Annotated in this window: 161 protein-coding genes and 1 tRNA gene (2 of these 162 only partly in view); 74 read left to right on the top strand and 88 right to left on the bottom strand. The window is 32.4% G+C overall.

The genetic code is table 11. The features are described from left to right. Window positions 1–116, bottom strand: the 5' portion of a protein-coding gene (locus tag EW15_RS05460; protein WP_038652926.1) for an SOS response-associated peptidase. Its footprint begins 523 nt before the window's first position; only the first 116 of its 639 coding nucleotides appear in the window; the start codon lies at window positions 114–116; its stop codon lies off the left edge, out of view. 56 nt (window positions 117–172) lie between these two features. Beyond that, a complete protein-coding gene (locus tag EW15_RS05455; RefSeq protein WP_038652923.1) occupies window positions 173–1,033 on the bottom strand; it encodes a PD-(D/E)XK nuclease family protein in 861 nt (286 codons plus the stop codon). Between the two features lie 746 nt (window positions 1,034–1,779). Between EW15_RS05455 and EW15_RS10495 the strand changes: the two genes are divergently transcribed. Together EW15_RS10495 and EW15_RS05445 are read left to right on the top strand one after the other, a co-directional pair. Continuing rightward, complete coding sequence (locus EW15_RS10495; protein ID WP_071841050.1) at window positions 1,780–2,100, top strand: galactose oxidase; 321 nt, start codon at window positions 1,780–1,782, stop codon at window positions 2,098–2,100. Window positions 2,101–2,387: 287 nt separating this feature from the next. Beyond that, complete coding sequence (locus EW15_RS05445) at window positions 2,388–2,906, top strand: hypothetical protein (protein WP_011294568.1); 519 nt, start codon at window positions 2,388–2,390, stop codon at window positions 2,904–2,906. A 109-nt stretch (window positions 2,907–3,015) separates the two neighbouring features. Here EW15_RS05445 and EW15_RS05440 read toward each other — a convergent pair whose 3' ends face one another. After that, window positions 3,016–3,312 (bottom strand): hypothetical protein, encoded by a 297-nt coding sequence (locus EW15_RS05440; RefSeq protein WP_038652917.1) that lies wholly within the window; start codon window positions 3,310–3,312, stop codon window positions 3,016–3,018. 72 nt (window positions 3,313–3,384) lie between these two features. Next, the gene (locus EW15_RS05435; protein WP_225866514.1) at window positions 3,385–3,552 is read right to left on the bottom strand and encodes a hypothetical protein; all 168 of its coding nucleotides are present in this window, start codon (window positions 3,550–3,552) and stop codon (window positions 3,385–3,387) included. Between the two features lie 127 nt (window positions 3,553–3,679). Between EW15_RS05435 and EW15_RS11165 the strand changes: the two genes are divergently transcribed. Continuing rightward, window positions 3,680–3,835 (top strand): hypothetical protein, encoded by a 156-nt coding sequence (locus EW15_RS11165; RefSeq protein ID WP_181414041.1) that lies wholly within the window; start codon window positions 3,680–3,682, stop codon window positions 3,833–3,835. A 20-nt stretch (window positions 3,836–3,855) separates the two neighbouring features. Here the strand turns inward: EW15_RS11165 and EW15_RS11160 are convergent, their stop codons facing one another. Continuing rightward, window positions 3,856–4,014, bottom strand: coding sequence for a hypothetical protein (locus EW15_RS11160; RefSeq protein ID WP_197049638.1), 159 nt, complete (start codon window positions 4,012–4,014; stop codon window positions 3,856–3,858). A 157-nt stretch (window positions 4,015–4,171) separates the two neighbouring features. Here EW15_RS11160 and EW15_RS05425 point away from each other — a divergent pair, with 157 nt between their 5' ends. Next, entirely contained in the window at window positions 4,172–4,459 is a 288-nt protein-coding gene (locus EW15_RS05425; RefSeq protein ID WP_081930460.1) for a hypothetical protein, read from the top strand. A 123-nt stretch (window positions 4,460–4,582) separates the two neighbouring features. Here the strand turns inward: EW15_RS05425 and EW15_RS11580 are convergent, their stop codons facing one another. Continuing rightward, a complete protein-coding gene (locus EW15_RS11580; RefSeq protein WP_255327206.1) occupies window positions 4,583–4,717 on the bottom strand; it encodes a hypothetical protein in 135 nt (44 codons plus the stop codon). A gap of 189 nt (window positions 4,718–4,906) precedes the next feature. Between EW15_RS11580 and EW15_RS11155 the strand changes: the two genes are divergently transcribed. Beyond that, entirely contained in the window at window positions 4,907–5,068 is a 162-nt protein-coding gene (locus EW15_RS11155; protein WP_011295042.1) for a hypothetical protein, read from the top strand. A gap of 63 nt (window positions 5,069–5,131) precedes the next feature. Beyond that, window positions 5,132–5,392: a hypothetical protein gene (locus EW15_RS05420; RefSeq protein WP_038652908.1), complete on the top strand. Its 261-nt coding sequence runs from the start codon at window positions 5,132–5,134 to the stop codon at window positions 5,390–5,392. Window positions 5,393–5,404: 12 nt separating this feature from the next. Here the strand turns inward: EW15_RS05420 and EW15_RS05415 are convergent, their stop codons facing one another. After that, entirely contained in the window at window positions 5,405–5,602 is a 198-nt protein-coding gene (locus EW15_RS05415; RefSeq protein ID WP_225866284.1) for a hypothetical protein, read from the bottom strand. 383 nt (window positions 5,603–5,985) lie between these two features. Between EW15_RS05415 and EW15_RS05410 the strand changes: the two genes are divergently transcribed. Continuing rightward, a complete protein-coding gene (locus EW15_RS05410) occupies window positions 5,986–6,396 on the top strand; it encodes an MAPEG family protein (protein ID WP_036904254.1) in 411 nt (136 codons plus the stop codon). On the opposite strand, the gene EW15_RS05405 is transcribed toward EW15_RS05410, so the two are convergent. From EW15_RS05405 to EW15_RS05375, 9 genes are all read right to left on the bottom strand, one after another. Continuing rightward, the gene (locus tag EW15_RS05405) at window positions 6,373–6,654 is read right to left on the bottom strand and encodes a hypothetical protein (protein WP_011294561.1); all 282 of its coding nucleotides are present in this window, start codon (window positions 6,652–6,654) and stop codon (window positions 6,373–6,375) included. The genes EW15_RS05410 and EW15_RS05405 overlap by 24 nt on opposite strands. 15 nt (window positions 6,655–6,669) lie before the next feature. Then, on the bottom strand, window positions 6,670–7,518 hold the full coding sequence (locus tag EW15_RS05400; protein ID WP_038652905.1) for an LOG family protein: 849 nt from the start codon (window positions 7,516–7,518) through the stop codon (window positions 6,670–6,672). A 93-nt stretch (window positions 7,519–7,611) separates the two neighbouring features. Continuing rightward, window positions 7,612–7,953, bottom strand: coding sequence for a DUF1330 domain-containing protein (locus tag EW15_RS05395; RefSeq protein ID WP_036904244.1), 342 nt, complete (start codon window positions 7,951–7,953; stop codon window positions 7,612–7,614). 87 nt (window positions 7,954–8,040) lie between these two features. After that, window positions 8,041–8,451, bottom strand: coding sequence for a hypothetical protein (locus tag EW15_RS05390; RefSeq protein ID WP_011823830.1), 411 nt, complete (start codon window positions 8,449–8,451; stop codon window positions 8,041–8,043). Window positions 8,452–8,521: 70 nt separating this feature from the next. Next, the gene (locus EW15_RS05385; RefSeq protein ID WP_038652902.1) at window positions 8,522–8,767 is read right to left on the bottom strand and encodes a hypothetical protein; all 246 of its coding nucleotides are present in this window, start codon (window positions 8,765–8,767) and stop codon (window positions 8,522–8,524) included. A 128-nt stretch (window positions 8,768–8,895) separates the two neighbouring features. Beyond that, window positions 8,896–9,030 (bottom strand): hypothetical protein, encoded by a 135-nt coding sequence (locus EW15_RS11575; RefSeq protein ID WP_011294994.1) that lies wholly within the window; start codon window positions 9,028–9,030, stop codon window positions 8,896–8,898. A 33-nt stretch (window positions 9,031–9,063) separates the two neighbouring features. After that, window positions 9,064–9,240, bottom strand: coding sequence for a hypothetical protein (locus EW15_RS11150; protein ID WP_011294556.1), 177 nt, complete (start codon window positions 9,238–9,240; stop codon window positions 9,064–9,066). Then, window positions 9,241–9,435: a hypothetical protein gene (locus tag EW15_RS05380; protein ID WP_036904235.1), complete on the bottom strand. Its 195-nt coding sequence runs from the start codon at window positions 9,433–9,435 to the stop codon at window positions 9,241–9,243. Window positions 9,436–10,152: 717 nt separating this feature from the next. Then, entirely contained in the window at window positions 10,153–10,383 is a 231-nt protein-coding gene (locus EW15_RS05375; protein ID WP_038652898.1) for a TIGR02450 family Trp-rich protein, read from the bottom strand. A 473-nt stretch (window positions 10,384–10,856) separates the two neighbouring features. Here EW15_RS05375 and pstS point away from each other — a divergent pair, with 473 nt between their 5' ends. After that, the gene (pstS, locus tag EW15_RS05370) at window positions 10,857–11,828 is read left to right on the top strand and encodes a phosphate ABC transporter substrate-binding protein PstS (protein ID WP_038655215.1); all 972 of its coding nucleotides are present in this window, start codon (window positions 10,857–10,859) and stop codon (window positions 11,826–11,828) included. 117 nt (window positions 11,829–11,945) lie between these two features. Further along, window positions 11,946–12,125, top strand: a complete 180-nt coding sequence (locus EW15_RS05365; protein ID WP_038652896.1) for a hypothetical protein — start codon at window positions 11,946–11,948, stop codon at window positions 12,123–12,125. Between the two features lie 41 nt (window positions 12,126–12,166). Here EW15_RS05365 and arsJ read toward each other — a convergent pair whose 3' ends face one another. After that, on the bottom strand, window positions 12,167–13,429 hold the full coding sequence (arsJ, locus tag EW15_RS05360) for an organoarsenical effux MFS transporter ArsJ (protein WP_038652894.1): 1,263 nt from the start codon (window positions 13,427–13,429) through the stop codon (window positions 12,167–12,169). 10 nt (window positions 13,430–13,439) lie between these two features. Then, the gene (locus EW15_RS05355; RefSeq protein WP_038652891.1) at window positions 13,440–14,465 is read right to left on the bottom strand and encodes an ArsJ-associated glyceraldehyde-3-phosphate dehydrogenase; all 1,026 of its coding nucleotides are present in this window, start codon (window positions 14,463–14,465) and stop codon (window positions 13,440–13,442) included. A 139-nt stretch (window positions 14,466–14,604) separates the two neighbouring features. Between EW15_RS05355 and EW15_RS05350 the strand changes: the two genes are divergently transcribed. Together EW15_RS05350 and EW15_RS11145 are read left to right on the top strand one after the other, a co-directional pair. Next, complete coding sequence (locus EW15_RS05350) at window positions 14,605–14,934, top strand: helix-turn-helix transcriptional regulator (protein ID WP_038652888.1); 330 nt, start codon at window positions 14,605–14,607, stop codon at window positions 14,932–14,934. 149 nt (window positions 14,935–15,083) lie between these two features. Beyond that, on the top strand, window positions 15,084–15,242 hold the full coding sequence (locus tag EW15_RS11145; RefSeq protein WP_197049637.1) for a hypothetical protein: 159 nt from the start codon (window positions 15,084–15,086) through the stop codon (window positions 15,240–15,242). 225 nt (window positions 15,243–15,467) lie between these two features. Here the strand turns inward: EW15_RS11145 and EW15_RS11140 are convergent, their stop codons facing one another. From EW15_RS11140 to EW15_RS11130, 3 genes are all read right to left on the bottom strand, one after another. Then, window positions 15,468–15,605: a hypothetical protein gene (locus tag EW15_RS11140; RefSeq protein WP_011294966.1), complete on the bottom strand. Its 138-nt coding sequence runs from the start codon at window positions 15,603–15,605 to the stop codon at window positions 15,468–15,470. Between the two features lie 108 nt (window positions 15,606–15,713). Continuing rightward, window positions 15,714–15,890, bottom strand: coding sequence for a hypothetical protein (locus tag EW15_RS11135; protein ID WP_011294980.1), 177 nt, complete (start codon window positions 15,888–15,890; stop codon window positions 15,714–15,716). A 2-nt stretch (window positions 15,891–15,892) separates the two neighbouring features. Then, window positions 15,893–16,069 carry a hypothetical protein gene (locus EW15_RS11130; RefSeq protein ID WP_197049636.1) on the bottom strand — a complete coding sequence of 59 codons (177 nt, stop codon included), beginning with the start codon at window positions 16,067–16,069 and terminating at the stop codon, window positions 15,893–15,895. Between the two features lie 165 nt (window positions 16,070–16,234). Here EW15_RS11130 and EW15_RS05340 point away from each other — a divergent pair, with 165 nt between their 5' ends. Together EW15_RS05340 and EW15_RS11125 are read left to right on the top strand one after the other, a co-directional pair. Then, window positions 16,235–16,342, top strand: a complete 108-nt coding sequence (locus EW15_RS05340; protein WP_011294533.1) for a high light inducible protein — start codon at window positions 16,235–16,237, stop codon at window positions 16,340–16,342. Between the two features lie 149 nt (window positions 16,343–16,491). Then, a complete protein-coding gene (locus EW15_RS11125) occupies window positions 16,492–16,647 on the top strand; it encodes a high light inducible protein (RefSeq protein WP_187152595.1) in 156 nt (51 codons plus the stop codon). Window positions 16,648–17,044: 397 nt separating this feature from the next. On the opposite strand, the gene EW15_RS05330 is transcribed toward EW15_RS11125, so the two are convergent. Together EW15_RS05330 and EW15_RS05325 are read right to left on the bottom strand one after the other, a co-directional pair. Then, entirely contained in the window at window positions 17,045–17,305 is a 261-nt protein-coding gene (locus tag EW15_RS05330; protein WP_038652882.1) for a hypothetical protein, read from the bottom strand. Window positions 17,306–17,595: 290 nt separating this feature from the next. Beyond that, complete coding sequence (locus EW15_RS05325) at window positions 17,596–17,808, bottom strand: hypothetical protein (protein ID WP_011294530.1); 213 nt, start codon at window positions 17,806–17,808, stop codon at window positions 17,596–17,598. Window positions 17,809–18,324: 516 nt separating this feature from the next. On the opposite strand from EW15_RS05325, the gene EW15_RS11120 reads away from it, so the two are divergent. Both EW15_RS11120 and EW15_RS05320 read left to right on the top strand, forming a co-directional pair. Beyond that, window positions 18,325–18,501, top strand: a complete 177-nt coding sequence (locus EW15_RS11120) for a hypothetical protein (RefSeq protein ID WP_197049635.1) — start codon at window positions 18,325–18,327, stop codon at window positions 18,499–18,501. Window positions 18,502–18,619: 118 nt separating this feature from the next. Next, entirely contained in the window at window positions 18,620–19,123 is a 504-nt protein-coding gene (locus EW15_RS05320) for an alternative oxidase (protein WP_038652879.1), read from the top strand. A gap of 54 nt (window positions 19,124–19,177) precedes the next feature. Here EW15_RS05320 and EW15_RS05315 read toward each other — a convergent pair whose 3' ends face one another. The 3 genes from EW15_RS05315 to EW15_RS05310 all read right to left on the bottom strand — a co-directional run bounded on the left by EW15_RS05315 (window position 19,178) and on the right by EW15_RS05310 (window position 20,024). After that, window positions 19,178–19,447 (bottom strand): hypothetical protein, encoded by a 270-nt coding sequence (locus EW15_RS05315; protein ID WP_011294527.1) that lies wholly within the window; start codon window positions 19,445–19,447, stop codon window positions 19,178–19,180. Window positions 19,448–19,527: 80 nt separating this feature from the next. After that, window positions 19,528–19,674: a DUF3764 family protein gene (locus tag EW15_RS10815; protein WP_197049634.1), complete on the bottom strand. Its 147-nt coding sequence runs from the start codon at window positions 19,672–19,674 to the stop codon at window positions 19,528–19,530. 5 nt (window positions 19,675–19,679) lie between these two features. Further along, complete coding sequence (locus EW15_RS05310; RefSeq protein WP_038652876.1) at window positions 19,680–20,024, bottom strand: hypothetical protein; 345 nt, start codon at window positions 20,022–20,024, stop codon at window positions 19,680–19,682. Between the two features lie 874 nt (window positions 20,025–20,898). Between EW15_RS05310 and EW15_RS11115 the strand changes: the two genes are divergently transcribed. Together EW15_RS11115 and EW15_RS05305 are read left to right on the top strand one after the other, a co-directional pair. Next, window positions 20,899–21,039, top strand: coding sequence for a hypothetical protein (locus EW15_RS11115; protein ID WP_181414027.1), 141 nt, complete (start codon window positions 20,899–20,901; stop codon window positions 21,037–21,039). Window positions 21,040–21,302: 263 nt separating this feature from the next. After that, window positions 21,303–21,473: a hypothetical protein gene (locus EW15_RS05305; RefSeq protein ID WP_011294973.1), complete on the top strand. Its 171-nt coding sequence runs from the start codon at window positions 21,303–21,305 to the stop codon at window positions 21,471–21,473. 36 nt (window positions 21,474–21,509) lie between these two features. On the opposite strand, the gene EW15_RS11110 is transcribed toward EW15_RS05305, so the two are convergent. The 3 genes from EW15_RS11110 to EW15_RS05300 all read right to left on the bottom strand — a co-directional run bounded on the left by EW15_RS11110 (window position 21,510) and on the right by EW15_RS05300 (window position 22,166). Further along, window positions 21,510–21,647, bottom strand: a complete 138-nt coding sequence (locus EW15_RS11110; RefSeq protein ID WP_197049633.1) for a hypothetical protein — start codon at window positions 21,645–21,647, stop codon at window positions 21,510–21,512. Between the two features lie 2 nt (window positions 21,648–21,649). Further along, window positions 21,650–21,751, bottom strand: coding sequence for a chlorophyll a/b-binding protein (locus EW15_RS11670; protein ID WP_110860922.1), 102 nt, complete (start codon window positions 21,749–21,751; stop codon window positions 21,650–21,652). Between the two features lie 121 nt (window positions 21,752–21,872). Then, entirely contained in the window at window positions 21,873–22,166 is a 294-nt protein-coding gene (locus EW15_RS05300; RefSeq protein WP_038652873.1) for an MTH1187 family thiamine-binding protein, read from the bottom strand. A 326-nt stretch (window positions 22,167–22,492) separates the two neighbouring features. On the opposite strand from EW15_RS05300, the gene EW15_RS11105 reads away from it, so the two are divergent. Continuing rightward, window positions 22,493–22,633 (top strand): hypothetical protein, encoded by a 141-nt coding sequence (locus tag EW15_RS11105; RefSeq protein WP_197049632.1) that lies wholly within the window; start codon window positions 22,493–22,495, stop codon window positions 22,631–22,633. Window positions 22,634–22,684: 51 nt separating this feature from the next. On the opposite strand, the gene EW15_RS05295 is transcribed toward EW15_RS11105, so the two are convergent. The 3 genes from EW15_RS05295 to EW15_RS05290 form a co-directional block, all read right to left on the bottom strand. Next, the gene (locus EW15_RS05295; protein WP_038652870.1) at window positions 22,685–23,122 is read right to left on the bottom strand and encodes a hypothetical protein; all 438 of its coding nucleotides are present in this window, start codon (window positions 23,120–23,122) and stop codon (window positions 22,685–22,687) included. A gap of 114 nt (window positions 23,123–23,236) precedes the next feature. Continuing rightward, on the bottom strand, window positions 23,237–23,383 hold the full coding sequence (locus EW15_RS11100; RefSeq protein ID WP_197049722.1) for a hypothetical protein: 147 nt from the start codon (window positions 23,381–23,383) through the stop codon (window positions 23,237–23,239). After that, window positions 23,383–24,069: a hypothetical protein gene (locus EW15_RS05290; RefSeq protein ID WP_052041172.1), complete on the bottom strand. Its 687-nt coding sequence runs from the start codon at window positions 24,067–24,069 to the stop codon at window positions 23,383–23,385. The genes EW15_RS11100 and EW15_RS05290 overlap by 1 nt, the downstream gene beginning before the upstream one ends. 89 nt (window positions 24,070–24,158) lie before the next feature. Here EW15_RS05290 and EW15_RS05285 point away from each other — a divergent pair, with 89 nt between their 5' ends. The 8 genes from EW15_RS05285 (at window position 24,159) to EW15_RS05250 (ending at window position 26,340) form a co-directional block, all read left to right on the top strand. Then, window positions 24,159–24,434: a Zn ribbon-like protein gene (locus EW15_RS05285; RefSeq protein WP_038655206.1), complete on the top strand. Its 276-nt coding sequence runs from the start codon at window positions 24,159–24,161 to the stop codon at window positions 24,432–24,434. Beyond that, window positions 24,422–25,054, top strand: a complete 633-nt coding sequence (locus tag EW15_RS05280) for a DUF938 domain-containing protein (protein WP_038652866.1) — start codon at window positions 24,422–24,424, stop codon at window positions 25,052–25,054. The genes EW15_RS05285 and EW15_RS05280 overlap by 13 nt, the downstream gene beginning before the upstream one ends. A 91-nt stretch (window positions 25,055–25,145) precedes the next feature. Then, on the top strand, window positions 25,146–25,418 hold the full coding sequence (locus tag EW15_RS05275) for a DUF4090 family protein (RefSeq protein WP_038652863.1): 273 nt from the start codon (window positions 25,146–25,148) through the stop codon (window positions 25,416–25,418). Between the two features lie 254 nt (window positions 25,419–25,672). Beyond that, a complete protein-coding gene (locus EW15_RS05270) occupies window positions 25,673–25,780 on the top strand; it encodes a high light inducible protein (RefSeq protein WP_011125327.1) in 108 nt (35 codons plus the stop codon). 20 nt (window positions 25,781–25,800) lie between these two features. Then, window positions 25,801–25,920, top strand: coding sequence for a high light inducible protein (locus EW15_RS05265; protein WP_011294968.1), 120 nt, complete (start codon window positions 25,801–25,803; stop codon window positions 25,918–25,920). Then, window positions 25,920–26,066: a high light inducible protein gene (locus EW15_RS05260; protein WP_011294648.1), complete on the top strand. Its 147-nt coding sequence runs from the start codon at window positions 25,920–25,922 to the stop codon at window positions 26,064–26,066. Before EW15_RS05265 ends, EW15_RS05260 begins: the two co-directional genes overlap by 1 nt. Further along, window positions 26,066–26,215: a high light inducible protein gene (locus EW15_RS05255; RefSeq protein WP_038651336.1), complete on the top strand. Its 150-nt coding sequence runs from the start codon at window positions 26,066–26,068 to the stop codon at window positions 26,213–26,215. The genes EW15_RS05260 and EW15_RS05255 overlap by 1 nt, the downstream gene beginning before the upstream one ends. After that, window positions 26,215–26,340 (top strand): chlorophyll a/b-binding protein, encoded by a 126-nt coding sequence (locus tag EW15_RS05250; protein WP_011823785.1) that lies wholly within the window; start codon window positions 26,215–26,217, stop codon window positions 26,338–26,340. The genes EW15_RS05255 and EW15_RS05250 overlap by 1 nt, the downstream gene beginning before the upstream one ends. A gap of 724 nt (window positions 26,341–27,064) precedes the next feature. On the opposite strand, the gene EW15_RS05245 is transcribed toward EW15_RS05250, so the two are convergent. The 3 genes from EW15_RS05245 to EW15_RS05235 all read right to left on the bottom strand — a co-directional run bounded on the left by EW15_RS05245 (window position 27,065) and on the right by EW15_RS05235 (window position 27,878). Beyond that, entirely contained in the window at window positions 27,065–27,259 is a 195-nt protein-coding gene (locus EW15_RS05245) for a hypothetical protein (RefSeq protein WP_038652855.1), read from the bottom strand. Window positions 27,260–27,304: 45 nt separating this feature from the next. Continuing rightward, window positions 27,305–27,556, bottom strand: a complete 252-nt coding sequence (locus EW15_RS05240) for a hypothetical protein (RefSeq protein WP_038652852.1) — start codon at window positions 27,554–27,556, stop codon at window positions 27,305–27,307. Window positions 27,557–27,623: 67 nt separating this feature from the next. Next, on the bottom strand, window positions 27,624–27,878 hold the full coding sequence (locus EW15_RS05235; protein ID WP_038652845.1) for a hypothetical protein: 255 nt from the start codon (window positions 27,876–27,878) through the stop codon (window positions 27,624–27,626). Window positions 27,879–28,248: 370 nt separating this feature from the next. On the opposite strand from EW15_RS05235, the gene EW15_RS05230 reads away from it, so the two are divergent. From EW15_RS05230 to EW15_RS05215, 5 genes are all read left to right on the top strand, one after another. Beyond that, window positions 28,249–28,881 carry an NAD-dependent DNA ligase gene (locus EW15_RS05230; RefSeq protein ID WP_225866513.1) on the top strand — a complete coding sequence of 211 codons (633 nt, stop codon included), beginning with the start codon at window positions 28,249–28,251 and terminating at the stop codon, window positions 28,879–28,881. Window positions 28,882–29,018: 137 nt separating this feature from the next. After that, window positions 29,019–29,195, top strand: coding sequence for a hypothetical protein (locus EW15_RS11095; RefSeq protein WP_197049631.1), 177 nt, complete (start codon window positions 29,019–29,021; stop codon window positions 29,193–29,195). A 174-nt stretch (window positions 29,196–29,369) separates the two neighbouring features. After that, complete coding sequence (locus EW15_RS05225; RefSeq protein WP_038652842.1) at window positions 29,370–29,615, top strand: hypothetical protein; 246 nt, start codon at window positions 29,370–29,372, stop codon at window positions 29,613–29,615. A gap of 641 nt (window positions 29,616–30,256) precedes the next feature. Then, window positions 30,257–30,613: an AbrB family transcriptional regulator gene (locus EW15_RS05220; RefSeq protein ID WP_011293945.1), complete on the top strand. Its 357-nt coding sequence runs from the start codon at window positions 30,257–30,259 to the stop codon at window positions 30,611–30,613. Window positions 30,614–31,152: 539 nt separating this feature from the next. Further along, entirely contained in the window at window positions 31,153–31,368 is a 216-nt protein-coding gene (locus EW15_RS05215; protein WP_038652837.1) for a hypothetical protein, read from the top strand. A gap of 526 nt (window positions 31,369–31,894) precedes the next feature. On the opposite strand, the gene EW15_RS05205 is transcribed toward EW15_RS05215, so the two are convergent. Further along, window positions 31,895–32,296 carry a DCC1-like thiol-disulfide oxidoreductase family protein gene (locus EW15_RS05205; RefSeq protein ID WP_038652831.1) on the bottom strand — a complete coding sequence of 134 codons (402 nt, stop codon included), beginning with the start codon at window positions 32,294–32,296 and terminating at the stop codon, window positions 31,895–31,897. A gap of 282 nt (window positions 32,297–32,578) precedes the next feature. Continuing rightward, a complete protein-coding gene (locus tag EW15_RS11090) occupies window positions 32,579–32,749 on the bottom strand; it encodes a hypothetical protein (protein ID WP_197049630.1) in 171 nt (56 codons plus the stop codon). A 236-nt stretch (window positions 32,750–32,985) separates the two neighbouring features. Here EW15_RS11090 and EW15_RS05200 point away from each other — a divergent pair, with 236 nt between their 5' ends. The 3 genes from EW15_RS05200 (at window position 32,986) to EW15_RS05190 (ending at window position 35,236) form a co-directional block, all read left to right on the top strand. After that, window positions 32,986–33,216 carry a hypothetical protein gene (locus tag EW15_RS05200; RefSeq protein WP_038652828.1) on the top strand — a complete coding sequence of 77 codons (231 nt, stop codon included), beginning with the start codon at window positions 32,986–32,988 and terminating at the stop codon, window positions 33,214–33,216. Between the two features lie 144 nt (window positions 33,217–33,360). Further along, complete coding sequence (locus tag EW15_RS05195; protein WP_038652825.1) at window positions 33,361–34,653, top strand: DUF2130 domain-containing protein; 1,293 nt, start codon at window positions 33,361–33,363, stop codon at window positions 34,651–34,653. A gap of 40 nt (window positions 34,654–34,693) precedes the next feature. Beyond that, complete coding sequence (locus tag EW15_RS05190; RefSeq protein ID WP_038652822.1) at window positions 34,694–35,236, top strand: GIY-YIG nuclease family protein; 543 nt, start codon at window positions 34,694–34,696, stop codon at window positions 35,234–35,236. A gap of 57 nt (window positions 35,237–35,293) precedes the next feature. Here the strand turns inward: EW15_RS05190 and EW15_RS05185 are convergent, their stop codons facing one another. The 6 genes from EW15_RS05185 to EW15_RS05170 all read right to left on the bottom strand — a co-directional run bounded on the left by EW15_RS05185 (window position 35,294) and on the right by EW15_RS05170 (window position 37,821). Further along, the gene (locus tag EW15_RS05185; protein WP_038652819.1) at window positions 35,294–35,647 is read right to left on the bottom strand and encodes a hypothetical protein; all 354 of its coding nucleotides are present in this window, start codon (window positions 35,645–35,647) and stop codon (window positions 35,294–35,296) included. A 22-nt stretch (window positions 35,648–35,669) separates the two neighbouring features. Then, window positions 35,670–35,798, bottom strand: coding sequence for a hypothetical protein (locus EW15_RS11570; protein WP_255327204.1), 129 nt, complete (start codon window positions 35,796–35,798; stop codon window positions 35,670–35,672). 106 nt (window positions 35,799–35,904) lie between these two features. Continuing rightward, complete coding sequence (locus EW15_RS05180; protein ID WP_038652816.1) at window positions 35,905–36,156, bottom strand: membrane protein; 252 nt, start codon at window positions 36,154–36,156, stop codon at window positions 35,905–35,907. Between the two features lie 59 nt (window positions 36,157–36,215). Beyond that, window positions 36,216–36,344: a hypothetical protein gene (locus EW15_RS11565; protein ID WP_255327203.1), complete on the bottom strand. Its 129-nt coding sequence runs from the start codon at window positions 36,342–36,344 to the stop codon at window positions 36,216–36,218. Between the two features lie 86 nt (window positions 36,345–36,430). Next, entirely contained in the window at window positions 36,431–36,682 is a 252-nt protein-coding gene (locus tag EW15_RS05175) for a hypothetical protein (RefSeq protein ID WP_038652813.1), read from the bottom strand. Between the two features lie 95 nt (window positions 36,683–36,777). Continuing rightward, entirely contained in the window at window positions 36,778–37,821 is a 1,044-nt protein-coding gene (locus tag EW15_RS05170) for a TrkA family potassium uptake protein (RefSeq protein ID WP_038652810.1), read from the bottom strand. A gap of 158 nt (window positions 37,822–37,979) precedes the next feature. Between EW15_RS05170 and EW15_RS05165 the strand changes: the two genes are divergently transcribed. After that, window positions 37,980–38,201 carry a hypothetical protein gene (locus tag EW15_RS05165; RefSeq protein ID WP_038652807.1) on the top strand — a complete coding sequence of 74 codons (222 nt, stop codon included), beginning with the start codon at window positions 37,980–37,982 and terminating at the stop codon, window positions 38,199–38,201. 123 nt (window positions 38,202–38,324) lie between these two features. On the opposite strand, the gene EW15_RS05160 is transcribed toward EW15_RS05165, so the two are convergent. Then, window positions 38,325–38,525, bottom strand: coding sequence for a translation initiation factor IF-2 N-terminal domain-containing protein (locus EW15_RS05160; RefSeq protein ID WP_038652804.1), 201 nt, complete (start codon window positions 38,523–38,525; stop codon window positions 38,325–38,327). Between the two features lie 84 nt (window positions 38,526–38,609). On the opposite strand from EW15_RS05160, the gene EW15_RS05155 reads away from it, so the two are divergent. Further along, window positions 38,610–38,807 (top strand): hypothetical protein, encoded by a 198-nt coding sequence (locus EW15_RS05155; protein ID WP_038652801.1) that lies wholly within the window; start codon window positions 38,610–38,612, stop codon window positions 38,805–38,807. A gap of 49 nt (window positions 38,808–38,856) precedes the next feature. Here EW15_RS05155 and EW15_RS05150 read toward each other — a convergent pair whose 3' ends face one another. After that, on the bottom strand, window positions 38,857–39,093 hold the full coding sequence (locus tag EW15_RS05150; RefSeq protein ID WP_038652798.1) for a hypothetical protein: 237 nt from the start codon (window positions 39,091–39,093) through the stop codon (window positions 38,857–38,859). A gap of 159 nt (window positions 39,094–39,252) precedes the next feature. Between EW15_RS05150 and EW15_RS05145 the strand changes: the two genes are divergently transcribed. The 3 genes from EW15_RS05145 to EW15_RS05135 all read left to right on the top strand — a co-directional run bounded on the left by EW15_RS05145 (window position 39,253) and on the right by EW15_RS05135 (window position 40,370). Beyond that, window positions 39,253–39,468 carry a Nif11-like leader peptide family natural product precursor gene (locus EW15_RS05145; protein ID WP_038652795.1) on the top strand — a complete coding sequence of 72 codons (216 nt, stop codon included), beginning with the start codon at window positions 39,253–39,255 and terminating at the stop codon, window positions 39,466–39,468. A gap of 325 nt (window positions 39,469–39,793) precedes the next feature. Next, a complete protein-coding gene (locus EW15_RS05140; RefSeq protein WP_038652792.1) occupies window positions 39,794–40,126 on the top strand; it encodes a hypothetical protein in 333 nt (110 codons plus the stop codon). Window positions 40,127–40,187: 61 nt separating this feature from the next. After that, entirely contained in the window at window positions 40,188–40,370 is a 183-nt protein-coding gene (locus tag EW15_RS05135) for a hypothetical protein (RefSeq protein ID WP_038652789.1), read from the top strand. A gap of 15 nt (window positions 40,371–40,385) precedes the next feature. Here EW15_RS05135 and EW15_RS05130 read toward each other — a convergent pair whose 3' ends face one another. Then, window positions 40,386–41,126, bottom strand: a complete 741-nt coding sequence (locus EW15_RS05130; RefSeq protein WP_038652786.1) for an MBL fold metallo-hydrolase — start codon at window positions 41,124–41,126, stop codon at window positions 40,386–40,388. Between the two features lie 311 nt (window positions 41,127–41,437). Here EW15_RS05130 and EW15_RS05125 point away from each other — a divergent pair, with 311 nt between their 5' ends. The 5 genes from EW15_RS05125 to EW15_RS05105 all read left to right on the top strand — a co-directional run bounded on the left by EW15_RS05125 (window position 41,438) and on the right by EW15_RS05105 (window position 44,940). Further along, on the top strand, window positions 41,438–42,157 hold the full coding sequence (locus EW15_RS05125) for an SDR family NAD(P)-dependent oxidoreductase (RefSeq protein ID WP_038652783.1): 720 nt from the start codon (window positions 41,438–41,440) through the stop codon (window positions 42,155–42,157). A 106-nt stretch (window positions 42,158–42,263) separates the two neighbouring features. Further along, complete coding sequence (locus EW15_RS05120) at window positions 42,264–42,956, top strand: peptidase E (RefSeq protein WP_038652780.1); 693 nt, start codon at window positions 42,264–42,266, stop codon at window positions 42,954–42,956. A gap of 115 nt (window positions 42,957–43,071) precedes the next feature. Next, window positions 43,072–43,248: a hypothetical protein gene (locus tag EW15_RS05115; protein WP_225866512.1), complete on the top strand. Its 177-nt coding sequence runs from the start codon at window positions 43,072–43,074 to the stop codon at window positions 43,246–43,248. Between the two features lie 189 nt (window positions 43,249–43,437). Further along, window positions 43,438–44,655, top strand: a complete 1,218-nt coding sequence (locus EW15_RS05110) for a fatty acid desaturase (protein ID WP_038652774.1) — start codon at window positions 43,438–43,440, stop codon at window positions 44,653–44,655. 102 nt (window positions 44,656–44,757) lie between these two features. Next, window positions 44,758–44,940 carry a Nif11 family protein gene (locus EW15_RS05105; protein ID WP_038652771.1) on the top strand — a complete coding sequence of 61 codons (183 nt, stop codon included), beginning with the start codon at window positions 44,758–44,760 and terminating at the stop codon, window positions 44,938–44,940. 23 nt (window positions 44,941–44,963) lie between these two features. Here EW15_RS05105 and EW15_RS05100 read toward each other — a convergent pair whose 3' ends face one another. The 3 genes from EW15_RS05100 to EW15_RS11560 all read right to left on the bottom strand — a co-directional run bounded on the left by EW15_RS05100 (window position 44,964) and on the right by EW15_RS11560 (window position 45,756). Beyond that, window positions 44,964–45,215 carry a hypothetical protein gene (locus EW15_RS05100; RefSeq protein WP_225866511.1) on the bottom strand — a complete coding sequence of 84 codons (252 nt, stop codon included), beginning with the start codon at window positions 45,213–45,215 and terminating at the stop codon, window positions 44,964–44,966. Window positions 45,216–45,364: 149 nt separating this feature from the next. Then, complete coding sequence (locus EW15_RS11085) at window positions 45,365–45,523, bottom strand: hypothetical protein (RefSeq protein WP_197049629.1); 159 nt, start codon at window positions 45,521–45,523, stop codon at window positions 45,365–45,367. Between the two features lie 101 nt (window positions 45,524–45,624). Next, window positions 45,625–45,756, bottom strand: coding sequence for a hypothetical protein (locus EW15_RS11560; protein ID WP_255327202.1), 132 nt, complete (start codon window positions 45,754–45,756; stop codon window positions 45,625–45,627). Window positions 45,757–46,120: 364 nt separating this feature from the next. Here EW15_RS11560 and EW15_RS05095 point away from each other — a divergent pair, with 364 nt between their 5' ends. Beyond that, the gene (locus EW15_RS05095; RefSeq protein ID WP_038652764.1) at window positions 46,121–46,327 is read left to right on the top strand and encodes a hypothetical protein; all 207 of its coding nucleotides are present in this window, start codon (window positions 46,121–46,123) and stop codon (window positions 46,325–46,327) included. 21 nt (window positions 46,328–46,348) lie between these two features. Then, window positions 46,349–46,519 carry a hypothetical protein gene (locus EW15_RS11080; protein WP_197049628.1) on the top strand — a complete coding sequence of 57 codons (171 nt, stop codon included), beginning with the start codon at window positions 46,349–46,351 and terminating at the stop codon, window positions 46,517–46,519. Between the two features lie 30 nt (window positions 46,520–46,549). Here EW15_RS11080 and EW15_RS05090 read toward each other — a convergent pair whose 3' ends face one another. Beyond that, window positions 46,550–47,587 (bottom strand): NmrA/HSCARG family protein, encoded by a 1,038-nt coding sequence (locus EW15_RS05090; protein ID WP_038652761.1) that lies wholly within the window; start codon window positions 47,585–47,587, stop codon window positions 46,550–46,552. 224 nt (window positions 47,588–47,811) lie between these two features. Between EW15_RS05090 and EW15_RS05085 the strand changes: the two genes are divergently transcribed. Continuing rightward, window positions 47,812–48,012: a hypothetical protein gene (locus tag EW15_RS05085; RefSeq protein WP_225866510.1), complete on the top strand. Its 201-nt coding sequence runs from the start codon at window positions 47,812–47,814 to the stop codon at window positions 48,010–48,012. Between the two features lie 21 nt (window positions 48,013–48,033). Here the strand turns inward: EW15_RS05085 and EW15_RS05080 are convergent, their stop codons facing one another. Continuing rightward, the gene (locus EW15_RS05080) at window positions 48,034–48,435 is read right to left on the bottom strand and encodes a hypothetical protein (protein ID WP_038652755.1); all 402 of its coding nucleotides are present in this window, start codon (window positions 48,433–48,435) and stop codon (window positions 48,034–48,036) included. A gap of 241 nt (window positions 48,436–48,676) precedes the next feature. On the opposite strand from EW15_RS05080, the gene EW15_RS05075 reads away from it, so the two are divergent. Together EW15_RS05075 and EW15_RS11075 are read left to right on the top strand one after the other, a co-directional pair. After that, the gene (locus EW15_RS05075; RefSeq protein ID WP_011823749.1) at window positions 48,677–48,901 is read left to right on the top strand and encodes a hypothetical protein; all 225 of its coding nucleotides are present in this window, start codon (window positions 48,677–48,679) and stop codon (window positions 48,899–48,901) included. 287 nt (window positions 48,902–49,188) lie between these two features. Then, window positions 49,189–49,338, top strand: coding sequence for a hypothetical protein (locus EW15_RS11075; protein WP_197049627.1), 150 nt, complete (start codon window positions 49,189–49,191; stop codon window positions 49,336–49,338). Between the two features lie 62 nt (window positions 49,339–49,400). Here the strand turns inward: EW15_RS11075 and EW15_RS05070 are convergent, their stop codons facing one another. The 6 genes from EW15_RS05070 to EW15_RS05050 all read right to left on the bottom strand — a co-directional run bounded on the left by EW15_RS05070 (window position 49,401) and on the right by EW15_RS05050 (window position 53,028). Beyond that, window positions 49,401–50,012 carry a uridine kinase gene (locus tag EW15_RS05070; protein WP_038652752.1) on the bottom strand — a complete coding sequence of 204 codons (612 nt, stop codon included), beginning with the start codon at window positions 50,010–50,012 and terminating at the stop codon, window positions 49,401–49,403. Between the two features lie 62 nt (window positions 50,013–50,074). Next, window positions 50,075–50,215, bottom strand: a complete 141-nt coding sequence (locus EW15_RS10805; RefSeq protein ID WP_156095744.1) for a hypothetical protein — start codon at window positions 50,213–50,215, stop codon at window positions 50,075–50,077. A 99-nt stretch (window positions 50,216–50,314) separates the two neighbouring features. Beyond that, entirely contained in the window at window positions 50,315–50,542 is a 228-nt protein-coding gene (locus tag EW15_RS05065) for a DUF2862 domain-containing protein (protein WP_038652750.1), read from the bottom strand. A gap of 41 nt (window positions 50,543–50,583) precedes the next feature. Then, entirely contained in the window at window positions 50,584–50,874 is a 291-nt protein-coding gene (locus tag EW15_RS05060; RefSeq protein WP_011823745.1) for a DUF1330 domain-containing protein, read from the bottom strand. A gap of 148 nt (window positions 50,875–51,022) precedes the next feature. Further along, window positions 51,023–51,250 (bottom strand): DUF6447 family protein, encoded by a 228-nt coding sequence (locus EW15_RS05055; protein ID WP_038652746.1) that lies wholly within the window; start codon window positions 51,248–51,250, stop codon window positions 51,023–51,025. A 41-nt stretch (window positions 51,251–51,291) separates the two neighbouring features. After that, the gene (locus tag EW15_RS05050) at window positions 51,292–53,028 is read right to left on the bottom strand and encodes an ABC transporter ATP-binding protein (protein ID WP_038652743.1); all 1,737 of its coding nucleotides are present in this window, start codon (window positions 53,026–53,028) and stop codon (window positions 51,292–51,294) included. A 38-nt stretch (window positions 53,029–53,066) separates the two neighbouring features. Here EW15_RS05050 and EW15_RS05045 point away from each other — a divergent pair, with 38 nt between their 5' ends. Genes EW15_RS05045 through folP form a run of 3 tightly spaced genes read left to right on the top strand, consistent with a single transcriptional unit; the run spans window position 53,067 to window position 54,855 of the window. Then, window positions 53,067–53,285, top strand: coding sequence for an RNA-binding S4 domain-containing protein (locus EW15_RS05045; protein ID WP_038652741.1), 219 nt, complete (start codon window positions 53,067–53,069; stop codon window positions 53,283–53,285). 9 nt (window positions 53,286–53,294) lie between these two features. Continuing rightward, window positions 53,295–54,035 carry a triose-phosphate isomerase gene (gene tpiA / locus EW15_RS05040; protein WP_038652738.1) on the top strand — a complete coding sequence of 247 codons (741 nt, stop codon included), beginning with the start codon at window positions 53,295–53,297 and terminating at the stop codon, window positions 54,033–54,035. Then, window positions 54,004–54,855 carry a dihydropteroate synthase gene (gene folP / locus EW15_RS05035; RefSeq protein WP_225866509.1) on the top strand — a complete coding sequence of 284 codons (852 nt, stop codon included), beginning with the start codon at window positions 54,004–54,006 and terminating at the stop codon, window positions 54,853–54,855. The genes tpiA and folP overlap by 32 nt, the downstream gene beginning before the upstream one ends. Window positions 54,856–54,862: 7 nt before the next feature. On the opposite strand, the gene EW15_RS05030 is transcribed toward folP, so the two are convergent. Beyond that, window positions 54,863–58,876 (bottom strand): magnesium chelatase subunit H, encoded by a 4,014-nt coding sequence (locus EW15_RS05030; protein ID WP_038652735.1) that lies wholly within the window; start codon window positions 58,874–58,876, stop codon window positions 54,863–54,865. 113 nt (window positions 58,877–58,989) lie between these two features. On the opposite strand from EW15_RS05030, the gene dapB reads away from it, so the two are divergent. The 4 genes from dapB to EW15_RS05010 are packed head-to-tail and all read left to right on the top strand — an operon-like array spanning window position 58,990 to window position 61,870. Further along, window positions 58,990–59,838, top strand: coding sequence for a 4-hydroxy-tetrahydrodipicolinate reductase (dapB, locus tag EW15_RS05025; RefSeq protein WP_038655197.1), 849 nt, complete (start codon window positions 58,990–58,992; stop codon window positions 59,836–59,838). Window positions 59,839–59,850: 12 nt separating this feature from the next. After that, window positions 59,851–60,498, top strand: coding sequence for a hypothetical protein (locus tag EW15_RS05020; RefSeq protein ID WP_038652732.1), 648 nt, complete (start codon window positions 59,851–59,853; stop codon window positions 60,496–60,498). 33 nt (window positions 60,499–60,531) lie between these two features. Further along, window positions 60,532–61,644 (top strand): FAD-dependent monooxygenase, encoded by a 1,113-nt coding sequence (locus EW15_RS05015; protein WP_038652729.1) that lies wholly within the window; start codon window positions 60,532–60,534, stop codon window positions 61,642–61,644. A gap of 16 nt (window positions 61,645–61,660) precedes the next feature. After that, window positions 61,661–61,870 carry a DUF2949 domain-containing protein gene (locus EW15_RS05010; protein WP_038652726.1) on the top strand — a complete coding sequence of 70 codons (210 nt, stop codon included), beginning with the start codon at window positions 61,661–61,663 and terminating at the stop codon, window positions 61,868–61,870. Here EW15_RS05010 and EW15_RS05005 read toward each other — a convergent pair. After that, window positions 61,867–62,385, bottom strand: coding sequence for an adenine phosphoribosyltransferase (locus tag EW15_RS05005; RefSeq protein ID WP_038652722.1), 519 nt, complete (start codon window positions 62,383–62,385; stop codon window positions 61,867–61,869). The two genes, EW15_RS05010 and EW15_RS05005, sit on opposite strands and share 4 nt — an antisense overlap. An 18-nt stretch (window positions 62,386–62,403) precedes the next feature. Between EW15_RS05005 and EW15_RS05000 the strand changes: the two genes are divergently transcribed. From EW15_RS05000 to EW15_RS04985, 4 genes are all read left to right on the top strand, one after another. Further along, window positions 62,404–63,066 carry a DUF3038 domain-containing protein gene (locus EW15_RS05000; protein ID WP_038652719.1) on the top strand — a complete coding sequence of 221 codons (663 nt, stop codon included), beginning with the start codon at window positions 62,404–62,406 and terminating at the stop codon, window positions 63,064–63,066. A gap of 10 nt (window positions 63,067–63,076) precedes the next feature. Further along, window positions 63,077–63,676 (top strand): DUF4335 domain-containing protein, encoded by a 600-nt coding sequence (locus EW15_RS04995; protein ID WP_038652716.1) that lies wholly within the window; start codon window positions 63,077–63,079, stop codon window positions 63,674–63,676. Between the two features lie 123 nt (window positions 63,677–63,799). Further along, a complete protein-coding gene (locus EW15_RS04990; RefSeq protein WP_038652712.1) occupies window positions 63,800–64,450 on the top strand; it encodes a methyltransferase type 11 in 651 nt (216 codons plus the stop codon). Window positions 64,451–64,503: 53 nt separating this feature from the next. Continuing rightward, window positions 64,504–64,812: a hypothetical protein gene (locus EW15_RS04985; protein WP_038652709.1), complete on the top strand. Its 309-nt coding sequence runs from the start codon at window positions 64,504–64,506 to the stop codon at window positions 64,810–64,812. Window positions 64,813–64,820: 8 nt separating this feature from the next. Here the strand turns inward: EW15_RS04985 and EW15_RS04980 are convergent, their stop codons facing one another. The 3 genes from EW15_RS04980 to EW15_RS04970 form a co-directional block, all read right to left on the bottom strand. Next, window positions 64,821–65,069 (bottom strand): hypothetical protein, encoded by a 249-nt coding sequence (locus tag EW15_RS04980; RefSeq protein ID WP_038652707.1) that lies wholly within the window; start codon window positions 65,067–65,069, stop codon window positions 64,821–64,823. Between the two features lie 28 nt (window positions 65,070–65,097). Then, complete coding sequence (gene mfd / locus EW15_RS04975) at window positions 65,098–68,604, bottom strand: transcription-repair coupling factor (RefSeq protein ID WP_038652704.1); 3,507 nt, start codon at window positions 68,602–68,604, stop codon at window positions 65,098–65,100. A gap of 63 nt (window positions 68,605–68,667) precedes the next feature. Then, on the bottom strand, window positions 68,668–69,360 hold the full coding sequence (locus tag EW15_RS04970) for a hypothetical protein (RefSeq protein WP_038652701.1): 693 nt from the start codon (window positions 69,358–69,360) through the stop codon (window positions 68,668–68,670). 86 nt (window positions 69,361–69,446) lie between these two features. Between EW15_RS04970 and EW15_RS04965 the strand changes: the two genes are divergently transcribed. Then, entirely contained in the window at window positions 69,447–70,169 is a 723-nt protein-coding gene (locus tag EW15_RS04965) for a DUF475 domain-containing protein (RefSeq protein ID WP_038652698.1), read from the top strand. Here the strand turns inward: EW15_RS04965 and fmt are convergent. From fmt to EW15_RS04920, 9 genes are all read right to left on the bottom strand, one after another. Continuing rightward, complete coding sequence (gene fmt / locus EW15_RS04960; RefSeq protein ID WP_038652695.1) at window positions 70,166–71,176, bottom strand: methionyl-tRNA formyltransferase; 1,011 nt, start codon at window positions 71,174–71,176, stop codon at window positions 70,166–70,168. The genes EW15_RS04965 and fmt overlap by 4 nt on opposite strands. Beyond that, the gene (locus tag EW15_RS04955; protein ID WP_038652692.1) at window positions 71,173–72,561 is read right to left on the bottom strand and encodes a TldD/PmbA family protein; all 1,389 of its coding nucleotides are present in this window, start codon (window positions 72,559–72,561) and stop codon (window positions 71,173–71,175) included. Before EW15_RS04955 ends, fmt begins: the two co-directional genes overlap by 4 nt. Window position 72,562: 1 nt before the next feature. Then, complete coding sequence (locus EW15_RS04950) at window positions 72,563–74,008, bottom strand: TldD/PmbA family protein (protein WP_052041171.1); 1,446 nt, start codon at window positions 74,006–74,008, stop codon at window positions 72,563–72,565. A gap of 134 nt (window positions 74,009–74,142) precedes the next feature. After that, window positions 74,143–74,694 carry a DUF2996 domain-containing protein gene (locus EW15_RS04945; protein WP_081930459.1) on the bottom strand — a complete coding sequence of 184 codons (552 nt, stop codon included), beginning with the start codon at window positions 74,692–74,694 and terminating at the stop codon, window positions 74,143–74,145. Between the two features lie 73 nt (window positions 74,695–74,767). Next, entirely contained in the window at window positions 74,768–75,322 is a 555-nt protein-coding gene (locus EW15_RS04940) for a hypothetical protein (protein WP_038652689.1), read from the bottom strand. Then, a complete protein-coding gene (locus tag EW15_RS04935; protein WP_038652685.1) occupies window positions 75,319–75,927 on the bottom strand; it encodes a flavin prenyltransferase UbiX in 609 nt (202 codons plus the stop codon). The genes EW15_RS04940 and EW15_RS04935 overlap by 4 nt, the downstream gene beginning before the upstream one ends. Beyond that, window positions 75,928–78,234: an RNB domain-containing ribonuclease gene (locus tag EW15_RS04930; RefSeq protein ID WP_038652682.1), complete on the bottom strand. Its 2,307-nt coding sequence runs from the start codon at window positions 78,232–78,234 to the stop codon at window positions 75,928–75,930. A gap of 78 nt (window positions 78,235–78,312) precedes the next feature. Further along, window positions 78,313–78,609, bottom strand: a complete 297-nt coding sequence (locus tag EW15_RS04925) for a TMEM165/GDT1 family protein (protein WP_038652679.1) — start codon at window positions 78,607–78,609, stop codon at window positions 78,313–78,315. A gap of 4 nt (window positions 78,610–78,613) precedes the next feature. Continuing rightward, a complete protein-coding gene (locus tag EW15_RS04920) occupies window positions 78,614–78,973 on the bottom strand; it encodes a TMEM165/GDT1 family protein (protein ID WP_038652676.1) in 360 nt (119 codons plus the stop codon). A gap of 296 nt (window positions 78,974–79,269) precedes the next feature. Between EW15_RS04920 and psb30 the strand changes: the two genes are divergently transcribed. After that, window positions 79,270–79,353, top strand: a complete 84-nt coding sequence (gene psb30 / locus EW15_RS11665; protein ID WP_071813363.1) for a photosystem II reaction center protein Ycf12/Psb30 — start codon at window positions 79,270–79,272, stop codon at window positions 79,351–79,353. A 3-nt stretch (window positions 79,354–79,356) separates the two neighbouring features. Here the strand turns inward: psb30 and recJ are convergent, their stop codons facing one another. Beyond that, the gene (gene recJ / locus EW15_RS04915; protein ID WP_052041170.1) at window positions 79,357–81,246 is read right to left on the bottom strand and encodes a single-stranded-DNA-specific exonuclease RecJ; all 1,890 of its coding nucleotides are present in this window, start codon (window positions 81,244–81,246) and stop codon (window positions 79,357–79,359) included. Between the two features lie 61 nt (window positions 81,247–81,307). On the opposite strand from recJ, the gene EW15_RS04910 reads away from it, so the two are divergent. Beyond that, window positions 81,308–82,054: an HAD-IA family hydrolase gene (locus tag EW15_RS04910; protein WP_038652673.1), complete on the top strand. Its 747-nt coding sequence runs from the start codon at window positions 81,308–81,310 to the stop codon at window positions 82,052–82,054. A gap of 2 nt (window positions 82,055–82,056) precedes the next feature. Further along, on the top strand, window positions 82,057–82,377 hold the full coding sequence (locus EW15_RS04905; RefSeq protein WP_038652670.1) for a DUF565 domain-containing protein: 321 nt from the start codon (window positions 82,057–82,059) through the stop codon (window positions 82,375–82,377). A 6-nt stretch (window positions 82,378–82,383) separates the two neighbouring features. Here EW15_RS04905 and rpmF read toward each other — a convergent pair whose 3' ends face one another. Beyond that, window positions 82,384–82,563 carry a 50S ribosomal protein L32 gene (gene rpmF / locus EW15_RS04900; protein WP_038652666.1) on the bottom strand — a complete coding sequence of 60 codons (180 nt, stop codon included), beginning with the start codon at window positions 82,561–82,563 and terminating at the stop codon, window positions 82,384–82,386. Window positions 82,564–82,736: 173 nt separating this feature from the next. On the opposite strand from rpmF, the gene ftsH reads away from it, so the two are divergent. Further along, window positions 82,737–84,464: an ATP-dependent zinc metalloprotease FtsH gene (ftsH, locus tag EW15_RS04895; RefSeq protein WP_038652663.1), complete on the top strand. Its 1,728-nt coding sequence runs from the start codon at window positions 82,737–82,739 to the stop codon at window positions 84,462–84,464. A 20-nt stretch (window positions 84,465–84,484) separates the two neighbouring features. Here the strand turns inward: ftsH and EW15_RS04890 are convergent, their stop codons facing one another. Continuing rightward, window positions 84,485–85,081 carry a peroxiredoxin gene (locus EW15_RS04890; RefSeq protein ID WP_038652660.1) on the bottom strand — a complete coding sequence of 199 codons (597 nt, stop codon included), beginning with the start codon at window positions 85,079–85,081 and terminating at the stop codon, window positions 84,485–84,487. A gap of 126 nt (window positions 85,082–85,207) precedes the next feature. On the opposite strand from EW15_RS04890, the gene EW15_RS04885 reads away from it, so the two are divergent. After that, entirely contained in the window at window positions 85,208–85,618 is a 411-nt protein-coding gene (locus EW15_RS04885; protein WP_038652657.1) for a hypothetical protein, read from the top strand. A 128-nt stretch (window positions 85,619–85,746) separates the two neighbouring features. Here EW15_RS04885 and EW15_RS04880 read toward each other — a convergent pair. The 3 genes from EW15_RS04880 to EW15_RS04870 all read right to left on the bottom strand — a co-directional run bounded on the left by EW15_RS04880 (window position 85,747) and on the right by EW15_RS04870 (window position 87,425). Then, a tRNA-Met gene (locus EW15_RS04880) sits at window positions 85,747–85,820 on the bottom strand. An 873-nt stretch (window positions 85,821–86,693) separates the two neighbouring features. Next, window positions 86,694–86,849 (bottom strand): hypothetical protein, encoded by a 156-nt coding sequence (locus tag EW15_RS10800; protein WP_156095742.1) that lies wholly within the window; start codon window positions 86,847–86,849, stop codon window positions 86,694–86,696. A 354-nt stretch (window positions 86,850–87,203) separates the two neighbouring features. After that, complete coding sequence (locus tag EW15_RS04870; RefSeq protein ID WP_038652655.1) at window positions 87,204–87,425, bottom strand: hypothetical protein; 222 nt, start codon at window positions 87,423–87,425, stop codon at window positions 87,204–87,206. Between the two features lie 774 nt (window positions 87,426–88,199). Here EW15_RS04870 and EW15_RS11070 point away from each other — a divergent pair. The 3 genes from EW15_RS11070 (at window position 88,200) to EW15_RS11555 (ending at window position 90,142) form a co-directional block, all read left to right on the top strand. Continuing rightward, window positions 88,200–88,355, top strand: a complete 156-nt coding sequence (locus tag EW15_RS11070; protein WP_011823706.1) for a hypothetical protein — start codon at window positions 88,200–88,202, stop codon at window positions 88,353–88,355. 830 nt (window positions 88,356–89,185) lie between these two features. Further along, window positions 89,186–89,392, top strand: coding sequence for a hypothetical protein (locus tag EW15_RS04865; protein WP_225866609.1), 207 nt, complete (start codon window positions 89,186–89,188; stop codon window positions 89,390–89,392). A gap of 615 nt (window positions 89,393–90,007) precedes the next feature. Continuing rightward, window positions 90,008–90,142, top strand: a complete 135-nt coding sequence (locus EW15_RS11555) for a hypothetical protein (protein ID WP_255327231.1) — start codon at window positions 90,008–90,010, stop codon at window positions 90,140–90,142. Between the two features lie 316 nt (window positions 90,143–90,458). On the opposite strand, the gene EW15_RS04855 is transcribed toward EW15_RS11555, so the two are convergent. Continuing rightward, a complete protein-coding gene (locus tag EW15_RS04855) occupies window positions 90,459–90,674 on the bottom strand; it encodes a hypothetical protein (protein ID WP_038652646.1) in 216 nt (71 codons plus the stop codon). Between the two features lie 329 nt (window positions 90,675–91,003). On the opposite strand from EW15_RS04855, the gene EW15_RS04850 reads away from it, so the two are divergent. After that, window positions 91,004–91,210, top strand: coding sequence for a hypothetical protein (locus EW15_RS04850; protein ID WP_036907630.1), 207 nt, complete (start codon window positions 91,004–91,006; stop codon window positions 91,208–91,210). A gap of 4 nt (window positions 91,211–91,214) precedes the next feature. Here the strand turns inward: EW15_RS04850 and EW15_RS04845 are convergent, their stop codons facing one another. Further along, window positions 91,215–91,394: a hypothetical protein gene (locus EW15_RS04845; protein ID WP_038652644.1), complete on the bottom strand. Its 180-nt coding sequence runs from the start codon at window positions 91,392–91,394 to the stop codon at window positions 91,215–91,217. Between the two features lie 245 nt (window positions 91,395–91,639). Between EW15_RS04845 and EW15_RS04840 the strand changes: the two genes are divergently transcribed. Beyond that, window positions 91,640–91,825, top strand: a complete 186-nt coding sequence (locus tag EW15_RS04840) for a hypothetical protein (RefSeq protein ID WP_011295182.1) — start codon at window positions 91,640–91,642, stop codon at window positions 91,823–91,825. 7 nt (window positions 91,826–91,832) lie between these two features. Here the strand turns inward: EW15_RS04840 and EW15_RS04835 are convergent, their stop codons facing one another. Continuing rightward, window positions 91,833–92,333 carry a tRNA (cytidine(34)-2'-O)-methyltransferase gene (locus tag EW15_RS04835; RefSeq protein ID WP_038652640.1) on the bottom strand — a complete coding sequence of 167 codons (501 nt, stop codon included), beginning with the start codon at window positions 92,331–92,333 and terminating at the stop codon, window positions 91,833–91,835. Then, window positions 92,330–92,887 carry a bifunctional adenosylcobinamide kinase/adenosylcobinamide-phosphate guanylyltransferase gene (locus EW15_RS04830; protein ID WP_038652638.1) on the bottom strand — a complete coding sequence of 186 codons (558 nt, stop codon included), beginning with the start codon at window positions 92,885–92,887 and terminating at the stop codon, window positions 92,330–92,332. Before EW15_RS04830 ends, EW15_RS04835 begins: the two co-directional genes overlap by 4 nt. Window positions 92,888–93,019: 132 nt before the next feature. On the opposite strand from EW15_RS04830, the gene EW15_RS04825 reads away from it, so the two are divergent. Next, window positions 93,020–93,637, top strand: coding sequence for a cofactor assembly of complex C subunit B (locus tag EW15_RS04825; protein WP_038652635.1), 618 nt, complete (start codon window positions 93,020–93,022; stop codon window positions 93,635–93,637). Here EW15_RS04825 and lptC read toward each other — a convergent pair. The 5 genes from lptC to rpmG form a co-directional block, all read right to left on the bottom strand. Next, window positions 93,623–94,282, bottom strand: a complete 660-nt coding sequence (gene lptC, locus EW15_RS04820) for an LPS export ABC transporter periplasmic protein LptC (RefSeq protein WP_038652632.1) — start codon at window positions 94,280–94,282, stop codon at window positions 93,623–93,625. The two genes, EW15_RS04825 and lptC, sit on opposite strands and share 15 nt — an antisense overlap. Then, a complete protein-coding gene (metG, locus tag EW15_RS04815; protein ID WP_038652629.1) occupies window positions 94,282–95,826 on the bottom strand; it encodes a methionine--tRNA ligase in 1,545 nt (514 codons plus the stop codon). The genes lptC and metG overlap by 1 nt, the downstream gene beginning before the upstream one ends. Window positions 95,827–95,899: 73 nt before the next feature. After that, the gene (locus tag EW15_RS04810; protein WP_038652625.1) at window positions 95,900–97,174 is read right to left on the bottom strand and encodes a ribonuclease catalytic domain-containing protein; all 1,275 of its coding nucleotides are present in this window, start codon (window positions 97,172–97,174) and stop codon (window positions 95,900–95,902) included. 32 nt (window positions 97,175–97,206) lie between these two features. Further along, entirely contained in the window at window positions 97,207–97,428 is a 222-nt protein-coding gene (rpsR, locus tag EW15_RS04805) for a 30S ribosomal protein S18 (RefSeq protein ID WP_038652622.1), read from the bottom strand. 25 nt (window positions 97,429–97,453) lie between these two features. Continuing rightward, on the bottom strand, window positions 97,454–97,651 hold the full coding sequence (rpmG, locus tag EW15_RS04800; protein ID WP_038652619.1) for a 50S ribosomal protein L33: 198 nt from the start codon (window positions 97,649–97,651) through the stop codon (window positions 97,454–97,456). Between the two features lie 116 nt (window positions 97,652–97,767). Here rpmG and pheT point away from each other — a divergent pair, with 116 nt between their 5' ends. Further along, window positions 97,768–100,242: a phenylalanine--tRNA ligase subunit beta gene (gene pheT / locus EW15_RS04795; RefSeq protein WP_038652616.1), complete on the top strand. Its 2,475-nt coding sequence runs from the start codon at window positions 97,768–97,770 to the stop codon at window positions 100,240–100,242. Window positions 100,243–100,956: 714 nt separating this feature from the next. On the opposite strand, the gene EW15_RS04790 is transcribed toward pheT, so the two are convergent. Then, window positions 100,957–102,000 carry a molecular chaperone DnaJ gene (locus EW15_RS04790; RefSeq protein ID WP_038652613.1) on the bottom strand — a complete coding sequence of 348 codons (1,044 nt, stop codon included), beginning with the start codon at window positions 101,998–102,000 and terminating at the stop codon, window positions 100,957–100,959. 382 nt (window positions 102,001–102,382) lie between these two features. Next, complete coding sequence (locus EW15_RS04780; RefSeq protein ID WP_038652607.1) at window positions 102,383–103,219, bottom strand: DUF4922 domain-containing protein; 837 nt, start codon at window positions 103,217–103,219, stop codon at window positions 102,383–102,385. Between the two features lie 506 nt (window positions 103,220–103,725). Between EW15_RS04780 and EW15_RS04775 the strand changes: the two genes are divergently transcribed. Further along, window positions 103,726–103,883: the 5' portion of a hypothetical protein gene (locus EW15_RS04775; RefSeq protein WP_038652603.1), read on the top strand. Its footprint extends 70 nt past the window's final position; only the first 158 of its 228 coding nucleotides appear in the window; its start codon is at window positions 103,726–103,728; its stop codon lies off the right edge, out of view.

Raw genomic sequence — 103,883 nt, 5'->3', positions numbered from 1 at the left:
CCTGGCTTGATTAATACTTGTGGTTCATATTTTTGGCTCAACCCTCTTGGCATATCTTTTTTTAAAAGATCAGGAAGATTTATAAAATCGTTTATTAGTTGGTATCTTCCGCACATACCATTAATTCTTTAGAGGCTTTATGGTCAGAATCATTTTTAAATTATTAGCGTTCTTAGAATAATGGCAAGGTTCCTTGAGTAATTTCTTTTTGACTTGTATTTCCTGAAAATATTATTTTCGAATATTGATCTGCGTAGGCGCAGTTCTTGCAGGAATGATTTGATTCTGGAACCTCTAGCTGATTCATTAGTGCCACCATTTCATCTAGTCGACTCTCTATCCAATCATTGCTCCATTTGTAGGGAACAAGATATTCATCAAAACGCATGGTCTTATTAAATTCATCTTCATCCCTTTTTGCATTGCAAACAAGAAAATAGGACGTTGGATGAACACTAAAACCCATTCCCGAGAGCAAGTAAGCATAAAAATCCATTTGAATTTTATAGGCCTCGTGAAATGGATCATCTAAATAATCTTTCTTGTCAACTCGTCCGTTTTTAGCTTGAGATTTGTAATCCACAATTATTAGTTGCTCTGTAATAGTGTCTTGCCAAATATCGTCTACACCACCAGTTAAAATTATTCCTGTATCCTTGTAACGATACATTAATCCTCGATTAAGAGAGTTTCTCCAGTTATCTATTTCAGGATGATCAAATGGAACAACATGAGATAGTCCATTAGATTCAAATATTCTGTGTGGAATCTGTTTCTGTCTGCAATAGTCAAATTCTTTTTTGAGTAATAGGTCAGTGGTTTCATTGAGAGTCCAACCTGGTGTCCCTGGAGGATCGAGACCTCTTACCCGATCGAGATAAAAACACCTTTGACAAGTGAGGAAATTAGAGAACCGACCTCTGCTGATTTTGAAATCTTCTTTTTGATTTGGCTCATAGAGAGAAGACTTACGGCTTCGAAGGCCTGTTGCTTCAATTGGTACTTTTTTGCTATTCCTTTTGAGATCAATCATGTGGTGTGGATTTCAACTGTATTTATTTGATAGATTCCATTTTTATGAGTGCAATTGTCTTTCTCCTTTCCGTTCGGAGATTTAGAACCTTTTTACTCAATTGAGAGGGGGTTTTCAATTAATCGTTTTTAAACCTTTATAAGCTACTTTTTCTTAATATCTTGGTATGGACTGCTTTTCTTGAAGACAAATTCAGTCAAACAATAAAAGTTTTCCACAGCTCCTATGACCTTAATAATAATCAAATCGGTCTAGATAAGCTTTTCCAATAAAAAAGACCCTAGGTATGGTGTCCTTCGGGCCTGGGTGATGGGGATACTATTTCTAACCCTATTTCTTTGATAAATCAACCCCCCCCTACTGATGGTGTTCATTTAAGTCTGAGGTGAAAGATATGGTGCTTTAATGTTGCCTAATCTGATTGATTTGATTATTATTTTTGGGAGCTGGGTGATGGGGATCTTTCAGCCGATAATAAAAAAGCCCTCATAAGATGAGGGCTTTTTTATTGGTTTTTTCTTGACCGGACTTATCCGTTTATATTTTTTAATTACCCTTTATCTCTTTGTAATAAGTGTCGAGTTCTAACCTTTGATCTGCTTAATTCCTGTTATTGGAGAATACATTTTCTAGATGTTTTGAAATAGTTGACTTGACAATACCTATTTTTCTTTGCTAGTACATGTGTACTGCTAAAGGTAAATGACTCCATCTGCTTCCCCATATGCTGTTTTTAAGGCTGAGGAATGGGTATCTGCCGTAGCGCAACCTATTGGTATTGGACAATGTCTACGACTCACTCCGAAGAAGCTCACACCGATCAAATCTTCGATCAAGAAGAAGAGTGGCAATTCCTTGAGAAAGGGATTCTCGAAAAAACATGTTCAGCTCGCGTTTGCATGACATGTCAACATTTCAATTATTCCAGCGACAAACATTGCAGAACAATTCTTTCCTGTCATGTTCATCGTCGTTTAATTCCACATGGAGATCATTTGATCTCACGTTGTCATCTCTGGATTCGGCAACGAGAGAGAGAGATTGGTTGGTGTCCAGAGGTGGCCTAAGCCTCTGACTTGATTAATTTGCTTGTATGAGTTTCATACGATTTTTCATCAGGTTATGACCCTTATTGGCTGACAGTTTCTTGTATTTGTTTAGGGCTTCCTCTCACCCACTGGATATGATTTTCTTCTCAATGTCGAGAAATTTTCGAGTAATTATAATTGGTATAAACGTGTCACTTTAAGTTGATTTTGTTAGATATATGAAACATTAGTAGTCGATTAACCATTGACTATTGAATTTAATACCCTATATGTGATAGATGTATTAAGAAAGTAATTATTGAGTTATATCTCAGTTATCCATCAAAGTTAGTGCTAAAGGTGATGCCTTGATCGCTACCTTGCAAAAGGAGATCTTTAACAGACGTCGTAAAAAGGTCACTGCTTCTCAAGTCGTTGAAACCCTTGTTGAAAGCGGAGCAAAATCTCAGTCTGATAAACGATACGCGGCTTCTTGGAAAAACCTAATTAAAGATATCGAAAAAGCAGCAAAAGTTTCTGAGGTTCATGGAAATAAGCCAGCAAATATTAGTGCTGATGAATGGGCTTTAATTCTTTCTCATCGAACACGTAAAGGAGCTGCTCCAAAAGCTACTGCAGCAAAAAAATCAGTTGCTAAAAAGGCAACAGCAAAGAAGGCAGTAGCTAAAAAGGCCACAGCAAAGAAGGCAGTAGCTAAAAAGCCTGTAGCTAAAAAGGCTGCAGCCAAAGCTAAAGTCGAGGTTTCTGCGGTCGTCAAGCCAAGTGCTGGTAGGCCTGCTAGGCGTGCACGCAAAGCCAGAAAAGCACCTGAAGCTGCTAAATAAAACTTCACCAGACCGTCTAGGCGGCATGAGAGGTTCAATGCCTCTCACTGGCTTTTCATAGTTATTTAAAATATTTGTCCTAATTTGTCTTTTAAGGTACGCCTTTTATTTAATCAGTAACTATTAACCCTGCATTGCATAAAGCGTTGAATACTTTTGTTTTACGCTCCATGCGTTTTTTTGTTGGCTGAAGCATATCGAGTATGGATGCAATACAACTTATTTCATATGAACCCTGGGAAAGGAGAGCTGCATCACATATTTCATTATTGGCAATAGCAGGTTTGATTCCTGTGAATTTCAATTTCTGAATTGAGGCTTTTAAAACTTGTTCGAGATATGATAGTTGTTCATTATTCAATGTCTTTCTGTCTACATAATCCATTAAAACCAAAGAGGGTGTCACTAAGAAATTAATAAATTTATATTTTAGCTTTTATGTACTACTAATTATCGTTTCTTTGGATTTTTCTATCTTTTAGGTGTCTTCCTTTTTCATATCAGCTTTATATGCATTGAGAGCCTCTTTAATCCTTCCTGGAGCAAAAGGATTTTTACCTTTTGCTTCCTTCTTAGCTTCTTGCCATGCGTTATCGATTTCTTTCTTTGCTATTGGATCATTGTTGAAATTTGTGTATAGCTTCATCAGATACCAAGTGCTTAAAACTAATAGTCCTAGACCTAATAAATACATGAGACTGTCTCGATAATTACGACAATCTAACCAATTGAATGGAATTTGCGTCTATAAATAAAAAAAATACGTACTCGCCATGCCACTTATCGTAGATCCCTCTAAAGATACGAGTAATGGAGTTGGTAAGACTTTTAGGACAATCAATATCACACTTGCCATTGCTCTTCCTTTGTCAGCGATTTTGGTAACTATCTTTTGGGGGTTAAGACATGGTTTCAGTAGTTTCATTTAATTTCATTAGCGTCATTGTTTTTATCCAAATAAAGCTTTGATCAGCTGAATAAATAATTTGATACCCCAAAATAAGACGCCTCCGTAAATAAATCCTGCCAGACCAGACGCCCAGTCATTGAAGAATTTCCATGAAATGATGATCACAATGATTCCTAGTAAGAGCAAATATGTAGCCATTATTTTTGTTGTTTCTTTTGAAAGTCGTCTTTGGGGTACGTTTAGTGATCGGTATACCTAACCTTTCAGTAGTAGCAACCGATGTGAGTGATAGTTACCGAATAATTTTCTTCGGTTCACCTCATTCCAAACTAAATTAATTTAAGACAGAGTAGTTATGTACTCCGAAAGAAAAGTTATGTACACTTCACTCTTCGACACTTTTTTCTCTGATTCTTTAATAGCTCCTGCCAGAACTGTTTATGTGGTTTCTGATAGCCAGCTTGAAGAGCTAAAGCGTAATCAACGTCAAGAGGAACTCGATAACATCGAGGCCTCTAGGAAGAGATTAGAAGAGAGTTATCAAGCACGTATTAAAGTTCTTGATGAACGTCAAAACGAACTAAAAGAGGAGCTAAATGCGTTGTCTCCCACAAAGGTTAAGGCTGCTCTTAATAAGAAGTAGCTGATAGTTGGTCTGATGAATGTTTCGTTATCTCCTCCACTGAACAGTGGAGGAATTTTTTTTGGACTTAATGTTCAAATCTTTTTCTCAAAATTTTTGGCAATCTAAATTTATAAAAGATTTTTAATTGTCTTGATTTTCTTTTTGGCTTTCTTTAAGTGCATTATTACCTTCTTTAAGGGTTGTTCTGACCCACCAAACAGAAATTCCTGTTATGAGGATGCCTAATGTCATTATTGATATTATTGTCGAAGTCATTAATTTGACTCTTTAATTGATTTGGTTGTTTTTCTTTTTGCAGCAGTTCATCAGTTTTCAATAATTGAATTTTTTTCTTAACAACATAACAAATGGTGCCTTTATATAAAATTGTAAGAAAGATAAGGATAAATTCCCTTGCCATAGGCCTTCTTGATGGTTTATACCATGGTTAATTGAAGAGAAACTATGAAACTTCAAACTTCATTTAGTGTTCCTAACGATGCTATGGGTGACATCGGTATGAAACACGAGGCAGTTAAAAGAGGAATGACAGCGGTTGCTTCCTACTGGGAGAAAGAGTGTGCTTTAAATCCTTCTTCACCTGCATGCCTTATTTTTGAAGACTAGGATTTTATTAGACGTGAGGACATAAACTTTCCTTCATGAAATAGTTAATTTTTTTGCTTCTTTATGAAAAGTGTTATAAAAACTTGTGTTGGATTATTTCTGTCTCTATTTGTAGTGATGTGTGTTTGCTTCAAGTCAGTTGAAGCACAGCCGGTTTTAATGGCATTGGATGCTCATATTGAAAATGATCAAAGTTCAATGGATTCAAAAAGTATTGATGATCTTTTAGGACCAGATGCAAATTTCCCATTTGATCCAGCAAATCATAGAGATGGATCTAATCCGATTAAAAGGATTGGCAAAATAAGCGACGATAATTTGTAAATTGTTATCTTTTTATTTCTTAAGCAAAAGTTCTAAACGTTTTTTTTGTTCTTCAAGAGTCTCTGACTTTTCATTTCTTTTTGCTTCTATTCTATTTTTTATGGATGCATCAGCTTGTCTTGCGATACTAGCCTTCCTAAGGAACACAAGGACTGATATCACAGCAAATAAAAAAGCAAGTGAACCCAATGGAACTATTGTTGCGCTCATCTCTTCCATTAGTAATTACAGGCGTTATACAAACGATTAGCTTTCTGTTGATCCTCACATTTTTTTAGCTTCGTCTCTAAATCCTGCATCTCCTTTTGAGCCTGATTGATTAATTCCAATGACCATTGCCAGTTTCGCTCAGTGCAATGTTGTTTTGCAGAATCCCAGTCCATGGTTGGATTATTTTAATAATGGATGTTTTAGTCGAGCTGAAGTCTCTATAACACCTAGAGAATAACAAGTTTATGAACTAAATATTGTGTTTTTATCATCTTTTTGAAAACTTGGTTTGTACAACTTGTTCTAAAAGCAATCTTCAACACACCTTTTAAACCGCAATTTGAATCTGCCTCACTTAGGCTCAAAATATATTTGTGAATTCCATGGAAACAGCTTTTGCTTGGAGCCTATGCCTGTCTGCCGTTGTTGTCTTGATTTCAATTGGACCACTAACGTATGGCCGAGTCAAGGCTGGTTATTCAGCTGAGAATATGAGTGCGCCAAGAGCTTTGTTTGATGAACTTCCTGATTTTGGTAAAAGAGCTGTCTGGTGTCATCAAAATTGCTGGGAGAGTATCACTCTTCACGCTCCTGCATGTTTGCTATGTCTGATTGCCGGTGTTGTGTCTCCTGTGGCCGTAATAGCTGCGTGGGTTCACCCAATTGTGAGGTTTATCTATATAGGTGCATATGTTGGCGATATTCCTCCTGCTAGAGGACTTTGTTGGGCTTCGGGTCTTTTATGTTCAACTCTTTTGTATAAAGAGGGTTTAACTGCTTTGCTTTCTTCTTAATTGATCTACTAATAAACTTCTTGGTTTACCTGTTTTTACTGGATTTAATCGATCAAGTATTACTGCAACTGCTGTAATCCAAGAACTTCCCTCTGGAATATTTGTTTGGTTACAAATATGTTTTGGAGCTATTTCTGGGGAGAAATTCGAATCGCTTTCATTGATTATCTCTTGATAGTGTTCCTCTAAAAGGTCGACATCTTCTTTTTCAAGAATGTTACCTGAGCAATACCAATCTAGTGATGTCTTCCAATCCATTTCTTGATGATAGGACTATTGTTTGATTATGTCCCATGCTTCTGAAGCACTATCGGCGTATTGAAAGAGTTTCATGTGTTCATCTGAGATAAGTCCGTGATCTGAAAGGAATTGAAAGTTGATCACTTTCGACCAATAATCTCGACCAAAAAGAATAATTGGAATTTCTGTTTTCATTCCTGTTTGACGAAGAGTGAGTAATTCGAAGAGTTCATCAAATGTTCCAAATCCCCCAGGGAAAAAGACAGCTGCAACTGATCGCATCACAAAATGAAATTTTCGTAAGGCGAAATAATTAAATTTAAAGCAAAGCCCAGGGGTGATATATGCATTGGGATGTTGCTCGTTTGGGAGACTTATGTTTAATCCTATTGATTTACAGTCCGCATCAAAAGCACCTCGATTGGCAGCCTCCATAATCCCCGGACCACCACCAGTGACAATTACATGTGAATTGCAATGCTCTTTTTGGTTTTGTCTGGAGACAATCTTCGCGAATTCTCTAGCAGAGTCGTAGTAATGAGAGATTGATTGTAGATTCTTTAGTCGTGTTAATTCTCTCTCTAAATTCGATGAGCTTGGATCTTTCGTGAGAGAGTTCTTTGCTAGTTCAATTCTGTGATCTATAGAGCTTTTATCAGATAAACTTGCACCTCCAAAGACGATAATTGTTGATAAGATCTTTTGCTCATCCAAGATTTTTTCTGGTTTATTAATTTCTAGTAGCATTCGCACTCCTCTCATTTCATCACTATTGAGCAACTCTCTATCTTCATGGGCTAATTGGTAGTTACTCGAACTAATAATTAATTCAAGGTTTTTGCTGACCAGCTCTTGATCGTCACTTCTATTTTGTGAACTCATCAGAATATGCCTCCTAATGTTTTAATGCTATTAATTATTTGATCAATTCATTTATTTATATGAAATGAATAGTGAGGTGTTTGATGCCATTATCTACATTCCCATTGCTCTTCTAAGTTTTGTTGCCTCGTCCATTCCTTCCATAATTGTGAACGTTGCATTCACGGTGGCTGCTTTACGTAGCTTAGAAAGTTCTTGATATTCACTGGACTCATAAGCATCTACAGCTATTCGCATAGATGGAAATTCACAAATGACTGCAAGGTTTGAATCTTCAGTTTTTTCTTTTCCTCTTGGGTCTGTATCTTTCGCAAATACCTCCCCACCATTCTCTTTGAGCCATGGCCCAACTTTTTCGACATATTCATCAAATAATTCTTGATTAATAATTTTTGCCGTTGAGATCCAGTACCCTTTGGCTCCTTTTTTATCCATTACCTTTTAATCAATTTTGAATTTAGAATAGTTGAGACTTACCTCAGTAAATAATTTTCACATCAATGGTCTATAAGTCTAAATAATTTATTTCCATAAACTTCTTTTTTTTAAAAGATCTTCGATATTTGGCCATGCTGCAATTAGTTCCTTTAGGGCTTGTCTATTTGGAGTGTATAAAACACATGAGAAGGCACTGATGACATAAAAAACAAACCACAACTTGTTGATTGAGTACACAGAGACAAAGGAGAAGATAAAACTACCAATGAATACAAAAAAGAGTGATCGATTTATCACTTCAAGTGGAGATCTTCTTAATCGTCTAAGCAATCTTTTTGTAGATTTTGTCTTTGAGAATCTTTGTGCCTCTATTTCTTCTTCTTTGATTAGTCTTTCATTTTCTTGATCCAATATTTCGTTTGATCTGACAATATCCTCTATCTCTTGACTGGATAAGTTATCTAGAGGCTCTGAGTCTTTTTTTATTGCTGCCATTAGTTCAACAAACTTAAAAGTTAGATAGTTATCTGTATCTACCTTACTAAAGCGAATGTTTGCGTTTTGATTAATTGCCTAGGCCAGGTGGAAAAGGAAAAACTTGTTCATCCCCAAAAATATCCTCCATACTCAACTCTTTACTTTGTGACTCCATTTCTACAGCTTCTTCTTCGGTTTCCATTCCCATTTCATATGAGTCTCCTTCTCCATAATCCTCTGGTGGAACCCAGCCTTGTATTACTGCCTCAGCACTATTCAATCCAGAGAAAACAATGAATACGAATAAAACTAATTTGATTAGAAAATTTTTCATATACACATGCTCTCATTACTTAGGCTAATGCTTGATCAGAAGGTTGATTAGCTTTAGGACTTGTAAAAATACCTTTACGATTGTCTTCTTTAGGTTGAGGCTTTTTTCTTTACTATTCGCAACTGATTTTAATCTGCATTTTGTCTGACAGGTCTCATCATCCCGCCTCCATCATCATCATCATCTCCAAAACCAAAAAATAGCCAGGTAATAGCAAATACAGCTAATGCCCCTGATAGCGTCAATGCTTGTAACTCGTTCAAAGCTTTTCGGCTAATTTTTCACGACCTTAGCCCTTATTTCGTTTTTTTGTTGATGAGGAGAGCTTTCTTTCTGGTTATATTGTCGAAACTTAATTTGATTACTAATGGAAGAATTAGCCAAAAGAGTGGAAGAACTTGAGCGTCGAGTCCAGCATTTAGAAGCAGTGCTGCAATACCAAGCAAGAAAAAACAAATAATTTCTGTTGCCATCTAACCAATACCTGGAATATCAAATGGGAGCTTGTCTTCAAGTACTACTAAGTATTTTTGGACTGCAGGAATACGAAGTAGAGCTAATGGAACAACAATATTCAGAACAATCCATGCTCCTCCAACTAATGGAGCCCATTTACCAGCTTTTTTAATAAAGCTCATTCCCTTCTCTTTCTCTGGAGACTGATTCATGTTTTTGATTTATTGATTAGATCTTAGCTAGACCCCAAACTTACTATTTTTGATCAGGTGTAGTGGAAATGCAATGGGCATTAAGGCTGATTGCGTTGAGGTGCGAATAGAGCAAAGATACGTTTGTTGAGCTCAGAGGCACCATTGATGGTCGACACTCCACCTGAGTATTTAAGAGAAGCGAACTGAATTCTGGTTCCTGCTCCAACATTCTCAAAGAATAAGTGGGCTATTCGTCTGATGCGACAAGGATCAATGATTTAGGTGCGTCAATTCAGTCGAACCTCCTCTGCATCGTTTAGGTGCCCTAACGGAGTAAAAAAGCCTTTCTACTAGACACTTGGCCCCAGGCCACCAATATCCAGAAGCTTCCAAAGAATCGGTAAAGGAAAAGGGCCCCCTCGGGCCCTTTTTAAATGTCTAATTAAAAGAGGTTTATTCTTTCTACGGTTTCCCTGCCTAAGACGTACGGTCCTACAGAACTATTGATGAAAAGGAAAATCTAGGATATGTGTACGTCAGGCAATCAATTGCACTGGTCATCGGTTGATTGGCTTCTGGGGAGGAGCACTGACGTTTTTTATTCAAAGAAACAACCTTCTAAAGCTCAGTATAAAAAGAAGGTTGTCCTGAGAAGTTCAAAAAATATAAGAACAAACCACTATCAGCCGTGTAGGAATAATTACTTAAATATCTGTTTTTTATTTTCTCTAAAGATTAGTTGCCATCGCAATCGTCATCTTTTGGCAACTGAAGCCATCCACTCGTCCACTTTGAATATGTTTTTAATTCCGACCATGGAACTCTTATAAGAATTTCGTTGTTGTTAACTGGAAATAGTTCTACCCACCGTTCATCTTTTTTGCCTCCATAGCTTTTAACTTCAAAATGTCGATAACCTTCTCTTTTTACGGCTGAGGTCCAAGCTGCATTCGGTGGCCATCTCATTTAGTTTCCTCTTTTCTTCAAGCCTTCACTCTTTATTTATTTTAGTCTAAATTTATACACTTAAAGCTTATTTATGTTTTATATTTTTGTAAACATAACATTTTTAATCTAGAAAGATTCCTTTAACAGATAAATCTTTTCTCTCACTAGGATCTGGATATGTGTTTTTGTATTGGCTAATAGATATAGATGTGCCGATCATTAAGACTAGAATTATTAGAAGATATTTTACTTTGTTTTTCAACTTCTTATTAAATGCTTGATTGATCTAATGATTGGTTTTCATCCAAGCATCAGCCTTAATATTGCTCATAAATATACCGCTTCGCTCCATCAAACAGATATGTTTATTTTGAATTAGTTTTTTTGCCGTAAGCCCTGTATCAAGCTATATTGATTATATCAATAAATATTGATCAATGTCAGAGCCTTCACGTCCTATGCTTTCATTGCTTTTACGTCGCAGACCTTTGATGAGCTTTGCTAAGAAGAGTCTTGTCCTCTCCTCTTTAATTATTCTTGGCTCAGGTGGAAGTGCCTTTGCGGGTGCTCGACTCAGCGGAGCTGGAGCCTCTTTTCCCGCTAAAATCTACACTCGATGGTTCTCTGACTTAGCTAAAGAGCGTGGACCTCGTGTTAACTATCAAGCTGTTGGTTCAGGTTCTGGCCGTAAAGCTTTCATTGATGAAACCGTTAATTTCGGTGCGTCTGATGATCCGATGAAAGCAACAGATATTGCAAAAGTTACGCGGGGATTAGTTCAAATCCCAATGGTTGGTGGCACTATTGCTTTTGGTTATAACTACGATTGCGATCTTAAACTTACTCAAGAGCAAGCTGTTCGTGTTGCTATGGGTAAAATTTCAAACTGGAAAGAGGTTGGTTGCCCTGAAGGAAAACTAACTTGGGCTCATCGTTCTGATGGTTCAGGCACTACGAAGGCTTTTACAAATTCCATGCAGGCTTTCTCTAAGACATGGACTCTAGGAACAGGTAAATCTGTCGCCTGGCCTGCTGGTGTTGGTGGTAAAGGTAATGCTGGTGTTGCTGGCGTTATTCGTAACACTCCTGGTGCAATTGGTTATGTAAACCAGTCATATATTAGAGGTGAAATCAAAGCAGCCGCTCTCCAAAATTTATCAGGAGAGTTTTTACAGCCAACTACTGAGGCTGGTGCTATTGCTCTTAATGGAATACAACTAGATAAAAATCTAGCCGGTAATAACCCTAACCCTAAGGCCAAGGGTGCATACCCAATCGCAACCCTTACATGGATTCTTGCTTACGAAACTGGTAATGGTAGAAACACTGATGCCATTAGAGATTCACTTAACTACCTACTTAGTGATAAAGCCCAGGCTAAGGCTCCTTCTCTTGGCTTTGTTCCTCTAAAAGGTGATATTCTTTCCAAGTCTCGCGCTGCTGTAAAGCGTATTGGTAAGTGAATTTATTCCTTATAAATTAAAAAGGAGGCAATAGCCTCCTTTTTAATTTCTTTTTTGCTAGCCAGTCACTTCCTAACTTAAGCTGAAAAAAATCTTTAATATGAAAAAAAAGATTCAATGAATAATTGGAAGGAAATAGTTGGATCACCCATTTGGTGGGTTCCAGTTTCACTACTAGTTTTATTTATTTCGATTGAGGGATTACATCTAGCCGAGCATGGTAAAAACTGTAAAACGAAAGCAGCATGGATGAATGAAGTTGGACTTGAATATGACAGAGAATCAGAGGTTCAGTAGTCCTTCTTTCCCTTGATATTTAATTTTTTTTATTGACGCTCTTAGGAATTTTTTATAGCTTTTGTATTTGATACTGGAGGTAGTCGTAAACTAGTCAACAATGAGATAAATACAAATAGGCTTGAGCACCATAAACATAGTTGCATTCCTATAGAGGCATTAGCTCCAATCATGAATAAAACTCCTGATAGGAGAGTACCAATCAGTCTCCCTGCCGCATTTGCCATGTAATAGAAGCCGACGTTTAGACTCACGTTTTCCTTGTCCGTATAAGCAAGAACCATATATGAATGTATTGATGAGTTCATTGCAAATATGAACCCAAATAATATCAATCCAGCTGTAATTGCTGTTTCTGGATTGCTTTGTCGCCATAGTGCTATTGCTATTAGCGCTGGAATTGCAGTTAACGCAGCGCTCCAGAATTGAACAGAAGAAACTCCTGGGCTTGTTTTATTTCCCCATAAATTTCTTAAAGACGGCGCAAACGCTTGAATAAAACCATAACCAATAACCCACAATCCTAGAAAAGCTCCAATCTCAGAAAAATTCCAATTTAGATACGTTTCAAGAAAAACAGGTAGTGCAACGACGAACCATACGTCTCTTGCCCCAAAGAGAAAAAAGCGTGCAAAAGAGAGGACATTGATCCCTTGAGATTTAGAAAATAAGTCTTTAAAGATTGGTTTGTTTTTCATCTTTCCAATATCTCCAGGCAAAATTAATGTCATTAGAAATGACAGACCTAAACCGATAGCCATTAATTCAACTGCTTTATTAAATCCAAAACTTGTAAGCAAAAGTCCACCAAGAAAGAAGCCAACTCCTTTGAGTGCATTTTTTGAACCAGTTAAGATGGCTACCCATTTAAATAATTGATTATTTCCACCATCTTCTTCTGATGAGCCTGGAACGACAGTTTTGATGGCACTTTTAGCACTCATCTTATTGAGATCTTTTGCTATGCCACTAATCGCTTGAGCAACCATGACATAAATGACACTCAAAAGTTTCGACCAACCACTTGAAACGGGTATCAACATCAATAGGGCGCCGATTTGTAAAAGAGTTCCTACCCACAGTGTTAGACGTAATCCATATCTTGCTCCTATCCAACCTCCATAGAGATTAGTGATGACGCCAAAGAACTCATAAAAAAGGAATAAGAATGCAATTTCTAATGTTGTATATCCAAGGCTATGAAAGTGAAAAATCACTAGCATTCTTAGAGCACCATCTGTCAGTGTGAATGCCCAATAGTTGGTCGTTACGATTCCATATTGTTGCAATGCCGTTAATCGCATGTTTTTATTTTTATTCTTTTTCTAGCTTTATTACATGTGATACGAGATCAGCCATTCGACAGCTATACCCCCATTCATTGTCATACCAAATATAGACTTTCAGTTGAGTTTTGTTGATCACCATGGTTGAGGGCGCATCAATAATTGAACTTCTCGAGTCATTGACATAATCGATTGATACAAGTGGTTTTTCTTCGTAACCAAGTATTCCTTTTAGTTCTCCTTCTGAAGCTTCTTTGAACACATGATTGACTTCTTCTTGCGTGACCTCTTTTTCTAATTCAAATACAGCATCAGTTAAAGATCCATTGAGGAGAGGAACTCGAACTGCATGACCATTTAATTTACCTTGTAATTCAGGGAATATCATCCCTATCGCTTTTGCTGATCCTGTTGTTGTTGGAATTAAGCTTTGTGATCCGCTCCTTGCTCTTCTTAAATCTGATTTAAATGAATCAACGATTACCTGTGTATTTGTTAGGTCATGGTGTGTTGTGATGCTTCCATGCTTGATACCAAAAGCTTGATTAACAACTTTCACAACGGGAGCCAAGCAATTAGTCGTGCAGGATGCAGCTGTTACTAAGCGATGTTTATTGGGCTCATATAAATCATGATTAATACCGTAGACGATATTTAGAGCATCCTCTCCCTGGATTTCTCCTTTTACTGGACATGCAACGACAACTCTTTTCATCCCAAGAGTATCGAAGTAAGGATTTAATGTTTGAGGGGTTTTGAATTTTCCTGAACATTCGAGAATTAGCTCTATACCTGTCTTATCCCATGGAACTTTTGTGAAATCACTTTCCTTTGCAAAAGATATCGGGTGACCTTCAATACTCAGGTTGTTTTGGTCGTTGCTTATTGCTTTGTTCCAACGACCATGTACTGAATCAAATTCAAGTAAATGCGCAGCTCCCTTTGCATCACCCAATGGATCGTTGATATGTGTAATCTCGATATTTTCTCTACCCCAGAGCGCTCTTAGAACAAGTCGTCCTATTCGACCGAAACCATTAATACCGATTCGCATAACCTGTAATTGAGTTAGAGGAGTGAATCAATATAAGGATAAGATTCCTCATATCAATTTATATTGATGTATAGAGGTTTATCGATGCAAGCCTTTTCTGCGGTTTGTTTTATCATGTGATTATATTTTTTCTTCTGTGATGGCCACAGCGACAAAGAGCGAAGTAGTTCTTGAAAATGCAGTGGCCAGGAAATTGCTAAAAGCTTTATCTGATCCATTGCGATTGCAAATCATTGAGTCTCTTTCAGGAGGAGAACGATGTGTTTGTGATTTGATTAATGAAATTGGATTGGCGCAATCGAAAATATCTTTTCATTTAAAAGTTTTAAAAGATGCAGGTTTGATTACCGATAGGCAAACTGGTAGATGGGTTTATTACCAATTGAATATTGACTCATTAAATTCTTTGCAAGATTGGATTGAACTGTTAAAAGAAAGTTCGCAACAACCATCGCAAGCTTGTAAATAAAGCAATCAATTTAAATCTGGTTTTCAATTGATTTAGCTCTATTCAGAATTGTTCTAATAATTTTTAGGTAATTATTTCTAGCAGGTATCAATGGATACTCTTTATGCTTGGATAGTAATCATATTCTTATTACATCAATTTTTTTTGATATGAGCAAGAAAATCTCTAAGAAAGCAAGTGCTATTAGAACAATTTCTCTAGCGGTTGGTTCTCTAAGTCTTCTGGTTATTGCTGTTTCTCAAGTTACAGGTGATGAGGCCTGCACAAGCAATGCTTATTCGATTGAAAATCAAATAAGACTTTCATGATTTCATTTTCAATCTGAATATTTATAGTGCTTGATATTTTTAGGTGAATTTTTCAAGAGATATTTTTATTACTAGTTTGATCATTTTGGGATCCTCTTCGATTGTTGGTTATTTTTACCAACTTCAAATTGCTGTTGGATATGCATTGCTTAACGTGTTGGTACTCCTTATTTGGTCAAAACTCGCATCTCGCTAAACCTTCATTCATCCCGACTTATACCTAAATTATTCTTGGTCTTGTGAAAAATCTGCTAGTTCCATAATTTTTTTAAATTCGTCCATCTCCTCATCCGAAACTCCTGTTTTCTCCTGAAGTTCTTTTAATAAAGCATCTATTTTTCTTTTGATATTTTCTTCGCTCAAAATTTTTAATTAAATAGATGACTAATTATATATTCAATTCACCCTTAAACCTTTTTAGAGACGACATGTTTATGTAGTCATTAAGTACATATTATTTTGGTAGTCAATTCAGGCCTGTGCTCCATCTGCTACACGCATCGTCATTCCTCCATCCATGTCATCATCATCGTTGTTGTCCATTATTGCCTTTCCAACCTCATAAAGAAGATAAGTCCCAACAATGATTAGAACGAAAAGGAAATTAAAATCTCCTGAGTTTGAAGCGTATGTTTGAATTTCACCCATAATTATTCTCTGTTAAATAACCATCTTCTCTTTTGTTGTGGCTTAGCAGCTCTAGTTCCACGAGACTGCTGCATTTCAGCTTTAGTTATTGGCTTACGATTTTGGAAAGTATCCCAACCAAGTAAAGCCACAGTTCCAATGGCTCCAAAGAAAAGAACTACACCTGGTATTAAATCCATCTATTTGAATTAAGTTCAACAAAGTTAGTGGAATTGTTATTTAGAACGTGGATAAAAAATATTGCTTCACCTAATACCCCTGATAACTTTTGCTGTGTACGGGTGACCCCTTTACATTCCTTTACTTTTCCTTTACATTCATGCGCATTATTTGAGTTTAATCTCGTGACTCCAGAAGCAGAAAAGTTTAATGGTTGGATGGCAATGATCGGCTTTATTGCTGCTTTCGGTGCTTATGCAACTACTGGTCAAATTATTCCAGGCATTTTTTAGGTTCTTATATGACTTCTAGTAACCCAGTTTCTGATCAATCAATAGATCCAACTGATAATCAATCAGAAGGACAATCTGTTGATCCAACAGGAATCCCTGCTTACAGTTCTGCTTCTAACCAGATCATTACTGAATATGGCAAGCAAAACATGTTTGCTACCCAAGTACAAACTCAATTAGTTGAAAACTATTCCAGCTATCCTGAAGAAGCGGAAAAGACCAATGGCCGTTGGGCAATGATCGGAATGATTGCTTTACTAGGCGCTTATATCACTACTGGACAAATTATTCCTGGCATATTTTAAATAGCTTTAACAAATCAATCTTCATATAAATCTAGAGATCTTTCTCTAGATTTTTTTTTGTTCCATTTGAGCATTTAATCCATTTTTTTCATTTTTTGCAAAATAAAAATTAATCAGCTAAAAATGCCAAAAGTAATCATGTTAGAAATAATTACTCCAATGATCTCAGCCTGTCCAATCAAATTCAATCTTAAGAAATACGATCACTGATCATCCTGATCAATGGCGCGATTGACCCAATTGCAAGGACTGCAAACATAACAAATATGATTATTTTTGATTCCCATTTTTCCATGAAAATGGTTTAGCTAATTAGCTCTTATAACTGTGGATTTTTTCTAGCTTTTGAAAAAATTAGTAATTTATTATCAATCAATACTTTTCAACAAAAAGATAATCAGTCTTTACCGGAATTTTTACCAAAACCTGGAATAAAAGGAAATGCTTGATCATCTCCAAGATCTGGGGCAGCACTAGTTTTCGAACCATCCAAGGCATCACTAGACTCTTCGATCACAATACCCATAGAGTTATCTTCGTTCATATCAGAACCCATTTGAGCGGCTGCTGCAGGATTAATTCCTGAAAAAATAGTTGTCGAAGTTAAAAAAACAGACAAAGCTAAAAAACTAGCAGCCCTAAATATCTTTTTGAGCATGAATACAAATCAGTTATATACAATCTAACGTCGGTATTCACCCGAACGCGTTAGGTCTGAATACTCAATTAATGAGATTCAATTAGATAATAGGAGTCGTAGCAATTGTTGAAACTTCTGAGAAGATAGCAACAGCCATGAATATGTAAGGAACTAATTTCATTGTTTTTGTGAATATGTATTAAGCATATATGCTCATCATCTAATCAGTGGTAGCTGATTGTACGGTTCTCGCCCCAACGACCATAAGTAAATTTGTTTGTGGCTATAAAAATATCTGATAACCAATATCAATTGCTATCACTGTTTTGTTGGATCGCTTTTTTTGCAAGATTTTCTAATTGATCAGGTGAAATTGGTGTCGTTTTGTTTTTACTTTCTTTTAATCCTCTTAGTAAAGAAGTAATTATTGCCAGTCCTAAAAATGCACCTAACCCTAACCAAAAAATTCTCTCTACTAAGAGTGCTGTGGGATTACCAATTGCATCAGTTACTTGTTCCATCTTCTCGATTTTGGAAAAAAATAAGGATCAGAGCAGTTTTTCACTAATTTTGCCTTAATCCATCTTAGAAATTATCTGCAGAAATTCATGGCATAAAAAAACCCTCAAATTTGAGGGAGTAGATACTGAGAGATCCCCATCACCCAGTAATTCGAAAATACTACTCGCTGTGTACATATTACGCAAGCTAATAATTCCAGATATGGGTCTTTTTTTCTGTTTTTTTAATCTTTCTAACACCAGATATGGTAGGGGTTGCAATTTGCTTGAAAAACAGTTAAAAATAAGATCCCCATCACCCAGGCCCGTAGGACACCATACCTAGGGTCTTTTTTATTGGAATTGCTTTTTATTTAGATCTTGGAGTTATTTAGTGACTCTGAAGCTGTGGAAAACTTAGACGGATTGAAGTAATTTTTTTACAGAAGGATCGATTAGATAAACATTCACTTCGTGCTAACCGTAACACTAAATATTTTTAGATCAGTTAGGTTTGTTCAAACAATTTTCTGATACATGTCTGAGCTTCAGCTAGTTGACTCATTTCCCATCTGGAAAGCTGTTTTATGGTGTTTCTATCCTATGGCTGCTCTAGTCCTCGTAGAACTAATCTCAAGAGCGCTTCCAGACGATGATGACGATTTCGGTGGAGGAAAGATGATTCCTGCTTACAAACCTGTCCGAGCAAGATAGATTTAATCTTCGGCCTACTTCCACATTCTGCTCCAGTTGCTATCGATAGTTAAATAAATAAGTTACAACTCAAATCGTTGCGTTAAGTATTTATACTTAAATAGTGGGCTAAGGAATTATGAAAGGTATTAATTCATTTGTTTTAAATTTCAGTGTAAACATTCTTGATCGGATCTACGAAGGTAGACCGATTCAACGTTTTTGGGTTCTTGAGGTAATTGCTAGAGCACCTTATTTTGCATTCTTATCAGTTTTGCATTTACAAGAGTCGCTTGGCCTAAAGACTCCTTTAAGCAACAAGCTCATGAAGGCTCATTTTTACCAAGCAATCAATGAGACGGAGCATTTAGAAGAGATGGAATCACGAAGCGGCAATAGATATTGGGTTGATCGATTTCTTGCAAGGCATTTAGTGCTCTTCTATTACTGGGTAATGGTTTTTTATTACTTACTCTCTCCATCAAATGCATACGATATCAATATAAAAATTGAAGAGCATGCGTATGAAACTTATGCAAAGTATCTAACAGTTAATCCAAACGATCAGAGGATACGTGAAATTGCTCAAGATGAGATCAATCATGCGAACGAATTAAAAGAAGCAATTGCTTTGATAAGTTAAGACGCCAACTTTTTGTTGATATTTATAATGATAATTTTCGTTTGTGGTTTTAAATTATCTAAAGCAAGCATCTCCAACAATTCTGAGCTTCTCGATACGAGTAAGGTTCTCTCTCTTTAGCAATGTTTTTGGGGAAACAGCCAAGCCTAATTTGATTCTGTTTGGCAAGGATTCAACTAATGATTCAATATCTGTTAAATCTTCATTAGAAGATGCAATCACATCTTTTGTGCATTCCCAACCTTTGGTCGTAATGATTTGAGGCCATATAAACCAAAGACCGCTAAATGCTCCGAGAATTAAGAAAAACAGATTTCTAATCATTGTTCAGATTTAATTGAGACTAATCTTTTGAGTTGATTCTTTATTTATACCTAAGCAATTTGGATCCTCAAGACCAGAGACTAGGTTCTGCCGTACTCATGGACTGCACCATTTTTTTCAAATATTTCAATGTTCTCTTGTATATGTTTTTCTAAGACACCCTCATAAGCTTGAACTACAACGATCGCTTTTTCAGGATTGTCTTTGCTGACACCTCTGAAAATCACTAAAACTACTTTGAATTGGGGAAGTATTTTGAATATGCATCACCATTTAAGATGCAAAAATCGAATAAAAATATCTTAAAGTTTTCTGGGTATTCTTGCCATGGCAGACTTTTCAACTCTTCAAGCTCCGTTTCGCTAAGTTTTTTCATATTTGCGTATACGTAAAACCCGTCGTCTAAGTCTTTAGGGATATCTTCATTAACCGAGCTTGTAGATTCAATTGAATCTGTGAAAAATGCTTCCTTAGCTGAATCGAAAAATTCAATCTTTTGATGATCAGTTCTACATCCTTTAGCTATTTCACCGAAATTGCTTATTTGATCTTGTTTGCTTGTTTGTTCTCTCGACATATTGATTTATTAATTAGATCTTAGCTAGACCCCAAACTTACTATTTTTGATCAGGTGTAGTGGAAATGCAATGGGCATTAAGGCTGATTGCGTTGAGGTGCGAATAGAGCAAAGATACGTTTGTTGAGCTCAGAGGCACCATTGATGGTCGACACTCCACCTGAGTATTTAAGAGAAGCGAACTGAATTCTGGTTCCTGCTCCAACATTCTCAAAGAATAAGTGGGCTATTCGTCTGATGCGACAAGGATCAATGATTTAGGTGCGTCAATTCAGTCGAACCTCCTCTGCATCGTTTAGGTGCCCTAACGGAGTAAAAAAGCCTTTCTACTAGACACTTGGCCCCAGGCCACCAATATCCAGAAGCTTCCAAAGAATCGGTAAAGGAAAAGGGCCCCCTCGGGCCCTTTTTAAATGTCTAATTAAAAGAGGTTTATTCTTTCTACGGTTTCCCTGCCTAAGACGTACGGTCCTACAGAACTATTGATGAAAAGGAAAATCTAGGATATGTGTACGTCAGGCAATCAATTGCACTGGTCATCGGTTGATTGGCTTCTGGGGAGGAGCACTGACGTTTTTTATTCAAAGAAACAACCTTCTAAAGCTCAGTATAAAAAGAAGGTTGTCCTGAGAAGTTCAAAAAATATAAGAACAAACCACTATCAGCCGTGTAGGAATAATTACTTAACATCAATTACTCATAGGTATCGTTATTTTCTTTGTGGTATTGATTAGAATTCTTAATGTAAGCAAACTAATTATTGTCATAATTTCTTTTTATTGAAGTATTCCAAAAGGCAATTACCCCTATCGGTCTTTACGGTCTCTGAAGCTGATTAGGAGTGGTTAAATTTGCATCTGATTTTATTATTTCTATGTCAAAAGAAACTTACCAAGAAATTAAAAGAATCAGCGGAGAAGAATTAAAAGAGTTGCTATCTAACCTTGATAATGTTTTTGATCTTGGTACTGGTACCTTATTGGGTGATAGTTATTTGGCTTCAACAGATCATTAAGTTACTCTTTATTGCTTTTGTGTTGTTGAATTTGTCATTTGATTTTTTTGCTCTACATTTGAAAAAATCAAGTTCCCAATGACTCATTTTTTGGCAACCTATATAGATTTTATTCAAAGTGTTGGCTTTATATTTTTAACGACCATGGCAGTCTTAATCACAAGGAAACTATTTTTAGATAATAAAAAAGATAATTACATTGAAGCAGTGAAGATTAAGGTTGATGAATGAATTTTTTGCTAGAACTTAAAAAAAATAGGAAAATGCCAAAAGCTTTTGAGGACTTTAAATTCTCTGATGATCAAAAAACTGGAGCAGTGTCAGTATTTTGGGAGAACGTTCATCTTGCAGCTAAGGCCTTAAAGGAAGATACTAATTGCCCCAACGAAATCATTGCTAGTGGTTTAAGAGCCGTTGCGGCTGAATGGGATTGATTCTTGGTTAGCTATATAACGAGGAGTCTTTAACACCTAATTTTGTTTGGGCTCATCAGTTGATTCGGAATTCTTTTTTTTTCCTTCTTCTTCTTCCTTAAATTGCTTCATGGCTTTACTGCCTATCGCATCTTCGATTAATTCAAAAAACCAAGTTTTAATAGGGTTAGCCATTCTTAACGAATTAGATAGTTTGTGAATAACCATATAGCAACGATAAACATAGCGACTCTTCCGTGAATAACTTCTGATCTGCTTAGACGAGCAAAGATAGTCATTAATTACCGTGCTGGTATCTCTTTTATATCAGTACTTCTATGAGTATGCATGGGTAAATGTTGGGATCTTTCTTTTGTTTTAGGGTTTTAAACTTTTTCTTAATGCTTTTAAATTCTTTTGCTATGAGCCTCTTACACTTTCCACTTTTTCTTTAAATAATTGCTTCTTATCTGTACGTGTATTTACTTTTAATGTTGTATAAACACGTGGAGCACCTTTGCTATGAACTGTCTCATGGCATTTCTTTACGCATTCAAAAACTTGATCCCACTCCCCTTCAATTGCAGTTCCATTTGGACCCAGTTCATACTTAAGCTTATGTTCCTCAATAATTGATAAGCACGCCTTTATATATGGAGATAATGAGACACCTACCCCTATTGGTACTAAGCAAAGGTCTATGCTTACCCACATATAAACTTAAGATTGAAAGTATTATTAAATCCTAGCTAATAATTTTTATACTTAAAGTCTTCTTAAATAATCGCTTTATACAAAAAAATTTATTATAGGCCGGTTATTACTAATTTTTTTGCTTATTTATTCGTCTCGTCTCTTTTGTGATTTTATTAATGTATGAGAAAATTGAGTTCTATGGATAACAATAAAATTCAGGTTCTGCCTTTTTTCATTATTACCTTTGCGATACTTATCAGTGGCGTTACTGTTGTGTTTACTTAAGTGGCTGTATTGATACTTCCTGTTAGATTTAGAGTACAAATTAAATCAATATTTTTTTAATGAATTTTGCCACGATTGTAATCATTACGATTATTTCTACCTTATTTTTCTACATGATTTTCTTGGTGCTTGGCGTTGGAGGTATTGCCAAAAACCGCAGAGCTCAAGGTCTTGATCAAAGTAAAGGAAGTGACAATTAATTGATTTAGAAAATAATTGAAGTAGTATTTTATATTTTTAAATCAATCTTTTTAACCTCTTCCTTTTTGACAAGTACCTATCAAAGTTCTATACCTCTGTGGGGATTCAACTGAGTAGGTACCATACTTTCCATTGATTTTGTAGATATTCCTGACCCTGTTTCTATTATCTCTTTGCGTTATCGTGTATGAATTACGTCTAATCAAAGTCCTTCCTTCTTTTTTTATTCCTTTATCGACAATTGTAGATATTAATCCATCTAGATTAATTGTGAGATAGCTTGTTTCCCAATCTGGTTTGATTAGAGCACCTCTATTTATTTCATATTTACCTACACATTTTAGAAAAAGTTCTTCAGATCTAGTTTGTTGCAATGTTACCAAGAGTAATCCTGATAGCAATACCAAATTGAAATGAAATTTCTTAGGATGTAGATACTTAAATAAGTAGTTGATATTATGAATTAGAATTTTAATCTCTTTATTCATATTTTTCTTTTATTGAATTTTGATCTTTACGAGTTTAATCTAAATCCTTTTTTTGTAGTTGTTTGTTTAGTTACTCACAATTTTATTTTCGATAAAATCGTCTGTGAAAATAAATTAATCTTTTTTCCCTCTTAAAATCATTGTTAATGGTACACCTACTGTAAATAGTATTCCTATGGTTAGGATGAATAATCCCATTGGGGAAAGGATCTCGACTCCTCCCATTACTTGTGATGCATTTTCCGTTGTAGCAATAATCATTAATTTATGGCGTATGCGCAAGGTATTGATAGGTTATTTTCTCCAAGATACTTCTGCAATTTTCTTGAATTGATTTTTAATACTAGTCCATTTGTTGGATAGCTTGTAAATAACTTACCCTCTCTCCAACATTGAAGATAGATTTCGATATCTGAAATGAAGTTTGTAAAATGAGTTTGAGGAATTTCAAAATTTAGATGCTTTAACTCTTGAAGTGTTTGAAAATGATTAATATTGCATTGATATATTTGAAAAGCGCAGAATTTAAGTCTATTAGACTGTGATTGCCAATTTTGTATTTCTATAAATTCAGGTTCATTTTTTCTTCTTGATAAATTTTTATCGTTGTAAAGAATACCTTGTATTTCTAGTCTGTTTTTAATCGGTAGGCTTTTAGGAATAATTTTTAGAGAACTTACGCTTTCTGTAATGTCTTGAACATTTTTATTTATGACCTTGTTTAATTCTCCATTTATATATTGAATGCCAATGATTGATCCAATGATTTTTGGTTCTACAATTATTCTTGTATTTGGAAGAAATGTCTCCAGCCATTCACTAATATTTCCTTGTCCTAATGATACGAAGGCTTTGCTTCCAGATTTGTAATTAAAGATAGAATCTTCTGGAGATATTCTCTCAAGATTCCTTATAAGATGATTTAATACATCATTCTCTTCTCTCATCTTTCAGTCCTACATTTAATCAAATTAATTTGCTTTTTATAATGGTAGGCATATTTAATATAGTTAAATTTTGTTTTTTAAGATCAGAAATGAGCCGATATTATTGCCCTTTCTGCTCTTCTCGTTATCAGTTTCACAAAACTAGCAATGAGGGTGTTTTGATTTGTGGTCTCTGCGGTGACCCATTAGTTAAAAAGCCCTTAATAAATTCAAGACGAATTATAGGAGCAGTTGCTGCATCCGCTTTTCTAACTCCTTTAATAATAATGATTATTTTTGTTATTAAAGATTTTTCTAAGGAAAAACCTCCAAATAATTCTGATTCATTAGTCCAATTAACTATTGAAAAATTATGGACAATATAAATCCCGACTATCGCCTAATTTTCCCGGCCACCTCAAGGAACCGAGATTCTATCGCCGAAGTTTTGAGCAATTATATTTCTCGTAATAGCTTGATTTTAGAAATAGCTAGTGGTAGTGGTGAACACGGAGTATTTTTCCAAAAAAAATTTCCATCGATTACCTGGCAAACTAGTGACCCCGAATTAGTACATAGAAAAAGTATTAATTCTTGGATTATGCATGAGGGTCTTTATTCAAAAATGCCTGATCCTCTTAATCTTGATGTAGACATGCGTCCTTGGCCAATTACCAATCGACTTGGGGCTTTAATTAAAGGAATTGTTTGCATAAATATGATTCATATCTCACCATGGAGTTGTACAAGATCTTTGTTTGAAGAATCAAAGAAATATCTAGATCAAAGCAATTTTTTGATGCTCTATGGGCCTTTCTTCAGAAATGCGAAACAAACTTCAGAAAGTAATTTAAATTTTGATCAATCCTTAAAAAAACAAAACCCGCTCTGGGGGCTTCGCAACTTAGAAAACGTTAACAATCTTGCATTTGAAAATGGATTCATACTTGATAACGTCATCGATATGCCAGCCAATAACCTTTCAGTTTTTTATCGCTTAAAGTAAAAAAATTACTCACAATTTTTATTATTTCTGCTAAGAATTTCAGGAATTCGGTAGATGCGAGAGGAGAATAAGTCCATTACGCTTTTTTCTTGTGGAGTTTTTTGGCCCAGATGCAATTGATAACGCTATCCAAGCTGGATTAGATCTAGATGGAAGTCCTATTCCATCAGAAATGTTAACCCTTTACAGGGAAGTCATGGATAAAGAAAATGCCCGAAAAAGAAGTGGAGTTAAGAAATCAATGCGAAATCGTATTGTTAAAACTGGATCCAAACATTTTGACCAACACACTCTAAATACACGATTAATCAAGGCTGGTTGGGATGGGCTAAAAACTAAGGAAATCGACTTTTTTTATAATTGAGATCTGATAAAGAAAACAAAACAATAATGTGAATTGACACTAGTGTCACACTTTTTTATTAGTCATTTCCTCTCACAAGAGAATATTGTTCTAGTTTGATTTCCCACTTATGTAATCAAAGTGACTGTTTAAACAATGTTTTTGGTATCCGATGCTTCTGAAATTCACATTCATGAGGCAAGCCGTACTTTTGGGGCTTTACGTAGTTTAACAATTGATTTACATTTATTCACATACACAACTCGGATTTCATCATGACTCCAGAAGCAGAAAAGTTTAATGGTTGGGCAGCAATGCTTGGCTTCGTTGCTGCCTTCGGTGCATACGCAACAACAGGTCAAATCATTCCTGGAATTTTCTAAACCAATAACTACTAATAACAATGCAACCATCTAACAAAACAATCCTAGAAAGAAGCATCGGCAGACCAGCCATGATGGCATTCGTTCTTCTAACAGGTATCTACCTAACAACCGGTCAACTTATCCCAGGTGTTGTTTAATGAAAAACCAAACTACTGAAACTCCAAGAGTAGAAGAAGGCAAAGTAATTGCTGAAAGACTCAATGGCTACGCAGCATTTGTTGGATGCTGGGCACTCATCGGTGCATATCTAACAACAGGTCAAATCATTCCAGGTGTTGTCTAATGACTACTCAAAACAACAGCAGCGGTAGAAACATTGATCCTGAAAAGGTAACTGCAGAAAGACTTAATGGCTATGCAGCATTGTTTGGATGCATTGCTTTAGTTGGTGCTTACGCAACAACAGGACAAATCATTCCAGGTTTCGTGTAATGAACAAAGAAACTAACTACTGGAAAACAGCTGAAATAATGAATGGTCGTCTTGCGATGATGGGCCTTCTTGCAGCTGTAGTTAATTACGGATTCACAGGCTGGATTATTCCAGGTTTCGTTTAAACTTACTTTATTATTAACATGTCTTTAAGTTATTGGGTCCGTGCAGAAGTAGACGATCTACTTAATGAGGACACTTTCTTCGATTGCTCAGATTATTCATGTCTCTTAGAAGATACTGATTGGGCATAAGTTTTGATAACATCTGACAATGGAGAGACAATTGGTTCATTGTCAATTATGCAAAAAAATATCAGCTGAAACATTGTGGCGAAGAAAAGGCTTGATTATGTGCAAGCAATGTTTTGATAAACTCCAGCCAAAGAAGTTCTGAACTGTCCCATATTTTTTGTTATTCATATAACCCTGGCGATAACCCTTTCATCTCTAAAAGATTTTTAATCTCTTTGATAATTTATTGTTTATTCCGTATGATTAAAAAATCTATTATGGTTGTTTTATTTAATTAATAATTTACTTTTATTTTTTTAACTATTTCATCTACCTATCCTTTGTAGCTTTTTGTTTTGAATCTATCTCTTTTAAAGTCTATTATCTTTTCGGATCTTTTTATATGTTGAATAAGACAGTTTACTTAAAATGTCTTTCCCCTTTTTTAGGTCAATTATTGTGCCCTATAACGATTGTTCTCTTATTGTCTATTTGGCCTGACATAATAGTTGAACCTTAGTCTGAGCTTATTGACGTATCATAGCCTTAATATTTGTCAATTTAAGCTATCGAGATGAGCATATTCGATTTATCAATGTTTAAATATCTATTAAATTTAAATCATTAAAGGGCTATAAAGTTTAACTTCCATTGTTAGTAATTTAATTGCATTTTCCAATTCTTCTTCTGTTTGAAAACCTAATACATCTGCTGGCTCTAGACCTAGAGAACTGAAATCTGGCTCTATACCGAATGGCTCAATGCTGTCTAAATTTCCCACAATGTCTTCTAGTTCTTCTAATTCAGTCATGATATTTAAAAAATTTTTTTTAATATTTTTCTAACGATAAACTTATCAAACTTCAAGTTTGAAACCTTTATCTAAAAGTTGTTGATATGTGAGTCTTGCTTGAAATGCGAGAATCTCTATAGGCTCTTTATCGTCTCTTTGCATGATGAAAAAGTGGTTGTCTTCACCTTTTCTAGCAAAAATGACAATTTCAGATCCTCTTACTAGTCTCCAGTTTTCTTGATTTTTATGCTCAGATAATGGTCCTAAATCCCATGGGGCCTTTTCTGGATACTTTTCTCTTTTTACCCTTGGCATGTATTAAAAGTGTCTATATCTTTTAGCCTACACTTATGCTCTTCAACGTCAAGAATTAATTTTTTAATCAGGAAAAGGCAGCCAGCGAATATCCCTCATCAAACAATCTTTGGTAAGTAAATCTAGCTTCATATTCTTTATATGCCTTTCTTTTACCATCATTTTTTTGTATGTATACATAATTATTGTCTATACGACTTCTTGTGAATGTATAAACGATGTCTGCCTTGGATAGCATCCAATGAATAGATTTGTATTTACTTTGATCGATAGTTTTTAAATCCCATGGAATATTTTCCGGATATTTCTCTTGTATTGTCATTTATAAAGATATGTTTTTTTAATTTATGGTAAAAAAAACTTGTAGACATGAGAATAAATACTGTTTTTGCTTAAATAATATCTATTTGAGGATGATTTATTAAAGTTCTAAAATCATTGTAAAATCTGCAAAATTTGAAAAAAAATCTACCCATACAAATTTATTCTCTTGTTCAACTCAAAGGAATCATTTTAATTCGTCTATTTAATTTATTGAGACGTCAGTTTTAAATCTTCTTAGGAAATTCTTCACATCATTGAAAATTTAAATTGATTATCTTTTCATTTTCCTTATTGCATTTTTCATATTTATATGTGATCACATCTTTTTGTTTCATTGATTTCTTAAGAAAAAAAGTTAATGAAGCGACTTGGCTCTACATCTTCCTATTGATATATATATGAGATTACTTGGACTTGATAAGGATTGTTTCTCTAGCTGGTGGGCAAAGTTACCAGAGGGATCAACCATGGTTGTGCAGCCCAAAATCGTAGGCTTCGCAGTAGGCCTTCGATATAAATATGGCCAATTAGTAGATGCCTATTCCCGTGTTGATCGTGTGATGATTGAAAACATTAGGAATGTCAATGCTATCCCTTTGAGTATTGATGACTCTCTAAAAGTTGAAGTTGAGCTGGAGGGCGTTTTATACTCACCTTCGGCTAATTCCAAGATTTCATTAGAGAAATTACTTTCGAACTCATTCTCGCAAATTGATAAGAATACCTCTCTTTTATTTAAAGCATTCCATATCTTTTGCTCAAATAGTGATGAATTGTCAGATTTGACCCAACTTCAAAAATGGGGATTCGATGTCCCTATAACTCTAAGAACTGATGATCCTATGCAGGTTAAAAGATGGCATTCTCAATGGATCAATAATGAATTGTTTTCTAATCTTCCTACCAATGGGATTGTCGCTAAATGTAATTCCTCCTTGACTAAGAATATTTTGGGTGTAAGTTCTTCCTCTCCTAATTGGGCTTTGGCTTTAACTAGATAAATGTTTGATTGCTTATTCTGAGTTTCGATCTAAACATGTACTTGTTTTTTGTTACTAGCTTGGATTCAGTTATATTTATCTAGATTGCCAAAAAAGCTCATTGAAAATATTCTTTATTAAATTGCCCCCTTCTTAATATGACCTTTACTGATAAGCAAATGTTTGAGGCAATCGAGGCAAATGTGGATGTGAAACTTTGTTTTGAAAAAATTACTGACGCATGTAAGGAATTAAAAAGTAAGACTGGCTGCCCTAATGATGATGTTGATCGATTTCTTGATTTTGCTATAGGTAAGTGGGCTGATTCATATTGAGCGCCCGTATTTATAAGTTCTTAGCAAGCTAGATTTCCTATTCTAAATAGGTAATTTTATTTTTTTCTGAGTTTTATCTCTTGGGCTGAAAAATTCTTTTTATTAGAAATAGTAAGAAGACTTATACCCTCTCTGTTTGAATAGAACTTATATATTAGTTTTTTTAGTGCAAAGATGGATAATTTTATCTCTAAAATTTATTTGCTATTTCTGGCTGTTGGTTTTACTACACTATCAATTCAATTAGTTCCTATCTCCAAGCAAGCCTCAAGGTGGAATAGATGCTTAAGCAAAACATCGGAGACATTGAGTCAAGTCAAAACTGTTGAGAAAATGAATGATGAGAGTAAGGAAGTTTTATCAGTGATGATATGTAATGGTGCTGTCTTTGAACCTAACTTTAAGTCAAATATCCAATAATGTATGTTCAATATCTCTTGAAGATTTGATTTGCCTCCTTTCCTCTGAAATTACGTTGTTAGTTCTAGTTTGATTTTTTTAACAAGAAAAATTTATCTAAAGCAAAATTTCAAAGTAATTATTACATGATGAAACTAGGAATTTTGTAGAGATCCAAATAATCCACCAAATACTAAAGGATGTATATAGAAACAATACAAATGAGATGATTTTTAGTGAGATTCATTTTTTGTTGTAATAAGTAATTTCTTTCTGATTCATTATTTTACAAATATTCAAAAGTAATGCTTTATATATGGAAGGATCTGACTTTATGAACATACCAATTTGCTCATAGCTGTCTATAAGCATGTGTAGATTTTTCTTTATTATATAAATTTATCCTGCTATTGCTGGCTATTGAGCGTTTTCTAATAGATAAATGATCAGTCGAATCATTTATTTTACTTCATGCCAAAAAGGATCTTTCCTATAAATCAATGACCTTAACCATGAATAATTTTCCATATAACCTTGATTTCCTGAGTTAAATCTAGATGCTTCTGTTCCCGTAACTTTTAGCTTTAATGTCTAAGACTAATGTAAATATTGTAAGTTTGTTAATTATAAGTTAGTATTATAAGTACAACCATTTATTTATCATGCTCACTGGTAAGGATTTATTAGCCAAGGTCAAAGACTTGGGAGATGTCTCAAAATCTGATCTTGTTAAAGCTTGTGGATATGTTTCCACAAAGAAAGGAGGCGGAGAACGTCTTAACTACACCGCTTTTTACGAAGCACTTCTAGAGGCTAAAGGTGTAAACCTAGCAGCTGAAAGTGCTGGTGGTATTGGTAAAGGTGGAAGAAAGCTAAGTTATGTGGCTACCGTTCAAGGAAATGGAAACCTATTGATAGGAAAGGCCTATACAGCTCTTTTAGATCTCAAGCCTGGTGATAATTTTGAGATTAAGATGGGACGTAAGGGATTCCGTTTAGTTCCAGAAGGAGAAGGTTAATTCCTTTAAATCTGAATCAAAAAAATTAAATATGGCCGAGAAGCATATCTGCCTCTCGGCTTTTTTATTTGAGAAATATTCCTAGTTAAAGTTGATGTATTACTCATCTATATTTTATTTACGTCGCTAGATCTTCTTTCTCTTTTTCACTGTGTTTTCCTTTTTTTTTATAGGGGATTCTTTGTTTTTACTCGCATATTTTTTTGAATTTTTATCCAATTTAATTTTTCTTACTCACAAATAATTACACACGGGTTTTGTTACTTGTCGTTTTTTCTATATTTTCATGCTTCTTACTCATTAAGTTTTTAAAAATGATTTTTACTCTTTTGACGATTTTTTCTTTATAATTTCTAAGGTAGTTAGTTCTAACGATCTTTTTCATAAAAGATAAACCCTTGTGCATTGTTCTCTTTTATGTCCTATGATCCTTTTATTTGATCAGGTATCTACGCATTTTTATCTTCTCTAATATTATTTATATTCACATTTTGATATCTAAATTCGTTATTCTTAAGACCTATTCGTATTTTTGATTCTTGTTTGATCCGCTTTATGAAGAAATTGTTACTAGTACTTCGGACTTAATGGTTTATATGGTTAGACATTTTTTTATTGAGCTTGTTTTGCCACTATCTATTTTTGTTGCCGTACTGCTTACTCTGTTTATCGATTGGAGTTGGATACCTATTTCATGTATTGAGCGTGAGAGGGGCAACAGTCTTGAGGAAGTTAAAAAGCATCTATTTGAATAAGTTAACCTTTAATTATTTTTTTTTAGATACCATACTTGTTGAGGATCTTTCTTTAAATATCCAAATAACTAGAAATTATTTTATTTTATTTGTTTTAGCTTGGATTCCGAAATATATTGATAAACAAATCAAAAGAGCAACTAGTAATGAAGTGCTATTTCCCAGGATTTCTATAAGCATATTTAGTTTAGATATCGAAAATCTTATTTTACATATTTAAACTCGTCCTAGGTATTTGATCTATTCTCTCATCAAATGATGTTACAAATAGATTAAAATTTTGAGTTTGTTTAAAAAAATCATCAAAACTTTTAAATTTGTTGTAGCAAATGCATGAATGAATTTTAGCAATCCTATAAGCAGCTGTTAGATTCCAAATAATTCAATACTATCTTTATTTCTAGAAGATCTTAGTGGTGATGGATTATAAAAATTAACCCACTTTGGACTTTGAATTAATATCAAAAAATTTATGTTTTAAAAATTATCCGAGTTTAAAACTATGAATTCTGTTTGTGAGACGAATTTAAAAAAATTGTCTATTTGAACTAACAGGTTGCCATATTTTTCCTTTTATTAGCAGTGATAATCTTCTACCCCATAAAAGTACTGGGAATAAAAAATTAGTCCTCTTTTTAGAGCTGAAAATAATCCTTAGTACTTCTAGCAGTGAGTCGCTTGGTTTCTTGATCTCAGAGCATATCCAGTTAATAGCATTTGCACCATGCATGATTTTTTCATTCCTTATGAGAATTGCACCATTATTCAAATCATAGCCTTGCTTATAAAGTTGAGATAATAGTGCAAGATCTTTTCTACCATCAATGATTTCAAAATCAGGTAGAGTGCTTTTTAATTCAAGTAATTGTGCAAAGTGATTGCAAAATGGACATTCACCATCATATATAAATAAACTTTTCTCTGACATGACTCTCTATTGGTATTTATATTGTACATATACTTTGTCTAAAAACGTGTTATTTAAGCAAAAATAGAGATCAGGTTTCAAAAATTAGAAACTAAATATATTATTTTATAGAATGTTTTGCTTTTCGTCTCCATTTCAATTTAATAATTATTGATATTAATTGATGATAGGCAAAAGAAAATGTATAACAATAAACGATTAGGTTATAAATCGATTTATTTATATTAACTTTTACTTTTTGCTGATATTAAATTCACATTTATTAACCATGTTGATTTTAGTTTAAGCTTTTGAAAAAAGTTTGCTCTTTACCTTCTCTTCTTGTATCTGAGGTCGTAATAAAGACATAGGTAGGGCTGTTACTATTGCGAATGATAGAACAAGAATTAAATCTGTTGTGAAGTGGCTTACGCCAAGTTCTGAGTGTGCAAGAGCAAAGTTGAGTAAAGACATTTTTTTATTATTCAATTAATTTTAATATTATTATATATTCTTTATTAATATTAATTGTGTAGTAAAAATTATTGCTTAAATAAAATGAGTTTTTACAAGTTTTTGAAGCCTATATAATTAGGCATTTAAATATAACATTTAATCAAATGTTGGTAAAAAACGCACTTCAACTGAAAGTTCTTTAGTATCAGACGAGTACATCTTTTGATGTGGATTAGTTCATAAGTGACTTTTTGATGAAAATCATTGCCTACGTTCGTTATTCAAATGCATCAATAATGATCGATTGGCATATCATTTTGGGTGCCCTCATCTTTTTCATACTTTGTGGGATCTTGATATTTCAAAATCAGATTTGGGAAGATGAAGACTATTCAAGAAATAAAAAATGGTATGAATGGAAATCTTCTGCCATTAAGGCAAATAAAGGTGATTTGTCTGGAATTTATCCAAGATCTAAAGAATAATAAAAGAAGATTTTGTTTTCTCTAAATTTCAAGTCCTAACCTCTTCCTTTTTATAGTTGGTTTTTGGGTTTAACATAATTCTTGCTTGTGGGTGTGAAAACAGATAAAAAGGGTAGATAGTTGGTTTGTCTCTCTAATTCAGATATGAATGAAATCAAATGTCCTGAATGTGGTAGCACTATAAATATTGATGAAGATAATTACTCAAACATTATTAAGCAGGTAAGAGATGAGGAGTTTGAGGATGAAATGAACAAAAGGCTTGAACTTCTTGAAAAGGATAAACAGAAATCCGTTGAGCTTGCTATTCAAAATATTCGATTACAAATGCAAGAGGCAGCATTAGTAAATGAAAAAAAAATGCAAGACCTTCATACTCAGTTGATGGCTGCTCAGACTGATAAGACTATGACTGTGAATAAAATCAAACATACCTTCGAAAAAGAGAGAGATTCACTTGAGTTTTTATTGGAGAAAACTAGAGAAAAGAATGAATATGAAAAAAAACTTGCAGTTTCTGAAGCAATTTCTGAATTAAGAGAAGGGTATGAAAAAATCAAAAATAATTTAGATAAAGTTGAGCTTCAAAATGAATTGTCTGAAAATTCTATAAAAATGAGATATGAGATTCAGTTAAAAGAACGAGATGATTTAATTGAGAGACTTCGTGATATGAAAATAAAATTATCTACAAAAATGGTTGGCGAGTCACTTGAGCAACATTGTGAGAATGAATTTAATCGACTACGGGCTACAGCCTTTCCTAATGCATATTTTGACAAAGATAATGATTCTAGTTTTGGTAGTAAAGGTGATTATATCTTCCGTGACTGTGATAGTGAAGGGAACGAAATCGTATCTATTATGTTTGAAATGAAAAATGAATGTGATAGCACTTCTAGTAAGAAGAAAAATGAGGACTTTCTTAAAGAGTTAAATAAAGATCGCATTGAAAAAAATTGCGAATATGCTGTTTTAGTTTCTTTATTAGAATCTGACAATGATTTGTTTAATTCTGGAATTGTTGACTTTTCATATCGTTATCCAAAAATGTATGTTGTTCGTCCCCAATGTTTTTTACCAATAATTTCTTTATTGAGGAACGCTTCACATAAGGCGCTTGCGTATAAATCAGAACTAGCTGCTATTAAGGAGCAGAATATTGATATCACAAATTTTGAAAATAGCCTTGAATTATTTAAGGATTCGTTTGGTAAAAATTATACGCTAGCGTCAAAACGCTTTGAAACAGCAATTATGGAGATTGATAAATCTATTAATCACTTGCAAAAAACCAAAGATGCTTTACTTGGTGCTGATAGAAATCTTAGGTTAGCTAATGATAAAGCTCAAGATGTTTCGGTTAAACGATTGACCAGAAATAATCCTACTATGAGAGAAAAATTTAACTCAATTAGAAAAAATGAGGCGGCATAACTTACTCATTAATCTTGAATACGAAAGAGTTTAAATTAATATGAGTGGTTGGCTTTACTTAATAAGAAATAGAGACTTATATAAGATTGGAATTACAAAAAACTTTGAGAATAGGATGAGACAACTCAAGCCAGATAATGTTGTAGCTAAATTGTATACCGTTGATTATGTTAAATTAGAAAGAGAGTTACATTATCGGTATAAAAAGTTTAGGATTCCTCAAACGGAGTATTTTCGTTTAGAAAATACTCATCTTAAAGAGATAAAACAAAGAATTTCCAAACTTAATTACCCCTTTAGTATAATATTAGAGATTTTCATCAAATCAATATTATTATTATCATTAATTTTTATTCTTATATTGGTATTTATATCCTTAAATATTAATGATTTAAATAAAGCTATATTTCGGTCACTTTTTTGGCTTGAGAGGATTTCATTTGGACTCGCATTTATTTCTTTATTCTCTCAATCCGGCAAATATTTAAGTTTTCTGAATGAATTAAAATATAGATCCACAAGATTTATTGTTTTTACTTTGTTTTCTTTCTTATTTCGGATGTATACGTATCTTTTATATTAAAGTATAATTTAATTAAGTGATTGATATCAATTTTATAATGTGTTTATGGTTTGAATCTTACCACATGTCTTTGCTTGACTCCTCTTCTTGTTGTTGTTTTAAAAGACCAAGTCTTCTCTCAAATTCAATATCTTCCTGACTTTTTTGTTCTACTTTAGGATTTTTATTGCATTTTTCTTTCACTTCAAGAATTTTTTTACTTAAGTCCTCTGAGAAATGATCTTTTATTTCTTCCCATGCTTCCTTCTCCTCAGCATTACCTACAGTGCCTTTAATCTGATCGATAATAATTTCCTTAACAAAATTCCTTAGATCATCCTCGGTCATAGAGTTAACTCGACTTGATATATACATATCTTTAAGGGTGTCTAATTCGTTGTTGCTCAGATCCTTATAAGTAAGTTCATCCATTTTTTTTTTTTTTGATTTAAGTTTACTTATAGACCCATTTTGCTTCTAATACTGTTGAATTGGGATTAAGACCCAGCACATTTCTTTTTGCATCCTCCTTATTATTCGCAATAACAGTCTCTTCATGGAGATTACCTTGTTTATTAAGCATAGAAACTTTAAATCTCATTTTGACTCGAATTTTTTTTATTTTATGCCAATTCTTTTTAAAAACAATTGATTGGTTTTAAATGTTGAAAGCTTAACCATTCATGAGTTTATTTGTTTTGACGATCAACAAGAGAATTTATTACAGATTCAACCAATATTGCTGTGAAGAATAAACTTAATGATGGTATGAATACAGGATACCAAAGCTTTTGAAATAAATTATAAAAATAAGGTTTCCCATTAACACTTAAGATAAAACTAAAAGCTAAAAATAAGGATCCTATTATTAGAATATAAAGATTATAAATTAATATATTATCTAAGGACTTCTTCCAATTGGTTTCATTTTCTTTATCCATTTTATCTAAATTCCTGTTGAATTTTAATTTTGTTTTAATAAAAAAGTTTTACCTAGCAATCAAGATGATCCCCTAAAGGCATAAAGGTCAATTCCAATTGATTTAAGGTAGAAAGCACCACCGATAGCAACTACGTTGAGGCAAAAAACAAAAAACCATACTTTCCATGATTGATTTTCAGAATTCATCTATTTTGAGGCAATTAATAAATACATCTTAATATGGGATGCATTTATTAATTTTAGCCATTATTAAATACTAAACACAAAACGAATCAGCTTATTGCATCAAGATCTCTTCTGTAATGCTTTGAGGATTTGTGATCAATATCTTTTGATTTCCAATCAGTATCTTCAAGCAAGTCTGAATATTTATCACTATTTGATGGAAGTTTTTTTTCTAATCTCCAACCAGCTTCACTCAAGAAATCTACGTAGTCTTTAGAAAATATACTTCCATTGATTATTGATGAGTCAATGTTTGTTCTTATCTCGTCTGTTAATTCGTCTTTTGTTTGTAATGTCATCTATTAGAAATCCGTTCCACTTGTTCTAATCAATTTTATTTTTAGGCGTTAAGTCTTTATTGTAGTGTTATCCCACTTTGGACTGTTTTCAAAGATTAACTAAGTGGTTTTACCAAAACTTCTCTAAGGCGAACACGAATCCTGTTTAGTTGCTCTTTACTTCCAAGGAATATCAAAATCATACCTGGAGAGATAGATACAATATTTTTAGGATTACCAAATAATTGACCCGAGACTTTAGTTGCTAATAGTAGTGCTTGATCACGTTTTGAGAAGTCAAGAGAATTTTCATGATGACTTGTAAAGATATCAATTTTATCAATATCCTCAGTAAGCTTGAATTCTTCTATTTCGCAATCGGAGCCTGCAAGTAAATCTATAAAGTCTACAGCTATAGGTCTTAATGCGGAGGCGGCCATGGTTCTCCCTGCAGCAACATATGGACTAACTACCGCATCAGCTCCAGCAAGTTTTAATTTACTAGCAGCTTCCTCGTTCGCTGCTCTAGCGATCAATCTGCAGCTTTCATTTAGTGCTTTGGCACTAAGAACAACATATAAATTTGCTGCATCATTTGGAAGAGTAACAACTAGACTCCGACAATTTTTTACTCCAGCTAGTAATAATGTTTCGTCCATTGTTGCATCGGCTAATAGGACGTTGAATCCTTTTTCCTCTGCTTCGATTTTGCTTGTTGTATCGTTTTCTATTATTAGAGTAGATATTTTTTCAGACTTTAATTGGTCAGCAATTTCTTTACCTGTACGACCATACCCACATATAATTACATGATTTTTCATTCTTCTAATTAATCTCCTTAATCGGAGCTCCTCTAATTTTATGAAATATCCTAGTTCAGACAATTGTATAAATCTTTGAAGAGTTAATTGAACTACAAATAATCCCCCACCGATGATTAAAAAAGTTATAACCCGCCCTGCTGAACTCAAAACTTCAACTTCACCAAAACCTATTGTTGTAATAGTAATCAGTACCATCCATAAACAATCTCCCCAATCCCATCCTTCTGTAAATCTATAGCCTAATGCACCGAATAAGAATAAGAATATGAGTAATGATATTGGAGCAGTCCAAACTTTTAAATATCCTCTAAATTTACTTGTTTTTATTAGATTCAATTTAAATCATTAGTCTTAACTTTTATAGTATAGTAATAATCGAATTAAATATTTGTTGTTTTTGTTTCTATAAGGTTAAACCTTGCCTATTTTATAATCATCCATTTTAATCATTACTTATAGTATGATTGAATTAAATGTGTTAGTAATCATCTGATATGCAATCTCTTACAGCTGAAGATAAGAAAGAATTATGTAAGGATGCGTTCCAAGACATATCTTCAATTCTTGCAGGTTTACGCGATCAGGGATTATCTGATATGGAAATTTTTGAGTTTGGCAAGTCATTAATAGATCATTTTGACCCAATTAAAATGGAAAATCTAAAAAAAGAATCAGATTATCAAGATGCTTTGTTCAGAGAAGCTAATGATCTTTAGATTTATTCTTATTATTTCTTTCATATAGTATTTTTACAAACTTAGTTCGATCATATCTTTGCTTATTGATTCAAGTAACTTTAATTTTAAAATTTTCGTTATGAATCATTTTGGTTATCACAATTATTCCTTATTAATATTTTGGTTGGAGTTTAGCTTTTGGATATAGTCAATTATTTCTTTGCTCTGTTCTACTGTTAATGACGATAGTGGTGATGAAGCAGGAATTTTTAAGAGCGTGCATGTTGCAATTATTTCAGAAGAATCAATGCTTAGGGCCTCTGCTAGTTCCTTTACTCTCAATCTGGCCACATTAAAAGTCATTGTTCATGATGATCTTGTAAAGATCTATGTGTTTATTTTTTTATTTTATTGCTATGTATAGAAATATTGGTTTGGATTTATAAAATGAGTGATGATGATGATTTGAAGTTGACCCTTCACAAAGTTGTCTCTTATGCGGTGCTTCGAATGGAATCTGCATCAGATGCCAATATAAGAAGATGTATTTTTCAAGAATATAAGGAATGGTTGGGAACTTCTATTGATGATTGGGTATTGGCATTGCCTAACGATTGGGGTAGGTCTGATGTGAATTTCTATTAGATTTATTTATCTTTAAGTTCATTACTTGAATTATTTATATTTAGGCTAATTAATTAAAGTTTTGTTGAGCACACTCGTAACCTGATTCTCTAATATCTTTATTATCATCAATAATTGCTTTGAGAGCACAATCGCAATAGTTTGTTATTGCATTTTCTGATATTGACTTAGTTGCAGGATTGCTTAAAGCACTTGAAACGCAGTCATCCATTTGACTTTCAGGGTATGAATAAGCTGTTCCAGTGAAAGTAAGAAGTATAATAGATACAAATAAGATTGACTTCATGTTCTGTATAGTAATCTACTGACTATACATTTTATCTTGATTATTGATTAATGTACAATTTTAATATTTATATTTTGTTGTTATTTTATTAATTTTTAATTTAATAGGTCTTTGATAATCTAATGTTATTAATCTAATAATAGTATTCACTTTTATTAAATGTCATTAGATCAATTAAGAAGATTTTTAAAGGAAATGCAGAATGATGAGAGTCTAAAAAATGAAGTTCTTTCTTCCTCAACGGCAGATGACGTTGCCCTGATTGCCTTAAGGATGGGATATGAATTCTCAGGAGATGAATTGCTTCGATTTTCAGGTAAAAAAGTTGGAAGAGTTACAGTACAAAAGAATGATGTACCAGGAGAATATAATTAAAAAGTCTACTTTCTTCCTCTTAGCTCATCAACTATTCTATCCCACTTTTTACCGGCCACAAGATAAGAATTTTTTTTTCGTCTATAGATTAAATAATTAAAAATACAGATAGTTAATATAAATAAAATAACTATAATAAAAATAAAATTCACTTTACTAAAATAGTCGTACTTTTTTATTATATAGATAACTAATTAATGTGTCAGTTCAAATTGATCACACAAAACCTAGCCAAGCCCTTGAGTGATACTACTCAATTTAATAATCATATTTTCCCATTTCTTTTCTTTATCCACTAAGATGTATTGTAATTCTTACTAAATTTATGGATATTACATTAATAGCTATAGCTATTTTTATCTTGGTTGCTGTAGTATTTCTTGGACTATATTTGTATAAAAGTATTAATAAAAAATCTTTTACAGCAGAAGATGGTTCTATTTTTGATAATGAATCTGACCTAGATGTTTACCAGAAGCTATATGAGAAGACAAAGCCCTTATTTAGCATTGATGCTGAGAAAGCTTCTGCACAGTCAATACTAGGATTTGAGAAATCATTCATAACTAAACTATCATCAGAAGGTTTTCCAGATTTAAAAACACTTGTTAAATATCGTAAGCAATTTAAGTCATTATCAGATTTAATTAATACTTAGCTTTATTTTGCTATTTTAACCTATCAGTATACTAATATTAAAATAATTGTTTAAATTCACAATGATTAAAGCAGAATATTCGGAAGAACAATTATCTGAAATGAGGGAAGATGCCTTTGTTAATATCAAAGAAGCTTGTATGAGACTTCAAGAAAGAACAAAGTGTGGTAACGAAATCGTCATTAAAATGTTAAATGAAGTATCTCAATTTTACATTACTCAAGACGAAAAAAACAATACATAGATGGCTTGTAATTGATTAGTTTTTCTCGAATTTATATTCTTTTAATGGTTCAGGATTTATTAAAATAGTACTTCTATCTTTCAACAAGCACATATCTTCAACTGAACCATCAACTTTGATTAAATTATTTATTATTCCTGTAAAAGTAATATCTCCCCCTGTTGTACTTGCTAAGACTGTTGATGGATTAAATAACTTTAGTAATTGAGGTAGTACAGTTTTACCTTTTATAAATTTACCTACAAGTGGTAATGAAAAATCTATTACTGGGGTTATTACTAAATCTATTTTTCTAGCTTTAAGTTTTTTATCAAGAAATCCATGTGGCTCGATATAAATTGAATTTATGCCTGATTCGATAATGTATCCATTTTCTATATTTGGAACTGGCGCGCCTGATGAAGCTTGAATATATATATTGTTCTCTTTAAAGCTTTCACCAGGCTTTAGTGTGTTTATTTGGGTAAAACCGATTTTACTTGCAACATTACTAGCTGCTTTTGAAGCAATTACTGGAATACTTTTATTTATTTTCTCTAGTGTTGGAGGATGGGCATGATCAGGCTGGCCTTGAGTTAGTAATAATAAATCAATGCTTATGGGAACCTCATTTTCTTTACTCAGTTTCCCCTTTATTAGCCAATCTCCTGGAGTGAATGTTAAATCGCCATTTAGCCAAGGGTCAATCAAAATTCTTGTTTTATCCAATTCAATAAGCCAACCATTCGCTCCGTAGTATGTCGCTTTTATAGTCATGTTTTTTATTTCAATATAACTGTAGATTTTTCATGTGGTGGATTATTCCAATGATTTGCTTTTCTTTATGAAATCAATATATAACTGATAATATTAATAATATAATTAATATCGAAATTATAAGAAGTGCAAATTTCTTAATATATGTTTGAAATTCATATAGCCAGTCATTTTCCATGATTTCAATATATTTTTTTTCATTATATACTTTCTATTATTATATAAGATAATTAATGTAGATAAATGTAGTTTGTTTGAAACACTCGCTTATGAGAAGATTTCTCTAGTATTGAGTTTAATCTTTTAATATCATGACAATTCGGGATTGGAAAGGAATAGCTCTAATTATTGGTGCTGGCGATATTGGTAAATGTATGTCTGATTATTTGACAACTTTATCGCCTAAATTGGATATTTTTGTCTGTGGGCGAAATCTAAAAAGTCAAAATTCGATATATTTAGACTTGGAAAAAGATGATTCATTTATATCTCTTGAAAAACAAATATCACTATTTAAGAAGCCGCTTCGTCTAGTCATAAATACCAGTGGTTTTCTTCATTCTAGAGATTTAAAACCTGAAAAGAGACTTTCACATATCAGTCGCTCTAATATTATCAAGAATTTTTCTATTAATTCTATTGCCCCCATTTTGATTGCCAAAACTATAGAAAAATTTATCGAACCAGAACTTCCATTCTCCTATGCAAGTTTAAGTGCCAGGGTTGGAAGTATTGGTGATAATAGGCTTGGTGGTTGGTATTCATATAGGGCTTCTAAAGCTGCTCAGAATCAATTTTTAAAAACTCTCAGTATTGAATGGCGTCGAAAATTCCCATTATCAATTGTATCTATATTGCATCCAGGGACTTGTGATACGAAATTGTCAAAACCTTTTCAATCAGCTGTTCCTAAAGATAAACTTTTTACTCCTGCTCAATCAACAGAATACTTAATTAATATTATTTCTTCGCAAAAAACATCAGATTCAGGTAAGTTTTTAGCTTGGGATAGCAGTATTATTCCATGGTAAGTATTTGATTTTATTTAATTAAAAATTCTTTCTTTTTAAACATCTAGATATTGTTTCTGTTATGTTTTTATTCATTGTACAATATTAAAAGTAATATATTTAACCCTTGAAAAAACATATTATTGCAATAGGTGGTGGTGGATTTGGCAGAAAGAGTTCTTCTAAGTTGATAGAAGAATATTTACTTAGTAATTCAAGTAATAATTACCCAAAAATTTGCTTCTTGCCAACAGCAACTGGTGATAATGATAGCTATATAGTACGGTTTTATTCGATTTTTACTCGCCTGAAGTGCATTCCTAGTCACATTGAATTTTTTAATAGAACTATCGATATAGAAAATCATATAATGGATCAAGATATTGTATTTGTTGGTGGTGGAAATACAAAGAGCATGCTTGCGATTTGGAATGATTGGGGGATGAGTCAAATACTTAAAGAGGCTTACAATAAAGGAGTAATCATGAGTGGGGTAAGTGCAGGAGCAATTTGCTGGTTTACTAGTGGTATTACTGACTCATGGGATAACGAATTAAGGATATTACCTTGTTTAAATTTTATTAGTGGGACTTGCTGTCCTCATTATGATGAGGAACCTGCACGTATTCCTTATGTAAAAAAAATACTACTTGAAAAAAAAGTTACCAATTGCATTTCTATTGAAGGCGGTTCCGCGATGCACTTTATTGATGGCAAACCTTTTAAAAATGTAAGTTTCAAAAACAATAAAAATACTTATAATGTATTTGTAGATAATAATGATATAGTTGAGATTCCTTACGAAAAAATTCAATTATAGATAATTATTATTCATTTACATTTGTTTATCTTTTTATTAAATCGTTTAATATTAGAATTCTTATATTTAACTATTAGTACTTAGGATGTATCTTTTTTTATTATCTTTTTCAGAGATGGGTCTTAGCTTGCCTATTTTAATTGTATTAGTTTTATTTGGTGGTTTTTTTCTTGTAAGCTTTTTTATTACTAGTCCTAATATGGATACAAAAGGTTTATTAAGAGTTCTATATTCAAAACCCGTTAGGAAGGCAGATGGATCGGTTGAATATCCAGAAAGTAGGAATAACTAAATTTTTCAAATATAAGTATTTGTGATGAATTTCTAGTTGTATTTTTTATATTAAAGGCATATAAATGGACTTTAATTAGACATTATGATAATTCTTTAAAATATTTTTTGTGAAAGTTAGAAATTACTATAGCCTCATAGCACTCTTGAAGAGTAACGTCGTATATGAACCGTAATCATGTTCTAAAAATTGAAAAAAAGTTTGTTTACTAGATTCGAGAGGGTCAATACCGAAACTAATAATAGGACTTTTCTTCCTTCTGGTCTAAACGGGAAAGCATTAGATATTTCACTGGATGATATCCCCTCTAGAAAAGAAGTTAGAGAAGCGATACCCAAGCATTGTTTTACTCGCCAAACTAATAGATCTCTTTTTTATCTCTTTAGGACAGTAGTTATCCAGTTCTTTGTTGTTTTGATAGGTCTCTCTATCCCTCTTACCAAAGGGATGGTTCCAATTTGGATTTTATATGCAATTCTCTCAGGGACAACTTCCATGGGGCTATGGGTTTTAGCTCATGAATGTGGACATGGTGCATTTTCTGATAATCGTAAACTTGAAACACTTGTCGGATATTGTCTTCATTCTTTTTTATTAGTTCCATACTTTTCATGGCAAAGATCACATGCTGTTCACCATGCTTTTACCAACCACATAACAGATGGAGAAACTCATGTTCCTGTTGTTATCTCAGGCGATGGTAAATCCGAGAAAAAAGGTGGAGAGAATGAAATGGAGTCTTCGTTGTTTTTTGGAAAATTTCTATATGGAATTAATCAACTTTTTCTTCACTTGATTCTGGGATGGCCAGCTTACTTACTACTTGGCAAAACAGGCGGACCTCGTTATGGAACCAGTAATCATTTTTGGCCAGCAGCTCCCTTCTCAAAAAAACTTTGGCCATCCATATGGGCTAAGAAAGTATGGATCTCCGACTGGGGAATTGGTTTTATGGTGCTTTTATTGATCCTTTGGTCTATAAATTTTGGAATTAATTCTATGATTAGTCTTTACTTAGGTCCTCTAATTGTTGTTAATATTTGGCTAGTTATTTATACGTGGCTCCACCATACAGATACTGATGTTCCCCATCTTGGTGCTAGTCAATTCTCTTATATGAGAGGAGCCTTCTTGTCTATAGATAGACCCTATGGAAAGATATTTGATTTTCTGCATCACTCAATAGGTTCTACTCACGCCATTCATCATATTGAACCAACTGTTCCTCACTATCATGCAAGACTTGCAACGAGAATATTGAAAAATAAATTTACTAAAGTATACCTATACAATCCCACTCCAATTCACAAGTCTCTTTGGCATATAGCTACTAATTGTGTTGCAGTAAAAAAGGATTTTGCTATCGACAGATATGTTTGGAAACAACCCGACCACACACAGTCTTAATTATCACTGTGATATCTTTAACATTATTTTCTTCAACATATATTAATTCTCTAAATTCATTAGATAAAATATTCTATAATTTATCGTTTTTGTAAAAATAAAATGTCGAAAAAAGATTATGAAAGGTTTCTATACAAAATTGATCAATTAAATCAACTAGTTAATTTAATTAATAGTTCGCCTAAAAAGTATAAATTATTTACTAGTTGTAAAACACATGAAGATGTCGTTGAACTTGCAAAGCTATGGGGATATGAAATTGGAAAGAGATGGGGAGAATCTTAGGCCTCCAATGTAAATAAGATAACCTATTGTCCTCCTCCATTACAGCTCCAAACCTTTGAGGGCATTCCTTGTGTATTTTTTCCGTCGATGCGAAATGTTTTTGTTATGCATTCATTTTGTGAGTCAGCCCATGTTGAAATCGGTTCCAAGTCAGTTGATAACTCCTTAACCGACTTTGATACGGATATGATTGAAATTGACGTAAATACAAGAGATAAAGTACTTAAGCCTGCACAAATCAAGTATTTGTTATTGTCAAAGAATTCCTTTAGCATCTTTAGCAATGATTATTTATTGCCAACATTACTTATGTTTTATAGATTGATCTGATTAAGTTATCCTTTGAGTATATTAGCTATTTTGATGAACCTTTTCTTTAAGTTATTAAAATAATTAGTAGTCACGATCTTCTGTAATTAAGAATTTAATTCTTTTTATCAAAAAAGTCCAAGATCTTTTTTAATCTATCTGTGTTTTCAAAGTTAGGACTTGCTGTAAGGAAAATAACTAAAAGTATCATTAGTACCCCAACACTAGTTACGCCTAATAGTAGTTGCTGGAATGGATCTAAGGATTCAAGCATTTCTAATTCCTTTAAACCTTATGAATTTTGTATTAATACTAATTGACCAAAAGCCTTTATTACGCAATGAAAACTTTATGTTTTAGTTCTTAGATAATTAGTTACTTCTCTTTAGTTTCTTTGGGCCATCTTGCCTTCAAATTAAGTGGGTTTTTGAGATTAATTTCTATGGGTTTCCCTTGAGCTAAAGATATCAATGCTTTAAAAGTCCACCCACCAAGAATTAAAAGCATTGAGATTAAAAATATATAACTTATGTTCGTTACCATTAATCTAAAAATTATTTAGAATTATATTAAGCTCTTATTTGAAATTTATTTCAATTGTAAATGTAAAGTATTAAATATGTTCTTATTAAATAATAAATTTTACTTACTTTTGATTTTGAGAATTTACTTGATTTTTCTATTCCCATAGCTTCTCTCGAAAATGAGATGCATGTCAAAACGACGACTCCTTTTAGTCATAAATACTTATTAAATGCTTTTTTATAAGCTCTGATTGTGTTTGTTCTAGCATTTTGATATTTTTTTTTTTTAACTTTTATTGATTTTTATTCGATTTTGTATGAATATAAAATTGTAATTATTTATCTGAATGATCAACAATACATATTTATATTCCTTTTTTCTTATATTTGGTTTTGGTTCTCTTTTTTACTTATTTCTACATTTCAGATCGGGCAAAAATGATATTAATAATAAAATCCTTTTAAAAAGTTTATTAGAAGGTTTAGATATGGAAGTGCCTGATGAATTGAAAACTTTAGATAATTCATCTACTGATCCTCAAGAATTTTCTTAGCTTGTACTTGGATATAATCTAATGTCCAAATTCAGTTTTGACGATACAGAAACATCAGGTATTTGGTGGTCTACTAATGTATCGATTAGAGATTTATGTGTAGAGCTTAAGGTTGATACAAGTTGTAGTGACAGTGAGATCGTTGAATTGCTAAGGTCAATTGCAAAATCAATTGAGGTGAATGGTTTATAAAATTACAATTTGCGAATTATATACTCTTTATTACTTATCCCATTGAAGTTTCCATTGAGACGATTTCCACTGCCTTGCCCATGAATATTGTTTATTATCTTGATTTTCAAGTTTTGCAATAAGCCAGTCTTTAAGAGATGTAGGAACAATATTTAACTCTTTCTGAAGCGTTTTAAGTTTATTCATATCAGCTCCATAACCAGATCTTTCAATCCAATCTGCCATAACGCCAATGTCATATTCTAATAACTTAATTGCTAATCTCGGGATCATCACATAATTTGTTTTTATTCCTTCTGAAGAAACTATTCTTTGAAGAGTCATCGCCATTTCAAGTCCTGTTAGCTCTTCTCCGGCAATATTGATAGATTGATTTTTATATTTCTCTGGTTTAGATAAAACACCTCTTACCCATTTACCTATATCCTGTACTGCGATTGTTTGCCACTTAAATTTCTTGCCAACTATTCCTGGGAAAATTTTCTTTGAAATTGTATAGCCAGGTAATTTGTTTTCAAAGTTTTCAAAGTAGCTTACTGGTCTTAAGACAGTAGTAATTTTTCTAAGACCTGATTTTTTTATATATTCTTCAATGTCCCATTTACTCGTAAAATGACCGGGGGCCGGATCATTTTTTAGTGGGTCTTTTGCTTTACTGATTGAGCTAAATATAAAATGATTTAGATGCCCTTTAGTGTAGGCAGTTTTGACTTGATTTATAAGGTTATAGCCTTGTTCCATTTCATAAGATCTGACAATACTTCCTCTAAATAATTTCCAACCTTTGGTAGGTGTAGTATTGCCAAAGATTACATCAACACCTTCAAAAGCTTTTTTAAGGCTCTCAGGATCCATTAAATCTCCTTCAACTAGTTCAACATTGTTTAGATTTCCTAGTTCTATAGCCTTTGTACTTTTTATATTTCTTGTGATAGCGCGTATTAGGTATTTATCTGTTTGGTTTAATTCTTTAACCACTCCCATACCTTGTCTGCCTGTAGCCATAGTTACTGCCACAACAGGCTTTTTCTCTACATCTGACTCCAAAATTTCTACTTGCTCAATCACGCTCAAATACCAGATATTCTACGAAGTTAAATCATAGGTGAATTTATGTAAAATTGTTGTGTTTTTCTCTGTAAAAATGTTAGTCAAATAAAACTTGGTCTAATTTTTAAAAATCTTTGCTGTCGTCATTTTCAGAACCTAGCATTTTCGTAAAGGTATGTTTTATTTGCTTTTACAGTTGCAAGATATTGGCTATGTATTAATTGGTACTAAATTTGATCATTATGGCAAATGAAGTTCTTCCAGAAATCGATCGACAAAACATTATCTTTGATGTTGTCGACGGCATTCCACCAACAGGAGAAGAAAGCGATGAAATTAGAAACTTCCGTTCTCAAATAGAATCTGATAATTTGATGCTTGAATATTCAGCCGAAGAGTTAGGTTTTAATAATGTCTTGTTTGAGTACCTTAGTCAGGGATAACCATTTCTATATGTAAGTAATTTAATCCAGACCTTGAAATAATTCTTTGTGTACAGCAAATGTATGGTACAAACACGTCCCATTCTCTGGTGATAATCGCTCTCCGTCTTTATTCCATGCCAGTGAACAGATTAGGTCTCCGTCCCATTTAACCTTATGCTCATTTATTTGTTTAGACCAGTCTCTAACACTACTAAAGTGTTCTGGCATATGGTTACCTATTTTTCTGCAAATTTCACATAGCACAGATAATATTGGTGGCTTCGAATCTAATTTAAGATCTTTAGTGAGTGACGGTTGAGTAAATACACCAACATATCTAATGTGGTCAATAATCATTTGTTCTTTATTATTTAAATTTGCTTGTATACAGGCTTGTTCAAATTCATCAACGGGTGTTATTGGACGTAGGTTAGAAATCACTTCGACACTTTTAATTTCTTTTATTTTTTTATATTAGCAAATTTACTTCTTTTCTTATATTTTGATTGAAGTTCATTGGATATTAAATTATATTTTTCATCTTTTATATTTTTTATTTTTGAATCAATCAATATGTTCTATAAACAGCAGCATGGCTATCTTTCATGGATTTGAGTTTCAGTGAGATTTCTTCATGATTCTCTTTATAAACCCAGTCATAGCTTACTTAAGCTAGATTTAAATGTTACAAATTAAAATATCAATGGTCATATTCCCTAATGGCTGGTATTTATATTGGGTCTTACTAAAGAACATGCTTCCTTTAACTTTCGCTGGACTACTAAGTACACCAGCTCCTACTGCTCCAATCGTAGGCATCGCTTTTATGGCTCTATTTGGAATTATGGCTGTCGTAGTTGGTCCTAATTACGATGGTTTCAATGATCCAAATACATCTAATAAATAGGCTATCTAGTTAAATTAAGTGGGTTGATATGTTTTCCATGTTTACCCATTTTTTTATGTTTTAAAATAATCCTATCTTAATCAATTGATTCCTTCCAGACATATGCTTTAAATATTACGTGTACGATTAATAGTTAAATTTGTATAGAATATTTTCAAGCATTTAAACAATTCTTTCATATATGTGTATCAAAACGTCTGTTTCTAGATTTTTAGTTCAAAACTAGTTACTTATAAATATATTGATTCCTTTTTTCTGCTATTTATAACTAGCTTTATTCCTCTTTTATGGGTAATTTATTATTTACTGGTCTTACTAGTACTCCTGCCCCAACAGCAGTTTTAGTTGGAGTTGCGTCAATTGCTTTGTTTGCAATTGTAGGACTTATGGTTGGTCCTGACTACGATGGTATGAATGCGCCAGAGGTGAAAAAGTAGGAACTATAAATTTTAAGATGCAATAAACTAACTAATCTAAATAAATTAATTATTTTTTTAAATTAGTTAGTTTTTTGTTTTTGTAAATATAAAACTAATTGATCATATGAAATCCTATCTAATGGATTTATTGACAATACCTCAAAGTTATTCAGATAGTTTTGTACATTCTCATAATATAAATACCATGACTTATTGAATTTTTTAATTACTTCTCTACTATCTCTTCCTCTTTCTAGTTGATCTCTTATTAGTCTTCTTTTAAAACAAATGGCTTTTTCCTCTTCACATACAATATTTATAGTCTCGTTATAGTTTAAATCTAACCTATGAGAAAATATCCCTTCTAATATTAGGAATTGATTTTCACCATCATAGTCAATGCTTTCTTCTGATTTTGATGAATATTTTCTTTTGAAGTCATATTTATAAAATGATATTAATCTTTTTTTATTATGTAAAGATCTAATAGTCTTCTTTATTTCATTTTTCTTGAAACTAATAGGCCTATCATATATATCATATTGTAATATTGATAATAATCTGATGAATATATTATCTTTATAATATGAATCTGTTTTTATTACTATTGAATTGCTAAATAATTTAGCAATTTTTTTACTTAAATAAGACTTGCCTGAGCCAGATGGTCCTGTAATTATAATAGTTTTCATTCCTTATAATATTACCTATGATTAATTAAGCTAATTATAAATATTTCCTTGTTAATATATTATCAGACTATTTTATTATAATTAAGTTCTTCGTCAGTCCAGTTTCTATTATTAAATCTATTCTCAATAAATCTTAGAACTAGTATAATTACAGGAATATGCATAAGTCCACCAATTACCACTGTGATTTGGTTGTAAGGCATAATCTTTTAAATTAGTTAATGTCAATATACGTTATTAATCATTTGTTATCTTAATATGTATCTTTTAGTTATATTAAATATACTCTTCCTAGGTATTAATTACATTATCTCAGACAATTCCTTTTCGAAAAACCAATTTATCGCACCATTATTTAGTTTAACCACTAGTCCAAATTCATTTCCATCTACCATTTTATAGCCAACTAATTCGACAATAGGTTCCTTTCTAATATCTTCTAGTATATTTAGAGGTAGTCGATCTTTAACTTCGTTTATTTCAACTCTTAATAGTTGACCTTTTTGAAGAGTTGATGAATCTCTTATCATAATAAATCTCTTCTAGTTATTTTTTCATATTGATAGTTAAGCTATCCGATTATTGATAGCGATAACTGATTTTCAATTCCACTATATTTTATGTATTCTTGAAATTCAGATGAATTAAAGGCTTGTTGAGCTGCGGCCTTAGATTCAAATTCAACAATTACTCCTAATTGTCCGCCATCCCATTCGTTTAAATCTGAGTTTTGGTTTACATCTTTAGCAATGATCGTTCCACCAACTGACCTAAGCCATGGAACTACGGTTTTTACGTATTCTATGAATTGAGCTGTGCTTTCTATTTTGGCCTGTTTAAGCCAATAGCCTTTGGTTCCCATCTCTTTATTTTTTCTTTAGATTCTCTCATGTCATAGCTCTAATGCGTTTAGCGCAACAAATTATTTAACGTTATAAATTTATAAGTAAATTTACTATTTATTATTTTTATAGGCCATGATAGTTTTCTTTAATTATATGTTTAATTAATTAGTTTATTGGATTTATTGTTTCCAGTTTTGATTTTAGTTGCATAATTAAATGCTGTCGCCCCACTGCTAGAACTTTTAGTGTGTCTTCGTGCATCCTTAATTGAGCGTCTGCAACTTGCATACCTTTAATAAGTTCTTGTACTTCTTTGGGTAAGCTCTTAATGTTATATTTTTTATCCTCAAATGTTAAAATAGCTTCGTTTTCGTTTGATAGAGTATTTGACATTTAATTAGGAATAATATCTTTAATATAGCATTAATTCTATTTTAATTGCTCTTGATAAATTGTTTATCGCAAAAATCCTTATATCTTCCTTGCCTATTAATCAATTCTTTATGGCTACCTACTTCAAGTACTTCGCCTTTTTCAATCACAGCTATTTTGTCTGCCTTTTGTATTGTTGATAATCTGTGAGCGATTACCAAGACAGTTCGATTGTGCATTGCTTGTTGAAGACCCTTCTGAACAGATTCTTCCGATTCAGCATCTAGGGCACTAGTTGCTTCATCTAGCAATAAAATTGTTGGATCTCCTAGTAAAGCTCTTGCTATTGATATTCTCTGTAACTGACCTCCAGAAAGATTGCTACCCCTTTCTTCTATAAACGTTTCATAGCCGTCTGGTAATTCTTCAATAAAATCATGAGCATTTGCAATTCTTGCTGCATTAACTATGTTCGCTTTAGTGGCTGGCCTTCCAAATCTTATTGCTTCTGATATGGTCCCTGAAAATATAAATGTTTTTTGTGGAACTATACCTATTAATCTTCTTAAGTGATTAGTATTTACTCTATTCAAATTATAATTATCAATAAATATTGATCCATTAGATGGCTCTATGAATTTTAAAATTAATGAAAAGATTGTACTTTTTCCAGCTCCTGAAGGTCCAACTAATGCGGTTATTTTTCCATTATCTATATCTAAATTAATTTTTTTTATAACCTCTTTATCATCATTATATGAGAAAAATACATCCTTAAATGATAACTTACCAGCTATCCTATCAGGAGTAATACTTCTATCTGAACTAGATATTTCTAATGGTTTAGTTGTTATTTCATTTAATCTTCTTAGTGAAGCTTGTCCTTGCTTTAATTCGTTATAGTTTGTAGTAATATGGCTTATTGGATCAATTAACATTATTAAGGCTGTAAAATAACTGCCAAATTCCTCGTTAGACATACCTCCTGTTTGTATTCTATAAGTTCCAATTGTGAGGATTCCTAAAATACCTATTATTTCTATTAATCCGACTATTGGATGCTGAAGGGCTACAAGCCTAAGCATCTTATATTTAGCCTCTTTGTGTAATTTAACTTGTTTTTCAAAATGATCTTGAAGCCATGCCTCTACAGCAAATGCTTTAACCATGGGTAGACCTTGAACTGCCTCTGATAGCAAACCTGCTAATGAACTGATTTTGTCTTGACTTTGTTCAGATGCTTTTAATACTCTCCCACCAAAATCACTTACTAACAAAGCAATTAATGGCGCTAATATGATCGTTGCAAGTGATAAATTCCAATCAATAAATATCATATAACCAAATACTGCTAATAATTGAAATATCGATGGTGTTGTATCTTGAATGGATTTATATATAACCTCCCCAACTCGATCAACATCCTCTGTAAGTCTGTATGCAATATCACCAGATGAAAGCTTTTCGATAAAAAGAATATTAGTTCTTTGAAGTTTTCTAAATAGTGTTGTTCGTAGGTCTTGGCTTATGGCTAATGCTGGTTTTGCTAAAAGACTATCTTGAAGATATTGTGCTGTTTTTTGAATGATAAAAATAATTAAGGCTTGTAAAATGACAATCAATACTTGTTTTGTATTGCCTTGACCAATAGCAGGTATTAACTTGCCTGATAACCATGCAAGTATTGGCCAACAAATTACGTATATAAACATGCTTATCCCACCCAAAAGCAATGTTGGCAAATGTCCCTTTAGTTTCCCTATCAGGTAAATAAAATTTATTTTGTTTTTTTGTTTCATTCCATCAAACTATCAATGTTTAATTTAAAAGCACGTAAATGAAATTAGATCAATTTTTAAAATTTATGGGTATCGTTCAGACTGGAGGTGAAGCCAAAATGATTATTAATTCAGGAAAAATATCAGTAAATGGCATGGTGGAAAAAAGAAGAGGTAGGAAATTAATTGATGGAGATCAAATTTCTTTTGCAAATGAAACATACATTGTTCCAAATTCTGATCCTCTAGGCCGTAAGTTGGCAAGAAGCGAAAAATGAGGAGCTAGCGTGCGTAAACCGGTCATTGCAGGGAATTGGAAGATGAACATGACGTGTACCGAAGCGATTGAGTACATGCGTGTATTAATTCCACTACTGAAAGATATTCCGAAAAAAGATAGGGAAGTTGTTATTGCACCACCATTTACAGCTCTATACCCTCTGTCTGAGTTTATGAGGGACACAAGTGAATATCTAACCTTATCTAGCCAAAATGTTCATTGGGAGGATAGTGGGGCCTATACGGCCGAAGTTTCTCCCATTATGCTTAATGAGCTTTCGGTTAAGTGTGCAATCGTTGGACACAGTGAACCTCGTAAATATTTCAGTGAAAGTGATGAACAAATTAATAAAAGAGCAAAATCCGCTCAGGATCATCAGTTAATTCCAATTGTTTGTGTTGGAGAAACTTTTCAACAAAGAGAAATGGGTGAAGCAGAAAGGGTTATACGAAGACAAATTGAACAAGGTCTTGAAGGAATTGAGGTAAAAAGACTAATAGTTGCTTATGAACCAATCTGGGCTATTGGAACTGGTAAAACTTGTGAAGCCAATGAGGCTAATCGAATTTGTGGACTTATTCGTAAGTGGATTGGTTACGAAGACGTGATTATTCAATATGGTGGATCAGTAAAATCAAATAATATTGATGAAATAATGTCTATGTCAGATATTGATGGAGTACTAGTAGGTGGAGCCTCTCTAGATCCTACAAATTTTGCCAGAATTGCTAACTACGAAAAAATCTAATAATTTCCCGCCTAAGCATTGGAAACAAGAAATCCAATTAATGGCAATAGTAAACATCACTGAAGATTCTTTTAGTGATGGAGGACTTTACATAGACTTACCCGCTGCAATTAATCATGCATCATTATGTATTAATCAAGGAGCACATATTCTAGATATTGGAGCACAGAGCACACGACCTGGCGCATCTGAGGTAGGTCCTGAAACTGAGATTAAAAGATTAGTTCCATTAATAAAAGAACTAAAGTTATTACATCCACAGATTCCAATTTCTGTAGACACCTTTCATCATTCTGTTGCAGAGAAAGTATTAAATATTGGTGCCGATTTGGTTAATGATGTTAGTGGTGGTCGACATGATCCTGAAATCTATAATGTTATCGCTAATAATGGTTCTCCTTATGTTTTGACTCATAGTCGTGGAAATAGTAAGACAATGGATTCTTTAGCTGTATATACAAATGTTGTAAAAGATGTAAAAAATGAATTATCCAATCAAATTGATTTAGCGCTATCCAAAGGCATTAAAGACGAGCAAATTATTATTGATCCTGGAATAGGATTTGCAAAGAATGTCGATCAAAACTTAACTTTGCTGAGAAATTTAGAAGAATTTGTTTCTATGAATTATCCAGTATTGATAGGTGCTTCAAGAAAAAGATTTATTGGTTCAGTTATTAATGAAACTGACCCAAATAAAAGAATCTTTGGGATGGCTGCCGTAGCATCTAGATGTGTGAGTTCTGGTGTTGATATTCTAAGAGTTCATGATATTAAAGAGATTTCTCAAGTTGTAATAATGACTAAGTCAATTATTTAAAATATTCTTAATCTTCTGTATTAACTCCTTCGATTCTATCTTCTACTTCTTGATAAAGTTCTTTTAATTGTTCAATATTTTCCTCAGATGTTTCCCAATATCCTCTCCCATTAACTTCTAATAATGTACCAACTATTCTTCTAAAACTATGAGGATTTAATTCCATTAATCTTTTCCTCATCTCTGGATCATTTATAAAAGTTTCATTTGACTCTTCATATACAAAATTATCAACTTGCCCACTAGTTGCACTCCATCCTAATGTGTAATTTAGTCTATTTGAGACTTCCCTTACTCCTTCATATCCTGACTTGAGCATTCCTTCATACCATTTTGGGTTAAGTAATTTTGTTCTTGAATCTAATCTAATGGTTTCACTTAATGATCTGACCTGAGCATTTGCTGTAGTTGTGTCGGCTATGTAACTACTAGGCGCTTTACCATCATCTCTCAGATTCTTAATTAAATTTGTTGGATCGGAGTCAAAGTAATGACTTACGTCTGTCAATGAAATTTCCGAAGAATCAAGATTTTGGAAGGTAACATCAGCAGTTTTCATGACTGATTCAAAAACGTCTCTGTTCTGATTCATTTCACCTGGATTATCTGCATTAAAAGCAAAAGTTTTTCTTGAAAGGTACATTTCTTGCAATTCATTTTCTTCTTCCCATGTTGAATTCTCTACAGCCAAATTGACATTTGAGCTATAACTTCCACTTGCATTTGAGAACACTCTGCTTGCGGATTCCCTAATACTTTTACCCTCTTTTTCTGCCTGCTCTAACACATGTTTTCTTACGAAATTTTGATCTAGAGGTTCATCTGCTTCTGCAGCCATTTTTACTGCTTGGTCAATTAATGCCATTTGATTAATAAACAAATCCCTAAAAACACCCGAGCAGTTAACGACTACATCAATTCTTGGTCTTCCTAGTTCCTCAAGGGAAAGGAGTTCTAATTTGTTTACTCTTCCTACAGAATCTGGTTTTGGCTTTACTCCAACAAACCAAAGGATTTGAGCTAATGATTCACCATAAGTTTTGATGTTATCAGTACCCCAAAGTACGCAAGCAATAGTCTCTGGCCATGTACCTTGCTCCTCTTTCTGCCTCTCAATAAGCTTGTCAACTACACCTTTAGCTGAAGCCACAGCAGCAACGGTTGGTATCGATTGGGGATCTAATGCATGAATATTTTTGCCACTTGGTAATACTCCTGGGTTCCTAATAGGATCTCCACCGGGACCGGGGATCACATAATCTCCATCTAGAGCTTTTAAAAGGCTCTCCATCTCTTTATCAGCACATATTTGCTCTAAGCAAAATCTCAAATAGTCAAAGACCTTATCTAGTGCAGCTGCATTTACATTTTCAAAACCTGCTTTCTTAGCCGATGCTTGCCATGGAGATGGGATTGAGAAACCAATTCCTCTTAAGAACTCAACAATTAGTGTCCAGATATTCTTCTTCATATTTACTCTCCCATCTCTTCCTGTTAGAGATCTAACCATTGAGCCAACAGCTTCTCTTGATGTTTCTGTAATTAATTTATTAAGTTCGACATCTTCTAATTTTCCCTTGTTATTACCTTCATAGACTTCCTCAATAGTTTTTCCTTTTGATTCAGCTAATAAACCAGGCAAAGATCTGATTCCATCATCTTCTCTTTCTATAGATGCGATACTAACCAAGGTTGCAATTGCTTCCTCAGCAGTAGCTGGTTTACCAATTGTGTGTAAGCCGCAAGGTAATAATCGACTTTCTATTTCCATTAATTGTTTATAAACATTTCCTACTACCAAATCTCTTTCATCTATTTCTAATTCGGAAGCATCTTTTTCAGGTAGTTTTACATCTTCATCAAGATTACATTTTTTTGCTGTTTCAACTATTGCGTTAACAATTTGAATTCCTCTTCCACTTTCTCTTAATTGTTGATAAGAACCAACTAATTCTCCAAGTTCTTTTAAACCTTTATATAGTCCAGCATTTTCAGCAGGGGGCGTTAAATAACTAATTGTTGATGCGTATCCTCTTCTTTTTGCGATAGTTGCTTCCGAGGGATTATTTGCTGCGTAGTAATAAAGATTAGGCAAACCTCCAATCAATGAATCTGGATAACATGTCTCACTCATACCCATTTGTTTCCCTGGCATGAATTCAAGCGATCCGTGGGTTCCAAAATGTAGAACTGCGTCTGCCTTCCAAACTTTTTCTAAATAAGTGTAATAAGCGGCAAAACCATGATGAGGACTGGCACTTCTAGAATAAAGCAATCTCATAGGATCACCTTCATATCCAAAAGTTGGTTGCACGCCTACAAATACATTTCCAAATTCTTTTCCATATATAAGAAGATTTTGGCCATCACTATTTAAATTTCCAGGTGGCTTTCCCCAGTTCTCTTCTAGTCTTTCAGAATAAGGAGTTAATTGCTCATATTCTTTTACACTCATTCGATGCGCTATAGATAGTTCAGGAGAACCTTGTAAAGCCTCTGGATCATTTATTAATGTCTCCATTAGTTCTTTTGGATTCTTAGGTAGATCTTTTATGTCATAACCCTTTTGCTTCATCTCTTCTAAAACTCTATAAATAGAGCCAAAGACGTCTAAGTAAGCAGCTGTTCCAACATTTCCTTTATCTGGTGGGAAACTAAATACCGTAATAGCTAATTTCTTCTGGTCACGTTTTTTAATTCTTAGTGATGACCATCTAATAGCTCTTTCAGCTATTGCATCAACTCTATCTTGAAGTGTATGAGCTTTCCCAGTTGCATCATCTCGACCAGATAAAACTATTGGCTCAATAGCACCATCTAATTCAGGAATTGCAATTTGAAGTGCAACTTGAACTGGATGAAGTCCTAGGTCACTTCCTTCCCATTCTTGAGTTGTTTGAAAAACGAGTGGAAGAGCAACCATGTAAGGTCGATTGAGCTTTTTTAAAGCCTCGACAGCTTTTGGGTGATCTTGCCTCGCAGGACCTCCAACAAGTGCAAAACCTGTAAGTGAAACAACGCCATCTACAATGGGTTTTTCAGGATTTATAGGATCGTAATAAAATTCATTTACTGGCTTGGAAAAATCTAATCCACCACAAAAAACAGGGATTACTGTTGCTCCTCTATATTCCAATTCTTGTATAACTGCGACGTAGTGTGCATCGTCTCCAGTAACAATGTGACTTCTTTGAAGTACAAGTCCGATTACAGGACCGTTTTTAGCATTAGTTGTTAGATCATCCCTGGAAGCTGTCCAATTTAAATATTCTTTTTTATCCTCAAACATATTTGGAGCTAAAGGATGCCAAATTCCTAAATCAGGGAAAACTTCTGGCTCTGCAACTTCAATTTTTTCTTCTTCTACATTTAGTTCTGGAAATACATATTTGTCTCCCAGCATTAGTAAGAAATTTCGCAGATTATCTGGAGTTCCTCCTAACCAATATTGAAAACTAAGCATAAAACTACGAGCGTCTTGTGCTTTGTCTACGGGCAGATACTTAAGAATTGAGGGTAGGGTATTTAAAAGCTTCAACATTGAATCTTGAAATCCAGCACCGCCCGCTTCTTTCCTCTTCTTCATAAAATCGCCAATGATGCTTTTACTTTGGCCTAGCTGCGCCATAGAAAAAGTTCCCAATTTATTCAATCGCATTACTTCAGGCATTGATGGAAATACCACTGCCGCTTTAAGACTGTCTTTATGAGGTTCAACTGCTTCAACAACTTTTTGCGCCAGATCTTCAATGAAAATCAATGAAGCTACGAATAAATCAGCATTTTCTATATCTTTTTTAAAGCTTTCATAATTGTTTGTATCTCTAAGTTCTTCAATTAAATATCCATTAAGTTCAATTCCAATAGGACCATTTTGCGAATTTAATGAGTTAGCAGCCTGAGTAAGAGCATTTTGATATTGAGGCTCAAGGACTACATAAACAGCCTTCATCACAGCTTTATGCTTGTGATTCTCGACAGGTGAAACTCTGCGATTTGCTGAGCGAACCTGTGTAAACATCTTTTCTTCTTAGGTAATTCGACCAAGCCTAGTGTTCAGTGGGCCTTTAGTGTGTTATTTAGTTAATGCCTGTTACAAGAAATACGGAATATAATAATGCAAAAAGAAATTTAATGAGTTCTGCTTATCAATCAATACCCGTTTTAGTAGCAGGGGCTTTGGGTCGAATGGGATCTGAAGTTATCAAGGCAATTAATTCATCAAAGGATTATCAACTTGTTGGCGCAATTGATAACCAGAAGGGTAAAGAAGGTCAAGACATAGGATCATTGCTAGGTTTAGGTGAACTAGATGTATTTCTTTCTAGTGATTTCGAAGGCTCTTTGTGTGCTGCAAGTCAGAACGTCCCTAAAGATGGTTCAAATAATGGCGCTGTTTTAGTTGATTTTACTCATCCAAAATTTGCTTATAAACACACCCGTACATCAATCGCCTATGGTGTCCATCCTGTGATTGGTACCACTGGAATAACGGCAGATCAGTTAGATGATCTTTATAAATTTGCAGACAAAGCTTCTCTTGGTACAGCTATTATTCCAAATTTCTCAGTAGGTATGGTTTTGCTACAGCAAGCAGCAGCAGCAGCAGCTCGTTTTTATGAGTTCGCAGAATTGACTGAAATGCATCACAACAAAAAGGCTGACGCCCCAAGTGGTACGTGTATCAAAACCGCCGAACTGATTGAGGAGCAACGTTCAACCTTCAATAGATCTTTTGTAGAGGAAGAAGAATCAATTAAAGGCTCTCGAGGCGGTTCTCGTTCTAGTGGTTTGAGACTCCATTCCGTAAGGTTGCCTGGAATTGTTGCTCATCAACAAGTCATGTTTGGCTCAAATGGAGAGACATATCAGTTATCTCATAACACTATTGATCGATCTGCCTACATGCCTGGCGTTCTATTAGTTGTCAAAAAAATTAGATCATTCAATAAATTGGTTTACGGACTAGAGAAAATTTTATAGTTTTTAATACAAATGTTATTTCCTATTAAGCAAAATGAGATTGATAAATTGATTCCTGCTGTTGCGACAGGGAAACAATTCAATTCTGCTTTAGGTAATCCTCAGAAGATCTTTCAGCGGATTATGATTTCTGCCATTGGAGGCGTTATTACGTTACTAATTAGTCAAAGTCAAGTAACAAGTCAGTTCTATTCTCTATGGTTGGTATTAGGTGTTATTTTTCTTTTATATATTTTGTGGGGCCCCATACTTGAAGCTAGTAGAAAGAATTCAAAGTTTAAAAGTTTTACTTTTTCAGCATTAGTTGATGGCTATATTTCTGATGTTTATGTAGAAGACAGGGTGGAAAATAAACAGGAGCAAGCTAATCAAGATGGAAGATTAGAGGTGTTAGAGAAAAAGAGAACATTCGTTATTCTGGATATAGAAGATGAAGATGGATTTATAGGTAATATAAGTTTTCCACTACAAAAAAAGTTTAATATACTTACAAAAGGCATGAGAATTAACTGTGTGGTTTTTAGCAATAGAAGAGATTTTGATACGATTCAAGCGATAAGTGATGCTTGGTGTCCAGAAATAAATTTATGGGTAGGTTCTTATCCTTTTCTTCTTCGTCCTGCATTTGAAGAATTTGTTAATATGAGAATTTCAAGCTAAATCTTTAATGTAAAAAATGATATAATAGTATTTATGAATATAGCAATTATTGGTTCTGGATTAACTGGATCATTGGCAGCAATTTCATTAGCAAAAGCCGGCTGTAGAGTTGATCTATATGAGAGACTATCAGACGAAGAACTTGTGAATAGAGATCGAACATATGCTATTACACATTCCTCTAGAAAAATATTAGAAAAACTTGGCATCTGGTCACATTTATCAAAAAATTTAGTACCATTTCAATATTTGAATGTAATCGATTATGAATTAAATAAAAAGTTTCAATTTCTCGTTAATGATTTAAGTATTTCAGACCAAAAATATTTGGCAGTAGGTTGGATTGCTGAACATGAATTTATCATGTTATCTATTTTAAATTTTATTTCTAATATAGAAAATATCAATAAGATTCCCACTTCTGTTATTCCTAATACCAATAATTATGATCTAATTGTTGCTGCTGATGGATCAAGCTCTAATACTAAAAAAAAGCTTAAAACCCCATCGTTTATTTATAAATATGATCAGATGTGTATTACTGCCAAAGTTCTTCTTAGAGGGCTTAAATCTAATGAAGCATTTGAAATATTAAATAGTGAGGGACCATTTGCTGTATTACCTTTAGGAGGAGATTTATTTCAAATAATCTGTAGTCAATCAATAGTAAAAGGTACTCATAATATGAATTTGTCTAAATCACTATTTTTAGATTATTTATCAACAATTCTTCCTTACGGTATTGAACCTGACACTATAATTGATGAACCTAAATCCTTCCCAATTAATTTTTGTCTAAATTACTCTTTCTTTTCGGGTAAATATATTTATCTGGGTGAAACAGCACACAAAATTCACCCTGTTGGTGGACAAGGTCTAAATCTATGTTGGCGAGATGTTGATAGTTTAGCAAAAATATCCTCCATCCCCTTATTAAGGAATAATCATTCCTTTATTCCATTAATATATTCTATTTCTAGATTACTTGATGTATTATCGATATCTTTTCTAACTGATAGTTTAGTAAGATATTCTCGAAGTAATATTGCTATCTTCTATTTACCTAGATTACTTGTATTCTTTATTATGAAAAATTCATCTTTATTTAGGAAATTCATTCTCAATTTAATGACTAATGGATTATAATTTGCGTTAAATATAAATGATAAATACTAGTTCTGCTATTGATCCTCCTTCTGATGAATTGTGTAATTTCATTATTGATAAATTAGGTATAAGTCAAGGTGCGCTTGAACTAGGAATAAAAAGATCCTATTTGGAAAATTCCCCACTTCCTGTAGTAATGTGGAGCTATGGTTTAATTACCTTGTCTCAATTAAAAATTATACTTTTGTGGCTAAGTAATAATTAATACTTTATTAGAGTTTCTATAAATAAATTTGAATCTAAGTTTGCTCTTCCTTTAAGTTCAGTTAACTCAACAATAAAAGCATAACCAATTAAATTACCACCTGCTTTTTTGATCAACTTACCAGCTGCTCCTGCTGTGCCCCCTGTGGCTAGTAAATCATCGAATAAAAGTATCTTACTATTTTTTTCAATTAGGTTTTGCTGGATTTCTAATCTGTCTTCTCCATACTCAAGCTTATAATTAGTACCTATTACTTCTCCAGGTAGTTTATTAGGTTTTCTTATAGTAATAAAACCTATCTCAAGCTTAAATGCTAGTGCAGATGCAGAAATAAACCCTCTTGATTCTATGCCAGCAATATAATCAGGTTTTTTAGTAGATATCAGCTTCTGAAGTGGAAGCATTAATTCATTCCATATCTTGGGCTCTTTATATATTGGGTTTAAGTCTTTGAAGACGATTCCCTTTTTCGGGAAATCATTTATTTTTGTAATGTATTTTTTTAGGTGATCCATTCAATATAATTATTGGAGGTGTGCGATTTTATAAAACCAACATTAAAGCTAGCAAATGAGCAAACTCCTGTCATTATTGAGTTTATGAAGTCATCTAATTTAGTTTGTACGAATAGTAAAGAATTGATTAATGAATCAAAAAATTTTAAAACCTGTGGTGAAAGTGATTATTCAAATTGTGTTATTGCTATGGATGCATCAAGAAAACTTGATTTTTTGATTTTAGTTATCGAAACGCTTCAAATCAATGCAACGGATTCCGTCTTTTTGGAGGCTAAAAATATTGGTTTATCAGATGATTTCACTAATAGGGTTCAATTCTGGAAAATTAGATGTTCTAACCCTTTGAGAAAAAGTTACACCTTTACATCACTCTCATCGGAGCAGATCGATTCTCTTGTTGAACTTGTTTCTTCCATGGCAAAAAACCTTTATCCTCTTATTAGGCAATTACTTTCCTCAAAAGAATCTGAGACACTTAATAAAAAGAGATGGTTTTTATTTAGTTCACGTCTTAAGTCACTTATAACTGAGAGGATGAATGTGGATCGTAGTTATATAAACTACTTATTAAATGATGATAAACATGAATTTTTTAGAGAGTTATTAGTCATTCTTTCTTTATCATGTGGAAAAGGTGGTGCTTATAGACTAAAAGCTTCTTTATATAATCAATCCTAGGTTTATATAAATGATTAATTTATCTTATAAATTTGTTCAAAACTCTTCATCTCTTGAACTTAATGGTATGCCAGATGTGTCAAATGGAGACTCAGAGAATACTATTGGTATCTTATCGTCATGGACATTGAAAATAATTGACTCTCCTACATTAGAGGGTGAAAAGGAACATCTTGAAGATTTGATGCAAGTAATTCTTCAATATTCACGATCGTATATCTCTGGTATTCGAGAAACATTTATATCTAAAAAAAGTATTGTGACCATATCTCCATTTGGCAGTAATCATAAATTACTTCTCAATAGTACAAAGAATGATGTAAAGCCTCTCGAAATTATTTTAGATGATTCTGAATTGTCAGATCTTACTCAATGTTTAGATCTCTTAAGATTTGATTCCAGATTTAACCTATGTTGGAATATCCCCTTAGACAAACCTTTTAGCAAGAAATATATTAAATCTTTTGTTTATAAATCAAACAAAAGATTTAATTTATTTTATGCATTCGTTTTATTTTTATCCACAAGTTCCCTTATGCTCTTGATCCCTACTAATAATAAATTTGATCTAAATGAACCCCCTAAGTCTTCTCAAATTATAAATGAATAACCTTAATATAAACTAAATAATATTCTTTAAATTGGCTTTATATAGATATACTATCTGTTTCCTTATTTTTTACTCACCAATACATTAAAACTCTACTATTATTAACGAAATATTTTGATCTAAATGAAACTTTCGACTGACGATAGGAGTAAAAGTGATATTTCAGATGATGAAATCTTTTATCAACAGCCAAGATTTGTTCATCACCTTAGCGACTCATTCAGAAATAGACTTACAAATTTATACTCAGAGTATCTACTCAAACATCATATAATTTTAGATTTAATGAGTAGTTGGGTATCCCATTTACCAACAAATATTAAATATAAAAAAGTTATTGGTCATGGAATGAATCAAGCCGAGTTAAGTTCTAATGAAAGACTTGATTGGTTCTTCGTCCAAAATTTAAATAAGAAGCAAAATATGCCAATTGAAGATTCTTCTATTGATGTTGGATTAATCGTTGCTGGCTGGCAATATCTTCAATATCCTGAAAAAGTTTCATTAGAACTATCAAGGGTTATAAAATCAGATTCAGTATTGATAATCTCCTTCACTAATCGAGCATTCTGGACCAAAGCTCCAAACATCTGGACATATTCGTCAGAGGAAAAAAGAATTGAATATGTAACTAGTGTCCTCACATCAAATGGGTGGAGGATTGAAAAAATATTAAATGAAAAAACTCAAGATAAAAAGCTTTTTGGCTTTTACTCATCTGAGAGTGATCCATTTTATTCAGTCATTGCAAGAAACAATAAGTCTAATTACTGAACTAGTTTTTATTAATACTTATATTTAGTATAAGTTCATAATATATTTTTTTTATGTCCTGTTCTTTAATTAAATTTAGTTCTGAGGATTGTGGAACTTGTCACAGGATGAGCTTCTTTGATTCTAAAGTTGCGACTGAATTAGGTATAGAATTTATTAGCGTTAAACTACAAGATACAGTTGTTTATAGAAAATATAGACCAATATTATTAAGGCAATATCCTACCAAAGAAGGTATGGGCTGGCCGACTTATCTATTAGTTAATGATCCGGATGGAGAATTTGAAATTATTGGTGAACTTAAAGGAGGTATTGCTAAGGGTGATTTTAGAGAGAGACTTTCAAACCTAATACCTAATTGATCTTCCAATTAATTGACTGGTTGCATCAAGCCACCACTTCCAGAGTCTGAATCATCATCGTCGTTTCCGGTGTCTACAGTCAAAAGTGTATACACCCCTAAAGCTAAAAGACTTATCATTCCGCTAAAAAGACTAAGTCCATACTGGTTTGAGCTAATTTCTATTACTTCACCCAAGGTAAAAATACTCAAATTTCGGAGACTATAGCAATTTTTTACTTTTAATGCATTTTGTTCAACCAATTGATTAATTGACATGCCTATATTTCTGAATTTAGAAATTGATTTATTGATCGTTTATTTCTGAATTCATTAGCTTTAGCCAATCTGTTAGTTGATCCAAAAGTTTATCGCTATCCAAGATTCCGAGACCTCGAATGGTCACCGTTGAATACCTATCGCCTTTCTTGTAAATAAATCTTCCATGAAGATGATTAGCCAAACCTTTTCTTAATAACCTGAAAGCTGGTTCATCCATCATTGTCTCAAGCTCAACATTTGGTTTAGATAACTTAATTCTTGAGAAGCCACATTTTTTAGCGATTATTTTTAGTTTCATTACTTCTATTAAGGATTCAACTGCTTTTGGTAATGTTCCATATCTATCAACCAAGTTGCTAGCAAATTGAACTAACGATTCATTGTTTTCGCATTGTGTGGCTAATCTATAAGCATTTATTTTTTCATCTGGATCAGTTATCCAATCTCCTGGTATAAAAGCTGTAACAGGTAGATCTATTTGAGTATCTTCAACAGCAGGAATGTCTTGCCCTTGTATTTCAGCAATTGTTTCCTGCAATAATTCCATATACAAATCAAATCCTATTGTTTCCATTTGTCCACTTTGTTCAATACCTAAGATATTTCCAACGCCTCTAATTTCCATGTCCCTCATAGCTAACTGATAACCACTGCCCAAATCACTAAATTCTTTTATAGCCTTTAAGCGTTGTCTTGAAATTTCATTTAATTTCTCATCGCTTGGATAAAATAACCAAGCATGTGCTTGAACACCACTTCGGCCTACTCTGCCTCTCAATTGGTAAAGTTGAGATAAACCGAACTTGTGAGAATCTTCAATTAAAATAGTATTTACTCTAGGAATATCTAAGCCACTTTCTACAATAGTTGTACATAGCAAAATATCTGCATCTCCTGCATTAAATGCCAACATTGCATTTTCTAATGCTCCCTCCTCCATTTGACCATGTGCAATCAATAATTTTACATTTGGGATCATTATTTTTAATTTTTCTGCTACATCCTCTATTCCTTTTATTCGAGGAACAATATAAAATATTTGGCCACCTCTATCAATCTCTTGTGAAATTGCACTTCTTATTATTTCATTATCGAGTGGTGCTAAGTGAGTTTTAATTGGTCTTCTTAGGGGAGGTGGTGTTGTTATTAAACTCATTTCACGCACCCCAGAAAGACTCATATATAGTGTTCTTGGAATTGGAGTCGCTGAAAGGGTTAATACATCTACACTTTTTTTTAACTCCTTTATTTTCTCTTTTTGATTAACTCCAAAACGTTGTTCTTCATCTATAACTAAAAGTCCCAAGTCCTTATAAACTAATTTTTTGTTTAAAAGCTGATGTGTACCAATAACAGCGTCAATATGCCCTTCTTTTAGTCCACTAACTATTTGTTTCTTTTCACTACTTGTTTTAAATCTATTGAGTAAAGAGACTTTTATAGGATATGGAGCAAATCGATCAGAAATAGTTCTCCAATGTTGTTGAGACAATACTGTCGTTGGTGCTAATAAAGCTATTTGTTTTCCTGAAGTAATAGCCTTAAATATTGCTCGTATTGCAACTTCTGTCTTCCCAAATCCAACGTCTCCGCAAACTAGTCTATCCATAGGCTTTTCACTTTCCATATCAGATTTGACTTGAGATGTAGCTTTTGCCTGATCAGGAGTAAGTGCATATGGAAATGAATCTTCTAATTCATTTTGCCATGGACCATCACTTGGATATTTGTAGCCTTTTTCTTTACTTCTTTCTGCATACAACTTAATTAAATCAATAGCAACTTTCTTAACGGACTTCTTAGCTTTTTCCTTTATTTTATTCCAAGTTGCTCCTCCTAATTTACTAATTGTGGGTGTCTTTGAATTTGAACTTCTATACCTACCTAAACTGCCAAGTTGATCGGCAGCAACACTCAGTTTTCCGTCCATGTATTTTATTACCAAGTAATCTCTAGACTCACCATTAATATTTAATTTTTCAATTTTTTGAAATAAACCAATTCCATGATTTCTATGAACAACATAATCGCCAGGTTTCATCTTATTAGGATCTATCTTTTTACTTTGAGATTGTTTTCTTCTTCTTATATAACCAGTAGTAGAAATATTGTTTTGTCCAAAAAATTCTTTATCCGTTAATAAAGCGATTTTCCAGGCAGGAAGATAAAAGCCTTCTATTTCACCCTCATTTCTATTTTTAATAGCAACTGGTATTTTGTCATCTATAATGTCTTTAATAGCATTAAGATCAGAATTATTTGGAATAAACTTTGAGATACATTCATGTTCCTCTAACAGAGAAACAGCACGACTAGGTTGTGCTGATATTATCCAAATAGAATATTTATCCTTAATGTAATCTTTTAATGATAAACTTATTTTTCCATATTGATTAGGAAGCCAATTATGAACTTTGCTTGAAATATTAAAAACATTAGTTTTCTTAGTAGTGTCTTCAAAATCTGTTATATCAATACCTTTATAATTGTTAAGAGAATCATATATATCATTAATATCATTATGAAGATTAGGTTTAAATATACTCTTAATTGATTCACTACCATTTATATTAATAATTTCATCTGTATAATTTTCTTTAACAATATTATACCAAGCTTTACCATGAGATATCCCTTGAAGCCTCTCATCAACAACAATAAATGTTTTATCATCTAAGTAATTTAATAATGATGAAGGCTTATCAAATGCAACTCCTAAATATCTCTTTGCTGATTCCAATTTATTTGAATTTACTAACTCATCGAAATCATCATTATTAAATAAACTCGATATATCCTTGTTTTTAGTTGATTTAAGCTTATTAATGATTAGTGGATCAAAACCTGTTGGTGTTATACATACATTGTTGATTTGATCTAATGATCTTTGTGAAATTGGGTCAAATTCTTTAATCTTATCTAAATGATCCCCAAACAACTCTAATCTAATTGGTAGTTCACTACTAACAGGGTAAATATCAATAATATCTCCACGTCTAGTCCATGTTCCTTCTTGATCTATATTATTAGACTTGATATATCCACATTCACTCAATTTTATAGATAATTTACTAAGGTTTATTTCATCACCTAAATTTAATTTAATACACTTTGATTTAAGATATTCGATTGGTGGCAGATGTGGTTGTAATGATCTTTCTGTCGCTATTATTGCAATGTTCTCATCATCTTTTAATTCCAATATATCGCTTAGTACTTGTAATTGCCCCCAAATGATTTCGGAGGTCACCTCTGTAGTGTCATATGGTGAGACTTCGCTTGTTGGATATAAACATGTCTTAGTCCAACCACAATCTTTTACAAGGGGGTACCATCTAGTAGCATCTTCTAATGTAGGGACAATTACTAATAATCTTTTGGACTCATTTTTAGCAAGCGAAGTAGTGATTAATGCCTTTGCTGTCCGAGAGGCACCTGTTAATATTAATCTTTCTTCTCTATTTGTTCGTTCAATCAACTCAGTTGTTAAATGATGCTTTTCTAAATAATTTGCTATTGACTCTAGAGACACTATTTTTTTTTACTTATTTTTATTGAAATAACAATAACATTTTAATAGTCTTGTTGAGAAGGCTTAATGACCTAGATATTGATTTCGAATCAATTTTAGCTTCTCAACAAATGATACTAATTGTGATTCATTAAGTTCATTCCTAGATAAAACATTAAACTCCTTTTGTAGAAATTCGCGTCCTTGTTTATGATCCCATGATAAATCCCTAAGTATAATGTCGGACTCTTCTATTAAAGTATTAAGATTCCCATTTGATACTTTGAATGGATTCTTGTTATCAGTCTTTTTTAGTAGACTTAGATACTTCACTATATCAGTATAGCTAGTTATTTTATTTCGATTATTGTAACCTAATGTTTTTTCTAGGAAATTTATTTCATCATCTCTAGACCATTTTAGACGTTCAATTTCTGCATCTATCGCTGTTAATTCGCTACTCCAATCATTTGGCTCTTGATTGATATTAATGTCCTCAGCCTTTTCTCTTTTAGGTAATTCAACTTTTTCACTATTAGGAAGTTCAATTCTTAATGGAGTATTGCTTTTATGTTCATTATTAGTATTAATACTTGGCTCATCTTTTGTGACTGCATTTATCCTTTTATTCAGTCTTGATATGGCTTTATCTTCAGCCACTTCTACTGTTGGCCCTTCGGCTAGAGCACTTCCTAAAATTCTGTCATTAATCCAACCAATTACTTGAACAACAGCTTTTTTTTCTGATATGTGGCAAAGCTTTGATTCGATTCTCATAACCCTTTTGACTTAGCACTGAATTGAATAATTAGAGTTAAAATATACCAAACAGTCAATATAAATAGCTCTTTTTCTGTAATTTAATGGATTCAGCATCTCTCAAATCCTTAACCCCCTTACTGGACGGTATTGACAGATGGGTTGAACTAGCTCCTCTTTTGCCGGTTATAGTTTCATTAGAGCTTGTATTATCAGCTGACAACGCAGTGGCTCTTGCATCAATAACTAAGAATCTAAATAATATTAATCTTCAAAAAAAAGCACTCAATATCGGTATATTTATAGCTTTATTATTAAGAATACTTGTAATTCTTACGGCGCAATTTTTCTTAAATTTTTGGCCAGTTAAGCTTATTGGTGGAATTTATTTGATTTCTCTTTCAATTTCAAAGTTTTTATCTTTAAAAAATAATGATTCTGATAAAAACATAGATGTTGACAGTAATAAATCTAATTTTTCATTATTTAAGGTTATTCTTTTATTGTCAATAACTGATTTAGCATTTTCTATAGATAGTATTACCGCAGCCGTAGCAATAAGCGATCAGTTCCTTTTGGTTATTACTGGAGCAATTATTGGAGTTATTGCATTACGTTTCACATCTGGACTATTTATTAAATGGCTGGAAATATATATTAATTTAGAAAAAGCTGGTTATATTGCAGTTGGACTTATTGGAATAAAGTTAATTATTCAATTAGTTTTATACAAATTAGTTATACCTGAATATTTATTCTTCTTGGTAATGTTATTTCTTTTCCTTTGGGGCTTTTCAAAAAAGAATTCATCTATTAATAGTATTTAGACTCCAAGTTTGTCATTAATGCTAAAATTTGTTTGGATTGATAGCGTATAACCGTCTGTTGGCTTTTTGCCTTCTAACTGTGCATATTTGATTATAATAGGATAATCTTTTGTCATGATTTTTAAACCATTTTTTTTATTTATCATTACTATTTCTCCAGGTATAATATGTTTATTTGATTGACTTTTTATATCTTGACTTTCTTTAGATTGATTTTTGTCAAAAGATATAAATACTTCTAAAATCTTTATTCTTTTAGAATTGTAATATGTATATGCATTTGGGTATAAACCCTTAATTTTTTTTATAATCTTTCTTGCTTTTTGATTCCAATCTATTAAATTGTCTTCCTTTGTTATTTGTCTTGCATAACTTGGAGTACCCTTTAATTTTGTCTGGGGAATAGCATTCAATTGATTAAGTCTTGATGATTTGTTTAATCCTTTGGTTAGCTTTATTTTTTCAAGTGATATAAGTAAAAGTTTTGATGACATTATCGATAGTCTATTAGTAAGTATCTCAAGATTATCTGTATCTTTTATAATTGTTGATTCTTGTTCAATAACTGGTCCTGTATCTAAGCCTTCTTCCATTGACATAATACAAACACCTGTCTTGGCATCATCATTAATTATGCTCCACTGAATTGGAGCTGCTCCTCTCCAAGCAGGAAGCAGAGAAGCGTGGCTATTCCAGCATCCAAGATTTGGCTGATCTAATATTTCTTTTGGAAGAATTTGACCAAAAGCTACAACTAGATAAACATCAGCTTTCAAATTTATAAGTATCTCTTTTGTTTTTTGATCTTTACTTATTGAATATGTTGAATAGACAGGAATAGATAGATCTTCAGCAGCTTCTTTCACTGGGGATGGTGACAAACTTTTTCCCCGTCCTCGCTTTTTGTCTGGTTGTGTAACTACAGCTATAACTTCGTGTCCCGCCTTAACAATGCTGTTTAAATTTTCAGCAGCATATTTAGGCGTTCCCCAGAAAACTATCTTCACGCTTCCCCAGTAATTGACATGTTTTCAACCCAAACATGGGGGCTGATACCTTGATGTGTAACTATCTGTTCATTTTCAATTTTTACAATAGTTGATAAGACTTTTAAGATATCTCCAGCAACTGTAGCGGCTTCAATTGATGTCTTTTTTCCCTCATTAACTAACCAGCCATCAAAGGGCAAGGAGAAAGAGCCTTGACTAGCTTTGACTCCAGAATGAATCGCAGATAACTCATCTATCAAAATGTATTCTTTGTTTGTATTTTTAATACTTAGGCTTTCATCTTTATCCAATTCAGATTCACTTTTGCTTACGACTAGCCAATCTGGAGAAACGGATACCTTAGCGCCTAAACCAGCATGCCCTGTAGGTCTAACACCAAATTTCCTTGCGGTTGCCTCTGAGTGAAGTAGTTGAGTCAAAATACCATTTGTGACCAATTGGATATTTTGTGTTGGAGTTCCTTCACCATCAAAACTAAAAGCTCCAACATTTTTAGGATGAAGACCTTCGTCACTTATGTTTAAATTTGCGACTGAAATTTGATTACCTAGTGAGTCTTCGTTCATTAAACTTAGACCATCAATAATAGATCGTGCATTAAACATTGAACTAAATGCACTTATTAGTTGAAGAAAAGCATCAGGAGTAAAACAAACAAGATATTTGTTGGTTTCTATTGATTTATAATCTAAATGACTAATTAACTTATCTGACGTTTCGCTTATACAAGAATCAATATCAAGTTCTTCTAAATTAGAGTTTATTCTTATCCCCCCTGCACTTCGGGGTTTTTTATTTTCTTCCTCAGCCTTGGCATACAAGTATATAGAAGATTGTGATAAATTCATATATCTATTAGCACCTTCACTATTAATATATATTCTCTCCATATAACTTTCATTTAATCCATTATAAGGCACAGAATCTATTGACTTATGAGTATTAATTAATTGTTTTTCAGCGTTTTTTAAAATACTAAGTAATTGATCAATTGTATGAGATTTAGAAATTTCAGGATTAATTTCTGCTAATTCTGATTTAGATAATGAGGAGAACTCAGGAGATTCCTTTTCATTACCAAAAAGGCTAGCTTCAATTGCTCCTTTCATTGCTTTTTTAATGCCTTTACTAGTCAGGTCGGATGTACTAGTAATTCCTACTTGATTGTTTTTATTCCATACTCTTAAGGTCATAGAATTTCTTTGGGAACCTTTTAGTTGTTTTGCATTTCCTTGCTGAACCTGAACAGATATATCTCTACTGGATGATGCACCCATATCCCATTTACTAATAGATAACTCTTCACTGTATTTTTCTAAAAGTTTCTTCAATATAATTGGATCTAACTTACTTATTTTAGGATTAGTTATTGATTCATTCATTTTATCTACCTCCTACTGTTATGGAGTCTACTTTGATATGTGGTTGGCCAACAGTAACATTTACACTTCCACTTACTGACCCACAAAAGCCTGCAGCGAGATCTAAATCATTTGCGCACATTGAAATTCTGGGAAGTATTTCTTTTGCTTCACCAATTAATGTTGCACCTTTAACTGGTTTATCAAGTTTTCCATTTTTTATTAAATAGCCTTCTTCAACAGAGAAGTTAAACTGACCAGTTGGTCCGACACTGCCTCCGCCCATTGATTTACAATAAAGACCATCATCAACACTTTTAATTAATTCTTCTGGAGAATAATTACCTTGCTTAATATATGTATTTCTCATACGACTTGCAGCAGCGAAAGAGAAATTTTGCCTCCTTCCACTTCCTGTTCTTGGATGACCAGTTCTTAGAGAGCCAGCTCTATCCGAAAGAAACTTTTTTAATATCCCATTCTCAATTAATAAAGTGTTTTGAGGTTCCATTCCTTCGTCATCCATTGAGAGTGACCCAAAAGCATGATTCGAAAGTCCTTCATCAACTGCACTTACGGCTTCGTTAGCAATTTGCTTATTTATTGAGTCATGAAATGGAGATGTTCCTCTCTCTAATTGAGTTGTTTCAAGTAGATGACCACAAGCTTCATGGAATATAACTCCACCAAATTTATTAGCGAGAACCACAGGCATTTGCCCAGCTTCAACAAATCCTGCGTAAAGCATATTTTGAGCACTTTCATTTAATTCACAAGAACTTTTTTCTATATCCCAGTTTCTTAAATCGTCAGGATTACCAGAACTTCCATATCTTCTAGCAGAGGTCGATCTGTGTTTATCTTTTTGGGCAATAACATTTATACCAACAGTTTGATGAAGACGGATATCTCTTGAAAATACACCGTCTGAAGCTGCAACAAGAACTTCTTGCCAATTCCTTGAATAACTCGCTCTTCTTACATGAAGATTTTTATTTTTATCTGCTAGTGAGTTTGTGGCTTCTAGCAGTTTAAGAGTGGATTCATTTAGATCTGGCGAGTGACCTAACCAATCATTCTTCTTTGATCCAAAATCCTTTAAATCCTTTAAGCCTTCAAACTTGTCATTATTTCTTGAACCAATTGCGAGGCCTAACATTCCAAGGGCTTGATTTAAGGCAAAGAGAAGTCCTGATTTTGTTAAATCATTTGTGCTTACAAAACCATCTTTTTTTCCAAGAAATACCCTAATACCTGCTCCTATACCAAAAGATGGACTTACATTTGAAATATCATCCTGCTCAGCCAAGAGGGAGATGTTATCCGATTTTTCCAGAAAGACTTCTACTAGGTCCGCTCCAGCGGATTTGCCCAGAGAAAGTAATTCTTCAACTTGAGGTTTTAATTGTTCGTCAAAAGTATGGAACAGTAAATTTTCACTTTCTTTAATTAGTAATGAATTAGTCAATTTTTTTTTTTTTACATTATGGCATTTGATTGGCTTAACTGCGTATTTGAATATTACTAGGACATAATTATTGTTATTAATTATTAACTAATTAATAAAGAAGGAATTTTAGTTAATTAATTAATAGCTTATATTTAATTAGCACCAATCCATTTCTGACCATTTAATCTTTGAAGAACTCGAGAAATTAGTAAAGGTAGTGTAGTCTTCTTCTCGTCAATTAAAAATGATTCAACAATACTTGGATCTGAATTTGACTCAGCTAATAATATAGTTTTATCTGAGGTTATTATGTCTTTGCTAAAACAAAGCCAGAATTTTCTTTGCTCAGACAATTCACAAAAAACCATCCAGCAATTTCCTCCTACAACTGGTCTATTGCCCTCTATTAATTTAATTTCACTTACTAATGATCCTTTATCTTCAATTGATTCCTTTAATCTAGGTATCAGGTGGTTACTTATAAAGTCTTTAAAGGGTTTATCCTCTAGCTTGGGTGGCTTTGCTGGTTTTTTAGAGATTCCAGGTGCATTTTTATTTATTGAAGAGGATATTTCTGGTTTGTCTAATGTATTTGAATCTTTTTTGTCATCAGAAACAGGTTCAATCTTATCTAAAGTATCTGATTGAGACTTAGTTACTTGTTTCCTTGAAGCTATTTCGTTGGTGGGTTCTTGATTTTCCATTTTTTTATTTTAGCAAATTAATATGGTTCGTTGTTAAGATATTATTGATTAAAAATATTGTTTAGATTATCGTTTACCATGCTGAATAATTTTCATCATCCCAGTCACCTACTATTGAGTTAGGTTGATTGATACTTTTATTTTTGACAGATTGATCATCAAAATCCTCATATTCTAAAGAGCCTTCATATTGAGAATCATCAATATTAGATTTTTCGTGATTGAAACTTCTTCTTTCTTTCCTTCCTATTACCCTAAAGCTTGCATTTATTGTTGGTGATGGATCTTTAATGTCTCGCTCTATTAGAGCATTATTATATGGTTGATCTTTATTAAATACAGTCTCCTCGTCTTCACTAACCTCTTCATACTTATCTTCTTCTTTATATCCTAGAGTTGGTTTTTGTGTTATTTGAATTGCCTTTCCAAGTCTTGTTGTTATAAAATAAGAGAGAATAAAACCAGTTCCTGTTGATATTGCAAGATAATTTCCTAAAGTTAAAGATGGTGTGTTCCAAATTAATATTCTTATTTTTGTGTATTCCTTTTGATTACTTACACAGAGAAAGATTATTAATAATAATGTAGATAAGAATGGAGTAGCTTTAATTAAATTACTAAACTTCATTTAATGGGACCACTCCATCTTTTAATATAATTTAAATCCTCCCCAAGTGAATCAAACAATCTAACTACAATAAAATCTATAATATCTTCAATAGTTTTTGGGTTGGTATACCAAGCTGGAATTGGAGGCACAATTGATGCCCCAGCAGTGGCTAGACGTTTTATGTTTTCAATATGGATTAAATTTAATGGTGTTTCCCTTGGAGATATAATTAGTCGCCTATTCTCTTTTAAGTGAACATCGGCACATCTTTCTATTAAATCTAGTGAAAATCCTGATGCTATTCTTCCCAACGTCCCCATAGAACAAGGAACAATCACCATACCCTTTGTCTTATGACTACCACTTGCAATTGATGCTGAATGATCATTCCATCTATAACAAGTTAATTTACCTGATTTAACGTCAAGTTTACTTCTCCAAAATTCTCTTTGGGCATTTGGTTCAACAGGAATATTAATACCACGTTCACTTTTGGCCACTTCATATGAACCTTTACTGAGGATTAAATCTACTGATTGATCATTTTCTAGCAATACCTGTATTGAGCGCTCTGCTATTTGCATAGCTGAGGCTCCAGTAATTGCAATCACAATACTATTCATTTATTCATAGTTATCAGATACAACTTTAGTACTATTTATAGTTTCTGTTTCTGTTTCTGTTTCTGTTTCCTTTACAAGCTCCAAGTCAATTTGATTTTTAAGAATGTCAACTTTTAAAACCCTGACATTGATTTTTTGTGCAAGTTGATAAGTTTTTTTATTCTTTCTACCTACTAAAAGGTTCTGTCTAGATCTATATTCGTACCAATCGTCACCCAAAGTACTTACATGAACTAATCCTTCAGCGGTTATATCGTCTATTTCCGCAAAAAAACCATAACTTTGAACTCCTGTAATAATAGCTGTTACCTCTTGACCTATAATTTTCTGGGCCTCCCTTCCTTGAGCAATTGAAATTATGTTGTTTCTAAATGATTTAGATTTTTTTCTAATTTCATTTAAATCTTGAACTAATCTTAAATTTGAATGCTTATCAATATTTTCCTTTAATTTTGTAGGAAATATCTCCCAGTTGACATCTCTCCAGCTGTCTTTTTTACCTAAATCAACAGTATCTTTACTTCGGCTTGTAGATTTATTTTTACCATCAGATAAAAGTGAGCTTATTATAAACTGATTAAAAATATTCCAGTAATTTAAAGTTGGACAACACCAAGGAGATTCAATATTGTTAGGGGATAATTCATAATTTAAATCCACATTCTCATTTGGAAAAATTTTATTGAGTTTTAAATGAATACCAGGAATCATATGTTTAACAAGTTTATGCAAGATTTTCTTTTCATTACTTGATTCAAATGACCTTATTAATTCAGTAGAGGTTACTGTTCCATCGGCATTAACTATTAATTTTTTGTCTAATGCTAAAGCTGATTTAGTTAATTCATTTATAGATGATTGATCAATTTCTTCGTATTGTTTATAAATAAATGGTAATTTATAACCTATTAAATGTCTAGAAAGTATATTATTTGAAAGTCTAATATAAACATCTATCAGTGATTGTGAATCACAACTATCATAGGTTTTAGACCATCCATGAAAGTCCCTTCCAGGAATAGTTTTTACTAATTCGCCTAATCTTTCCAAATTAGGAATATACTCATCTAATTTTATAGATATACAGTTGTTATTAGTGATTATTTTTGCTGAATGTAAAAGAGTATAAACGACTTCTAAATTGTCTTTAATGCCTTTGAGAGAAATTGGGATTGACTTAGATGTAGATTTTCTATTGTTTATAGCTTTCAGGTGTTTAGGTAAAATAATTTTTACAGGTTTAATAATACTGAGTGTAAATTTCCAATCATTTATATTTCCATCGGCACTTATATCTATCATTAATGAAATTGCTTCACATTTTTCATTTATTTTAAATTGAGATGCTGATCTCAGTGATTCATTAAGGAACTCTAGCCAGTTGTTTCCTAAACAAATTATTTCTCCTTTGTCTTTAAGATATTTATCTAGTTTCCCACCTAAATTTAATCTTTCTGAAATAGTAGGTACATGAATCCATATTCTATTCCCACCTTCATAGGGTTCTGCATATAATCCAGGAAGGGATGGAGAATTGCTAGATTCCCAACTTTCAAATAATAATGAGGGTTGAGCCGTTAAATCTTCTCTTCCTTTTGAAGTGATTTTCTTGGGAGCAACTTTGGGTGGTACATAACTTCTAGATATATTATTTTTGGAAAGTAGTAACTCAATATCTCCTTCAACTCCTGCACTTAGTGATAATTCTCTTACTATTGAACCTTGAGCATTAAATTGTGCAATTGGATATTTAGTAATCTTTATTTCATAAATTAAATCTTTATCTGGATATTTTTTATTACTTTTGTTTGCATTATCAAGTTCAATTGTTATTGGTATTCTGTCATCTAAAGGGAAAGCCTTTAATGCTCCAGATAATTTGTCTGGCTCTACCTTAGCCAGCAATGTTTCATTATATCTTTGAAGAACACATTGTATCTTTCCTTCAGGTGCTCTTCTTTTAACTCCTTGCTTTGTGATTAAAACAATTACAAAATCGCCATGCCAGGCATTATTCAAATTAGCTTCTCTGATATAAATATCTTCACCTTGATCTTCTCTAACAACAAAACAATAACCTTTACTACTACAACGCACCCTACCTTGCAAAAAATCAATTTCATTATTTAGCGTCAGTTTATCGTCAATAATATTTTGAACTATACCAAGTTTTGTAAGCGCTTTGATTACTATATTTAAGCTATCTTTATCAAATTTTTTAGTGATTTTTAAGGCTTTCTCAAGCTTGTCAACATCTAATCCATCCTCATGATCTAGACTTTCTAGTATTTTTAGAACTGATGTCATAATGAAGGGGCAAATTAATTTAATTTCATTGATTTGAGTCTTAAAAAAAAAGACTATAAATTTAAAAAAAATTTTAGTTTATAATCTATCATTAGCTGCATCTTTTTTGATCTCGACTAAGAGGTTAATACCTATAATTAAGAATACCAATCCTGAAAGTAGTTTAAGTAAATAGGCAGGAATGAGATTAGCAATAGACCCACCTGCCAAAGCTCCTAAAAGCGTAGCTGATATGAGAGCTAATGACGAGCCAATAAATACTGCTAATGGTTTATTAGTTGTACTACTTAGAGTTATAGTTGTTAATTGAGTTTTGTCGCCCATTTCAGCTAGAAATACCGTGACAAATGTTGTGAAAATAAGGGTAAGAATCATTAACTTAGCTCAAGTTCTTAATTTGTATAAAGTCAATAAAACCCTGTATTACTAGGTATAAGCCTAAACTTAACATAACTATTCCCGACAGTACTGTAAACCTTTGCCTTGGTAGGTTATTAGCAATCCATCTACCTATTAGAACTCCTAAAAGGCTTGTAGAAATAAGTGCTAGTGCAGCTCCAATGAAAACTATAAGTGGTCTACCAGACTGAGCAGAAAGAATTAATGTTGCAAGTTGTGTCTTGTCTCCTAACTCAGCAAGAAAAATTGTACTGAAAGATGTAATTAATATACTTAAAAAAGGATTAGAATCCTTTGGATCACTTTGTTCTATTTTAGAATTTGAATTAGATTTACCCATTATTTACTTTAAAGAGATTTTATTTTTTTTATTTGTATTCAACAAAATATTATTATGAATACACTATAGATGAACAAGTTAAAATTGAAAATACCTATTTTTCTATAGATTATATCCATATTTAAGAAGATCTATAATTAAATCATTTCATACCTATAAAGTCTTTTTTTAGCATTTTAAGAGAACCAGGATCTAGGCATTAAAAACAAGCAGGAAATTATTGAACATCAAAATTTTTTAAATAATGGCTGGGATTGCCAGTTGTTTAGTAGGATAAAAAAAATTTTTTAAACAACATGGGAAACCTATTGCCTTTAGTAGCAGTTTTTCTTGCAGGACCAGCAATCATTGCATTGATTTTCTACAGAAGAGGTGTTTAAAGGCTAAGCGGCCTTTCCGAGTGCAAGTTTTGCGAAAGTAAGAATTTTTTTTGCAAATACCTTTTGTGCTTCATTAAGATTATCTGAAGATGATGATAGGTCTGAACTAAAACACTCACCTTTTGAGTTAGTGATTAAAATATTTTTATTGTCAATTAATTGGCAATCGTAATGACGGTCGTACAATTTTAAACTGACAATTTCTTTATGATTTTTAATATCTAATATATTTAATTGCATTGAGTTTACTTTTTTCCATCTATTGATCTCAATATAAAAGGCAATATCTATTAGATCATTTTTCTTTATTTCAAGAGTTGTATTCCACTTTAATGCCTCTATTGTGGAAGTTCCATCATTAAGAGTCATTCTCAAATGTCCACCATTTAGTTTACTTATATCTAAAACCATACACTTTCTTGTCCAAAAAATTGGCTTAGGATTCATAACTCCAAAAGGACCTATCAATAGTAATTGACAGTAAAAATTATAAGTAATATCTTTAAAACTAATAGATGCATCTGGTTTAATTGACTTTTCTAGATTTATATTTTTAAATTCCCGATAAGCTATTTTATTTAGCCTATCTCTAAGATGATGTATATTTTCTTTCTTAATCGAAAAACCTGCAGCAGCCGAATGACCTCCATGTGCTATTAGAAGATCATCACATTCAGCTAACGCCTGATTTACCTTTAATTTGTTATTTGATCTAATAGATCCTCTGAAATTACCATCATTTGCTTCTGCAAGTAGAGCGGTAGGTAAATTAAATTTGTCAACCATTCTAGCGGCTACTATTCCTATTATTCCCGGGTGCCATTCACTCTTCGTTAGGACTAGAAATTTTCTATCACTTCTATATTCACTTACTGCTATTTGCAGAGCCTCTTCTTCAACTAAGGAAGTTAATCTTTTTCTTTCTTTATTCATAGCAAAACAATCTTTTGTAAGTTTAACTACAGATTCATTCGTATCATTTGTAAAGAGATCAATAATAAGTTTTGGATTACCAATTCTACCGACAGCATTTATTAATGGAGCAATCTTATAACCTATATCATCTGGTGTTATATCAGTATTTTCAATAGATAGCTTCTTTATAATAGATTTTACTCCTTTATTATTGGTTCTATTTATTTGTGGTAAACACTCTTTAAGCCATTTCCTGTTAGCTCCCTTAAGAGGAGCCATATCCGCAATTGTTCCAATACAAAAAAATACATTTGCGGAAGTATCATTAATATCATGATTTATCTTTTTACATATATTCCTTGCCAATAGATATGCAATACCAACACCTGCCAAATATTTATACGGTGAGTTAATTGGAGTTCTTTCTGGATGTATAAGAGAAAAGATATCCATTGTTTTTTCAGGTATTTTGTGATGATCTGTGATAATTAAATCAATTCCAAGTTCATTAGATTTTTTTATTGCTTCAAATGCTGATATCCCATTATCTACGGTTATAATCAGCTTTATTTGTTGATTATTTACTTGATTTATCATGTTTTTATTAAGGCCATAACCCTCATCTTGTCTTGATGGTATAAATGGCTTAACTATTGCCCCAAGTGTAGTTAATAATTCAACTAAAAGTACTGTGCTTGTAATACCATCTGCATCATAGTCACCACATATCGCAATTTTTTGTTTATTAACGCAAGCTTGAATTATTCTTTGAGTCGCTTTTCCTAAGTCATCAAAATGGAACTCGGGATTTGGAAGATCAGATGGAGTTATATATTCGTCAAATTCATTATTTAAATCGATCCCTCTTCTAATTAAGACAGCTTGTAGAATGTGATTTAAATTAATATTAGTAAACTCATTTTCATTTATTGGCTTAGGTAATATCCATCTATTGAGCATCTCATTATCTATTTCCAAAAGCTTATCCTTGATTGATTATTTACTAATCAGAATTATATTTGTTTTATACTAAAAAAACATGCATAAACTAGAAGCAGTATTTTGGGATGTGGATGGAACGATAGCCGACACAGAATTATGTGGGCATAGAGTAGCTTTTAATTTGGCCTTTAAGGATTTTGATTTGGATTGGAAGTGGAATGAATGCCAATATTTGGATTTGCTAAAAATATCAGGGGGATTTAACCGGATAATCCATTATCGAAACAAAATAGGCAGTGAGCTTAGTGAGAGCCAATGTTCCGAAATTCAATCGAGAAAGCGTTTTCATTACAAGCAATTAATTGAATCTGGGAAAATTGAAGTAAGAGAAGGTGTTCTGAGGCTTATTAATGAACTTTATAAATTTGACATAATGCAATTCATTGTTACGACCAGTGGTAGAGATTCCCTGATACCCTTTTTAAAAACTTCATTGAGTTCGCAACTAAATTATTTTTCTGGATTTATTACTTATGAAGATGTAAGTAAGCACAAGCCTTTTCCTGATGCATATGAGCGGGCACTTAAATTAAGTAAGAAATCACAATATAATTGCCTTGCTATTGAGGACTCTATGAATGGAGTTGAGGCTGCTAAGGCGGCAAATCTTAATTGCCTTTTAATTTTGCCCCCTTGGGCTGATTCTCAACAAAAGGTTACGAAAAAAGCCAATGCTTGTTTGAATAGCCTTGGTGATTTTGATAATCCATCGAAGCTAATTTATGGTAAAAAGTTGATTAGTAATAATGTTGATTTCGATTATTTGGAAAATATTATAAATTGAAAATGCAGAAAACTAAATTCAGTGAATTACTAGATTCACTTGTCATTATCTTCAATCCAATTATCTCTGACACATGGGGTAAGAGGAGTGTATTATTACTTTCGTTACTCTTAGGTTTTTATTTTACCAATAGTTTTCTTTCTTTTTTATTAGATAAATCCTTTAATACAATATTTCTAGCAATTATAATATTATTGATTATGGAGTTAGTAATTAGATCTTATCTGATATCTAAAACTTCAATACCCGTAACAATAATAAATAATATTAGAATTGGCTCTACTTATGCTCTAATTCTTGAAGCCTATAAGCTTGGTTCTTAATTATCCTCAATCAGATTCATCTTCTGAAGTCTCATTCATTGGATAAACAAATCCCTGAGCCCTTCCAGTAAGTACAGACTTTCCTATTGATAAGGCCTTTTCTGCTGAAATAGCAGCTTTACCTTTCCATGTTGCAAGTCTTTGATTTCTCTTCCCTTTAGAGGTTTTTTTCTTGGGTACCGCCATTTTTGCTGAACAGTTACAGACCTTTTATTTTATAACGTCAAGTACCAATTTAACAAAAATAATTTAAGGAAAAACTAACTTCTTGTCTCTTTTTCTATATAAACTCAAGTTCGATATCATTTTTACTATAGTTAGTATATAAATTCATCTGAATTAGTTGATTTAATTATCAAATGAGTAAAAGTTATAGTCAATTATTAAAGGATATTCAAAGTGGTGAAATTATTTCAATTATTTTAATTCCAAATAGAAGAGAAGTCATTGTTGAATTAATTAATGGGCAGAAAAAAATAATTCCAATATTTTATAATGATCAGAAAATACTTCGTGTATCAGAAGAATATAATGTTCCTCTTACTGTAAGAGATATTAGGTCAGATCAAAGATTGGCCAGCATCATCACAGGTTTTGGCCTTACATTGATATTTGTTTTTTCTCTTGCATTTGTAATTAGAAGATCATCCAAGTTATTAAACAATCTGCAGAATTTTTCAGGTCGCACATCTCAAGTAAATGAAGAGGATATTAGAAAATATACATTCGATGATGTGGCTGGATTAAACGAAGAAACGGATGAATTAAAGGAAATAGTAACTTTTTTAAAGAATCCACAGACATTGATAGATCTTGGAGCTAAAACGCCCAAGGGTGTTTTGTTAGTTGGTCCACCTGGAACCGGTAAGACTTTACTTGCTCGCTCAATTGCAGGAGAAGCTGATGTTCCTTTTTTTTCTATTTCTGCTTCAGAATTTGTTGAAATGTTCGTAGGTGTTGGAGCTGGACGTGTTCGCGACTTATTTAAAAGTGCAAAATCAAAGTCACCTTGCATTGTCTTCATAGATGAAATTGACTCTATTGGACGACAAAGGGGAGCCGGAATAGGCGGTGGCAACGATGAGAGAGAGCAAACACTAAATCAGCTCCTAACCGAGATGGATGGATTCGAAGCTAATAATGGTGTCATAGTAATTGCGGCTACTAATAGACCCGATATTCTTGATCGAGCGTTAACTAGGCCTGGTAGATTTGACCGTCGTATTGACATATCCCTACCTGATCGAAAAGCTAGACACAAAATTTTATCTGTGCATGCAAGGACAAAACCCTTATGCGATACGGTTAATCTTCAAGACTGGGCTACTAAGACGCCTGGTTTTTCTGGTGCAGATTTGCAAAACCTTTTGAATGAGGCTGCAATCTATGCTGCTAGAAATAATAAGTCAGTCATTAGCACTATTGAACTAGAAAACGCTCTTGAAAAAACACGATTTGGCATATTGTCTAAGCCGCTTTCAGATCAGACAAAAAAAAGACAAATTGCTTATCAAATTATTGGTAAAACAATTGTTGCTTTATTGATTCCGACGCAAGATAAATTAGAAAAAATCTCTTTATTTAAGTCTCTTGGAGATCTTTCTGGAATGACTTATTTCACTCCAGATGAAGAGACCATAGACAGTGGACTTTTAACCCGTAACTACATTTACAATAAAATTGTTATTTCACTTGGTTCTAGAGCTGCTGAGACTATTGTTTTTGGTACTAATGAAGTTACTCAAGGATCACAAAAGGATCTAGAAAATGTATATTTTTGGGCAAATCAAATGGTTACAAAATTTGGTTTCTCTGATCTTGGACCAATTGCATATGATTCAGAAAAAGATTCGATTTTTCTTGGAAAAGATATTATGAAAAATAGAACAGAATATTCTCAGAAGACGAGCATGGAGATTGATAAGCAAATAATTTCAATAGCAAATAAGGCTCTTAATCATGCAATATTCCTTCTTTCAGATAAAGTTTCCTTAATGGATAATCTTGTTGATGAATTAATAGTTAAGGAAACTCTTGAATCTGATTATGTTATTGATTCACTTAATTCGTTCTTATCTACCAATTAAGTAAAACTTTATTTTAACTTTTATAGTGCTGAGAAATATTCCTTACTACCTTTAGGATCTTCTTTCATGGTTTTGTCACCAGGCGTCCATCCAGCTGGACATACTTCATCAGGGTGGGATTCAACGTATTGATATGCTTGTAATACTCTTAGAGTTTCGTCTATATTACGTCCAACAGGTGCTTTATTTATCGTTGAGTGCATAATTATTCCACTTGGATTAATTATAAATAAACCTCTATCAGCTTCACCATCCTCGTTTAGAACATTATAAGCCTGGCAAATTTCACGTTTTAGGTCTGATACTAAAGGATAGTTAATATCTCCAATTCCTCCCTCATTTCTTGGTGTTTGAATCCAAGCTAGATGAGAGAATTTACTATCTACTGAAACACCTAAAACTTCTGTGTTTTTGCTACTGAAATCGGTATATCTGTCACTGAAAGCCGTGATTTCAGTGGGGCAAACAAATGTGAAGTCTAATGGATAGAAAAATAGAATCACATACTTTCCTCTGTACTGAGACAGTGTTATGTCCTTAAATTCTTGATCAACTACTGCTGTAGTAGCAAAATCGGGTGCTTGCATTCCTACCCTTAGGCACTCGTTTGTCGTCATGGAATTTGTTGCGTATTTTGAATGGTTTGGAGAGTAAAGAACTTCCCCTATTCCTCTGTATAATTTATCATGTAAAGTTCAAAGGGACTTTTACTCTTTCTATCTAAGCAAGCATAATCAATAAAAATGAATGATTCAATAAGTTGGGACCCTTCACTTGTGAAAAAATTTAGTTCTTCAAATCATTATAAGCTATTAAATCAGTTGAGAAATGAAGTTAAAAAGTATCCTCTAAATAACAAGAAAAATTCAATATCTATTCAGCCAAAGGATTTTATTGACAAAAAAAATAAATCAAATGTACCACCGATACAGAATAGTTCCTTTTCTAAAGGTTCTAATCAAAACAAACAAGTCAATAGTAATAAATCAACTGTAAGTTTTAATAATGCCAAAAATTTTTCTATATACAATCAAACAAAAAATAATAATATTGGTAGTCAAAATGATAGCTCATTCAACGATCTATTAAAATCAAACGTGGACTCATGCTTTACAACATTCAACGAACGTCTTGATAATGTAGAGATGAAATAATGTCTACCTTAAAGTATTTAAATCTTATATACGGAAGAAAAATAGTAACAGAAAAATAAAACGTAAAAAAGCTCTAATTTCATTTAATTATCAATAATATTCATCTGGGCTTTATTTTTATTAGATAATGTCAGTGGAGAGACTTGAACTCTCGACCTCAGCGTTATGAATGCTGTGCTCTAACCGGCTGAGCTACACTGACAAACAGATACCTAAAAATTAACAGAGTAACAGATAATTATTCAAGATACTATCCTTGAATAAGATCAATCATAACTGAAATGAAAAAGGTATGTATGTAAGCATGATAATTGAGGATGGTCTTCTTCGGAAGAAATCTTGAGATCTATATTTATTTGAGGTCATTGAATAAAGCTTACTAGCGACTAAACTGCTTAACTATAAAAAATGAATGCCACTCTCCTAAACTAGTAGCTAAAGAGACTTGATTCCATTGATTAAAATTTTCAAAAGTCGTAGCTAAAGCAACTTCAATTTATGAATGTAGTTTAGAGTCGGGTAGGTTTTAGAAATTAAATTAAGTAGAAAAACTTATAATGCTGCTTAACCTTGTTAAGCAAAGACAAAGAGATAATTAAAAAAAATTAATTTGATTTACTGCTGTAGTAAATATAAAAAATATAGCACTTCTGAACTTAATGAGTAGTGATTACTTAAACGCATACCAGTCTATGGTGGAAGACCCCATTAAGATTTCATATACTAAGATTTCGAAAGTTTCCTATCTTTTAAAATTAAAGGCTCAGTGTAATTCAATATCTGACCTAGATAGAAAGCACAAAGCCTGGGGAGGGGGGGAATAATCAAAAACGTGATTGCATTTATCAACCATTGAAATAACTTAATTTTAGTTTTTTCATTAATCTCCTTTTCTATTTCTCTGTTGAATTATGATTAATCAATTCACTTAGCTTTAGTTACATAAATTGCTATCAAAATCCTTAGGCTGATAGGAATATAATGAATCTTTTCCAACAGTAAGTTTTATCATCCTAAATTATTTAAGGGTTTATCCGCTCCTCTTTCCATTCTTTTGCAAGTAGCCATCTTCTACTTATATCAATAGTTTATGAAGAAATAATTGATCAACTTGAGTTATGTCAATCTTTAATACAGCAAATTTGTTTGATAACTCTTTATTTGATATGACAGAAAAATCCTTTATTTGGTTAAAAACAAAATAATCTCCTGGAACTGTCCAACTCCACATTGATCTATATTGTTCACTTAGTTTTTGCCAACATAGAAGTTCTTTTTTATCTGATGCAAATCTTTAAGTTACGCTAAACCTTAATTGACATTTACATTTTGAAAAAAGCAAATATTTTTCTACATTATTATTCAAATTTAGATTTAAGAATTAAATAAATTGCCAAGGAAAAATGATTTACTAGGAAATTAACTATTATTTTGTCTCTTCGTCTTCATTACCAATTCTAATTTCGACGCCTACAAAAGTTGCAAATAAAACTATGAACAAGCCAATTATCGTTTTCCATAGATCCATATGAGTTAGGTGTTCAGGGGATTGAAAGAAATCTGGAATCATATGTCAATAATACATCTATTTTTCTTCTTCCCAATCCTCTTCAGCCTTATCAAGAAGATCTTCGACAGTATTATCAAATGTTTCAGCGACTGACCTCAGCATTTTTGAAATAGTCTCATCTGGGCAAGCTAGATCTTTTTGTATACCTTCAGCACAATCTTTAATTTCATCCCATGCGTCTACTAGGACTTGAGAATCTACTGGCTTCCAATCTTCTGTCATAGATATTATCTCCATTAATGATCATTAATGGAATATTTACTGAACATTCAAATCCTAGCTTTTCCTTAGCGAATGACTGTCTTGATTTCTATATTTAAATCAAACATGCTGACTCAAATGCTATTTTCCATATGAAATGAACAATTCTTCAGGAGAAATTCAGCTACTTTTCGCCAAAACATAGAGATCAATGGATAAGACTCCGCAAATGCAACAAGCGTTAGCAAGACTTGAGGCAACCCTTTCAAGAAGGGAGACACAAAAGGTGACGGAGAAGTCTCTTAAAAGGCGATAGGCTTGTGTCAAGAAGTTTCAAACTTTAAATTCTTATTTACGTATCTTGAAAACCATCTATAAATATATATAGAGATTGGATTTTTATCATGCTATTGCCAAAGCCAGTTAGACCTGTTGATTCTGAAAAGAAAGGAAAAGACAGTTAGTTTTAAGGATGTCAATTTAATTAATTATTATCTTTATTAATTTCCTCTTTTTGTTATTAAAAGAACAAAGGTATTAAAATATACCTTTGTTTTTTTTTTATATCTTATAAATCAACATAAGTCTTAAGCTTTATCTTGCTTATATTTTGATAACTAGTTAATAGAAATATAAGTAATAAAAATCAACAAAAGAATTAATAAAACCATTCATTTATTTATGTATCACAATCATAACTATTGACATCATGAAAATCTAGGGCAAATTTGTTCGTGTGTTGTCACTATTAATTTTTTCGCTAATTATCTGTAATTTCTCTAGGAAAAAATCAATTTTTTCATTTTATCTATGAAAACTGCCTCTAAAGAACTTCAAAAGCTTAGATCTATGGCTGAGACGTCATTGAATAAAACTGCCGAACTACAGCAAGTTTTGGCTCAAATTGAAGCTACTCTTTCAAGAGCTGAACTCCAAAAAGTTATAGAAAAGACAAATAAAAGCTAAAAATAGAAAATCGTATCATTAAATGCAGATTCCTATATCGATCATGGTTAAAAAAGATTAGCTCTTATTCTATTATGCTTCTACCTAAGCCTGTTCGTCCAGTAAATAATAACGAAAAAAATAAAAAATAAATTATAAAGTAATTAAGAATTTGCTGGATTACGATACATTCATATCATTGCTGAGGATATAATCTAGCCACCTTTTTAATCTGCCTTTCAATTTGGCGATTTTTGTATTTGCGATTCGTTGCAAATGTGAAAAGTATACCTGGGATTATCCAAATACTTGCAATTACAAAAGTTATTAAGACCTGATTTTTAAAAACTGTCTCTATCATTTTCTTACAACTATAAGAACACATACATATAAATGCGTGTTTTCTCTGTTCGGTATTATCTACTCTCTATTATTGACTAGTAGCGTGAGTTATAAATCATTTTACTTGTTGTTTTTTAAATTGCTCATGACTCATACCACACCAATTATCAAGCGATACTTTAGGATATTAATATTTGATTAATGTCTTTACAAACCATAAGAAGTTAAAATTAATTTATTATAAAGTCATTTGTATTTTTTGCTACCTATCAAATAAAAGTAGTATGTTAATTTAAAAATGATCGGTAATATGCGTGAACATTTACCGATTTGTAGCTTATTTAATTCTATCGTAGTTTATAAATACAGTATAAAAAGACATAGAAGTTCGGAATGCACTACTAATTTCATTCAGTTTAAATAATTAGCTTAGCCATAATAAGTTCACATTAGTTTTTATTATGTTTAAGAATTTTATAAAGTTCATTAATTCAAATTTTAAATTATTTTTGATAAGATTTACCGAAAATAAAGATTATATTCAAGGTATGTTTTATACAAACAAAAGTAAAATAGGTAAAAGATATCCTACAACTTTAGAAATCCAATCAGCTGAATCAATTAAAACAATTTCAACAGATGATTTTGATATTCATGATTTAGATAATACAGACGATAATATTTTGGTAAAGGAAGTTCAGTTAACATCTGAATAATAGTTAGATTTATAAACTTCTTTTTAAAAATAGGACATCAAATTAATTCCTTTAGAAAATCCACTTCATAACCTGCCAAGATGTTGAGCTTTTTATAAGCAAATATATTAATTTTTTTAATTAAAGGGCAAGAATCCATGAGTTTAATGACTTATAAAATAATGGGCCACTAGAGAAAGCAAAATACCTGTCCAGAGACCCTTAATCCAACTTAGTACTAGCATTTGATAATTGCTCAATCGAAAATGGTTCTGAATAGCAAGTGCAGCTCTTTTTTCCAAACCTATAAGTGAATATGGAGGTTTTTTATCGATGTTAAATAATTTTCTTTTCATTGACATCTGATAGATTTTTAATTTTAGATCACTTTTAAATATTGGTAATGGAGTTTTTAAAAATATAAACATTCATTATTAAAATTTGGTAATACTGAATAATCCGAATGGTTGTAAACCGAACAAGCTTTATACACACTTCAGTTCTCAATCCCCAATAATTAACTAACTATTCGAAATCAATGGTTATTTAAAGTCAGATTATATCTGAAGCTTTATCTAAACATGTACTTCAAATTAATTCCAATCATTCCTGAGTACCTTACTTACTCATATAAATATGAACCTAATCAATCAAGAAGATTTAAATCAAAAGGATGAACGCATAACATATTTATTAGCTGAACTAGACTCAACTCTCGACCTTTATTATGAGAAGTCAATTGATGCCGAACGTGTTTCCAATGATCACTAAATCATTCTCTAAGGATTAGATTCAACTAAATCATATACAAAGCTAATATCAGAGATTACTTTTATTAAAAAAATCATCTTGAAATTTTCTGATTTGTTGTTAAATTAATCATAAAATTAGTTAGTTTTTAACTTCTAAATCATTCTCGCTCATCATTTGATTTACCCTCTCACTTAAAACCTTCTTTATTTATTTTCTAAAATGACATGCAACTGCGAGCACTGCTTAGAAATTAAAAAACAGCTTGATAGGGCTTCGCAAAGACAAGCCAATTTATTTAATGCTAGGACTTCAAAATTAAATATTAGGTATTAATTTATTGTTTGTATGGAATTACTGGGATTTTTATTCTTTGTTGTTTATTTTGTTCGGTTGATTTTTCTTCTATCAACAAAGATTCATTCTCGTTTGTTCTGTTAGTTTCTTTATCCCTCCCTGCCTCAAGATTAACAAAAAAGAAATATATAGCTATTAACAGTAAATAGGGTAAAAGATTTTTTATATTCTTTATGCTCTCTGTTATGTACTTCATCCTTTAACGAATTAAATATTTACGATGTTAATATAGTTCGTTAATTGTTTTTATGCAAAGCTTTAGTATTTTGTTTGAGCTTATTACATACAGCAAATATTTACTTTAACTATAAGGATTGAATCACTCTCTTACGGTTACTAACACCGCGAAATACTATTCATTTTGATATGATTTAACTTTCTTGAGAGTTGAAAATGAAGTCAGAAAAGATTGAAGCAGCAGAGAAGCGTATAAGAGAGTTGCAGCTTTTAATTAAATCTTGGTCTAAAAAGTAACTCACGCTTGAGAGTGGTTCTAGCTAAGTTAATATTAGTAATTGGATTAAAATGCTCCCTTTAGCTACCGCTTTGTTTTTTCCAGATTATGGAAGTTCAGGAGTTCCATGGGATTTAGTCCTCTTGCATTTTTATTTCTTCGCAATATTCATACCTTTTTTAGTTATTTTCAATGCTGCCAGAAGTTCAGACCGTGAAAATCCAAATAGAATAAAAGATGAAAGTAGTAGATATCCAGATTTACATCCTCGCGCATAAATGATCAAATGATCTTATTTATATAAAGAACATCATAGTTCTTTTCAATACTTTCAATTGCATTTATCCATTCTTTAAACTCACTTTCTAGAGCTTTTTTGTCTTTGCCTTCTAGTTTAGAAATTCTCTTAAGTGCAGAGTTAATTGTGACTTCACAACTTCCTAGAATGTTTGTGTTTGACATCTGAACTAATCAGTTATTTTTATCTTATTATCTCTACTATCATCTGTTAATTAGTAAATCCCGTATAAGTTAAAAACAACTATGAAATCAATCTCATTATATGTATACACATACATTAATCAAAATTTATTCAATTATTTTGAATTTTTTTTACGTAAACTAGTCAAATTCTGAATTCTGTAATAAATGAAACTGAAAAATAGTATTACATGATCTAAGTTTTTATATAAATCTTCATTTATTCTATGTCTGCTAGGCAATCTGGAGCTTTAAACGCAGTAGAAGTAATGCTAAACGCATCACTTAAACGACTGAATAATTTGAATGGTGAAAACAGGGAAGCTCTGTATGATGAATACAAAGAATGGTTAGAGGTTGATGATGATAATGTAATAAATGATGGCGTTTTATATTGTAATTATCTTGGATAATGACTTTCTACTTGCTTAATAAGTTTAATTGTAAACATGCAGAATAACAAACGATCCCACTGGCAACGGATAAATTCAAACTTCTAACTCCTCCTGTCTTTAATTGATTCTCACCTCCTGGCATAGGTATTCCTGCGACAATTTCACACTTATTAATTACACTTTCGGGCAAACCTGTATCCTCTCGTCCAAATAAAAGTATATCTGTATCTTTATAAATAATATTTGAAATTAAATTATTACTTTTTTTTGTAAGAGCTATAATTCTTGAGTTTTTAAATGAATTTTTATATTGTTCAAACGATTCATATAAATGTACATCAACGTGTGGCCAATAATCTAAACCTGCTCTTTTTAAATATTTATCTTCGAAGCTAAATCCAGTTGGCTTAATAATATCTAATGACATATTAAAGGCTAAACATGACCTACCAATTGTTCCAGTATTCTGTGGAATTCTTGGTTCAAATAATGCGACACGAGGTCTTGGACGATTTGATGAATTCATGGGATGAGCTCGCCAATTTGATCTAAATCAATTGCAATGCCATTGATAGCAAGCAACTTTTTTTTTGAACGACAACTAAGCAATGAGGTTAGCGTGCTATGACGTTCACGAAATAAATGTCCTATTGGTGTGGCAGGAACAATTCCCCAACCAACCTCCTCTGAAACAACAACAATTAGCAAATTATCATCTGTAAAACAATTAAGTAATTTATCTTGGAATATTTCCCATTGATCATCGTCATCTCCTAGGTGATGCTCTACTAAGCCACCTATTGAATCTATTAATATAGATTCATTTCCACTGATCGATTCAATTGCTTTGCAGATGTCCTTAGGATGCTCAATTAACTTCCATCGATCAGGTCTTCTCTTCCTGTGGAGATCAATCCTTTTTTGCCAATCTGGATCATTTGGTCTTGGTTTTGATGTTGCTATATAAGTGACGGATTGTTGTTTCTTGATTAAAAATTCTGCCAATTGACTTTTTCCACTTCTTGTCGGTCCTGTAATTGATATAAGTCCTTTATAGTTTTTTCCTAATGGTGTAATCATATGTTGAGCAATTGGATTATCTATTAATAGTATTTTTTTATATTATATCGATATAGGCAAAAATTAAAGTTGACATCGAAATGTATAATAGATATTCAATATATTTAGTTTTTAATTTTTTAGAACTTATAAATGTATAAAATTTCAAGCTTAGTTATTATATTTGGAGCTTTTCTATTAATTTTATCAATTATAAACATTGCTACTACTAATCAAGTAAATCCAAGCCTAGTAAGAGCAGAGACTATATCTGGAATTTCTTCTATAGCATTAATAACTATAGGTTATCTCTGGACCGAAATTAATCCTAAACAACCTTCAAAAGCAAAGTTGAATGGAAAAGAAGGTTTTGAACTTTGCAATGAATTATCAGAAGATCAAAGAAATGAATTAGCATGGGGAAGCAAGCAAATACTAACTGCAACAGCGGCAAGTACAATATTAATATATTGGGATAATAGAGTTATACTTAGAAGAGGCTTAATATCAAATAATAAATTTAAACCTGGAGAAATATGTAATAGAGCTATTGATCAAAAAAGACTTATTTCGTTAGTAAATACAGAGTTATTTCCAGGGAGAGAAGAATTTGATGACGTTTTAACTGATTTACCTGCAGTGATCGTTTATCCTCTCTCTAATAGGGGCCTAACTATAGTTGGAGGCTGGTCAAAGAGATCATTTACAAATTCAGATGAGAAATGGATTTCAGGATGGTCTGATAAGTTATACGTTCTACTTAGTAAGTAGAAATTTAATCGTTGTTTCAACCTGTTTCTCATTCGATGTGAATACTAATTTATTATCATTCTTGAACCATTTAGCAAAGTCAGATTTTATTTCTACTTGATATTCCTCTACACCTTCAGAATTATTTATTTTTCTATTAAATCTAGTATTATCTATTTGAAGTAGGTTGGAGTCGATATTATAAAATCCTTTAGATGCATTTATCTTGGTATTTTCAAAATTTATATCAAGTGGATTGTTTATATCTATAACTGAAGTATTTAAATCCCAATTAAATGAATTAGTGCTAATATTGTAATCTGAATCTTTAAGGAACGATATGTTTACATTATTAAAAACTCTAATATTATTTGATAAATTATTTAGGGTTGCATTGCCAGATTCAACTTGAAAGTCTATTCCATTTTCATTCATTATTTCAATTGAACTTTCGTATATTTCTATATCGTTAATGGTTGGATCAATTATGGCTTTTGGACTAGTAATTTTTACACTAGTTTCTTTGTTTGGATTTTCTTGAAGTAGTTCAAAATCATTAATATAGCTTTTGTTATCAACCTGTGCAGTTGATTTATTAGATTTCTGACATCCTAATAGTGGAAATATAGTGAGTATAAATAGTAAATAGATATTGAAAGATTTCACTATATAGCCTCCTCATTAAATTCAATCTTATCCATTACAGGAGTTGGATCCTGTAATCCATTATTAGGATCTAATAAACCCCATTGAAGTGAATCTTTAAAATTTATATTTGAAGTATCAATATTAAGTTGTTTTAATATTCTATTACTTAAATTTGGTACAATCGGATTAAGTAATATTCCAATAATCCGGCATGATTCGAGAACAGAATAAATATCAAGAGCTACAACATTTTTATTAGAAATATCCTTAATTAGTTTCCATGGTGCTCGATCATTTAAATAAAGATTTGCACTATTGGCTAAATCAATTATTGCATTAGCTGAGCTTTTAAAATTACTATCCTTAAATGACTCCATATATTCGATTATCTTTTTCTCTGATTGAACTTTAAGTGTAGAATTAGATGATAAAGTATTATCTATTGGGATATTTTCTCTAAACCATTTTTTCGACATTGTTATTGTTCTATTTAATAAATTACCAATAGTATTACATAAATCACTATTAACGATATCAACAAATCTTCTCATTTGAAAATCACCATCTTCTCCAAATTCAATATCTCTTAGAAGATACCATCTCATTGCATCGATCCCGCCATATTCCAGAAGTTCAATGGGGTCAAGTACGTTACCTAGTGATTTACCCATTTTCTGCCCTTCTCGAGTTAAGAACCCATGACCAAAAACACTTCGTGGTGTTTTCATACCTGCGGACAGAAGCATTGCAGGCCAATAAACAGCGTGGAATCTGAGGATATCCTTACCAATAACATGTATGTTTGCAGGCCAATTACATAACGATTTTTCGGTTAGTTCCGGTGAGTATTGATCATTAAGAGATCCACTAACATAACCAAGTAATGCGTCAAACCATACATAAAATGTATGATCCATATTTCCGGGAACATTTATTCCCCATTTTAAGTTTACTCTTGAAATTGAGAAATCTCTTAAGCCCTTGGAGACAAAATTTATAATTTCATTTTTTCTACTTTTCGGAGATATGAAACCATCGACATGAATTAATTTTTCAATTTGATCTTGATATTTTGATAATTTAAAAAATAAATTCTCTTCATCTCTCCACTCTAATTCCTTTTTATGGATTGAGCAGATTGGACTTTTATCTTTATCCTCAACATCCTTATATTCCTCACATCCAACACAATACCAACCACTTTGCCTACCCATGTATACATCATTAGATTTCAGTACTTTGGAATAAAATTGATGGACCAAGGATGTATGTTCAATAGAAGTTGTTCTAACGAAACGATCGTAACTAATATTTAGTTTGTCCCATAAATACTTATACTTTTCTGTGATTTCATCGCAATGTAGTTGAGGTTCAAGGTTTTTGCTTTCTGCCGTACGCTCTATTTTCTGACCATGTTCGTCAACACCAGTAAGAAAAAGGACAGTATTTCCCTTTAGTCTTTCAAAACGAGCTATCGCATCACAAGCGATTGTTGTATATGAACTACCTAGATGAGGCTTATCGTTAACATAATATAGTGGTGTTGTAATTGTGTATTTCATATTCATTACATATTCTGATTATTATATTATATTTTTAAGGCTTTTGCACTTCAATGATTATAGTTTATATTAATCATTGAATTATCTCAAAATAATTCATATCATTGTTATCATGGGTAGTTTTTTTAACATTAAAATTGTCTCCGATATTTATATTTAATTTTGAATGCAAATTGGATATTGTAGAAAAATTATAATCGACAAAGTATAGAAGACAAATATTTTTATACCTATTTACCCAATTAAGCAATAACACACTATATTCATTAAACGTGTTATTTTCGAACCATTTACCTAGCCAATATTTTTGATCTTCTCTAAATCTCATGATATTTTGTCTTCCTTGATTATTAATCTCCTGAATAATCTGTTGAACATCATCCTTAGATATGAGAACTTTATTATTAAGAAATCTATTTAATTGATAGTGAACTAACAAGTCAGCATATCTTCTAATGGGAGATGTAGCATGTAAATAAGATGTTAATGCTAAACTATCGTGTTGCATTGGATTTATAGAATAATAAGTTTTACCCATAGTTTTCTTAAGTAAAAAATTATATAAAATTTTATTATCAGAAAGTTGAATATTATCTTTACTTACTTTATGTGCGCGTTCTTGAACCCTATATGGAACAGGTATTTTATTTAGCTTAGTAAAATTTGAAATAATATCTCCGTACAAGATCATAGCCTCACTTATTAGTTGTCTTGATAAAGTTGGATCAATTATTTTTATGTTGGGAATCTTATCTTCAACAACTATTTTTCCATAAGATTCTAATATTTCAATTGAACCAAGCTTCTTCCTCCAACTCTTTCTAATTTCTAAAATGCTTGATATTACACTTAAATCCTCCTCTTCTTTTGGCGCATAGTCTATTAGTTCATCAGCTTCTGTAAAATCTAAACGGTAATCTACTTGAATCAAACTCTGAACAATTTCAGTAGAAGAAATACTACCGTCATCATTAAAGACAACACCTAAGCTTAATGATTCTCTCTTTTCTTTATCACTTAGGCTGAATATATTATTTATTAAAGCTTCTGGAAGCATGTAAGAAGTTTTGGTAGATAAATAAACAGTTGAGACAAGTTTTCTTGCTTTTATATCTATACCTGATTGATATTCAATATAGGAAGCAGGGGCTGCGATATGAATCCATAACTTTTCCTGACCAGATACTTTTTCTAGTGAAATTGCATCATCTATTTCTACCGTTTTAGAATCATCTATTGTATATGTTTTAAGATGGGTAAGATCTTTAACTGCAGAATTTAAATTATTACTTGTCTTAGATCTGAATATTAAATCTTTTATTTCATCTTCTATTATTTTTGTGCCCATTATATTTTTAATAGAATATTAAAAATATATAACTATCCTTCTGGATTAACAAAGGGGAGTAAGGCAATTATTCTTGCTCTTTTAACAGCTGTTGTTAAGTCTCTTTGTTGCTTAGCTGTTAATCCTGTAAGTCTTCTAGGTAAAATTTTACCTCTATCAGTAATAAACTTCTTTAATAATTCTACGTCCTTATAGTCAATAGGATCGCCTGGCTTTATTGGAGAAAGCTTTTGTTTAAATACAGAATTAGTCATTTTAAAAAAGTGTGGAGAGGAATAATTATTTGATTTCTCTATGAATTGTCATCTTATTTAATTCAGGACAGAATTTTTTTAGTTCAAGTCTCTCAGTAGTGTTTCTACGATTTTTTTCTGTGGTGTATCTAGATACTCCTGCAGAACGTTTTTCTGAGCTAGGTACAGTTCTAGACTCAGTACATTCTAAAGTGACCACAATTCTGGTACCTTTTTTCGCCATATGAACTTAGCTCAACTTTGGTGAGTCTAGGGAACAAAGTACAATTCTACTAGGCTATGCACCCTTTTTTATAAATTCATTTGAGCACCTATGTATAACTCGTGTGAGAACAAATCATGAAGGTATCTGTTTCTTGGCTAAAAGATCTTGTCGAATTTAACAATGATATTGACGAGCTTTCTGAAAAGCTGTCAATGACTGGCTTTGAGGTTGAATCAATAGAAGACTTATCAGAACAAGCACAGAATGTTGTTATAGGTTTTGTTGAGGAAATCTCACCGCATCCAAATGCCGAAAAGCTAAAAGTTTGTTCTGTAGATGTTGGTTTACCCAAAAAGTTGAGCATTGTTTGTGGTGCACCAAATGTAAAAGCTGGATTTCACGTCCTAGTGGCGAAGGTTGGAGCTTATTTATCTTCAAAGTCACTAAAAATAAAATTATCTAATTTACGTGGCGTTGAAAGCGAGGGAATGATTTGTTCGCTGGAAGAATTAGGTATTGAAAGTAGTAATGAAGGTATTGAAATTCTTGAAGAAAATGAAGCAAATATCCCACCAATTGGTACAAATGCTGTTGATTACCTTTGTTTGAATGACACCATCATTGAATTAGCTATTACTGCTAATAGACCTGATGGTATGTCAATGGTAGGTATAGCACGAGAAATATCTACAATAACAAATTCAAAATTAACATTACCAACTTTAAATTACAATGAAGACTTTAATATATTTGAACCGAACATAAGTGATAAAGAAACGATTGGAGTAGACTGTATATACTCAATTACGTATATAGACAGTATTGACAATACTGGAAACACAAATAAAAATATTTTTAATAAATTAAGTTCATTAAAACAAAATTGTATAAATCCTGTTGTAGACATTACAAATTATCTAATGCTTGAACAGGGACAACCTTTACATGCTTTTGATGCAGATCTATTAGATAATATAATTGGTAGAAAGGTTATACCAAATGATTTTGGTATTAGAAATGGTAAGGAAGGTGAATTATTTGTCGCACTTGATAAAAAGGAATATAAGATAAATCCAACGATAAAGTTGATTACCTGCGACGATATTCCAATAGCAATAGCAGGAGTTATAGGTGGAAATAATAGTTCTGTAAGTGATAAAACAACAAGGATTTGGTTAGAAGCTGCTGTATTTACCCCTACTTCAATTAGAAATAGTAGTAGAGAAATAGGCCTTAGGACAGATGCAAGTAGTAGGTACGAAAAAGGAATATCGTCAAACATGACTACTGCTGTTTCTAAAAGAGCTAGTGAACTAATTTCTGTTCAGTTAGGGGGGGACAATATATCTTCTTATGTTAATACTGATTTCAAGAAAAAAAGTATTAGTGTAAATCTAAGAATGGATAAAATCAATAAGGTCTTAGGTAAATTAAGTAGCTCAGATAGTAATATTGTAAATATTAATTCTACTAAACTTCGATATCTTAATGAAGATGAGATTGAGACACTCTTATCAAAACTAGGTCTCATACTTACATCAAATGATTCCGGTTGGAATGTTCAAGTCCCTCCTTATAGATCATCTGATTTAACAAGAGAAATTGATTTAATAGAGGAGATAGCGAGGCTAATTGGATATGATAATTTTGATTCAAATATGCCAGATCCTCTTGAGCCAGGAGTCCTTTCACCCACTAAATTAGTCGAAAGACGTTTACGAAATTCTTTCATCCATAATGGTTTTCAAGAGGTAGTTACTTCTTCACTTGTTGGTCCAGAAAATACTGATGACAATGCTGTATTAATTAAAAATCCATTACTATCAGAGACAAGTAGATTAAGAACAAATGTATGGGATGAACATCTTAAAATACTCCAGAGAAACGTATCTTTTGGAGCTGAAGGTTGTTGGATCTTTGAAATAGCAAAGACATACAAAAAAGACAAAGAATCTTTTGTTGAAACTAATTTGTTATCAGGTGCATTGACTGGTAGTAAACGACTTAGTAAGTGGGGTAGAGCATCAAAACAACTATCGTTAGATTATTTTGAAGCAAGAGGCAAACTTAAGCAATCTCTTGATGTTCTTGGAGTTGAGACTATTGATAAGCAGCTTACTGATAAAGATTTCATGCATCCAGGCCGAACGTCTGAATTATTTGTTGAAGGCAAAAGTATCGGATTCTTTGGTCAAATTCATCCTTCGCAGTCTGAGAAATTTGATCTAATTAAGGAAACTTATTTATTTAACCTTGATTTTGATTCATTGATAAAAGCTGCGACAAGGAAAACAAATTGGACAAGAATTTACAAGGATTACCCCACTGTTCCTTATATGGAAAGAGATATTGCCCTCATACATTCAAAAAAATATAGCTCTTTAGAAATCATGAGTCTAATTAAAAAAACTGGAAGGCCATTATTAGAGAAAGTAGAATTAATAGACCGTTACGAGGGCTCTTCAATGCCCGAGGATGCGATTAGCCAAGCTTTTCGAATCAGATACAGAGATGTTAAAAAAACATTAGTAGAGGAAGACATTAATCCAATACACGAAAAGATAAGAAATGCTCTTAAAGAAAAAATAAAAGCGGAACTAAGAAGTTAGTCTCAGAAGTATCAGTTTTGTCTCTTAGTTAGTCTATTAAGCAGTCTAATACAAGATTTACGAGACAACTGTTTTCAAGAAAAATATATTTAGAGAATAAACATTATTTGCAGATAGATGTCTTGTTTATTGCTTATAAATATTCATTGATGAAAAATCACTCATATTTAAAATTTTATATTTCTATTGCAAAAACATCTTAAAAATAGTCTCCAAGATCCTTAATGCGACGCAATACAGGACTAACAATGGGACTTATTTTAGACCAATGAGAAAGCTTATAATCAGGAAATCCATGGAATACGTATAGGAGTTGATAATCCAAGATATGTTTTGATCGATATGTGTGCATAACTGTCTATAAAACAGTTAAGCAGACTTCAAAACCAAGTTGCAGGAGGGGTTCTAAACTTAATTTATTAGAATGGACAGCAATTGGACGTTAATCTTGAATGTTGATATTTTATTAGAATTATTTAGTTGGCTAATGGGTGAAAAGAACGGTTAAATTAGGATTTTAATTTGTTGCTTGCAGTGTAATAGTCATTAGCTTGAACAAGTTCGCCGATAAAAACAAGTAAAAAAAATCTAATTTCTCACAATTTTCATACAAAGATTGCATTCGCTCAAAAATGGAAAAAGTATTATCTTAGCTGGCTCATTCAAGACGCGTGATAAGACTCATTACAAGACTTACATGAGACATGTTGGACGTCAATTTTTGTATAAATCTTTTAAAAGCTGATATGCTTCATTTAGCTTCCTCATTGATTCATTTGAGCCCCCAGCGTCTGGATGGTTAGATAATGCTTTGTTTTTATATGATTCCCTGATGAAAGAAAGTGTTAATGAAGAGCCCGCCTTTGTAGGTAAACCTAATAATTTAAGTGCTCCATGGACGGTCATGGTTGATTCAAGTGTTTGAAAAGAAGTTACATTGTTGCTTCGTTTAAATTTATTTACAAATCTTCGAATGAGAGTAGGAATTCTGCTTTTTAGGTTTCTAGTAGAGAATGGATCTTCTAATGCTCCAGCTAATATGATTACTTGATCAAAAGTCAGATTTTCATTATGCCAATCCTTGCAATATGAATTCAACATTTTGCATGCAGCATTCCATGTGAAAGGAATGTTTTCCGTACCATCGACGTTAGGCCATATATCCCTTGCTAGCCAAATCATGGATGCCTCAAGAACATTGTCTGTCGGTTTTTGTCCGTAAAGGTAGATCCAATGTTTTACTGCATCATCTTTAGCCTCTAATAAATCGTTTATATCAATAGTTGTAATTGATGTGTCCTCCATATTTTTTATAGTCTTGTCCTTGCTTAAACTTCTCTTTAAATTAGTAGCTTGTTTCCTTATAAACCCAGGGAGTTCAATGCCAGATGTTATCTGATTTTTTTTATTGATACTGTTATTTTCTAAATCATTTTCTAGTACTGAGACATTCTTTATTTCAATATTCTTATCACCAACTATAACAATTGCCTTTTCCTCAGTCTTATTGTCTACTTCATCATAATTGTTTGTTACCAAGTCAGTCTTAATACTTTGGTTAAGCTCTAGTTGTTGATTGTTTGTTAAATCATCCTCTAAGTCGTTTGCTAAAATAACTTCTAATAGCCTCGCAAAGACAAGTCCTCTGGCCCTTAGTCCCCACTCTTTACGAAGACGATCTACACCTTCTATTAACTCAATTGGCAAGTCAATTGAAATTCTTTTTACCTTCTTCTCTTCAGTTTCTGCTTCTGCCACATCAAGACATAAACTAAATCTATATTAATAGGGTTTTGAGTCTCAACACACCTATACGTTTGAATATATATAAAAAAGAATCAATATTAAAAAAAAATAAAATCTTTGATCATATTTAAATAATCCCATTAGATACACATTCGTTATAATCATTGTCTATTGTGAGTTAAATTAATTTAACTAAGATGGACTTTTGTAATTCAAATCAAGAATGGAGTCAAAGAAAAAAGTTCATTCAGACTAAAAAATTACATCTGTTAATATCAATTAAAGAATCTTATGAGCGGAAACTTGCTGCAATATCAGCTTCTATTTCTAAGCTAGAGGAGCAAATTGAATCAAATATGTCTACTGTAGAAAGTTAAAAAATATTCTTAATAGTTTAAATTACATGTTTTAAAATAGATTCTGGACCAAATTTAATCAACATATCAATATCTGATCTTTTTGTTCCAAGAAAATATCCTGCAAATCCCAGTGCATTTATGTTGAAACCATGAGACCTATCCTTCGATCTTACAATAAGTGAAATCCATCTTTTTGTGATAAGAAGATTATATGGCTTTATTGGTTTATCATCATTATTTATATCACCTAAATCCATTTCAATAATCATTGACTTATATGAATTAAACAAGTCATTAGCATCTATTTCAGATTTACTCATTCTTGGTTTAATTGAAATACTTTGTTTGATATCAGAGTTAAAATCTTCACTATTATTTAGTAAAGAACAAAACCAATCATATCTAGGACAAATATTTTCATAAGTATGCCTACGTAATAATTGAAAATGACGATGAGGCTGGCTAGCTCCTGCTTCCTTACTGCTATTGAAAAACCATAATCCTGTTGTATCATTATCAACTTTAGAAATTGCTTCAAAATCGCCGATATTTAGCCAACTATTTTGTGGTTTCCAATAATTAGTAATTAATAATAAATGCCCCAGTTGTACAGGATATTTATTCAAAATTAAAGTGTAATTATCATTTACTGCCTGAACTTCAAGTCTTCTATCCCAAGGAATAAAGGGATTTTCCTTTGGACCATAGTCAACTAAATTTTTTGGAAAGGTTCTTTTTAGAAACCTCAATTCATAGTCAAAAATTCTTTTAATAGATTTATATTTATAAGTTTCTAATGGAATAACAGCTGCACATTCAATAGCTTTTCTGCTGGTTTCAAGAGCTTTCGACCATATTAATTCGCTCTTCACCTTCAATAGACCTTAATCAATAATACAATTATTACATATTTTATAACCTTAAAGTTCAAATCAATACTTATTATCTAATTAAAAATAAAGATAATTGTTTGCAATGAAATTAGCTTAAGAAGTTTTATCTTTCTTAATTTTTAACTGAGACACGCATCAAACAAGTGAAAGGCACTAAATGCTAGCCATATTTGCCTGGACGCTCTAGAGCCGTTCTAAAGGGTCACTCAGACTGTTTAGCGTCTTGGGTCTGGCTTTAAGAATTCCAGAAAAAATTGTTATTGCCAAAAAATTCATTTGTTGGCAAGCAACAAAAATTGAATTAATTCTGAAAATTTATTTTATGTTCAGCGATTATCGTGAAACGGTTGTGCTGGAATAGATCTGAAGTGAATATAAACGGTTCCAAAGTTATCATTTTGCAAAAAAGTTTAAAATTCTTATCAGTTTAGGTTGACGGAAGCAGGGGGGAAGGAGTTAAAACCTCTTTCAGTAATGTGTCCTCGATGGATTGGGACTTTTCTGAAGACGGAGCATTTTTGGCTCTTTGTGACGCTTTTCGAGAGAGCGGCGAAACATCTGCTATGGAATTTTTAGCCACTGGTGAAGGAGCATTTCATTTTCAAGAGTTAACTCAAAATGCTGCTGGAGAAGGAATTGATTT

Source organism: Prochlorococcus sp. MIT 0801, assembly GCF_000757865.1.
In the GTDB taxonomy this organism is placed as follows: Bacteria; Cyanobacteriota; Cyanobacteriia; order PCC-6307; family Cyanobiaceae; genus Prochlorococcus_B.
Note: the sequence above shows the minus strand (reverse complement) of the source record. Positions and strands in the feature narration are given on the sequence as shown.

What these genes read in the sequence shown, in the direction of transcription:
- EW15_RS05455 (WP_038652923.1), bottom strand. Translation starts at nt 1,033, where the DNA reads ATGATTGATCTCAAAAGGAATAGCAAAAAAGTACCAATTGAAGCAACA.
- EW15_RS10495 (WP_071841050.1), top strand. Translation starts at nt 1,780, where the DNA reads ATGGGTATCTGCCGTAGCGCAACCTATTGGTATTGGACAATGTCTACG.
- EW15_RS05435 (WP_225866514.1), bottom strand. Translation starts at nt 3,552, where the DNA reads ATGAAGCTATACACAAATTTCAACAATGATCCAATAGCAAAGAAAGAA.
- EW15_RS11165 (WP_181414041.1), top strand. Translation starts at nt 3,680, where the DNA reads ATGCCACTTATCGTAGATCCCTCTAAAGATACGAGTAATGGAGTTGGT.
- EW15_RS11160 (WP_197049638.1), bottom strand. Translation starts at nt 4,014, where the DNA reads ATGGCTACATATTTGCTCTTACTAGGAATCATTGTGATCATCATTTCA.
- EW15_RS05425 (WP_081930460.1), top strand. Translation starts at nt 4,172, where the DNA reads ATGTACTCCGAAAGAAAAGTTATGTACACTTCACTCTTCGACACTTTT.
- EW15_RS11580 (WP_255327206.1), bottom strand. Translation starts at nt 4,717, where the DNA reads ATGACTTCGACAATAATATCAATAATGACATTAGGCATCCTCATAACA.
- EW15_RS11155 (WP_011295042.1), top strand. Translation starts at nt 4,907, where the DNA reads ATGAAACTTCAAACTTCATTTAGTGTTCCTAACGATGCTATGGGTGAC.
- EW15_RS05420 (WP_038652908.1), top strand. Translation starts at nt 5,132, where the DNA reads ATGAAAAGTGTTATAAAAACTTGTGTTGGATTATTTCTGTCTCTATTT.
- EW15_RS05415 (WP_225866284.1), bottom strand. Translation starts at nt 5,602, where the DNA reads ATGAGCGCAACAATAGTTCCATTGGGTTCACTTGCTTTTTTATTTGCT.
- EW15_RS05410 (WP_036904254.1), top strand. Translation starts at nt 5,986, where the DNA reads ATGGAAACAGCTTTTGCTTGGAGCCTATGCCTGTCTGCCGTTGTTGTC.
- EW15_RS05405 (WP_011294561.1), bottom strand. Translation starts at nt 6,654, where the DNA reads ATGGATTGGAAGACATCACTAGATTGGTATTGCTCAGGTAACATTCTT.
- EW15_RS05400 (WP_038652905.1), bottom strand. Translation starts at nt 7,518, where the DNA reads ATGAGTTCACAAAATAGAAGTGACGATCAAGAGCTGGTCAGCAAAAAC.
- EW15_RS05395 (WP_036904244.1), bottom strand. Translation starts at nt 7,953, where the DNA reads ATGGATAAAAAAGGAGCCAAAGGGTACTGGATCTCAACGGCAAAAATT.
- EW15_RS05390 (WP_011823830.1), bottom strand. Translation starts at nt 8,451, where the DNA reads ATGGCAGCAATAAAAAAAGACTCAGAGCCTCTAGATAACTTATCCAGT.
- EW15_RS05385 (WP_038652902.1), bottom strand. Translation starts at nt 8,767, where the DNA reads ATGAAAAATTTTCTAATCAAATTAGTTTTATTCGTATTCATTGTTTTC.
- EW15_RS11150 (WP_011294556.1), bottom strand. Translation starts at nt 9,240, where the DNA reads ATGGCAACAGAAATTATTTGTTTTTTCTTGCTTGGTATTGCAGCACTG.
- EW15_RS05380 (WP_036904235.1), bottom strand. Translation starts at nt 9,435, where the DNA reads ATGAATCAGTCTCCAGAGAAAGAGAAGGGAATGAGCTTTATTAAAAAA.
- EW15_RS05375 (WP_038652898.1), bottom strand. Translation starts at nt 10,383, where the DNA reads ATGAGATGGCCACCGAATGCAGCTTGGACCTCAGCCGTAAAAAGAGAA.
- pstS (WP_038655215.1), top strand. Translation starts at nt 10,857, where the DNA reads ATGAGCTTTGCTAAGAAGAGTCTTGTCCTCTCCTCTTTAATTATTCTT.
- EW15_RS05365 (WP_038652896.1), top strand. Translation starts at nt 11,946, where the DNA reads ATGAATAATTGGAAGGAAATAGTTGGATCACCCATTTGGTGGGTTCCA.
- arsJ (WP_038652894.1), bottom strand. Translation starts at nt 13,429, where the DNA reads ATGCGATTAACGGCATTGCAACAATATGGAATCGTAACGACCAACTAT.
- EW15_RS05355 (WP_038652891.1), bottom strand. Translation starts at nt 14,465, where the DNA reads ATGCGAATCGGTATTAATGGTTTCGGTCGAATAGGACGACTTGTTCTA.
- EW15_RS05350 (WP_038652888.1), top strand. Translation starts at nt 14,605, where the DNA reads ATGGCCACAGCGACAAAGAGCGAAGTAGTTCTTGAAAATGCAGTGGCC.
- EW15_RS11145 (WP_197049637.1), top strand. Translation starts at nt 15,084, where the DNA reads ATGAGCAAGAAAATCTCTAAGAAAGCAAGTGCTATTAGAACAATTTCT.
- EW15_RS11135 (WP_011294980.1), bottom strand. Translation starts at nt 15,890, where the DNA reads ATGGGTGAAATTCAAACATACGCTTCAAACTCAGGAGATTTTAATTTC.
- EW15_RS11130 (WP_197049636.1), bottom strand. Translation starts at nt 16,069, where the DNA reads ATGGATTTAATACCAGGTGTAGTTCTTTTCTTTGGAGCCATTGGAACT.
- EW15_RS11125 (WP_187152595.1), top strand. Translation starts at nt 16,492, where the DNA reads ATGTTTGCTACCCAAGTACAAACTCAATTAGTTGAAAACTATTCCAGC.
- EW15_RS05330 (WP_038652882.1), bottom strand. Translation starts at nt 17,305, where the DNA reads ATGCTCAAAAAGATATTTAGGGCTGCTAGTTTTTTAGCTTTGTCTGTT.
- EW15_RS05325 (WP_011294530.1), bottom strand. Translation starts at nt 17,808, where the DNA reads ATGGAACAAGTAACTGATGCAATTGGTAATCCCACAGCACTCTTAGTA.
- EW15_RS11120 (WP_197049635.1), top strand. Translation starts at nt 18,325, where the DNA reads ATGTCTGAGCTTCAGCTAGTTGACTCATTTCCCATCTGGAAAGCTGTT.
- EW15_RS05320 (WP_038652879.1), top strand. Translation starts at nt 18,620, where the DNA reads ATGAAAGGTATTAATTCATTTGTTTTAAATTTCAGTGTAAACATTCTT.
- EW15_RS05315 (WP_011294527.1), bottom strand. Translation starts at nt 19,447, where the DNA reads ATGATTAGAAATCTGTTTTTCTTAATTCTCGGAGCATTTAGCGGTCTT.
- EW15_RS05310 (WP_038652876.1), bottom strand. Translation starts at nt 20,024, where the DNA reads ATGTCGAGAGAACAAACAAGCAAACAAGATCAAATAAGCAATTTCGGT.
- EW15_RS11115 (WP_181414027.1), top strand. Translation starts at nt 20,899, where the DNA reads ATGTCAAAAGAAACTTACCAAGAAATTAAAAGAATCAGCGGAGAAGAA.
- EW15_RS05305 (WP_011294973.1), top strand. Translation starts at nt 21,303, where the DNA reads ATGCCAAAAGCTTTTGAGGACTTTAAATTCTCTGATGATCAAAAAACT.
- EW15_RS11110 (WP_197049633.1), bottom strand. Translation starts at nt 21,647, where the DNA reads ATGGCTAACCCTATTAAAACTTGGTTTTTTGAATTAATCGAAGATGCG.
- EW15_RS11670 (WP_110860922.1), bottom strand. Translation starts at nt 21,751, where the DNA reads ATGACTATCTTTGCTCGTCTAAGCAGATCAGAAGTTATTCACGGAAGA.
- EW15_RS05300 (WP_038652873.1), bottom strand. Translation starts at nt 22,166, where the DNA reads ATGTGGGTAAGCATAGACCTTTGCTTAGTACCAATAGGGGTAGGTGTC.
- EW15_RS11105 (WP_197049632.1), top strand. Translation starts at nt 22,493, where the DNA reads ATGAATTTTGCCACGATTGTAATCATTACGATTATTTCTACCTTATTT.
- EW15_RS05295 (WP_038652870.1), bottom strand. Translation starts at nt 23,122, where the DNA reads ATGAATAAAGAGATTAAAATTCTAATTCATAATATCAACTACTTATTT.
- EW15_RS11100 (WP_197049722.1), bottom strand. Translation starts at nt 23,383, where the DNA reads ATGATTATTGCTACAACGGAAAATGCATCACAAGTAATGGGAGGAGTC.
- EW15_RS05290 (WP_052041172.1), bottom strand. Translation starts at nt 24,069, where the DNA reads ATGAGAGAAGAGAATGATGTATTAAATCATCTTATAAGGAATCTTGAG.
- EW15_RS05285 (WP_038655206.1), top strand. Translation starts at nt 24,159, where the DNA reads ATGAGCCGATATTATTGCCCTTTCTGCTCTTCTCGTTATCAGTTTCAC.
- EW15_RS05280 (WP_038652866.1), top strand. Translation starts at nt 24,422, where the DNA reads ATGGACAATATAAATCCCGACTATCGCCTAATTTTCCCGGCCACCTCA.
- EW15_RS05270 (WP_011125327.1), top strand. Translation starts at nt 25,673, where the DNA reads ATGACTCCAGAAGCAGAAAAGTTTAATGGTTGGGCAGCAATGCTTGGC.
- EW15_RS05265 (WP_011294968.1), top strand. Translation starts at nt 25,801, where the DNA reads ATGCAACCATCTAACAAAACAATCCTAGAAAGAAGCATCGGCAGACCA.
- EW15_RS05260 (WP_011294648.1), top strand. Translation starts at nt 25,920, where the DNA reads ATGAAAAACCAAACTACTGAAACTCCAAGAGTAGAAGAAGGCAAAGTA.
- EW15_RS05255 (WP_038651336.1), top strand. Translation starts at nt 26,066, where the DNA reads ATGACTACTCAAAACAACAGCAGCGGTAGAAACATTGATCCTGAAAAG.
- EW15_RS05250 (WP_011823785.1), top strand. Translation starts at nt 26,215, where the DNA reads ATGAACAAAGAAACTAACTACTGGAAAACAGCTGAAATAATGAATGGT.
- EW15_RS05245 (WP_038652855.1), bottom strand. Translation starts at nt 27,259, where the DNA reads ATGACTGAATTAGAAGAACTAGAAGACATTGTGGGAAATTTAGACAGC.
- EW15_RS05240 (WP_038652852.1), bottom strand. Translation starts at nt 27,556, where the DNA reads ATGCCAAGGGTAAAAAGAGAAAAGTATCCAGAAAAGGCCCCATGGGAT.
- EW15_RS05235 (WP_038652845.1), bottom strand. Translation starts at nt 27,878, where the DNA reads ATGACAATACAAGAGAAATATCCGGAAAATATTCCATGGGATTTAAAA.
- EW15_RS11095 (WP_197049631.1), top strand. Translation starts at nt 29,019, where the DNA reads ATGACCTTTACTGATAAGCAAATGTTTGAGGCAATCGAGGCAAATGTG.
- EW15_RS05225 (WP_038652842.1), top strand. Translation starts at nt 29,370, where the DNA reads ATGGATAATTTTATCTCTAAAATTTATTTGCTATTTCTGGCTGTTGGT.
- EW15_RS05220 (WP_011293945.1), top strand. Translation starts at nt 30,257, where the DNA reads ATGCTCACTGGTAAGGATTTATTAGCCAAGGTCAAAGACTTGGGAGAT.
- EW15_RS05205 (WP_038652831.1), bottom strand. Translation starts at nt 32,296, where the DNA reads ATGTCAGAGAAAAGTTTATTTATATATGATGGTGAATGTCCATTTTGC.
- EW15_RS11090 (WP_197049630.1), bottom strand. Translation starts at nt 32,749, where the DNA reads ATGTCTTTACTCAACTTTGCTCTTGCACACTCAGAACTTGGCGTAAGC.
- EW15_RS05200 (WP_038652828.1), top strand. Translation starts at nt 32,986, where the DNA reads ATGAAAATCATTGCCTACGTTCGTTATTCAAATGCATCAATAATGATC.
- EW15_RS05195 (WP_038652825.1), top strand. Translation starts at nt 33,361, where the DNA reads ATGAATGAAATCAAATGTCCTGAATGTGGTAGCACTATAAATATTGAT.
- EW15_RS05190 (WP_038652822.1), top strand. Translation starts at nt 34,694, where the DNA reads ATGAGTGGTTGGCTTTACTTAATAAGAAATAGAGACTTATATAAGATT.
- EW15_RS05185 (WP_038652819.1), bottom strand. Translation starts at nt 35,647, where the DNA reads ATGGATGAACTTACTTATAAGGATCTGAGCAACAACGAATTAGACACC.
- EW15_RS11570 (WP_255327204.1), bottom strand. Translation starts at nt 35,798, where the DNA reads ATGCTTAATAAACAAGGTAATCTCCATGAAGAGACTGTTATTGCGAAT.
- EW15_RS05180 (WP_038652816.1), bottom strand. Translation starts at nt 36,156, where the DNA reads ATGGATAAAGAAAATGAAACCAATTGGAAGAAGTCCTTAGATAATATA.
- EW15_RS11565 (WP_255327203.1), bottom strand. Translation starts at nt 36,344, where the DNA reads ATGAATTCTGAAAATCAATCATGGAAAGTATGGTTTTTTGTTTTTTGC.
- EW15_RS05175 (WP_038652813.1), bottom strand. Translation starts at nt 36,682, where the DNA reads ATGACATTACAAACAAAAGACGAATTAACAGACGAGATAAGAACAAAC.
- EW15_RS05165 (WP_038652807.1), top strand. Translation starts at nt 37,980, where the DNA reads ATGCAATCTCTTACAGCTGAAGATAAGAAAGAATTATGTAAGGATGCG.
- EW15_RS05160 (WP_038652804.1), bottom strand. Translation starts at nt 38,525, where the DNA reads ATGACTTTTAATGTGGCCAGATTGAGAGTAAAGGAACTAGCAGAGGCC.
- EW15_RS05155 (WP_038652801.1), top strand. Translation starts at nt 38,610, where the DNA reads ATGAGTGATGATGATGATTTGAAGTTGACCCTTCACAAAGTTGTCTCT.
- EW15_RS05150 (WP_038652798.1), bottom strand. Translation starts at nt 39,093, where the DNA reads ATGAAGTCAATCTTATTTGTATCTATTATACTTCTTACTTTCACTGGA.
- EW15_RS05145 (WP_038652795.1), top strand. Translation starts at nt 39,253, where the DNA reads ATGTCATTAGATCAATTAAGAAGATTTTTAAAGGAAATGCAGAATGAT.
- EW15_RS05140 (WP_038652792.1), top strand. Translation starts at nt 39,794, where the DNA reads ATGGATATTACATTAATAGCTATAGCTATTTTTATCTTGGTTGCTGTA.
- EW15_RS05135 (WP_038652789.1), top strand. Translation starts at nt 40,188, where the DNA reads ATGATTAAAGCAGAATATTCGGAAGAACAATTATCTGAAATGAGGGAA.
- EW15_RS05130 (WP_038652786.1), bottom strand. Translation starts at nt 41,126, where the DNA reads ATGACTATAAAAGCGACATACTACGGAGCGAATGGTTGGCTTATTGAA.
- EW15_RS05125 (WP_038652783.1), top strand. Translation starts at nt 41,438, where the DNA reads ATGACAATTCGGGATTGGAAAGGAATAGCTCTAATTATTGGTGCTGGC.
- EW15_RS05115 (WP_225866512.1), top strand. Translation starts at nt 43,072, where the DNA reads ATGGGTCTTAGCTTGCCTATTTTAATTGTATTAGTTTTATTTGGTGGT.
- EW15_RS05105 (WP_038652771.1), top strand. Translation starts at nt 44,758, where the DNA reads ATGTCGAAAAAAGATTATGAAAGGTTTCTATACAAAATTGATCAATTA.
- EW15_RS05100 (WP_225866511.1), bottom strand. Translation starts at nt 45,215, where the DNA reads ATGCTAAAGGAATTCTTTGACAATAACAAATACTTGATTTGTGCAGGC.
- EW15_RS11085 (WP_197049629.1), bottom strand. Translation starts at nt 45,523, where the DNA reads ATGCTTGAATCCTTAGATCCATTCCAGCAACTACTATTAGGCGTAACT.
- EW15_RS11560 (WP_255327202.1), bottom strand. Translation starts at nt 45,756, where the DNA reads ATGCTTTTAATTCTTGGTGGGTGGACTTTTAAAGCATTGATATCTTTA.
- EW15_RS05095 (WP_038652764.1), top strand. Translation starts at nt 46,121, where the DNA reads ATGATCAACAATACATATTTATATTCCTTTTTTCTTATATTTGGTTTT.
- EW15_RS11080 (WP_197049628.1), top strand. Translation starts at nt 46,349, where the DNA reads ATGTCCAAATTCAGTTTTGACGATACAGAAACATCAGGTATTTGGTGG.
- EW15_RS05085 (WP_225866510.1), top strand. Translation starts at nt 47,812, where the DNA reads ATGGCAAATGAAGTTCTTCCAGAAATCGATCGACAAAACATTATCTTT.
- EW15_RS05075 (WP_011823749.1), top strand. Translation starts at nt 48,677, where the DNA reads ATGTTACAAATTAAAATATCAATGGTCATATTCCCTAATGGCTGGTAT.
- EW15_RS11075 (WP_197049627.1), top strand. Translation starts at nt 49,189, where the DNA reads ATGGGTAATTTATTATTTACTGGTCTTACTAGTACTCCTGCCCCAACA.
- EW15_RS05070 (WP_038652752.1), bottom strand. Translation starts at nt 50,012, where the DNA reads ATGAAAACTATTATAATTACAGGACCATCTGGCTCAGGCAAGTCTTAT.
- EW15_RS10805 (WP_156095744.1), bottom strand. Translation starts at nt 50,215, where the DNA reads ATGCCTTACAACCAAATCACAGTGGTAATTGGTGGACTTATGCATATT.
- EW15_RS05065 (WP_038652750.1), bottom strand. Translation starts at nt 50,542, where the DNA reads ATGATAAGAGATTCATCAACTCTTCAAAAAGGTCAACTATTAAGAGTT.
- EW15_RS05060 (WP_011823745.1), bottom strand. Translation starts at nt 50,874, where the DNA reads ATGGGAACCAAAGGCTATTGGCTTAAACAGGCCAAAATAGAAAGCACA.
- EW15_RS05055 (WP_038652746.1), bottom strand. Translation starts at nt 51,250, where the DNA reads ATGTCAAATACTCTATCAAACGAAAACGAAGCTATTTTAACATTTGAG.
- EW15_RS05050 (WP_038652743.1), bottom strand. Translation starts at nt 53,028, where the DNA reads ATGAAACAAAAAAACAAAATAAATTTTATTTACCTGATAGGGAAACTA.
- EW15_RS05045 (WP_038652741.1), top strand. Translation starts at nt 53,067, where the DNA reads ATGAAATTAGATCAATTTTTAAAATTTATGGGTATCGTTCAGACTGGA.
- EW15_RS05030 (WP_038652735.1), bottom strand. Translation starts at nt 58,876, where the DNA reads ATGTTTACACAGGTTCGCTCAGCAAATCGCAGAGTTTCACCTGTCGAG.
- dapB (WP_038655197.1), top strand. Translation starts at nt 58,990, where the DNA reads ATGAGTTCTGCTTATCAATCAATACCCGTTTTAGTAGCAGGGGCTTTG.
- EW15_RS05020 (WP_038652732.1), top strand. Translation starts at nt 59,851, where the DNA reads ATGTTATTTCCTATTAAGCAAAATGAGATTGATAAATTGATTCCTGCT.
- EW15_RS05015 (WP_038652729.1), top strand. Translation starts at nt 60,532, where the DNA reads ATGAATATAGCAATTATTGGTTCTGGATTAACTGGATCATTGGCAGCA.
- EW15_RS05010 (WP_038652726.1), top strand. Translation starts at nt 61,661, where the DNA reads ATGATAAATACTAGTTCTGCTATTGATCCTCCTTCTGATGAATTGTGT.
- EW15_RS05005 (WP_038652722.1), bottom strand. Translation starts at nt 62,385, where the DNA reads ATGGATCACCTAAAAAAATACATTACAAAAATAAATGATTTCCCGAAA.
- EW15_RS04995 (WP_038652716.1), top strand. Translation starts at nt 63,077, where the DNA reads ATGATTAATTTATCTTATAAATTTGTTCAAAACTCTTCATCTCTTGAA.
- EW15_RS04990 (WP_038652712.1), top strand. Translation starts at nt 63,800, where the DNA reads ATGAAACTTTCGACTGACGATAGGAGTAAAAGTGATATTTCAGATGAT.
- EW15_RS04985 (WP_038652709.1), top strand. Translation starts at nt 64,504, where the DNA reads ATGTCCTGTTCTTTAATTAAATTTAGTTCTGAGGATTGTGGAACTTGT.
- EW15_RS04980 (WP_038652707.1), bottom strand. Translation starts at nt 65,069, where the DNA reads ATGTCAATTAATCAATTGGTTGAACAAAATGCATTAAAAGTAAAAAAT.
- EW15_RS04970 (WP_038652701.1), bottom strand. Translation starts at nt 69,360, where the DNA reads ATGAGAATCGAATCAAAGCTTTGCCACATATCAGAAAAAAAAGCTGTT.
- EW15_RS04965 (WP_038652698.1), top strand. Translation starts at nt 69,447, where the DNA reads ATGGATTCAGCATCTCTCAAATCCTTAACCCCCTTACTGGACGGTATT.
- EW15_RS04955 (WP_038652692.1), bottom strand. Translation starts at nt 72,561, where the DNA reads ATGAATGAATCAATAACTAATCCTAAAATAAGTAAGTTAGATCCAATT.
- EW15_RS04945 (WP_081930459.1), bottom strand. Translation starts at nt 74,694, where the DNA reads ATGGAAAATCAAGAACCCACCAACGAAATAGCTTCAAGGAAACAAGTA.
- EW15_RS04940 (WP_038652689.1), bottom strand. Translation starts at nt 75,322, where the DNA reads ATGAAGTTTAGTAATTTAATTAAAGCTACTCCATTCTTATCTACATTA.
- EW15_RS04935 (WP_038652685.1), bottom strand. Translation starts at nt 75,927, where the DNA reads ATGAATAGTATTGTGATTGCAATTACTGGAGCCTCAGCTATGCAAATA.
- EW15_RS04930 (WP_038652682.1), bottom strand. Translation starts at nt 78,234, where the DNA reads ATGACATCAGTTCTAAAAATACTAGAAAGTCTAGATCATGAGGATGGA.
- EW15_RS04925 (WP_038652679.1), bottom strand. Translation starts at nt 78,609, where the DNA reads ATGATTCTTACCCTTATTTTCACAACATTTGTCACGGTATTTCTAGCT.
- EW15_RS04920 (WP_038652676.1), bottom strand. Translation starts at nt 78,973, where the DNA reads ATGGGTAAATCTAATTCAAATTCTAAAATAGAACAAAGTGATCCAAAG.
- psb30 (WP_071813363.1), top strand. Translation starts at nt 79,270, where the DNA reads ATGGGAAACCTATTGCCTTTAGTAGCAGTTTTTCTTGCAGGACCAGCA.
- EW15_RS04910 (WP_038652673.1), top strand. Translation starts at nt 81,308, where the DNA reads ATGCATAAACTAGAAGCAGTATTTTGGGATGTGGATGGAACGATAGCC.
- EW15_RS04905 (WP_038652670.1), top strand. Translation starts at nt 82,057, where the DNA reads ATGCAGAAAACTAAATTCAGTGAATTACTAGATTCACTTGTCATTATC.
- rpmF (WP_038652666.1), bottom strand. Translation starts at nt 82,563, where the DNA reads ATGGCGGTACCCAAGAAAAAAACCTCTAAAGGGAAGAGAAATCAAAGA.
- ftsH (WP_038652663.1), top strand. Translation starts at nt 82,737, where the DNA reads ATGAGTAAAAGTTATAGTCAATTATTAAAGGATATTCAAAGTGGTGAA.
- EW15_RS04890 (WP_038652660.1), bottom strand. Translation starts at nt 85,081, where the DNA reads ATGACGACAAACGAGTGCCTAAGGGTAGGAATGCAAGCACCCGATTTT.
- EW15_RS04885 (WP_038652657.1), top strand. Translation starts at nt 85,208, where the DNA reads ATGAATGATTCAATAAGTTGGGACCCTTCACTTGTGAAAAAATTTAGT.
- EW15_RS10800 (WP_156095742.1), bottom strand. Translation starts at nt 86,849, where the DNA reads ATGTGGAGTTGGACAGTTCCAGGAGATTATTTTGTTTTTAACCAAATA.
- EW15_RS04870 (WP_038652655.1), bottom strand. Translation starts at nt 87,425, where the DNA reads ATGGAGATAATATCTATGACAGAAGATTGGAAGCCAGTAGATTCTCAA.
- EW15_RS11070 (WP_011823706.1), top strand. Translation starts at nt 88,200, where the DNA reads ATGAAAACTGCCTCTAAAGAACTTCAAAAGCTTAGATCTATGGCTGAG.
- EW15_RS11555 (WP_255327231.1), top strand. Translation starts at nt 90,008, where the DNA reads ATGAACCTAATCAATCAAGAAGATTTAAATCAAAAGGATGAACGCATA.
- EW15_RS04855 (WP_038652646.1), bottom strand. Translation starts at nt 90,674, where the DNA reads ATGAAGTACATAACAGAGAGCATAAAGAATATAAAAAATCTTTTACCC.
- EW15_RS04850 (WP_036907630.1), top strand. Translation starts at nt 91,004, where the DNA reads ATGCTCCCTTTAGCTACCGCTTTGTTTTTTCCAGATTATGGAAGTTCA.
- EW15_RS04845 (WP_038652644.1), bottom strand. Translation starts at nt 91,394, where the DNA reads ATGTCAAACACAAACATTCTAGGAAGTTGTGAAGTCACAATTAACTCT.
- EW15_RS04840 (WP_011295182.1), top strand. Translation starts at nt 91,640, where the DNA reads ATGTCTGCTAGGCAATCTGGAGCTTTAAACGCAGTAGAAGTAATGCTA.
- EW15_RS04835 (WP_038652640.1), bottom strand. Translation starts at nt 92,333, where the DNA reads ATGAATTCATCAAATCGTCCAAGACCTCGTGTCGCATTATTTGAACCA.
- EW15_RS04830 (WP_038652638.1), bottom strand. Translation starts at nt 92,887, where the DNA reads ATGATTACACCATTAGGAAAAAACTATAAAGGACTTATATCAATTACA.
- EW15_RS04825 (WP_038652635.1), top strand. Translation starts at nt 93,020, where the DNA reads ATGTATAAAATTTCAAGCTTAGTTATTATATTTGGAGCTTTTCTATTA.
- metG (WP_038652629.1), bottom strand. Translation starts at nt 95,826, where the DNA reads ATGAAATACACAATTACAACACCACTATATTATGTTAACGATAAGCCT.
- EW15_RS04810 (WP_038652625.1), bottom strand. Translation starts at nt 97,174, where the DNA reads ATGGGCACAAAAATAATAGAAGATGAAATAAAAGATTTAATATTCAGA.
- rpsR (WP_038652622.1), bottom strand. Translation starts at nt 97,428, where the DNA reads ATGACTAATTCTGTATTTAAACAAAAGCTTTCTCCAATAAAGCCAGGC.
- rpmG (WP_038652619.1), bottom strand. Translation starts at nt 97,651, where the DNA reads ATGGCGAAAAAAGGTACCAGAATTGTGGTCACTTTAGAATGTACTGAG.
- pheT (WP_038652616.1), top strand. Translation starts at nt 97,768, where the DNA reads ATGAAGGTATCTGTTTCTTGGCTAAAAGATCTTGTCGAATTTAACAAT.